Origin of the sequence: Psychrobacter sp. JCM 18903 (assembly GCF_000586475.1) — a bacterium.
GTDB lineage: Bacteria > Pseudomonadota > Gammaproteobacteria > Pseudomonadales > Moraxellaceae > Psychrobacter.
In genome coordinates this window covers 1-102,505 of the sequence record NZ_BAWJ01000015.1, presented here as the reverse complement: position 1 = coordinate 102,505, position 102,505 = coordinate 1, and the positions used below count along the sequence as shown (strand labels likewise).

General features: G+C 42.9%; 75 protein-coding genes, 1 tRNA gene, 26 pseudogenes and 1 riboswitch. Of the genes and pseudogenes, 48 read left to right on the top strand and 54 right to left on the bottom strand.

Translation table 11 applies throughout. From position 1 onward, the window contains the following. Positions 1–158: 158 nt before the first annotated feature. Together TT12_RS11275 and TT12_RS11270 are read right to left on the bottom strand one after the other, a co-directional pair. Positions 159–1,106 carry a hypothetical protein gene (locus TT12_RS11275; RefSeq protein WP_045454905.1) on the bottom strand — a complete coding sequence of 316 codons (948 nt, stop codon included), beginning with the start codon at positions 1,104–1,106 and terminating at the stop codon, positions 159–161. Positions 1,107–1,178: 72 nt separating this feature from the next. Beyond that, the gene (locus TT12_RS11270) at positions 1,179–1,685 is read right to left on the bottom strand and encodes a hypothetical protein (protein WP_045443744.1); all 507 of its coding nucleotides are present in this window, start codon (positions 1,683–1,685) and stop codon (positions 1,179–1,181) included. Positions 1,686–2,115: 430 nt separating this feature from the next. Between TT12_RS11270 and TT12_RS11265 the strand changes: the two genes are divergently transcribed. Both TT12_RS11265 and ribBA read left to right on the top strand, forming a co-directional pair. Continuing rightward, positions 2,116–3,405 (top strand): replication-associated recombination protein A, encoded by a 1,290-nt coding sequence (locus TT12_RS11265; RefSeq protein WP_045454903.1) that lies wholly within the window; start codon positions 2,116–2,118, stop codon positions 3,403–3,405. A 324-nt stretch (positions 3,406–3,729) separates the two neighbouring features. Then, positions 3,730–4,840: pseudogene (gene ribBA, locus TT12_RS11260) on the top strand (bifunctional 3,4-dihydroxy-2-butanone-4-phosphate synthase/GTP cyclohydrolase II). Positions 4,841–4,933: 93 nt separating this feature from the next. Here ribBA and TT12_RS11255 read toward each other — a convergent pair. From TT12_RS11255 to TT12_RS11230, 8 genes and pseudogenes are all read right to left on the bottom strand, one after another. Then, a pseudogene (locus TT12_RS11255) lies at positions 4,934–5,421 on the bottom strand (acyl-CoA thioesterase). 58 nt (positions 5,422–5,479) lie between these two features. Beyond that, the gene (locus tag TT12_RS11250) at positions 5,480–6,457 is read right to left on the bottom strand and encodes a hypothetical protein (protein ID WP_045454901.1); all 978 of its coding nucleotides are present in this window, start codon (positions 6,455–6,457) and stop codon (positions 5,480–5,482) included. 101 nt (positions 6,458–6,558) lie between these two features. Beyond that, positions 6,559–7,389: a uroporphyrinogen-III synthase gene (locus TT12_RS11245; protein WP_243443624.1), complete on the bottom strand. Its 831-nt coding sequence runs from the start codon at positions 7,387–7,389 to the stop codon at positions 6,559–6,561. A 17-nt stretch (positions 7,390–7,406) separates the two neighbouring features. After that, complete coding sequence (locus TT12_RS17540) at positions 7,407–7,547, bottom strand: hypothetical protein (protein ID WP_243443623.1); 141 nt, start codon at positions 7,545–7,547, stop codon at positions 7,407–7,409. A 98-nt stretch (positions 7,548–7,645) separates the two neighbouring features. Then, a pseudogene (gene hemC / locus TT12_RS11240) lies at positions 7,646–8,679 on the bottom strand (hydroxymethylbilane synthase). A gap of 218 nt (positions 8,680–8,897) precedes the next feature. Next, positions 8,898–9,635: a LytR/AlgR family response regulator transcription factor gene (locus tag TT12_RS11235; RefSeq protein ID WP_045443089.1), complete on the bottom strand. Its 738-nt coding sequence runs from the start codon at positions 9,633–9,635 to the stop codon at positions 8,898–8,900. 304 nt (positions 9,636–9,939) lie between these two features. Continuing rightward, positions 9,940–10,281: a hypothetical protein gene (locus tag TT12_RS17535; protein ID WP_243443622.1), complete on the bottom strand. Its 342-nt coding sequence runs from the start codon at positions 10,279–10,281 to the stop codon at positions 9,940–9,942. After that, positions 10,248–11,090: a histidine kinase gene (locus TT12_RS11230; protein WP_243443621.1), complete on the bottom strand. Its 843-nt coding sequence runs from the start codon at positions 11,088–11,090 to the stop codon at positions 10,248–10,250. Before TT12_RS11230 ends, TT12_RS17535 begins: the two co-directional genes overlap by 34 nt. 125 nt (positions 11,091–11,215) lie before the next feature. Between TT12_RS11230 and argH the strand changes: the two genes are divergently transcribed. Both argH and TT12_RS11220 read left to right on the top strand, forming a co-directional pair. Then, positions 11,216–12,589: an argininosuccinate lyase gene (argH, locus tag TT12_RS11225; protein ID WP_045454898.1), complete on the top strand. Its 1,374-nt coding sequence runs from the start codon at positions 11,216–11,218 to the stop codon at positions 12,587–12,589. Positions 12,590–12,895: 306 nt separating this feature from the next. Next, on the top strand, positions 12,896–13,186 hold the full coding sequence (locus TT12_RS11220) for an oxidative damage protection protein (protein WP_045443086.1): 291 nt from the start codon (positions 12,896–12,898) through the stop codon (positions 13,184–13,186). Positions 13,187–13,274: 88 nt separating this feature from the next. Here TT12_RS11220 and phoU read toward each other — a convergent pair whose 3' ends face one another. From phoU to pstS, 5 genes and pseudogenes are all read right to left on the bottom strand, one after another. Continuing rightward, a complete protein-coding gene (phoU, locus tag TT12_RS11215; RefSeq protein WP_045454895.1) occupies positions 13,275–14,081 on the bottom strand; it encodes a phosphate signaling complex protein PhoU in 807 nt (268 codons plus the stop codon). A gap of 119 nt (positions 14,082–14,200) precedes the next feature. Continuing rightward, a complete protein-coding gene (gene pstB, locus TT12_RS11210; RefSeq protein WP_201502068.1) occupies positions 14,201–15,127 on the bottom strand; it encodes a phosphate ABC transporter ATP-binding protein PstB in 927 nt (308 codons plus the stop codon). A gap of 97 nt (positions 15,128–15,224) precedes the next feature. Then, entirely contained in the window at positions 15,225–16,130 is a 906-nt protein-coding gene (gene pstA, locus TT12_RS11205) for a phosphate ABC transporter permease PstA (protein ID WP_045454893.1), read from the bottom strand. A 91-nt stretch (positions 16,131–16,221) separates the two neighbouring features. Next, positions 16,222–17,174 (bottom strand): annotated as a pseudogene (gene pstC, locus TT12_RS11200) (phosphate ABC transporter permease subunit PstC). 196 nt (positions 17,175–17,370) lie between these two features. Next, a pseudogene (gene pstS / locus TT12_RS11195) lies at positions 17,371–18,533 on the bottom strand (phosphate ABC transporter substrate-binding protein PstS). A gap of 291 nt (positions 18,534–18,824) precedes the next feature. Next, positions 18,825–18,969: riboswitch (TPP riboswitch) on the top strand. Between the two features lie 249 nt (positions 18,970–19,218). Here pstS and thiC point away from each other — a divergent pair. Beyond that, positions 19,219–21,158: pseudogene (gene thiC, locus TT12_RS11190) on the top strand (phosphomethylpyrimidine synthase ThiC). 64 nt (positions 21,159–21,222) lie between these two features. On the opposite strand, the gene TT12_RS11185 reads toward thiC, so the two are convergent. The 3 genes from TT12_RS11185 to TT12_RS11175 all read right to left on the bottom strand — a co-directional run bounded on the left by TT12_RS11185 (position 21,223) and on the right by TT12_RS11175 (position 24,371). Continuing rightward, a complete protein-coding gene (locus TT12_RS11185) occupies positions 21,223–22,320 on the bottom strand; it encodes a hypothetical protein (RefSeq protein WP_201606009.1) in 1,098 nt (365 codons plus the stop codon). A 107-nt stretch (positions 22,321–22,427) separates the two neighbouring features. Continuing rightward, positions 22,428–23,330 carry a fructose bisphosphate aldolase gene (locus tag TT12_RS11180; protein ID WP_045454889.1) on the bottom strand — a complete coding sequence of 301 codons (903 nt, stop codon included), beginning with the start codon at positions 23,328–23,330 and terminating at the stop codon, positions 22,428–22,430. Between the two features lie 192 nt (positions 23,331–23,522). Further along, positions 23,523–24,371, bottom strand: a complete 849-nt coding sequence (locus tag TT12_RS11175; protein WP_045454888.1) for a hypothetical protein — start codon at positions 24,369–24,371, stop codon at positions 23,523–23,525. A 318-nt stretch (positions 24,372–24,689) separates the two neighbouring features. On the opposite strand from TT12_RS11175, the gene TT12_RS11170 reads away from it, so the two are divergent. From TT12_RS11170 to TT12_RS19435, 3 genes and pseudogenes are all read left to right on the top strand, one after another. Continuing rightward, a complete protein-coding gene (locus TT12_RS11170) occupies positions 24,690–26,594 on the top strand; it encodes an ABC transporter ATP-binding protein (RefSeq protein ID WP_045454887.1) in 1,905 nt (634 codons plus the stop codon). Positions 26,595–26,645: 51 nt separating this feature from the next. Further along, a complete protein-coding gene (locus TT12_RS11165) occupies positions 26,646–27,536 on the top strand; it encodes an alpha/beta fold hydrolase (protein ID WP_045454886.1) in 891 nt (296 codons plus the stop codon). Between the two features lie 17 nt (positions 27,537–27,553). Beyond that, positions 27,554–28,182 (top strand): annotated as a pseudogene (locus TT12_RS19435) (alpha-ketoglutarate-dependent dioxygenase AlkB family protein). Positions 28,183–28,373: 191 nt separating this feature from the next. On the opposite strand, the gene TT12_RS17520 reads toward TT12_RS19435, so the two are convergent. From TT12_RS17520 to TT12_RS11140, 5 genes are all read right to left on the bottom strand, one after another. Continuing rightward, the gene (locus TT12_RS17520; RefSeq protein WP_243443619.1) at positions 28,374–29,006 is read right to left on the bottom strand and encodes a zinc-binding dehydrogenase; all 633 of its coding nucleotides are present in this window, start codon (positions 29,004–29,006) and stop codon (positions 28,374–28,376) included. A gap of 47 nt (positions 29,007–29,053) precedes the next feature. Then, complete coding sequence (locus tag TT12_RS17515; RefSeq protein ID WP_243443618.1) at positions 29,054–29,377, bottom strand: alcohol dehydrogenase catalytic domain-containing protein; 324 nt, start codon at positions 29,375–29,377, stop codon at positions 29,054–29,056. An 87-nt stretch (positions 29,378–29,464) separates the two neighbouring features. Next, positions 29,465–30,223, bottom strand: a complete 759-nt coding sequence (locus TT12_RS11150; protein ID WP_045443058.1) for an endonuclease/exonuclease/phosphatase family protein — start codon at positions 30,221–30,223, stop codon at positions 29,465–29,467. A 4-nt stretch (positions 30,224–30,227) separates the two neighbouring features. Next, entirely contained in the window at positions 30,228–30,887 is a 660-nt protein-coding gene (locus tag TT12_RS11145) for a M949_RS01915 family surface polysaccharide biosynthesis protein (protein WP_201606005.1), read from the bottom strand. 257 nt (positions 30,888–31,144) lie between these two features. Next, positions 31,145–32,257, bottom strand: coding sequence for an AOC03_06830 family ribosome hibernation factor (locus TT12_RS11140; protein ID WP_045454884.1), 1,113 nt, complete (start codon positions 32,255–32,257; stop codon positions 31,145–31,147). Between the two features lie 435 nt (positions 32,258–32,692). Between TT12_RS11140 and TT12_RS11135 the strand changes: the two are divergent. The 4 genes and pseudogenes from TT12_RS11135 (at position 32,693) to TT12_RS11120 (ending at position 36,395) form a co-directional block, all read left to right on the top strand. Next, a pseudogene (locus TT12_RS11135) lies at positions 32,693–34,876 on the top strand (M3 family metallopeptidase). Continuing rightward, complete coding sequence (locus TT12_RS11130; RefSeq protein ID WP_045454882.1) at positions 34,877–35,134, top strand: YheV family putative zinc ribbon protein; 258 nt, start codon at positions 34,877–34,879, stop codon at positions 35,132–35,134. A 113-nt stretch (positions 35,135–35,247) separates the two neighbouring features. Continuing rightward, positions 35,248–35,772, top strand: coding sequence for a hypothetical protein (locus TT12_RS11125; protein ID WP_045454881.1), 525 nt, complete (start codon positions 35,248–35,250; stop codon positions 35,770–35,772). A 32-nt stretch (positions 35,773–35,804) separates the two neighbouring features. Beyond that, a complete protein-coding gene (locus tag TT12_RS11120; RefSeq protein WP_045454879.1) occupies positions 35,805–36,395 on the top strand; it encodes a hypothetical protein in 591 nt (196 codons plus the stop codon). Positions 36,396–36,522: 127 nt separating this feature from the next. On the opposite strand, the pseudogene pnp reads toward TT12_RS11120, so the two are convergent. From pnp to tpiA, 13 genes and pseudogenes are all read right to left on the bottom strand, one after another. Further along, positions 36,523–38,624 (bottom strand): annotated as a pseudogene (pnp, locus tag TT12_RS11115) (polyribonucleotide nucleotidyltransferase). Between the two features lie 747 nt (positions 38,625–39,371). Beyond that, a complete protein-coding gene (gene rpsO, locus TT12_RS11110; protein WP_045443035.1) occupies positions 39,372–39,638 on the bottom strand; it encodes a 30S ribosomal protein S15 in 267 nt (88 codons plus the stop codon). A 367-nt stretch (positions 39,639–40,005) separates the two neighbouring features. Continuing rightward, on the bottom strand, positions 40,006–40,182 hold the full coding sequence (locus TT12_RS15640; RefSeq protein WP_167541661.1) for a hypothetical protein: 177 nt from the start codon (positions 40,180–40,182) through the stop codon (positions 40,006–40,008). A gap of 135 nt (positions 40,183–40,317) precedes the next feature. Further along, complete coding sequence (locus TT12_RS15635; RefSeq protein ID WP_157292328.1) at positions 40,318–40,479, bottom strand: hypothetical protein; 162 nt, start codon at positions 40,477–40,479, stop codon at positions 40,318–40,320. Positions 40,480–40,554: 75 nt separating this feature from the next. Then, on the bottom strand, positions 40,555–41,079 hold the full coding sequence (locus TT12_RS11105) for a type 1 glutamine amidotransferase domain-containing protein (RefSeq protein WP_045454877.1): 525 nt from the start codon (positions 41,077–41,079) through the stop codon (positions 40,555–40,557). Between the two features lie 375 nt (positions 41,080–41,454). Beyond that, on the bottom strand, positions 41,455–42,534 hold the full coding sequence (truB, locus tag TT12_RS11100; RefSeq protein WP_045454875.1) for a tRNA pseudouridine(55) synthase TruB: 1,080 nt from the start codon (positions 42,532–42,534) through the stop codon (positions 41,455–41,457). Positions 42,535–42,550: 16 nt separating this feature from the next. Then, positions 42,551–42,955, bottom strand: coding sequence for a ribosome-binding factor A (locus tag TT12_RS11095; RefSeq protein WP_045443024.1), 405 nt, complete (start codon positions 42,953–42,955; stop codon positions 42,551–42,553). A 203-nt stretch (positions 42,956–43,158) separates the two neighbouring features. Beyond that, positions 43,159–45,884: pseudogene (gene infB, locus TT12_RS11090) on the bottom strand (translation initiation factor IF-2). 151 nt (positions 45,885–46,035) lie between these two features. After that, a pseudogene (gene nusA, locus TT12_RS11085) lies at positions 46,036–47,519 on the bottom strand (transcription termination factor NusA). Positions 47,520–47,677: 158 nt separating this feature from the next. Continuing rightward, on the bottom strand, positions 47,678–48,178 hold the full coding sequence (gene rimP / locus TT12_RS11080; RefSeq protein ID WP_045454872.1) for a ribosome maturation factor RimP: 501 nt from the start codon (positions 48,176–48,178) through the stop codon (positions 47,678–47,680). A 651-nt stretch (positions 48,179–48,829) separates the two neighbouring features. Beyond that, a tRNA-Leu gene (locus tag TT12_RS11070) sits at positions 48,830–48,913 on the bottom strand. Positions 48,914–49,099: 186 nt separating this feature from the next. Then, entirely contained in the window at positions 49,100–49,408 is a 309-nt protein-coding gene (gene secG / locus TT12_RS11065) for a preprotein translocase subunit SecG (RefSeq protein WP_045454869.1), read from the bottom strand. A 214-nt stretch (positions 49,409–49,622) separates the two neighbouring features. Next, positions 49,623–50,447 (bottom strand): triose-phosphate isomerase, encoded by an 825-nt coding sequence (gene tpiA / locus TT12_RS11060; protein ID WP_201606003.1) that lies wholly within the window; start codon positions 50,445–50,447, stop codon positions 49,623–49,625. Positions 50,448–51,075: 628 nt separating this feature from the next. Here tpiA and pilB point away from each other — a divergent pair. The 4 genes and pseudogenes from pilB (at position 51,076) to coaE (ending at position 56,138) form a co-directional block, all read left to right on the top strand. After that, positions 51,076–52,784 (top strand): annotated as a pseudogene (gene pilB, locus TT12_RS11055) (type IV-A pilus assembly ATPase PilB). Between the two features lie 392 nt (positions 52,785–53,176). After that, on the top strand, positions 53,177–54,400 hold the full coding sequence (locus tag TT12_RS11050) for a type II secretion system F family protein (protein ID WP_045454865.1): 1,224 nt from the start codon (positions 53,177–53,179) through the stop codon (positions 54,398–54,400). Between the two features lie 25 nt (positions 54,401–54,425). Further along, positions 54,426–55,327 (top strand): annotated as a pseudogene (locus tag TT12_RS11045) (prepilin peptidase). A gap of 124 nt (positions 55,328–55,451) precedes the next feature. Next, on the top strand, positions 55,452–56,138 hold the full coding sequence (coaE, locus tag TT12_RS11040) for a dephospho-CoA kinase (RefSeq protein ID WP_045454863.1): 687 nt from the start codon (positions 55,452–55,454) through the stop codon (positions 56,136–56,138). On the opposite strand, the gene rlmB is transcribed toward coaE, so the two are convergent. Continuing rightward, a complete protein-coding gene (gene rlmB / locus TT12_RS11035; RefSeq protein WP_045454860.1) occupies positions 56,101–56,871 on the bottom strand; it encodes a 23S rRNA (guanosine(2251)-2'-O)-methyltransferase RlmB in 771 nt (256 codons plus the stop codon). The genes coaE and rlmB overlap by 38 nt on opposite strands. 212 nt (positions 56,872–57,083) lie before the next feature. Continuing rightward, positions 57,084–57,419, bottom strand: a complete 336-nt coding sequence (ppnP, locus tag TT12_RS11030; RefSeq protein WP_045443006.1) for a pyrimidine/purine nucleoside phosphorylase — start codon at positions 57,417–57,419, stop codon at positions 57,084–57,086. A 731-nt stretch (positions 57,420–58,150) separates the two neighbouring features. Here ppnP and recN point away from each other — a divergent pair. From recN to xerD, 7 genes and pseudogenes are all read left to right on the top strand, one after another. Next, positions 58,151–59,826, top strand: a pseudogene (gene recN, locus TT12_RS15630) (DNA repair protein RecN). Between the two features lie 147 nt (positions 59,827–59,973). Beyond that, positions 59,974–60,537: a YqgE/AlgH family protein gene (locus tag TT12_RS11010; RefSeq protein ID WP_045443003.1), complete on the top strand. Its 564-nt coding sequence runs from the start codon at positions 59,974–59,976 to the stop codon at positions 60,535–60,537. A 91-nt stretch (positions 60,538–60,628) separates the two neighbouring features. Continuing rightward, a pseudogene (gene ruvX / locus TT12_RS11005) lies at positions 60,629–61,155 on the top strand (Holliday junction resolvase RuvX). Between the two features lie 92 nt (positions 61,156–61,247). Continuing rightward, a complete protein-coding gene (locus TT12_RS11000; RefSeq protein WP_045454847.1) occupies positions 61,248–61,727 on the top strand; it encodes a hypothetical protein in 480 nt (159 codons plus the stop codon). A 60-nt stretch (positions 61,728–61,787) separates the two neighbouring features. Further along, the gene (gene tusA, locus TT12_RS10995; RefSeq protein WP_045454911.1) at positions 61,788–62,114 is read left to right on the top strand and encodes a sulfurtransferase TusA; all 327 of its coding nucleotides are present in this window, start codon (positions 61,788–61,790) and stop codon (positions 62,112–62,114) included. Positions 62,115–62,234: 120 nt separating this feature from the next. Then, positions 62,235–63,437 carry a methyltransferase gene (locus TT12_RS10990; protein WP_045454844.1) on the top strand — a complete coding sequence of 401 codons (1,203 nt, stop codon included), beginning with the start codon at positions 62,235–62,237 and terminating at the stop codon, positions 63,435–63,437. A 24-nt stretch (positions 63,438–63,461) separates the two neighbouring features. Next, positions 63,462–64,400, top strand: coding sequence for a site-specific tyrosine recombinase XerD (gene xerD, locus TT12_RS10985; RefSeq protein ID WP_045454840.1), 939 nt, complete (start codon positions 63,462–63,464; stop codon positions 64,398–64,400). Here the strand turns inward: xerD and TT12_RS10980 are convergent. After that, entirely contained in the window at positions 64,397–65,653 is a 1,257-nt protein-coding gene (locus tag TT12_RS10980; protein WP_201606000.1) for an ImmA/IrrE family metallo-endopeptidase, read from the bottom strand. The genes xerD and TT12_RS10980 overlap by 4 nt on opposite strands. Before the next feature lie 193 nt (positions 65,654–65,846). On the opposite strand from TT12_RS10980, the gene TT12_RS10975 reads away from it, so the two are divergent. Further along, positions 65,847–66,455: a class I SAM-dependent methyltransferase gene (locus TT12_RS10975; RefSeq protein WP_045454832.1), complete on the top strand. Its 609-nt coding sequence runs from the start codon at positions 65,847–65,849 to the stop codon at positions 66,453–66,455. Positions 66,456–66,555: 100 nt separating this feature from the next. Here the strand turns inward: TT12_RS10975 and TT12_RS18575 are convergent, their stop codons facing one another. Genes TT12_RS18575 through TT12_RS10965 form a run of 3 tightly spaced genes read right to left on the bottom strand, consistent with a single transcriptional unit; the run spans position 66,556 to position 69,073 of the window. Next, positions 66,556–66,918 (bottom strand): LptF/LptG family permease, encoded by a 363-nt coding sequence (locus TT12_RS18575; protein WP_353511627.1) that lies wholly within the window; start codon positions 66,916–66,918, stop codon positions 66,556–66,558. A 29-nt stretch (positions 66,919–66,947) separates the two neighbouring features. Beyond that, complete coding sequence (locus TT12_RS18570; protein ID WP_279378884.1) at positions 66,948–67,634, bottom strand: LptF/LptG family permease; 687 nt, start codon at positions 67,632–67,634, stop codon at positions 66,948–66,950. After that, on the bottom strand, positions 67,586–69,073 hold the full coding sequence (locus TT12_RS10965; RefSeq protein WP_243443617.1) for an LPS export ABC transporter permease LptF: 1,488 nt from the start codon (positions 69,071–69,073) through the stop codon (positions 67,586–67,588). The genes TT12_RS18570 and TT12_RS10965 overlap by 49 nt, the downstream gene beginning before the upstream one ends. Before the next feature lie 576 nt (positions 69,074–69,649). Between TT12_RS10965 and TT12_RS10960 the strand changes: the two genes are divergently transcribed. The 6 genes and pseudogenes from TT12_RS10960 to sstT (TT12_RS10940) all read left to right on the top strand — a co-directional run bounded on the left by TT12_RS10960 (position 69,650) and on the right by sstT (TT12_RS10940) (position 75,497). Further along, a complete protein-coding gene (locus TT12_RS10960) occupies positions 69,650–70,270 on the top strand; it encodes a cysteine hydrolase family protein (protein WP_045454828.1) in 621 nt (206 codons plus the stop codon). A 190-nt stretch (positions 70,271–70,460) separates the two neighbouring features. Further along, positions 70,461–72,140: a leucyl aminopeptidase gene (locus TT12_RS10955; protein WP_045454825.1), complete on the top strand. Its 1,680-nt coding sequence runs from the start codon at positions 70,461–70,463 to the stop codon at positions 72,138–72,140. 36 nt (positions 72,141–72,176) lie between these two features. After that, complete coding sequence (locus tag TT12_RS17510; RefSeq protein WP_243443616.1) at positions 72,177–72,380, top strand: hypothetical protein; 204 nt, start codon at positions 72,177–72,179, stop codon at positions 72,378–72,380. Further along, entirely contained in the window at positions 72,359–72,664 is a 306-nt protein-coding gene (locus TT12_RS17505; RefSeq protein ID WP_243443627.1) for a DNA polymerase III subunit chi, read from the top strand. The genes TT12_RS17510 and TT12_RS17505 overlap by 22 nt, the downstream gene beginning before the upstream one ends. Positions 72,665–72,876: 212 nt before the next feature. Next, positions 72,877–74,078: pseudogene (sstT, locus tag TT12_RS10945) on the top strand (serine/threonine transporter SstT). Positions 74,079–74,294: 216 nt separating this feature from the next. Continuing rightward, on the top strand, positions 74,295–75,497 hold the full coding sequence (gene sstT, locus TT12_RS10940; protein WP_045454822.1) for a serine/threonine transporter SstT: 1,203 nt from the start codon (positions 74,295–74,297) through the stop codon (positions 75,495–75,497). Between the two features lie 91 nt (positions 75,498–75,588). On the opposite strand, the gene TT12_RS10935 is transcribed toward sstT (TT12_RS10940), so the two are convergent. Both TT12_RS10935 and TT12_RS10930 read right to left on the bottom strand, forming a co-directional pair. Continuing rightward, positions 75,589–75,912, bottom strand: a complete 324-nt coding sequence (locus TT12_RS10935) for a chaperone modulator CbpM (protein ID WP_045454818.1) — start codon at positions 75,910–75,912, stop codon at positions 75,589–75,591. A gap of 92 nt (positions 75,913–76,004) precedes the next feature. After that, positions 76,005–76,988 carry a DnaJ C-terminal domain-containing protein gene (locus tag TT12_RS10930; RefSeq protein WP_045442971.1) on the bottom strand — a complete coding sequence of 328 codons (984 nt, stop codon included), beginning with the start codon at positions 76,986–76,988 and terminating at the stop codon, positions 76,005–76,007. A 572-nt stretch (positions 76,989–77,560) separates the two neighbouring features. Between TT12_RS10930 and TT12_RS10925 the strand changes: the two genes are divergently transcribed. Further along, complete coding sequence (locus TT12_RS10925; protein WP_045442968.1) at positions 77,561–77,923, top strand: septal ring lytic transglycosylase RlpA family protein; 363 nt, start codon at positions 77,561–77,563, stop codon at positions 77,921–77,923. Positions 77,924–78,463: 540 nt separating this feature from the next. Here the strand turns inward: TT12_RS10925 and TT12_RS10920 are convergent. Further along, positions 78,464–80,054, bottom strand: a pseudogene (locus TT12_RS10920) (ABC-F family ATP-binding cassette domain-containing protein); the annotation flags it as partial. Between the two features lie 467 nt (positions 80,055–80,521). Here TT12_RS10920 and erpA point away from each other — a divergent pair. The 9 genes and pseudogenes from erpA to TT12_RS17495 all read left to right on the top strand — a co-directional run bounded on the left by erpA (position 80,522) and on the right by TT12_RS17495 (position 89,338). Further along, positions 80,522–80,902 (top strand): iron-sulfur cluster insertion protein ErpA, encoded by a 381-nt coding sequence (erpA, locus tag TT12_RS10915; protein WP_045443732.1) that lies wholly within the window; start codon positions 80,522–80,524, stop codon positions 80,900–80,902. A 349-nt stretch (positions 80,903–81,251) separates the two neighbouring features. After that, a pseudogene (gshA, locus tag TT12_RS10910) lies at positions 81,252–82,824 on the top strand (glutamate--cysteine ligase). A gap of 97 nt (positions 82,825–82,921) precedes the next feature. Next, on the top strand, positions 82,922–83,449 hold the full coding sequence (locus TT12_RS10905; protein ID WP_045454815.1) for a disulfide bond formation protein B: 528 nt from the start codon (positions 82,922–82,924) through the stop codon (positions 83,447–83,449). Positions 83,450–83,950: 501 nt separating this feature from the next. Then, positions 83,951–84,460 (top strand): copper homeostasis protein, encoded by a 510-nt coding sequence (locus TT12_RS10900; RefSeq protein WP_243443615.1) that lies wholly within the window; start codon positions 83,951–83,953, stop codon positions 84,458–84,460. A 542-nt stretch (positions 84,461–85,002) separates the two neighbouring features. Continuing rightward, positions 85,003–86,508 (top strand): UDP-N-acetylmuramate:L-alanyl-gamma-D-glutamyl-meso-diaminopimelate ligase, encoded by a 1,506-nt coding sequence (gene mpl, locus TT12_RS10895; RefSeq protein WP_045454812.1) that lies wholly within the window; start codon positions 85,003–85,005, stop codon positions 86,506–86,508. Between the two features lie 369 nt (positions 86,509–86,877). Further along, complete coding sequence (locus TT12_RS10890) at positions 86,878–87,132, top strand: GlsB/YeaQ/YmgE family stress response membrane protein (RefSeq protein ID WP_045454808.1); 255 nt, start codon at positions 86,878–86,880, stop codon at positions 87,130–87,132. Between the two features lie 314 nt (positions 87,133–87,446). After that, a pseudogene (gene def, locus TT12_RS10885) lies at positions 87,447–88,000 on the top strand (peptide deformylase). 158 nt (positions 88,001–88,158) lie between these two features. After that, positions 88,159–89,258 (top strand): annotated as a pseudogene (locus TT12_RS10880) (type III PLP-dependent enzyme). Beyond that, entirely contained in the window at positions 89,192–89,338 is a 147-nt protein-coding gene (locus TT12_RS17495; protein WP_243443613.1) for a hypothetical protein, read from the top strand. The pseudogene TT12_RS10880 and the gene TT12_RS17495 overlap by 67 nt, the downstream one beginning before the upstream one ends. Before the next feature lie 109 nt (positions 89,339–89,447). Here the strand turns inward: TT12_RS17495 and TT12_RS15625 are convergent, their stop codons facing one another. Genes TT12_RS15625 through TT12_RS10865 form a run of 4 tightly spaced genes read right to left on the bottom strand, consistent with a single transcriptional unit; the run spans position 89,448 to position 90,917 of the window. Beyond that, positions 89,448–89,855 carry an HAD hydrolase family protein gene (locus TT12_RS15625; RefSeq protein WP_243443612.1) on the bottom strand — a complete coding sequence of 136 codons (408 nt, stop codon included), beginning with the start codon at positions 89,853–89,855 and terminating at the stop codon, positions 89,448–89,450. A gap of 2 nt (positions 89,856–89,857) precedes the next feature. After that, positions 89,858–90,100, bottom strand: coding sequence for an HAD family hydrolase (locus tag TT12_RS15620; protein ID WP_207804055.1), 243 nt, complete (start codon positions 90,098–90,100; stop codon positions 89,858–89,860). Between the two features lie 11 nt (positions 90,101–90,111). Further along, complete coding sequence (locus TT12_RS10870) at positions 90,112–90,720, bottom strand: LysE family translocator (RefSeq protein WP_045454804.1); 609 nt, start codon at positions 90,718–90,720, stop codon at positions 90,112–90,114. Next, positions 90,717–90,917: a hypothetical protein gene (locus TT12_RS10865; protein WP_045454801.1), complete on the bottom strand. Its 201-nt coding sequence runs from the start codon at positions 90,915–90,917 to the stop codon at positions 90,717–90,719. Before TT12_RS10865 ends, TT12_RS10870 begins: the two co-directional genes overlap by 4 nt. A gap of 97 nt (positions 90,918–91,014) precedes the next feature. On the opposite strand from TT12_RS10865, the pseudogene TT12_RS10860 reads away from it, so the two are divergent. Continuing rightward, a pseudogene (locus TT12_RS10860) lies at positions 91,015–91,907 on the top strand (LysR family transcriptional regulator). Positions 91,908–92,058: 151 nt separating this feature from the next. Here TT12_RS10860 and dapB read toward each other — a convergent pair. Both dapB and dnaJ read right to left on the bottom strand, forming a co-directional pair. After that, positions 92,059–92,906 (bottom strand): annotated as a pseudogene (dapB, locus tag TT12_RS10855) (4-hydroxy-tetrahydrodipicolinate reductase). Positions 92,907–93,088: 182 nt separating this feature from the next. Continuing rightward, positions 93,089–94,224, bottom strand: a pseudogene (gene dnaJ / locus TT12_RS10850) (molecular chaperone DnaJ). 442 nt (positions 94,225–94,666) lie between these two features. Between dnaJ and TT12_RS10845 the strand changes: the two are divergent. Then, positions 94,667–95,320 (top strand): DUF2939 domain-containing protein, encoded by a 654-nt coding sequence (locus tag TT12_RS10845; RefSeq protein WP_045454908.1) that lies wholly within the window; start codon positions 94,667–94,669, stop codon positions 95,318–95,320. Between the two features lie 153 nt (positions 95,321–95,473). Here the strand turns inward: TT12_RS10845 and TT12_RS10840 are convergent, their stop codons facing one another. Further along, on the bottom strand, positions 95,474–96,538 hold the full coding sequence (locus tag TT12_RS10840) for a disulfide isomerase DsbC N-terminal domain-containing protein (protein ID WP_045454798.1): 1,065 nt from the start codon (positions 96,536–96,538) through the stop codon (positions 95,474–95,476). Positions 96,539–96,973: 435 nt separating this feature from the next. After that, positions 96,974–97,677: pseudogene (locus tag TT12_RS10835) on the bottom strand (pseudouridine synthase). Between the two features lie 209 nt (positions 97,678–97,886). On the opposite strand from TT12_RS10835, the gene TT12_RS10830 reads away from it, so the two are divergent. The 6 genes and pseudogenes from TT12_RS10830 (at position 97,887) to TT12_RS10810 (ending at position 101,421) form a co-directional block, all read left to right on the top strand. After that, positions 97,887–98,489 carry a YigZ family protein gene (locus tag TT12_RS10830; RefSeq protein WP_045454795.1) on the top strand — a complete coding sequence of 201 codons (603 nt, stop codon included), beginning with the start codon at positions 97,887–97,889 and terminating at the stop codon, positions 98,487–98,489. 121 nt (positions 98,490–98,610) lie between these two features. Then, positions 98,611–99,676 (top strand): annotated as a pseudogene (locus TT12_RS10825) (YheT family hydrolase). A 32-nt stretch (positions 99,677–99,708) separates the two neighbouring features. Continuing rightward, a pseudogene (locus tag TT12_RS10820) lies at positions 99,709–100,250 on the top strand (acyl-CoA thioesterase). A 183-nt stretch (positions 100,251–100,433) separates the two neighbouring features. Next, the gene (locus TT12_RS10815) at positions 100,434–100,700 is read left to right on the top strand and encodes a DsrE family protein (protein ID WP_243443610.1); all 267 of its coding nucleotides are present in this window, start codon (positions 100,434–100,436) and stop codon (positions 100,698–100,700) included. Beyond that, positions 100,697–100,810: a hypothetical protein gene (locus TT12_RS19430; RefSeq protein ID WP_243443609.1), complete on the top strand. Its 114-nt coding sequence runs from the start codon at positions 100,697–100,699 to the stop codon at positions 100,808–100,810. Before TT12_RS10815 ends, TT12_RS19430 begins: the two co-directional genes overlap by 4 nt. 233 nt (positions 100,811–101,043) lie before the next feature. Continuing rightward, the gene (locus tag TT12_RS10810) at positions 101,044–101,421 is read left to right on the top strand and encodes a VOC family protein (protein ID WP_045454792.1); all 378 of its coding nucleotides are present in this window, start codon (positions 101,044–101,046) and stop codon (positions 101,419–101,421) included. 271 nt (positions 101,422–101,692) lie between these two features. Here the strand turns inward: TT12_RS10810 and TT12_RS10805 are convergent. Further along, a partial coding sequence (locus TT12_RS10805) for a hypothetical protein (RefSeq protein WP_207804054.1) occupies positions 101,693–102,505 on the bottom strand: 813 nt, incomplete at its 5' end.

Genomic DNA, 102,505 nt, shown 5'->3' with positions numbered 1-102,505 from the left:
CATAAAATCCGCCATCGTGCGGGATTTTTTATGGTTCTTTTTTTATGGCTCATGTTTTATGGTTCTTACCGTCTCATTTGATACGGTTAGCCACATTACATTTTATAGAAACCCTATCCGTTACTGAATGAATAACTGAGTGAGTGACAGAATTGCGGCTACTGGAATTCTTTTAGTGTTTGCTCATATTTGGCAATTTGCTCATCATAACCTTTAATGGTGTCATTAAACTTAGTCATAAGCGTCTCAAATTCTTTTTGTTGATTCAGTTTCATCTGCTGCATATCAATCACTTGCTGAGCTTCTATCTGCTCCCAAACCTGATGCTGAATAATCAAACGCGCTAATGCTGGGCTCTTGGCACTGAGCCTACCGGCAATTTCTGCATGCTCAAATAACTGCGGAGCCAATGTTGCGATATTAATTAACGTATCAACATCTTCTGCGCTAAGAGGCGTCGTCACAGGCTGATAAAGCGCTTCCATCGCTTGCTGGTAGCTTTCGATGATTTGATCTTCTGTTAGCATGACAGGCTTACGCGGCTCAAGGCTAATGCGCTTTAACACCGTTAAATCACGCTCGCCAACTTCCGTACTGGTATTGATATCAGCCTCAGCGGAGATATCCACTTCATCATCTGTGATTTCAGCAGATGGTGTGTTGCTATCAGCTGTATCGCTGTTATTCTCCATCACGTTATCAGTATTAGTATCGCTAGCAGTATCATCATTTATCAGCAATGAATCCTCACTATCTAAGCTATCAGCGGCTTGTAGGGATTCATACTCTGCTTGTAAACGACGCTGTAGCCTTTGTGCTTGCGCGACATATATAGGCTGAAACTGCTTTATACGGGTAGCAGCAGAATCACTTGGCCGCATAGGCTGACTGTCTTCAGTGCTCGTTTTTTCAACGCTCTGACTGTCTTCTGGCGCAGGTTGAGTCTCTGCTTGCTGCTGACAACCACTTAACAGCAATACGCCGCTGAGTGTTGCCGCAAGCAAGGTTGACGAGTGCTGTAAAAGGGTGTTGTTTTGATTGATAGAATCATCAACCACACCTTTACTCATTTTATAATTGGGCTTTTTCGGCAAAAATTTAAACATAAGGGTACGTGTCCTTGTTAAGGCAAAATAATAAAAACCAAAGTCGTCATGGCAATCCATTGCCAATGGATATCACTTCATATTGTCGTCAGACTTCACGATTAAAAATGGAATACAAGTTTCTAACGCTTGACAGTCTTGTCCACGCTGACGACGAATAAAATAATCCTGAACCATACGCGCCTGCTGTTCGATACCGTAGTTAAAGAAGGATTTGCCTGTCTTGAGTACATAATCATAGCGGCGATCAATAAGTGCACCGCGCACCACTTTTAAGCCTTGCTGTAATTGCCATACATGGGTCAATTCATGTATCAGCCAACTTTTTTTACTCAATGAAGCATCGCTAAAATCTATTATCCAATCTGCTGGGTTAAAATAAATATTGCCATTAGGACTAACGGCATAATGTTTCAACACCCACCAAGCAGTCTTGAGCTGAACCTCATCGAGATTGATACTGTCGCCAAATACTGAACGCGCCAGCGCTATCTCACCTGTAGTAAGCAAACGTGATTGCTGTTTGGCACTGCGATATAAATAGCGAGCAAACAAGCGCTGCAATATCGGCGGAGACATCATGACGGTAATACCTTATGCCTAATGAATGGATAATCACAAATGATAGGTCGTAAATCGGGCGTGATATCTGCGATCTATCAATGCTGCTGAACCGTTAATAGGGATAAAAGCATAAAAATCAAAGTATTTGGGACATAAGCTGTACACTTGATTGACTTTTATTAACGTAAATCTGCGTTAGCCTATCGTGTATGACACATATCAAGACACATACCAAATAGCATCTTTATAAATTAGCCTACTTTTACTACTCATGTCTAATATTCATTAGTGCGAAAATCATGCCAAACAGACAGATATGGTCTTTTTCCATAGCAATGATGAATGTAATCTAGGATGTAGTCATTTAGATGCAGCAATAAAAACCCATTAATCACTGTCGTCATGAACTAATTGATAGCTGTTTAAATTGATAATAGAGATTTCTATGCCGCCTAATTTTCATGCCGACACACCCCTTGCCCAGCGTATGCGCCCAACGACACTTGATGCAATCATTGGTCAAGAACATCTACTGGCAGCAGGTGCGCCCTTGCGGCGTTTGGTCGAACAAGGACATCTGCCATCGATTATTTTGCATGGTGAAGCTGGCATCGGCAAAACGACTATTGCCATGCTGTTGGCTGATGCTGTTGGCAGACCTTTTCATGCCTTGTCTGCCTTGAATACTGGGGTCAAACAGCTGCGAGAAGTGTTAGACAATAAGGACTCATTAGCATTTGAATCGCCAGTGGTTTTTATCGATGAGATACACCGCTTTAACAAGGCTCAGCAGGATGCCTTACTGGGCGCGGTCGAATCTGGTGATATTACCTTGATTGGTGCGACAACTGAAAACCCCTCCTTTAGTGTCAATAATGCGCTGCTATCACGTTGCCAAGTGTATCGTTTAGAGCCACTGACGCCTGAGCAAATCAGTGCGGTATTGCAAAGGGCAATTTCAGAAGATTCAGTGCTGAAGAATTTGACGGTTGATTTACAAGCACAGGACACTATCAGCCAACTGGCGCATGGCGATGCTAGGAAGGCGCTAAATTTATTAGAGCTGGCTATTCAAACGGCGGACACTAAGCAATCACCGCTTGTCATTAACGATGAATTGGTCGCTCGTGTTGCTCAGACCGCGCTGGTACGCTATGACAAAGATGGTGAGCAGCATTACGATATTATCTCGGCGATGATAAAGTCCGTACGTGGCTCAGACCCTGATGCTGCGCTTTATTGGATGGCGCGGATGTTAGTGGGCGGTGAGCCTGCTGATTTTATCGCGCGGCGTTTGGTCATCTTGGCCAGTGAAGATATTGGTAATGCCAACCCTAATGCTTTACTGCTTGCCGATGCAGCATTACGTAGTGTGCAGTCAATTGGTATGCCAGAAGCGCGTATTATCTTGGGGCAAGTAGTGGTTTATTTGGCGACCAGTGCCAAAAGTAACAGCACTTATAAAGCCATCAATGCGGCGATGGCATTGGCAGAAAAAGATGCCTCACCTGTGCCGCTACACCTACGTAATGGCGTAACCAAACTGATGCGTAATCAAGGCTATGGTCAAGGTTACGCCTATCCACACGATTATCCCAATCACTATTATCCGCAAAGCTATTTGCCAGACAATTTAGTTGGAACCAGCTTTTATGAATTTGCCGACAACCAGCGCGAGCAACACAGCAAACAGTTTATGGATTGGCTAAAAAGCCAAGCAGCCAGCAACGACTGATGGCTCACATGTCGATTATCCCATTGCTTACTGCGTCATTGAATACATGAATCGTCGTGACCATTAATAATACTTATCACTATATTTGACAGACTGGTCCATATAGTTTCGAGATGAAGCAGCATAGTGGGCTGAAAAGCGTTAAAATGTCCTCATATTGATATATAAGCAATGATTAGATAATGTCTACGGTGGATCAATTTGATTCCATGCACTTTGCCTAACCGCAACAGCGCTCTGTAGCATCTACTGCTACAATAGACAGACAATGCTTTATATTCCACATCACACCTATCTATAAATAATAAAATATTGAGACTTACTATGAGTTTAAATACGATTCCTGAGATTATCGAAGACATTCGTGCTGGCAAGATGGTCATCTTAATGGATGATGAAGACCGTGAAAATGAAGGTGATATCATTATGGCAGCGACCCATGTGCGCCCTGAAGATATTAACTTTATGATTACTCATGCACGTGGTTTGGTCTGCTTGACCTTGTCACAAGCACGCTGCCAACAGTTGGCGTTGCCGCTGATGTCTGATCGTAACGAGGCAAAATTTAGCACCAACTTTACGGTTTCTATCGAAGCCGCTGAAGGCGTTACCACGGGTATCTCTGCTGCTGATCGCGCTCGTACAATTCAAGCCGCGGTTTCTTCTTCGGCAAAACCTGAAGACATCGTCCAGCCTGGACATATCTTCCCAATCATGGCTCAAAATGGTGGCGTCTTGCACCGCGCTGGACATACCGAAGCTGGTTGTGATTTAGCACGCCTAGCAGGGCTTGAGCCCGCAGCAGTGATTGTCGAAATCATCAATGCTGATGGTACGATGCGCGCCGTGATGACCTTGAGATATTTGCCGAAGAGCATGGCATCAAGATGGGTACAATTGCTGACCTCATCAACTACCGCATCGCGAACGAGCAAACGGTAGAAGAAATTGAATCGCGTCCTTTTGAAACGGAATACGGCACCTTTACGCTACATGCTTCCGCGAATTTGGCGCTGATGAAACGCATTTGGCTTTGGTAAAAGGCGATGTGAGCGAAGGCGTCAGCACCGTCCGTGTCCATGGTTTTCACCCACTACGCGACTTGTTTGCTGCCAAAAATGATATGACGGGTCGTAGTGGCTGGAGCGTGCGCTCAGCACTGGAGGAAATCAGTAATTCAGATCGCGGCGTATTAGTTTGGATTGGCAGCAACCAGCCAATAGATTTAGGAGAGGCGTTAGACAAAGCGGCAGACAATGAATCGCAATCGACCATTACTCAGCAGCCGTATCGCAGCATTGGTGTTGGCGCACAGATTTTGCGTCATTTAGGCGTTCGTGATATGCGTTTATTATCATCACCCATGAAGTTTTACGCATTATCAGGCTTTGACTTGAACGTCATCGATTTCGTACATGCCCCAAAGCAAGATTAATATTTGACTGATTGATTCGATATCAGCCACATAGCAAAAGGCACGCTAACATAACGTTAGCGTGCCTTTTTTTCATTTATTTAATATTTAGTACTAAAGCTTCAGTATATGACCAACTTTCGCTTCTAATGCCAATAGCCGAGCGCGCTCTTCCTCTGTCCAAGCTAACTTACACTTTCCCTCACTATCGAGACGTACCACGACTGCCTCAGCTGTCGCGACGATAGCCGCTTGCGCGGTGCTATAGTAGCTATATTCCATCACGATACTCGTATTGCCCAAGCCCTGACAGCGCACTCCTAATAGCAAAGTATCAGGATAAGTCACTGGGCGTAAATACTGGCAACTTGATTGTGCCAATACCGTCACCATACTGCCATCAAACATACCTAGCGCCTGCAAATAGCCAATTCGCGCTGATTCAGCATAACGGTAATAAATCACATTATTTAAATGGTTAAACGCATCCATCTCGCCCCAGTGAATGGCTGATGATGAATAATGGGATAATGAGACAATTCGTCAGGATGATTATCTGCGGTATTAGAGGCTGCATGTGCTGCTTGATTCAAACTTTCCATAACGTCACTTCTCTTATTTTTATATTCATAAATCTATCAATCAACATCCACTGAACCACTAACGCTGAGATTTATCCAAAATCTGAGTGGTCAACAATGGCGTTGGTTTCGGTGCATTGGCAATCAATTTATCTAACCAATCTATGACTTCTGCGATATTTGTCGGAGAGGATCTGGTTTGTAGGTTCTTGTCGATAGAGGTTTGTTTTTTGCCTGCGGACGCAGCATTAGAAGCGTTTTCAGTATTAGTCATGGCTGCCTTTGGCGCTGACTGTTGCGGAATAGCAGACTTCGGCACCAAGGTTTGTAGTTGATTTCGTGCTTGACGCAGATAACCAACCAGCTGCTCTTGTTCGCGCATATTACTGGCTTGACTGGCTAGATTCAAGGTCATAATCACTTCGTGAATGGTCAGTTGTTTGCGCGAGAGGCTCATATTACTATCGGTGCTATTGTGCGGTGTCGCCTCGCTACTCACACGCTCATAGCTGTGCAAAAACTCTTGAATATTTTGGATGGCGAGGTTTTGTAGCTGCCAAGGACTGGGCTGAGTGCTGCTTGCCTGCAAACGTTCGATGTCTTTCATCAAGCTTTGTTTGATCACAACCGTTAGCGCTGGAGCAATCTCATTGCTACCTTGCGAAAGCTGCCAATGTAGACCACGCAACAAATCAATCGCTGCACTATCGTTATTGTCTGCCAATAATCTATCAGCGGCTTGTATCTGAATACGCAATAAATCTAACTGGTTTTGCGCTTGGCTACTGGCGGCAGATCGAGGCTCTGGCAGCGTCTGCTGACTCATCGCAAATAGACGGTCATCCATCTCATTCAGACGGCTGACGACTTGCTCGTTGCTTTGCAAACGCTCATTAACACTATGCTGGAAACGCTGCTGGCTGATGTAGAGCCACAATAGGGCGGCGATAAGCAACAAGATAACCAGCCACTGCAGGCGCAACAAAAACACATTTGCTTGTCGGCGCTGCTGAGTAGCAGAAGGTTCCTGAGATAACGATTCAGAATTGATTGACATAAGGCAGCACCGTTATTTTGGCCAAAACAGGTTTAAAGCGAATAAATAAAAAGTGAAACATAATAGATAAGGACAGATCATCGGTTGGTACATTTATACATTTAACAGGCTTTAGCATGGATAGCAGCAAGAATGGTTTCTGGCGCCAAATCTTCCACACGCCAATAACTTAACTGCTGCTCAGCGACCATATTGGCTAAACGCTCACCCAGCACCACATAAGCAAAGTCTGACAATTTATAGGGCAAAATAGCGGGGGTTTCTCTGGCTGTTTCTTGCTTTAATGCCTTTTCTGCTACAGCCCGAACGATGCTTTCCCAATGCTCAAAGGCTGTACCGCTACTGATGACAACGATTGGCTTTGGCTGACTAGCTGATGTATCTTGCACATCTTGGCGAGCTAAAAACCCTTGTAGCCATTGCTCGTATTGAGTCATTGCCTCGACTGGCATTATGCGCTCATACCAAGCAATGCTATCGATATGCACACCGCGTGCCAGCAACGTATCGACCAATAGTCGCCTACCACCCAATCCGCGCCAAACGAGCAACTTGTCACCTGCTTGCAAACGCTCAATCTCAGGCATCGCTAGCATACCTTCGTTATTAGCAATGTGAGGCTGAAGCACTTGGTAATTCGATGCCTCGATTTTGGTATTATTTAATACCGACGCGGTCGCTTCACCCACGGCAATCAAGTAGCTCGGAGCTTGCAGAGCATTAATTGCTATATCTTTTCGCTCATTATTATTATCATCGTCATCGTCATCGTTTTGAGCTTGGCGCTCATCTTCAAGCGCTTGCCAAACAGTCAGTCCTGAAGCGGCCGCCGTTGGGCTAACAATCACAAGCGCCTTATAATCGCCTGCTAGCCATTGGCGCATCAGCGTCATGTCTTGCTCAGTCGTTGGGCGCGATTGTAACGTCAACATCGGTATCTCTACCACCGTCAGCCTGCTGCTTGTAGATGATCCGTCAATGCAGCGGCACGCTCTACTGGGCGAGTATTAATGACTACTTGCGTGAGTGATGACTCATTATTTGATTGACTGTTAGCAATAAGCTGGGCGTGATTTAATGTTGATGACATAGACGTACCATGACAAAAGACTGATAGAATTGGCTTAACGATAGCCCTAGCATCAATAATACTGGGGCTATGACTAAGATAATCAAAATACTGGCCTGTTATTCAGGATGATAAATCGCGGATAAGATATCACCCGCGCCATCGGCAAGCAGTATATTGGCAACATCAATACCAAGCTGATTAGCCTGTACTTCTTGCTCGGCTTGTGTGCCGATCAACGTGACGCGTTTTTCTGCTTTTAGCAGCTCGCTGCCATCCGCTTGACCGACGCGGCCACGTAGCCATAACACATTGCCGTTGTCGTTATTGCCATTGTCACCGTTATCATCATTGTTGCTGCTCGTTTCATCCGCCATTTGTAACACGGCATAAGCGGCGATCGGCACTTGGCAGCCACCCTCTAAGTGACGGTTTAGCGCGCGCTCAGCAATGAGGCGGATACGAGCTTTATCATCATTCAGTGGTGCCAGTAATTTTAACACCTCATCATCACCTTCACGCATTCGATTGCTAAGGCGCCCTGACCAACCGCAGGCAGGCAGGCATTGATATCAAGCTCGCCGCGTATGCGCTCATCCAGCTCAATACGCTGCAAACCACTGGTTGCTAAAATAATCGCATCATACTCGCCAGCATCTAGCTTGCCCAAACGTGTACCAACGTTACCGCGTAAGGTTTTGATTTGCAGGTCTGGGCGATAGGCTTTAAGCTGACACTGACGACGCAAACTTGACGTGCCAACGACTGCCTCTTGCGGCAATTCATCAATACTATTATAGGTGTTAGACACAAAAGCATCAGTCGGTGAGGCGCGTTTGCAATAGACGCCTAGCACCAAGCCTTCAGGAAGCTGCATCGGTACGTCCTTTAATGAATGTACCGCGATGTCCGCTTGTTTGTCATATAGCGCTTGCTCAAGCTCTTTGACAAACAAACCTTTACCGCCAATTTTAGCCAAAGGTGTGTCCAAAATCTTGTCACCCTTAGTGACAATTTTTAGCAAGTTAATCGTCAATTCAGGATACAAATCTAGTAGACGAGCACGGATATGCTCAGCTTGCCATAATGCTAAAGGGCTCTGACGCGTGGCGATATTCAAGGTAGTCAAAGCAGTTTGCTGCGGATTGCTCATAAAGGGCCTCAATAAATTCGATACTGTTCACGTCAGTACTATGCAGGTCAGTATTAAACAATACTGTAAATTTTCCACAAAAAATGGGCGATATAAACCATATATAGTCAATGCTGACGCAAAAAAAATACCCCTATTTAAGCATAAATAAGGGTTTGATGATATGGGATGATTATTTCACGGTTATTTTGCTGTTATTTCACTATGCAAACCGCAGCTTACATGCTTTGAATCTTGTCACGTAATGCAGGTAAGTGACGGCGGCTAACCGCAAGTGTCTCATCAATGCCTTTAAAGCGTATTTGATATTGTCCTGCATCCAACGTTTCTAAAAAGTCCAAAAAACTAAGGTTGATGATGGCATTACGGTGCACCCGAAACAGCCGATCCTCAAATTCTTGTTCAAGCTCTTTTAGCGTCTCATCAATCAGGACAATGCCATCTTTGTGACGGACTTTGACGTACTTTTGATCGGCGGTAAAATAATAGATGTCTTTGAGCTTGATGAGCTCAACGCCTCGGTGAGTACGAGCAGCGATATGCTCACGTACTGGACGCGCTGTTGGGTCTTCGAGTTTACGAATCTCATTTAACTGCGCCGCGTTCAAATTTTTCGCTTTATCTAGTGCTTCTAGTAACTCATCTTTATTGGCAGGCTTTAATAAATAACCAATCGCATTGGCTTTTAGCGCGGCAATGGCATAATGATCATAAGCGGTGACAAATATAATGGCTGGCGGATGCTCAAGTTTGGCAAGCTCTTGCGCACAGCGCACCCCATCCATCTCAGGCATACGAATATCTAATAATATGATGTCTGGCTGCTGAGTTTTGACAGCGATAATGGCTTCTGCACCCGTGGTTGCTTGAGCAACGACTTGATGACCTGACTCCTGTACAATTCTAACCAAACGCTCACGTGCTAGTGGCTCATCATCACAAACTACGATACGCATGCAAACTCCAATCCCAGGATAAACTTAGTATTTTTTTCAATGGCCTTACCAACATATTAGCACTCATTACCAATCACTTAGCATAAAAACCTTTAATTATTTCATAAAACAATAACTGGCTATATTGACGTTGATAGCCTTGTGCATTGAGTTTTATTGCGATGCATTTATCGATAATAATTTTTATGGGGAATCATGGCTAAATATAAAGTAAAACAACCCATTAGCTATAAAGATGGTGCAATAACTATGCCATACCTATTTCTTGAGAAATAAAATACAAAATTAAGCCCAAAAAAAACGGTCATAAACTAACATCTTGCAGCGGATAGTCGATGACGGTAATAATTCGACTACTGGTAACGCTACTTTTAATATCCGCACTTTGACCGAAATAAGCCCGTAAACGTTCCGCTTGAATATAAAAGTTCATGTGCTGACGTAAATCATGGTTAATAATCATGGTTTTTTTCGGCAGCGCGACACCAATCGTAATCACAACCCGATGCTGCTGCCAAGTGACTCTAATATTGATATAAATGGTTTCAGTGGTCATCTCCACCACATTCAGCAGCATTTTTTCTAGCACGCTCTGTAAGGTCAAGGCGGTAATCACCATGTCATACATGACATCTTCGTCAGGCAATTGCAACTCACTTCAAGCTTATCCGCTAAGCGGCTAGACTCAATCGCTAGATAGTGCTCACAAAGAGCAATTTCTTCTTCAAAACTAATCTCTCGTGCCCCATTGAAACTGGCACGGAATAAGGCAGAAACGTGCTGTAATAAAGCAGAAGCTCTTGCTGGATTGGACTCTATCAGTGACACAAGGGTATTAATGGTATTAAAGAAAAAATGCGGGGCAATTCGCGCTTTGATCACATCATTTTGTGCACTCAATTTCTGCTCAAACGATTGTTTGAGCGCATTCGTCTCACGATAACGACGTAAAAAATACAGTAAGAACACCAAGGTAAAGCCACCACTAATCAATACATTAAATAATATATTTAGAATAAAAGTCTGACGATCATATTCAAACCAACCAATATTAATCATCACCAGCATGACTAAAATCATGGATATGGTAGATGCCACCATGAGTAAGGCAAGCACATACATGCTGGCTTTAGGTATACTCATGCCCTTAAAAATGGGGCGCAAATAATCAATGAGGTATAAGGAAGGAATAATACTCAAGGTGTTTTGCAGGACTCTGCTAAACAGCTGAATCAAAAAATCTGACCACGTGGCAATATCATAGCGATTTATTACCGTGACAAATAGTGACCAAAAAAAGATATAAATGAACCACTGCCAAGGCTTCATGACTTCCATGAGCTTAGGAATAAAAAACTCTAAGCGCTCCGCTAGTAAGGCAACCTCATCCTTTGCTATACTTGAGCTCTTATTCTGCTGACTTGTCTTGTACCGATATGAACGCCAATTCTTCAAAACCTAGTAGTCCCGAATCAAATGTAAACCCATCTGTCTCTGATTCTAGCACAGATGCTCCGATAACAAATAACGCTGCACAAAACAACCCTGTAAGCAGTCCTTCAAACAGCCAAGGTCAGCAGATGTGGGGCGGACGCTTCAGTGAAGCGACGGACAGCTTTGTCGCTGCCTTCACCGCCTCTGTTGGCTTTGATCAACGCTTTGCGCGTCACGATATTCAAGGCTCAATCGCCCACGCGACCATGCTGAAAGAATGTGACATTTTGACCGCTGACGAAGTAGCCACCATTATTGATGGTCTGCATCAGGTACTGCGCGAGATTGAGGCTGGCGAGTTTAACTGGTCAATCGCGCTAGAAGACGTGCACATGAATGTTGAGTCGCGCTTGACTGACATCATCGGCGCTGTTGGTAAAAAACTGCATACGGGTCGTAGCCGTAACGATCAGGTTGCCACCGATATTCGTCTTTGGCTACGCGAAGAGACTGATAATATCATTGCCTTATTAGTACGCTTGCAAAGTGGTTTACTTGATTTGGCTGAGCAGCATACTGACACTATTATGCCCGGCTTTACGCATTTACAAACGGCGCAGCCAGTGAGCTTTGGTCATCACGTCATGGCGTGGTTTGAGATGTTATATCGCGATACCGAACGTCTGGTCGATGCGCGCCGCCGTATTAATCAGATGCCACTTGGTAGTGCTGCCCTTGCTGGCACGACATTCCCAATCGATCGTACCATTACTGCTGAGTTGTTAGGTTTCGAAGGTATTTGCCAAAACTCGCTTGATGCCGTATCAGACCGTGACTTTGCGATTGAATTTACCTCAGCCGCTTCTATCTTGATGATGCATATGTCACGGATGAGCGAAGAGATTATCCTATGGATGTCAGCGCAGTTTAACTTTGTACAAATCCCTGATCGCTTTTGTACTGGCTCATCTATCATGCCGCAAAAGAAAAATCCTGATGTGCCAGAGTTGGTCCGCGGTAAAGCAGCACGTGTCTTTGGGCAGTTAATGACACTTTTAAGTCTAATGAAGAGTCAGCCACTGGCTTATAACAAAGACAACCAAGAAGACAAAGAGCCGTTGTTTGATTGCGTCGATACGCTTACCGGCTGTTTATTGGCTTTTGCTGATATGCTACCGAATATCACTCCAAATAAAGAAAACATGCGCGCCGCTACGATGAAAGGCTATGCGACTGCGACTGATCTTGCAGATTATCTGGTACGCCAAGGCGTGGCGTTCCGTGATGCGCATGAAGTGGTCGGTAATGCCGTTGCTTTGGGTATTGCCGAGGGCGTTGATTTAAGTGATTTATCATTGGCACAGCTACAGCAGTTTAGCGATGCAATCGGTGATGATGTCTTTGAATATTTAACGTTAGAAGGCTCATTAGCAGCCCGTGACCACTTAGGTGGTACAGCACCAAATCAAGTTAAGCAAGCCGTTGCTCGCGGTCGCAGCCGTTTAGAGGTATTTGCGTAAAAGCGCATTGTTGACCTGACAGCTTTTACCATAAAAAACACCCGCCCCTGCTGCGGGTGTTTTTGATACCATGATGAGGTAAAGTAAATTCAGCTAATAATATTTAAGGCGCTCATGCTGAATAAGTGCTAACTAATACCATTCACAGAAATTAGAGTAGCAAGGAAAACGAGTGAAAGTACTACGCCTTGTAGGCTAAGCGAGTTTGACACAGCTAATCTTACTTTTTGGGTTTGGTATAACTATTCTCATGAGTGATTCAATAACATATTTTTATAATAACCAAACCATAATAAGGAACGCCTTATGACTGAAACTTTTAATCCGCAAGCCAATACGGTATTTTGCCGTAAGTATCAGCAAGAATTGCCAAAAATGCCGCACCCGCCTTTTCCTAATAAAAAAGGTCAGGAGCTACAAGAAACGGTATCTGACAAAGCGTGGAAAGAATGGCTTGAACAGCAAACGATGCTGATTAACGAAAACCATCTAAGTATGTTAGATCCTGCTGCCAAAAAATTCCTCACCGAACAACGGGATAAATTTTTAGATAATGAAGATTATGAGCGTGCACAAGGTTGGACGCCGGAGAGCTAGTTGTTTTTTATTATTGCCATAAAATAAAAACGCGCTATTTAATATCGCGCGTTTTTTTGGATGTAAAATTAACGATGAACTGTTTTTTTCAGCCCTCATCACCGTTTGAGTCTACAAAATCAGCGGCTGAATTGACGGCAGGTTTAGTGGCAGACAGGGTGCTGACTTGGCGCGCCGCCATACGGTCATTGGCTTCTTGCACGGCTTTTTCGACCAGCGCATAGTCGGAATGACGCACATCTTGCCCACTAATATAGTTAATCACCAGTTCTGCAATATTTTGTGCATGATCGCCTACCCGCTCAAGCGCGCGCAATACCCACATAATATTGATAACTTTTGAAACGTGCCGTGAATCTTCCATAATATAGGTCATCAAAGCACGGATGGCTGACTGATACTCATCATTGACCATGCTATCGTTACGCATGACCTCAAACGCTTGCTCAGCATTCGATTGACTAAATGCCTCTAGCGCATTGTGCAGCATCAAACGAACCTGATTGCTGAGGTGTTGCACCTCCGCATAACCGTATGACAGTTTACCTTGTGCCGCAATTTTTTTGGCCATCTGAGCGATTTTGACAGCTTCATCACCGATGCGTTCTAAATCAACCACGCCTTTACTGATGGACATGACCAAGCGTAAATCACTGGCGGCGGGCTGGCGTTTGGCGACCAATAGCAAGATATGCTCATCCAACTCGACTTCCATTCGATTGATATCAAAGTCCATATCAATCACCTCTTGCGCCAGTGTCTCATTTTTATCGATAAGCGCATGGATCGCTTTCGCCACTTGGTTGGCCGCGCTATCACCCATGTATAAAAATAAACGGATAGCTTCATCAAGATCTTGGTCAAAACTTTTGGAGATATGCTTATCGCTTTGCATAAGAGGTATTCCCTAAAATCCATATTTTGGTAGCGCGGTGTGGCTGTTGAGTCGAACAGATTGGCTCACGATATCTTATTGAACATATCGAGCACGTCGTCCTTGCTCAGACCGCGATGTTAGCCATAACGACCCGTAATATAATCTTCTGTGGCGGTTTGGGCAGGCTTGGTAAATATCTGGTCGGTCTCGCCCATCTCAATCATATCGCCTAAGTACATATAGACGGTGTAATCTGACACGCGCGCGGCCTGTTGCATGTTATGCGTGACAATGGCAATGGTGTAATCCTGTTTTAAGTCTTCAATCAAATCTTCGATCGCACCTGTCGAGATAGGGTCAAGCGCTGATGTCGGCTCATCAAGCAGCAATACTTCAGGCTTGGTCGCGACGCTACGCGCAATACACAAGCGTTGCTGCTGACCGCCTGATAACGAAAGCCCTGATGCTTTGAGCTTGTCTTTTACTTCTGGCCATAATGCAGATTTTTTGAGTGCCCACTCTACCCGATTGTCTAGCTCAGCCTTGCTCAACTTTTCATAAAGGCGTACTCCAAAGGCGACATTGTCATAGATTGACATCGGGAACGGGGTTGGTTTCTGAAAGACCATACCGACTTGGGCGCGTAGCAAATTGACATCGACGTCTTTACCCAAGATATTGTTGCCATCAAGATTAATATTGCCTTCTGCCCGCATACCTGGATATAAATCATACATACGGTTGAAGGTACGCAACAGCGTCGACTTGCCGCAACCTGAAGGACCAATGAAAGCAGTGACTTTTTTATCAGGAATATCGATATTGATATTTTTTAGCGCTTGAAAGTCACCATAATAAAAATTCAGATCTCGAATTTGCATTTTTGCTGCAGGCATGTTTTTGGGAATATCATGAAGCGTCTGTTTGGTTAGGCTGGCAATATCTGGCTGCTCTATTTGTGCTGCCGTCGACATCGGTCTGTTTAATAAACTGTCTGTTGTTGGATTAAATTTATCTGCCGCATTGAATTTATCGACAGGCTTTTTTGTACGGATTTTACTCATGACGTCATTCATAATATGTTCCAACCCAGCTCAATGAATATAAATGGAAGTAAATGCTCGAGGTAATCTAGGACAAGCCTTAATTTACCATCAGTCTTTATTTAGCCTGACCTCTACTACCGATGAACCTTGCCAAAATGTTTAATACCAAGACAGAGGTCGTGATCAGCAACGCTGCCGCCCACGCTAAGGTATGCCAGTTATCATAAGGACTCATCGCAAACTGGTAGATGGTATTGGGCAAGTTGGCAATAGGCTGACCCATATCTGTACTGAAATATTGGTTGTTAAGCGCCGTAAATAGCAACGGTGCTGTCTCACCGGTGATTCGAGCAAATGCCAGTAACACCCCAGTGGTCAGTCCTGCTCTAGCCGCCTTAATCGTTACTTGAGTCACCATTTTCCACTTGGGTGTGCCAAGTGCGTAAGCCGCTTCACGAATGCTATTAGGAACCAGATTGAGCATATTCTCAGTGGTACGCACGACCACAGGAATAACGATTAATGCCAAGGCCAACGCGCCTGCCCAACCAGAGAAACTTTGACCTTTTACCATTAATGCATAAATAAAGAGACCAATCACAATCGAGGGTGCGGATAACAAAATATCATTTAAGAAACGCGTTACCTTGCCAAGCATACTGCCTTGAGCGAACTCGGATAAATAAATACCCGTCATGAGGCCAATAGGTGCACCGATAAACAATCCTGAAAACGCGAGCATTACTGAACCGACAATGGCGTTACGCAGCCCGCCCGCACTCATCGGTGGCGGTGTATCAGCAGTAAAAATAGGCAGCTGCACAATACCTTGAAAGCCTTCAACAAAGAGCGTCAACAATATCCAAAACAACCAAAATAGTCCAAAAACCATCGCCGACATGGCAAAGCCTAGACCTAACTTGTTGGTCAAACGGCGCTTGTTATAAAGGTTTTGATTGTAGCGGCTAGCGCTGTTTGGCTGAGTCGGTAGTGGTGCATTGATCGCATTGTTAGCAGCCATACTATTTATTTCCCATATCTTTTATCAATATCTATCAATGTTTATTGATGTCCAATAAATCCGTAAAACACCTATCGAGATTGTCAAACGACTACCGATTGCCTGCCTTGTGATCCATGCGCATGAGCATGAGTTTTGCTAGAGATAGTACAATGAAGGTGATGACAAATAAGATTAAGCCTAAATGTAATAAGGAAGCCAAATGTAGCTCACTCGACGCTTCGGCAAACTCGTTGGCTAAAGCTGAGGTAATGGTGACACCAGAGGTAAATAGACTCGGACTGATATTAAAGGCATTACCAATCAAGAAAGTCACTGCCATCGTCTCACCCAATGCCCGACCCAGTCCTAAGATCACGCCACCAACCACGCCAGCTTTGGTATATGGCAAAATGATCTTGAACATGACTTCCCACGTCTTGCGCCCATACCATATGCTGATTCTTTAAGCAGGTCTGGCACAACAGAGAAGACGTCGCGCATGGTAGCGGCGATAAATGGAATGATCATGATGGCGAGTACAAGGGATGCCGTAAACATACCCAGTCCCATTGGCGCGCCCGTAAATAGCTTGCCAATGATAGGCAATGGACCGACGTGCTCAATAAACCAAGGCTGAATGTGATCACCGAAGAAAGGCGCAAAGACAAACAATCCCCACATACCGTAAATGATAGAAGGGATACCCGCTAATAACTCAATGGCAATACCAAGTGGTTTTTTGAGGAAGGTTGGGCACATCTCGGTCAAAAATATGGCAATGCCAAAACTGATTGGTACTGCAATAAGAATAGCTATAAATGACGTTACTAGCGTGCCATAAATAGGGGCAAGAGCCCCGTACTCATTGGCGACCGTATCCCAATTATTACTGGTATAAAATCCAAGACCAAATGCCTGAATGCTCGGCCATGCTCCGATGATCAAGGAGACTAAAATGCCGCCCAACGATAAGAGTACCAATATGGCAAAAGCCTTAGTAGCATTCACAAACAATAAGTCATAGCGCTTTTGTTTAGCCAGTTGGGACCTTAAATCATTCATAAGTGTCTCAGCATTAAATAGGATCAAGTCAAAATAGTAGAAGCATTCATTCGGTTTTATCACAACAAACTTGTCATCAAATTTGCTGTGATAAAACCTCTCAAATAACTACCGGAGAATAGTTATTCGAGAGGATAACTCGAAAGGGACTAGTAAGGCACTGACAAGATATTAAAGAATATTTAGCAGAAACAGGTTACTGAGCAGGCTTATAAACAGGCTGTCCATCACTGCCTTTTACCTCGTTCCATTTTTCCTTGAATAAGGCAACCGCTGCATCAGAGAATGGTACGTAATCGAGTGCCATGGCATCATCGTCGCCTTGGGTATAAGCCCAATCAAAGAAGTTCAACACGCCAGCCACTTGCTGAGGATTCTCTGGCTGCTTATGTACCAAGATAAAGGTCGCAGCAGCGATCGGCCATGCTTGCTCAGTCTCAGAGTTGGTGATGACTTTATAAAAGCCTGCTTGCTGTGACCAGTCGATATCACCTGCCGCAGCAAATGTCTCAGCAGATGGTTGAACGACGTTGCCAGCAGCGTTTTTCAATGCAGTATGTGACATGTTATTTTGCTTAGCGTAAGCATATTCCACATAACCGATAGAGTTTTTCATACGGTTGACGTAGCTTGAAACCCCTTCGTTACCTTTACCACCTGCACCAGTCGCAGAAGTTGGCCATTTGACTGTTTTATCAACCCCGACGCTGTCTTTCCAGTCTGGTGAAACCTTGGCAAGATAATCCGTAAAGTTAAACGTTGTCCCTGAACCGTCTGAGCGGAATACTGTCGTAATAGCGGCATCAGGCAAAGTCAAATCTGGGTTCATGGCTTTGATAGCAGGGTCATTCCAATTACTGATTTTACCCAAATAGATGTCTGCCAACATTGCACCGTCTAATTTCAACGCGCCCGGCTCAATACCATCGATGTTGACGATTGGCACGACGCCACCGATAACCGTCGGAAACTGAATTAAGCCTGCTGCGTCTAGCTCTTCAGGCGTCATCGGCGCGTCAGACGCCCCAAAATCGACTGTCTTTGATTCGATTTGTTTGATACCACCAGAAGAGCCAATCGACTGGTAATTGACTTGACCACCGGTAGCAGCGTTATAGTCGTAAGACCATTTAGCATAGATAGCTGCGGGAACGATGCCCCTGCACCCGTGATATTCATAGCGATATTCTCAGCAGATTTAAAACCTGCTGCAGAAGCAGAGGTTGTCTGAGTAGTTGCTTCAGTGGTGGTGACAGCGCTACTGCTATCCGCAGCTGGCTCTGTCGTTTCAGTCGATTTATTACATGCCGTAAGCACTAATGTACAACTAACGGCCACTGCTAATAACGAATAACGCATGTAGGACTCCTAAAGTTTAACAACGATACAAAAAAGCATTGTTTGTGACATGCGTGCTATCTTGCCAAATTTTTATGACAGTTTAATGACAACCTCCAGAATCTTTCATTCGCTTTACATAATATTTAGATAAGCTATCTACAGCTCAGTAATATCAAGTGATTTCAATCACTGGTACTCTAGAGTCGTTCTCATAAAAACATCGAACCTCAAACTCAACGCCTGATATTTTCATCTAAATATCATTAGCCTCATTGCAGAACTTTGTTAGTATTGAGTTGATTTACAACACTGACAGACTCGGGGTGCGGTGTATTATTGGCTCGCTTTACTAAACTTGCTTTATTAAAGTAGTCGTCTTTATACATTCGCTGAGAGATCACCCGCCGAACCTGATGCGGTTAGTACCGACGCAGGGAAGTCTTAAGCACTTTGTTATTTATGGCAAAGGACGTGCAGAAATGCCTTTTTTATCCTCATTACTCCCTTAATGTGCCTGATGTACTATTAAGTAGTGAAGACTGATATAAAGCTGCGTCCAACGTTTGATGAGCATCATCCGCGACTATGTTTTTTGGTCGTAGGCTAATGCTCATGAGCTGAATTTGTCTGGATCACAGGTGCTACCCCCCGCAGCTACTGGCGGTGTTGCTTTTATTCAAAAACCAACACGCTAGGACAGCATATGACAACTTTATTAGCCACTTCTCCTTCTCAAAAACCTTCTAAGACAGATGCGTTAAAGACCCCTGCTCACCGCAGTGCTAGTGATGCACGCTTTGAAGAAGACGCTCGCGATTTACACCGCATACTCCCCGCCTCTCGTAAAGTCTATATCGAAGGCTCTAGATCCGATATTCAAGTACCCATGCGTGAAATCACGCTTGACCCTACTCCTGTGCAAGGCGTTTCTGAGAACGAATGGGAACAGAACCCACCCTTTTATGTATATGACACATCAGGCGTGTATACCGACCCCAACGTCGAGATTGATTTGACGAAAGGCTTGCCGAAACTGCGTGAAGGTTGGATAAATGAGCGCGGTGATACCGAGCAATTAAGCGGACTGTCTAGCTCTTACGGAATGGCACGCGCCCGCGATATCAGCACTGCCAATCTACGATTTGCTCATATCGACAAACCTCGCCGCGCCAAAGATGTCGATGGCAAAGCTGGCAACGTCACGCAGATGTACTATGCACGCCGCGGCATCATCACCCCAGAAATGGAATATATCGCCATTCGCGAAACCCAAAAGCAGCACGAATTGACCGATATGCGTCAGCATGACGGTGATAACTTTGGCGCTAATACGCCGACGGTTATTACCCCTGAGTTTGTGCGGAGTGAAGTGGCGGCTGGGCGAGCGATTATTCCAAACAATATCAATCACCCTGAATCTGAGCCGATGATTATCGGACGCAATTTCTTGGTTAAAATTAACGCCAATATTGGTAACTCAGCGCTAGGCTCTTCTATCGATGAAGAAGTGTCCAAGATGACGTGGGCCACACGTTGGGGCGCGGACAACATCATGGATTTGTCGACTGGCAATCATATTCACGAAACGCGCGAATGGCTGATTCGTAACTCGCCCGTACCAATTGGTACCGTCCCTATTTATCAAGCACTCGAAAAAGTCGATGGCGTGGCAGAAGATTTAACGTGGGAGATTTTCCGCGATACGCTCATTGAGCAAGCGGAACAAGGCGTTGATTACTTCACCATTCACGCCGGTGTACTGCTGCGGTATGTGCCGCTAACTGCTGGACGCTTAACGGGCATCGTCTCGCGTGGCGGATCTATTATGGCGCAGTGGTGCATGTTTCATAATAAAGAGAGCTTTTTATACACCCATTTTGAAGATATCTGCGAGATTATGAAGCAGTACGATGTGGCGTTTAGTCTAGGCGATGGCTTACGTCCAGGCTGTTTGCAAGATGCCAATGACGAGGCGCAATTTGGTGAGCTGCGTACCCTTGGCGAGTTGACCCAAGTGGCTTGGAAGCATGACGTACAGGTCATGATTGAAGGTCCCGGTCACGTAGCAATGAACCGTATTAAAGAAAATATGGATTTGCAGTTAGAAGTTTGTGCCGACGCACCTTTTTATACCTTAGGGCCACTAACCACTGATATCGCACCTGGTTACGACCATATTACCAGTGCGATTGGTGCGGCGATGATTGGCTGGTTTGGCACGGCAATGCTCTGCTATGTCACGCCAAAAGAGCATTTAGGTCTGCCTAATAAAAAAGATGTTAAAGACGGTATCATCACCTATAAAATCGCTGCTCATGCCGCCGACCTTGCCAAAGGACATCCGGCGCACAAGCTCGTGATAATGCGTTATCTAAAGCCCGATTTGAATTCCGCTGGGACGACCAGTTCAATCTGGCGCTCGACCCTGATACCGCCCGTGAGTTCCATGATGAAACCTTACCTAAAGACGCGCATAAGACGGCGCACTTTTGCTCGATGTGTGGCCCTAAGTTTTGCTCAATGAAAATCACTCAGAATGTGCGGGATTATGCGGCAGGGCTGGATAAAGATGCCGCTAATAAAAAATCAACTCCGAAATCGGATGATTCAATCAATGTAGGTCATGTTATTAAAGAGGTGTAGTGCTTTACTTACTGAAAACTGGCTAACTTAAAAAGCTTGAATCCATCCACTGGGTTCAAGCTTTTTAAGTACTTACTTGTGAGGGTTGTAAAAAAACCCGTTTCAAATAAGAATCGCATAACTTCATAATGATTAAATAAACAAGCAAAATCAGTGGATAGCCAAAGATAATAATAATAATAATAGTATAACCATGATACCTGCTGGCATGCTCGCCCAGTAACCAATCTATAAGATAAATCTTATAGAAAACTATCATCAATACGATAAATGGAACTATCAGAATCCCTAACCATGTGACCATCCATGCTCTTTTAAGGCTTTTCTTCCGGCTCCAATACATAAGTCCATAGTGAGCACCCCCTAACAAACATATTAAAAACAACAGAAGTATTAATGAGTCTAAGTTAATTAACCACTTTGCTAGAGGCATTGGTTGTGGTTGATAAGATATCTCAAGAACATCTTGAGGCAGATGATCAAAAAACCACTTAGAATCTGCTTTTATCATCCCACTTAAAGGTTCGCCAAGATTAGTCTTCAAATATTTCGACTCATCAGCAATCTTTAAAGTAACGGTCAAGTCACCAAAGCTTTTCCAAGTTTTGGCAGGTTTTAATGAATAGCTATAGATATATTGATTGGTCCAATCACTACGGTTTATTGTAGGATAGGCAGAGTATTTAACATTAATGACATGATTGCCTTCGCTTAAGTGTATCTCAAAGTATTTAGCGTCATTATTGAACGGCACAGCCATATCCGTTTCTGGATCATGATAAGCAGGCAATGATTTTGAATGACTTTCATAATCATAATTGATAAGTACTGGTACCGCTTGCCCATCGACTTCGACTATAAAGCTTTTGTCTGAATCATCACTTATATGATCTTCAAACACGTCAAAAACCAACGGTACTCGCTCACCTTCTTTATCGCTATAAATCTTGTAAGTAATATCATAATCAGCTTCATGAAAACCTTTTTTGATATTGATATTTATGGTTTCAGAGAGAATATCAATATCTTTGCTTGAATATACCGTGCTTGCATTGGTACCGTCGATGGTAGGTGAAGCCATATTGGCATAGCTAAACATACTGTGGCTTAGTAAAAGCAATCCTAAAATAATAAAGCGAAACACAACCTCTCCAGAAACCATAAAAACAAACACAAGTTTAATAAATATCTACTGTGAATGCCATTAAAAAAATCCCAGCAAACCTAAAGTCAGCTGGGATTCAAAATCAATTATAAAAGTATAAGGCTTTAAACCTTCGACGCCTCATAAATCTCTTCGATTGAGTTATTAATCGTTTCAGAAAATGCTTCATCACTTTGCTGCTTACTCAGCCCCTCAGTAAAGGCCCGTGAAAAACTAGCAATCATACCTGGATTTTGCTTGAGCTTAGCACAAGCATCGCCACGGCTGTAGCCGCCCGATAACGCCACAACTTTTAGCACTTTTGGATGATCAATCAGCTCTTGGTAAAAACCCGCTTCTTCTGGCAAAGTCAGTTTTAGCATCACTTGCTGCTCATCGTTTAAACGCTCAAGGTTGCGCAAAATATTAGTTTTGAGTATTATTTCACATTCATGCTTTTTGCTACTGTTGATATCTACTTCAGGCTCTACGATTGGCATCAGACCTTTTGAGAGTATCTGTTTTGCCACATCGAATTGCTGTTGCACGACCAGCTCAATGCCATCGACATTCGGCTCATAAATTACTGAGCGCATTTTGGTGCCAAATACTGGATAGTTTTTGGCTTTATCGAGTAGCAAATCTAAATTTGGCATCGGACGCATCACTTGGACGCCATTCATTTGCTCAGCCAAACCCTTATCCACTTTTAAAAACGGTACGATATTTTTATCTTCCCATAGATAATTGGCCGTCGGTTTGCCATTGACCTCACGTTCCATAGTATCTTCGAACAAAATCGCCCCAAGCACACGCTCATTATCAAAAGCCTCACAAGTCATGATACGCGCGCGCATTTCATGCACTTGGTCGAACATGGCTTCATCGTTGTCATAATCATCGCCTGTGACACCATAATTCTCTAACGCTTTTGGTGTACTGCCACCACTTTGATCAAGTGCCGCAATGAACCCTGAACCATTTTTGATACGTTGTAGTTGTTTGTTATATTGGTTTTGATATTCCATTGAGAGTGCGTCCTATTGTTATTTGTTAAGGTCAAGTGTCACAAAGTAAATCGCTTTTTATTGGCTAATATCAGCCTTACTGTTTGTAGACAACCTTATCATAGGACGCTCTTTGTGCCTATATCTGATAAGTTAACGCGTTGATAAAATAATTATCACCTATCCTATAAGCAAACTCACTAGGCTAAACGTTTATGCTAAAAACAGCACTGCCACACAGCAAATGGCTAATAATAAACCCAATACATTAATACGGTTAAGCGACTCCTTAAACACACCAACCCCTATCAAGGTTGCCACTGCAATGACACCGACATTCATACCGGTAAAGACGATGCTAGGCGACTCGGATAATAATTGATGCGCACGTACATAAGCATAAATATTGCCCATATTGAGCGCACCTAATAACAATCCTGCTGCGAGCGCATTCCCCTGCCAGCGCACCCGCGTAATCAGCAAATAAATAAACAGCAATAATCCTGCTAAGCCAAAACTGACAAATAATGTAAGAGGAAAAGCAGCGCCCTGCTTGGCAACTTGCTTGAACAAGATATCAATAATGCCATAGCCTGCCCAGACGCCAAACAACCATAGCGGTGTATGCTTCGATTGTCTGCTAATCTGACCCTGCTGTGGACGATAAATCAACGCTCCGAGTGCTAGAAAGCCCAATAACAGTCCAAATATTCGCGTGCTGGTCAGTATTTCACCAAACAATAAAAAAGCCGCGACGATAGGAATAATCAACGATAGCCGCTGAGCCGCATCGGTTGCTACCATTCCCACAGATTCAATCGCCCTTCCAAGGACAATAAACACGGCGGGAAGCAGGATACCAAGCGCGATAATAATGCCCCATGCACTGCCAAGCGTACCGAGTCCACTGACGTCTGGCTTCAATAAAAACCACGTCAGCAGAAAAGCCACCGGATAGCCTGCGACGATAGTCTGCCGTATGTCTATATTTTTCTGTCGTAACACTTTTAGCAATACTGAAACGGCGACACTACAAAGCACCGCTATCGTCAAATATATCATGAGCTATTACCTTGTTAAACTGCCGCTTTATGGGGACATTATTCGCTCATCATTCATATACTGAAGATAAAGCGCGAACCGCCAATTAGGATAAAGCCATAGAATGTAACAAAGTATTTCTTACACAGCAATCTATTTATTGGCTTTTATTCGACTGCTGACAAGTAGCTCTTTAGCCTTCAATTTACAATTAGCATGCAGGTCTGATTGGGAAGTTTGCTAAAATAGTACTCAATCCTAATAACAAAAGTAAAGATTCAAAATAACGAGTAATGTCGTTGATTTTGGCGTACTGCTATTGATGTTTTATGACTGCCTATGAATGCTCTATTTCGATTTTTTGAAACTCGCCTCCCTGCCTTTCCTGAAACCCCTATGCCGCTACCTTCACCCCGTGAGGGCATGCTAAAGTTCTTGTGGGCGTGTACCAACGGTTTACGTGGCTGGCTATTGATATTTATGATTTTGTCTGCGGGCATTGGCATCTATGAAGCGATGCTATTTGCTTGGATTGGGAATATTGTTGACTGGCTAGGCGTCTATACACCGCAGAATCTGTGGTTAGAAAAAGGCGATATGCTACTGCTCATGCTAGCCGTCATGATCATGAGTCCGCTATGGATTGCATTGTCATCATTCATCCATTTTCAGACCTTGCAAGGCGTCTTTCCTATGCAAATGCGCTGGCGCTTTCACCAGCGGATGCTTGGGCAATCGATGCAGTTTTATCAAGATGAATTCTCTGGACGTGTCTCAGCCAAAGTAATGCAAACCGCACTGGCCGTACGTGATACAGTCATGACCGTCACCGACATGTTTATGTATGTCACCGTTTATTTTATTACGTCAGGTGTCATTTTATTTAATCTGGACAGCCTATTATTAATCCCGTTTATCGTTTGGCTAGTCTTGGTTGCGCTGACCATTTGGTACTTTATTCCTAAGCTCAAACAAACTGCCATTGTGCAAGCCGATGCCCGTGCCTTGATGACTGGCCGCATTACCGATGCTTATGCCAATATCATGACCGTCAAGCTGTTTAGCCATTCACGCCGTGAGCTGAGTTATGCCAAAAATGCCATGGGGCAATTTTTAGGTACCGTCCATGCACAGATGCGCTGGGTCAGTTACTTAGAAGTATCAACATCTATCAGTGTGATTTTGGTTAGTGGCACTGCAGCTATTGGCTTATATTTATGGCAACAAGGCGCGGTCGGTGTCGGTGCGATTGCTGCCGCGACAGCCATGGCACTACGTTTGAACGGTTTGACTCGTTGGATCATGTGGCAAACTGCCAGTCTATTTGAAAGTATCGGAACCGTACAAGATGGCATGCGTACCTTATCAGCGCCGCAAAAAATCGTTGATAAGCCCAATGCACCCGCCTTGAAAGTCACCGAAGGTCGTATCGTTTTTGATCATGTTGATTTCAGTTATGAGAATGATAGCGACGCTGTCGAAGGCGATATCTTAGATACAGTGAAAACATCAGCAACGCCTACTACGAAGACTAAACTGCTCGATAACTTTTATTTGGACATTAAACCCGGCGAAAAGATAGGCTTGGTTGGGCGCTCAGGTGCCGGCAAATCTACCTTAGTTAATTTATTGTTACGCTTCTTTGATGTTGATAGCGGTAAAATCCTTATCGATGGACAAGCAATTGATGAAGTCACCCAAGAGTCTTTGCGCCAGCAGATAGGTATGGTGACGCAAGATACGTCTTTGCTACATCGGACAGTACGTGAAAATATCGCTTACGGTCGTCCTGACGCAACCGATGAAGAAATTATTACCGCTGCCAAGCAAGCGCAAGCATGGGACTTTATTAAAGACTTATATGATGATAAAGGCAATACAGGACTTGATACCCAAGTCGGTGAGCGCGGCGTCAAACTATCTGGCGGTCAACGTCAGCGTATCGCCATCTCACGTGTTATGCTGAAAAATGCGCCCATCTTACTATTGGACGAAGCGACCAGCGCCCTTGACTCTGAGATTGAATTTGCCATTACCGAAAGCCTGAATGACATTATGACAGGTAAAACGGTCATTGCGATTGCCCATCGTCTCTCTACCATTGCCGCACTTGATCGATTGGTGGTCATGGATAAAGGTCAAATTATCGAACAAGGCAGCCATGATGAATTATTAAATCTACACGGTGTTTATGCTCGCTTGTGGCACCGTCAAAGTGGTGGTTTTTTAGGTGAAGACAGCTAAGTACAACCCTTAATTTTCATTAAAAATCAGACACAAGGAGGTGTGTACATTATGAAAGCATTTGCAAAAAATATTAATATTAGTGGAAAACAAGCGCGCTACTATAACCTTAGCCAGCTTACACCATCGATACAATCAAGTACTGCCTCTCGCGTGCCAGCACACTTTTATGGTGGCAATAGTTTTACCGTTGGTACTTATAGTCCCTTATTAAGTGCGCTGGCAACTGACTTCAAAATCAGCTCGCTTGCGCTTCGTGGCTATTGGTATGACAAGCCGCAGCGCCGTCGTCTTACGCGCGAGCAGGATGCCGAGATACTTATTGAATTTTTAGAAAAAACGCAAGACAAACCCATCGTTGGTATTGGTCATTCGCAAGGAGCCACTGCCACCGCCATCGCTGCAGCCCAGCGCCCAGACCTGTTTTCACAGCTATATTTAATAGAGCCTGTGACCTTTACCAAACCACAAGCCAGACTCTATAATCTATTGCCGCGTAAGCTTCTGCTCAGTCGCGAACCGTTTAAAAGCACCCTCACCAAACTATCTACTTGGGCAAGCATCGATGATTATTATGAGAACTTACGCGCTCAACGTGCTTATAGAAGAATGAGTGATGCGCATTTGAGGGTATTTGCAGAACAAAGTTTATCCAAAGATACCAATGGCAGTTACACGCTGATATTTGCGCCTGAGCAAGAGCTCGCCAACTATTTCGGCGCGCCGCATATCGATACCGCCCTCAAGCAATTGAGCTGTCCTTATACACTTATCACTGGCAAGCCGACGTTGTTTATCAACCATAAAGTGCGACAACAATGGCAAAAATTCGTCCCTGATGACAGCATCATATCTTTGTTAGATTATGGTCATCTACTGCCGATGGAAGCACCTGAATTATGTGCTCAAGTTATCAATGAGCATTATCATAGTCATACATAAGCCGAGCCGTCTAAGTGATGACTGACCTTTTTGCGCCTACACCGACTGATAATCTGTTGCCTTACGATGGTCAGGTCAATGACTTAGGGGTAGTTATCAATGATGCTAACGCTCTGTATGAGAATTTACTAAATGAGCTACCTTGGCAGCCTGATATCGTGACGTTGTTTGGTAAAACGCATGTTACCACTCGCCAAATCGTCTGGATGGGTGACCACGATGTCAGTTATCATTACTCTGGACAGACGCGTCGAGCCATTCCATGGTCGAAGCAGATGTTGCACGTAAAACGACATATTGAGCAGCAGTTATCAAGCAGTGGTATCAACGTTGATTTTAATTCTTGCTTACTTAACCACTATCTCTGGTGCTGATGGCATGGGTTATCATGCGACGATGAAAAAGAGCTGGGCGCGCAGCCGATTATCGCTTCTTTATCGCTCGGTGCTAGGCGAAAATTTGTTTTTAAGCATAAAACCATTAGACAAGAGAATAAGCCCGTCAAAGTTGAGCTATATCTTGAGTCCGGTCAGCTTATCGTTATGCATGGTGATACGCAGGATTTTTGGAAGCACACCATTACAAAAACCAAAACTGTCGCATCAGGCGCATCAGCCTCACCTTTCGAAAAGTGCTACCGCATTAAATTAATGCAACTTAGTATAAGCTAGAGTGCGTCCTCGTTTTGAAAATGGTGATAAAAATGAGATAAACGGTAGCCAAACAAGGAAAATAGCTGATTAATATCGGGATATTAATCAGCTATTTGATGCAGTCTAGAAAGATTTAACCATTTTTAGCCCACTTAGTCGCATGCCTTCAGATTGAAGACATGCCCTAGCTCACTTTTAAAACAATCTTGCCAAAAGCAGCACCTTTTTGCAGCTCATTATGAGCCGAGACCACTTCAGACAATGGATATGTTTGCTGTATACGTAGCGTTAGCTTGCCATCAGCAACGAGCTGTAAAACTCGCGCCATATCTTCACCACTACGCTGCGCCTTATAACCTGCTACCTTTAACTGTTTCTGGCTACCCGCTTCTTTAAGTTTATCCACCCAAATCGTTGGTAACACATTGACGCGACCACCAGATTTGAGCACGCTAAGCGCTCGCACGCCTGCTTCATTACCAACCAAATCCAGTAGCACATCTGCCTGTAACTCAGGGAATTCACCATCTTTGGTATAATCAATCCAACCTGTAAGCTGATTGGTATCTATTATTTTATCAAGCTTGGCATATTTTTCTGGTGAGCAAATAACAGTCACCTTGATATTGTTTTTAGCCACTTTATCCATGAGCAGCTGAATCAACAAGTGACCCACGCCGCCTGCTGGCGCGTTTATCACCACATGCTCACCATCTTGAATATCTGCAAACTCTACAAACTGTATCGCCGTCTGTCCAATACAAGGCAGCGCACCTGCTTGCTCTAACGTGACAGAATCCGGTACTTTTGCCAGCATGTCAGCATCGACTGCTACATACTCTGCATAACAGCCACCATGAAAAGTCAGGGCAGCGACCTGTGTACCGATAGTAAATTGCTCACTACGACTATCGACACAGTGCCTGACATATCAAACCCCAAAATTGCAGGCTCATTTTTATCAAACTTGTCTTTTTGAATGGCATCAGCGCCCCAGCCTTTGCCTTGACGCGTTTTGTAATCGACAGGATTGATACCCGCGTAAGCAACTTTGACCAGTACCTGATTGTCTGTTAACACAGGAATGGCCACATCCTCTTGATAGCTCATCACTTCAGGTTCGCCAAACTCACGTATGAGTACAGCATGTTGGGTCGTTGGTAGCGGATTATGAGAAAGAGTAGACATCGTTATATATCCTTATAGGTATCTATTACTTTATTTTCGCATTCAATTTTATTTTTAGTGAATAACTTAAGCTTATCTAATAATCATTTATAAATGTGCCAATTCCGCACTGAGCGGCAGATGATCAGACAGTGTCGACCATGGTTTGCCCGTATGCACCCAGGCATTTTTCACTCTTAGATTACGCACATAAATACGATCTAAGCTCAGCACAGGAAGCTTGGCTGGGAAAGTTGGCAGCAGTTTGCCATGGCAATGTTTAAAGGCTTCGGTCATACCCAAGCTAGTAGCCAGCTTATCACAAGACATTTTTTTCCAATCATTAAAATCTCCTGCCAAAATCAGTGGTTGATCAGGTGCAATCTCATTACGAACATAGTTGGCAATGGCTTCATATTGCTTGATGCGATCACGCTCAAACAAATTTAGGTGTGCACACAGTACAACCACTGGTACATCCCATCCAACTGGTTGTACTTCGCAGTGCAAGACGCCACGCTGCTCAAGCTTATTAACGGTGATATTGACGTTATGCTTAGGATCCAATGGAAAACGGCTCAATACCGCATTGCCATGATGACCATTTTCATACTCTGAGTTTTTACCATAGCTATTTTGCAGCTGTAAATACTCACCAAACCATTCATGTTGCGATTGGTCAGGATATTCGTTGTACTGCATATTGCGCTTAAGATTCTGACCTTGCACTTCTTGGAGACATAGTACATCAGAGCCAATGATATCAAGGGCTTGGGCGATACCTTGTATTTTAACTTGGCGATTCATCGGCGACATGCCTTTATGAATGTTATAGCTGGTTAGCACAAAAGAGGTTGTGGTAGTCATAGAATTAGTCATCATACTTAAAATAAATGGAACATTGGTTATCTCGCCACACTGATTGCAAGTGACGCCTAAATACTGATTTTTGAGGAGCTGATAGCGCTGATTGCTGTAGTAATTTTTCATCAATCTTGTAGTCACCACCGTAATAACCAGTAGCATCAACTGGCTGGTCTGTCTTGGCGTTACAAATTGCAGAGTTACCACGGATGGCGAATTTTTGCTGCCCTTCGTACATGACTACTTTCATCTCATCATAACTTACGTCACCACGACAACCGAGATAATAAGGCACACTCACTTCGACAATACCGTTATTATTAATATCAGTCACTACGGCGGTGTTTTTAGCGAATTCTGCGATTACATCTAACCCATCGCAGGGTACATAATCATATATTTGCCATACTCGTAAAGCCTCTTGTTCATCTATAACATATAAATGCGTGAAGACCTCTCCTGCTGGCTCGTCAGGGCTATTGGTTGAATTGAAACGCTGTAATTGAACCAAATACTGTTCTCCTACTGTGCCAATCCAAGAACGAATAGCAACAATATCTTTGGTCTTTAGCCTCATTTTATTTTTTTTAGAGTCTATTTGATAATAGTTTTGAATAGAAGGCGGCAATTGACCCCATGATAGATGGCTCACAGATATATTATTCATATCTGTCTCTGCCATACTGAGACTGGAGCTAAAGGCTATCATTGCTGTGACGCTAAATTGCATAAGAGTATTTGGTATGTTATTTCGCATCATTTAACAACCTAAGGCAATCAAGTATAAGTTTTAGATTAAGGCTTAATATATCATCAATGTAAAAAGAGCATTGATTCTTATCGAACCAATGCTCCCATACTATACCTATCTTCTATCAATGGCGAATTCGCAAAGGATTGTCATCAATAGGCACTATCTAGCAATTAATAGCGTGTCACCAAAGCAATTGGTTGATCTTCACCCATAATATCTTGTGGCATAAATACTGCTTCGCCACCATTATGAATGACATGCTCAATGATTTCGCCAATGGCATCATCAGTAACGCCTTCTGAAGCCGCATCATCTGCGAGACTCAAAGTCTGTGCCTTTTCATCAATTTTGGCTGATTGTATATAACCACGACGGACATAAAGCGTCTCGCCTGCACCTTGGAAGGCACTGCGGTAGACTTCTTGTAGATCTGTTTGCAACATATTGGCACCGCGTGCTTTATCAATCTCACCCATGGCAGCTTGATGCAGTGATGTACGATAGCCTTCCACCGCCTCTTGCACACTATTGATAATATGCTGAGCACTACCATCTTCTAGATTGGTCGCATTTGACACTGTGGCAATGATGTTGTCTGGACGATCACAAACTTCTTTATAGTAGCCGATATTTTTAGCATCGCCAACGACAACCAAAGGCATTTTATGCTCACCCCACAGCTCTTGGACACTTTTATCAACCTGATTAAAAAACTCTTTTAGATAGCTGCTTTCATTATTAGACGAGCGATCCGATCCACCATCGCCTGTCGTATATAGACCGTTGTTTTCAATAGGAAATGGGATATTATCCATGTTTTTTTGTAAGTCATCGTCCTTATCAAACTCTCTCACCACGCGATCATTAGACGCTTCAATCAAGCGGGCATTATCACGAGTGAGCACCAAGGTGTAATAATGCACCGCGCTTGCCATATCACGCACCAAATCTCGAGTCGCAAAACGATGTGAAATCACCACACGCTCCGTGGTGTCAATCGGCATACGGATAACTTGAACATCCTCAGTACTAGCAAAAATAGCTAAGGTATCAAGATTTAAGTTGTGATTTAGCTCTTTGGTTTTATCATGAATCTTATCGAGTATGGTAGTCGCTGTGCGCTTATCGTATTCGTTGGTTAAGCGTTCTTCAGCCACTTTTAATTGGTTCTTCAGGGCAATGGGATCTTGATCATTAGCAGGATGCTCGCGATGAGTCTTAACAAAGATACTAACCGCAGGATTGGCTTTGGTTTCACGTAAACTTTTGAGAGTCGCTTTCATTTATTGCTCCTTGTTTTATTATCATTTACTTTTAACATTGTGATTTTTGCTATCAGTAGTGCAGTAGTGCTTAATCTTTTTATTCCATTGCCTTGATGCTAGCAGTCAAACCTCACTCGCTGTAGGGTTAATTTGCAAGCAAATGATAGCGCTTTGTAAGTAGAACACTCTGTATTGTTCTAAAAGCCTGACTGATCGACTTTAAATCCGTTTAATACTCACTATCTTCTCGCTTCACTTTTTATATAGTCAATAATTAGGTTGTATTTTCGTCAAACGAACCCATCTTTTATATAGCTTATCGATAAGACAGCAAAAAAAGAAAAATAACACAAAGCTAATGATGTTCTAAATGTCACGGCAAGCCAATCTCTTATATAAACTACGTTTACTCAATAATAATTCATTCACTACGAACAGATATCGGATACTTTTATGAAAACCCTTCCTGCAGATTTACGCCTTGTCGATTTTGACAACGTTTCGCCAAGTACCTTACAAAGCCATGTCATCAGTCTATCGATGCAGCCAATACATTTTTAGATGAGATGAGCGGAGATACTGATAGCCATAACCGTGCTGCTAATATCAGCGCTGAGCAAGCGCTGGCTGATGTGATGACTTTTGATCATATTAATCTGGCATTGGATCGCAGTTGGGGCATTTTATCGCACCTGAATAGCGTCATGAGCAATGATGACATTCGTCATGTCCATCATGAACTGCTACCCACACTATCGGCTTATGGCACACGAGTGGGACAGCATCAGCCGCTATTTAATCGTTATCAAACTATCGTCAATGACACAGCATTTTTTGCTACGCTTGAGCCTGCACGAGCGCGGGCTATTGAGCTTGCGCTACGCAGTTTTGAGCTGTCAGGTGTCGCATTACCAAAAGATGAACAAGAAAAGTTTGCGGCTATTCAAAGTCAGCTTTCTACCTTATCAGCGACCTTTTCAGATAACGTATTGGATGCCACCCAAGCTTATGCCTTACCGCTGCAGCAAGAGCAATTGGCAGGTCTAACCGAAAGTGGACTGGCGCTACTCGCAGATACTGGCGAACAGTATAAAGCGCGCGCGCTTGCCAACAGTACGCTCACGCAAGTAGAAGTCGATACGTTGCCAAATCCTTACTACGTGGCAAGCTTAAACATCCCTGTTTATCTTGCATCATGACCCATGCGGATGACCGCGAGCTGCGTGAGACCCTATACCGCGCTTATGTCACGCGTGCTTCTGAGTTTGATGCACATACCAATGCCAAAGGTGAGTCGCTAAATAACGCCGATATCATGAGTCAAATCCTGCAATTACGTGAGCAAAAAGCCAAGCTATTGGGTTTTGACAATTATGCAGAAGTCTCACTATCGACGAAAATGGCAGATAGTGTGGCAGAAGTAGAAACCTTTTTACGGAGTTTGGCCACGCAAGCAACTCCAGCGGCTAAGCAAGACTTAGCTCAGTTGCAAAAGTATGCGCAGGATTATGGTATTGATGAGTTACAGGCGTGGGACAGTGCTTATATCGCCGAAAAAGTAAAACAAAGCGAGTTCAGCTTATCGCAAGAAGAAATCCGCCCGTACTTTCCCTTACCAAAAGTAATTAGCGGATTATTTGCCATCGTTGAGCGTCTGTACGGTATCAAAGTCCAAGAGCAAAGTGAATACGTATCACGCTGGCACGACGATGTCAGCTTTTATCAGTTGTTTGATGCTGATGATAACTTGCTTGGTGGCTTTTACTTTGACTTATTTGCTCGTAGTGGCAAACGCGGCGGCGCTTGGATGAGTGGTTTTCAGTCGCGTTATAGTTATGATGAAAAAAATCATCAGCAATTGCCCGTTTGCTTTATGGTGGGTAACTTTACCCCTGCCCTCGATGGCAAATCAAGCTTATTGACGCATGATGAAGTATTGACGCTATTCCATGAGTTTGGTCACGGCCTACATCATTTATTAACCAAGTGACGGTCGGTGATGTCGCTGGTGTCAATGGCGTTGAGTGGGATGCGGTCGAGCTGCCCAGTCAGTTTATGGAAAACTGGGCATGGGATGCCGAAGGTATTGCGCTGATTAGTAGCCACGTCGAAACGGGTGCGCCATTACCAAAAGACAAACTTGCAGCGTTATTGGCGGTGAAGAATTTCCAAAGCGGCATGCAAACCCTACGTCAAATCGAATTCGCACTGTTTGACTTATTGATTCATGCGCATACGCCAGCGCTAGATTATGACGGTATATTAGCCACGCTAAATAGCGTTCGAGACGACATTGCTATCATGCAGACACCTGACTACAACCGTTTTGCCAACGGCTTTAGTCATATCTTTGCAGGCGGCTATGCGGCAGGTTATTACTCGTATAAATGGGCGGAGCTGCTATCGGCAGATGCCTTTAGCAAGTTTGAAGAAGAAGGTATTTTTAACCCTGTCACTGGTAAAGCCTTCCGTGAGACAATTTTATCCGTTGGTGGTAGCTTCCCTGCCAAGACCAACTTTGAAAACTTCCGTGGTCGCAGTGCCAGTATCGATGCGTTGTTACGTCATAGCGGTTTTGCTGATACTAAAAAAGGCCGTGCTGCTGCTAATGCCTCAACAACACATGGAATGATTTAAATGCGCTATCAATCAACGCGACCAAAGCGGCAGTTTTTATCTGGTGTTCGCTGCCCTAAGTGTCAAGTGATGGATGCGGTGGTACAAATAAACATCGTCGCCCCAGAACCTGATGAGTACATCGAATGCACATTATGTGGACATAGCGAACATCGCCCTGATCCTGATGTAATCAGTGCCAAAAACCATGCGGAAGATCAGCTTATACGTGATGCTATGGCTACTGGTACTAGCGGCACAGTAAAATTCAAGCCTTAAATATTAAGCGTCAAGTCTTAATAGCTACCAGCCTATCTAGCAATAGATAGGCTTTTTATTTTGAGTTTGCTATAGTATGGCTACTTATATTTCTAACATAAATCGACTATAGTATGAAAAGCCAAAAAATGCGTCCTCTGTCAACCAAATCACTAAAAAAAGAGCCCACTAAGTCACGCCAGAAATGGTGGTCAATTATTATATTAGCGGCATTACTAATTGGCTACTTGGTCTGGAAAAACAATTCGATAGACACTAATACTGCGCCTATCGAAAGTACACCGTCGACTACCGAACCAGATAGCGCTACCCAATTAGATGCTACTCCCTTAGGTAATAATGACAATAGTTCAAACAATAGTGGCTTAACGTCAAATACTAATGAGATAACCACAGTTAATCAAATACCTAATGCTGATGCGATCTTAAATGCGGCTTTGCCAGAAACAGATAGTCTTGCCAAAGAGGAAATAGATCGCTTAGAAGACGAGCGTAACCGCTTAGCTGAACAAGAAAAACTGGCTGCTGAACAACTGACGATGAACAAGCAATTAACTGATATGAAAGCAGAGCAAATCGCCCTACTTGAACAACAAATAGCGCAATTAGAAGCCGAGACAAACGGCGACAAACAGTAGCTAATTATTAGACTTTTATCAAGGGGCTGACAATGGCGACTTTGCAACTTACCCACGCCCCTATCTTAAATAGTAGCGCGCAGCTGCTTATTCTACCAGTCAATACTGCAGGGATTCTTTTAGACCCTGTTCTCACAAAAGCTAAAACTTTATTTGCTGATAATTATCAACGTTACTATCGCGCATGCCGCGATGGCAGTCTGAGTGTTGGCAGCTGCTTACTGCATAAACGCGTGCTTGAGCAAGCTGGTTTAAGCATCAGCAGTAATGGCAATCAGCCCAGTTATATTGCTAATCTTGTGGTATCAAATCATCCTTACCACCCCACACGGTCACAATGGTTAATTGCCGCATTGAATGATTTATCTGAGCAGCTTATCCCGCTTATCCGTTATCAAGGTATTCGTAGAATTGCCCTCCTCGCACGCCCACTTATTCATAACCACTCACGAAATGAGACAGCTAACGTGTCTAACGCAGCCAATTTAGCAAACGCAGGCTCACTTGCGTTAGACTGGCATGCTGATATCTTACCGTTACTCTTACAGCACCTACAAGACTTGCCAAAACTTCGTATCGATATTCACCTTCCTAAAGACTTTAATATAGACCAATCACTTTGATATAGGCCAGTTACTTTAATAAGATATTCTACTGCAAACAAGATTTTACACCCATAAAAAACCGCCTTAAGCACTCATGACGAGAGACTTAAAGCGGTTTTTAGATGTTGACTATATTAGATATCGATTAGCTTTGTTCGATACCTTTCATAGTCAATTTAATACGACCACGGTTATCAACGTCTTGGACGAAGACTTTAACGATCTGACCTTCTTTTAGGTAGTCAGAAACATTCTCAACGCGCTCTTCAGCGATTTGTGAGATGTGTACCAAGCCATCAGTGTTTGGCAAGACGTTAATAAACGCGCCAAAATCAACGATACGAGCAACCGTACCTTCATAAGTTTTGCCCACTTCAACTTCTGCCGTCAACGCTTCGATTCTACCGATAGCTGCTTTAGTTGCCGCTTTGTTTTCACCAAAGATACGAATCGTGCCGCCATCATCGATATCGATAACTGCGCCAGTCTCTTCGGTTAGCTGACGAATCATCGCGCCGCCTTTACCGATTACGTCACGGATTTTGTCCGGATTGATTTCGATAACCGCATAGTTTGGTGCATGAGCGTTGATTTCAGTACGGCTCTCAGGCAATACTTTATTCATCGCATCTAAGATGTGGATACGACCGGCATGGGCTTGCTTAAGCGCTTGCTCCATGATGTCAGGCGTAATACCTTCGATTTTGATGTCCATCTGCAGCGCAGTGATACCATCTTTAGAACCAGCAACTTTAAAATCCATATCGCCAAGATGATCTTCATCACCTAAGATGTCTGATAGTACAGCGAAACGCTCACCTTCTTTAACCAGACCCATGGCGATACCAGCAACTGGTGCTTTTAGTGGAACACCAGCATCCATCAATGCCAAACTTGCACCACAAACAGACGCCATAGAAGATGAACCGTTTGACTCAGTAATCTCTGATACCACACGGATGACATACGGGAAGCGTTCGCTATCCGGTAGCATCGCTTGTACACCACGGCGTGCTAAACGGCCATGACCAATTTCACGACGTTTTGGAATACCTTCGCGGCCCGTCTCACCAACTGAGAAATGTGGGAAGTTGTAATGCAGCATGAAATGGTCACGAATCGTGCCACCTAGTGAGTCAATCATGTTGACATCACGGCTGTTACCAAGCGTGGTCGTAACCAATGCTTGCGTTTCACCGCGTGTGAACAATGCTGAACCATGCGTGTATGGCAATACACCAACTTGTACGTCAAGGGCACGAACAGTCTCAAGGTCACGACCATCAATACGCGGCTTACCTGACAAGATATTATCACGAACCGTACGATATTTAAGATCGTCATAGATTTCTTTAAGCTCAGATACTGTATCAGCGTAAGTTTCTGACTCAGCATCACCAGCAAGTGCATCAATAATTGACTGCTTGATTTCATCAAGCTTAGTGTAGCGCGCTTGCTTATCAGTAATCGTATAAGCGTCAGCAACTTGCTCGCCAAACTGCTCTTTCATGCTGCTGGTAAGCGCTTGATCACGCTCAGGGGCAGTATACTGCTGCTTAGCAGTACCGATTTCTTCTGCCATTGAAGCAATGTTATCAATAACGATTTGCTGTTGCTGATGACCATATAATACCGCGCCTAGCATTTGATCTTCTGACAGCTCTGCTGCTTCAGATTCAACCATTAGTACCGCAGATTTCGTACCAGCCACAACCAAATCAAGATCACTCTCTTTAAGCTGCTCAATTGTTGGGTTCAGGATGTACTCGCCGTTGATGAAGCCAACACGGCAGCTGCGACAGGACCATTGAATGGTGCATCAGAGATGGCCAATGCTGCTGAAGCACCGATTAAGGCTGCGATATCTGCAGACTGAGTTTTATCTGATGAAACAACCGTTGCCGTAATTTGAATTTCGTTAACATAACCTTCAGGGAATAGCGGACGAATCGGGCGGTCAATCAAGCGTGAGGTTAGGGTTTCGAACTCGCTTGCACGACCTTCACGTTTGCCATAGGCACCTGGAATTTTGCCCGCTGCATACATTTTTTCTTGATAATTAACCGTTAGCGGAAAGAAGTTTTGACCTTCTTTAGCTTCTGATTTTACCACTGCTGCGACAAGTACCGTAACGCCGCCCATGTGTACTAAGATAGAGTTTGCTTGACGAGCAATACGACCTGTCTCGATCACAACCTGTTGGTTGCCATACTGAAATTCACGCTTAATGGTGTTAAACATTGTCATATAATCTTCCTAATGTTGACTGACGAAAGTAATATCAGCATTATAAAAATGCTGATATTTTTCATTAAAATTCTGTGTATGTGACTACTAGTGTATATGACTAATAATTGACAGTCTTTCTCTCAGAAATCATCTCAACCAGTGCCAATAACATTACCTAGTTATTCCATATGCCTATCGGTGCTAGACATCGTACTATTGTGTATATTTGGTCATTCAATTTTGGCTTTACTATAAATACTATCAAAAAGACCTTAAGTCAAAAGACTTCGGTGCTAAAAACCCTATAGGCTATTTTTCTGCACTTTTGAGAGTTGGATATTAGCGCAGCTAGCTATTCTATAAGCTAAGAAACGGGTATTTTATAAATAGTCAACATATATGTAGTAGATATACTATCAAACTCACAAGGCATTATTTTACAGTGATTTATAGCCATTGACCAATGAATTGCGGAACACAGCAATTATCGATAGAAAACACTTAACTCTAGGCTCTAGTATTACTGTTTTTACGAAAACTTCTATTACCTACTTTGAATTGGTCTTTATAACCAATGCTATCCAAAATCAATCTTGAAAATGAATAAGCATAAAAAACGGCGTGAAACTATTCCACACCGTTTTTAGAAAAATCTATTTTATCGATAGCAACAAGCAAGTTCCAAGCGATTCAGCAAAACTTCTAGAATAGCACCATATGATGGCTTCTTTTATCTTAGCATCCGCTCGTACTATTGTCGTTAGATTAACGACGTAGACCTAACTGGCTGATAAGCGTGGTGTAACGACCAAGATCTTTACCTTTTAGGTAATCAAGCAATTTACGACGCGTGTTAACCATACGGATAAGACCGCGACGGCTATGATGATCAGCTTTATGTGCTTTAAAATGGTTCTGCAAATCGTTGATACGAGCACTCAATAGAGCTACTTGAACTTCTGGAGAACCAGTGTCATTTTCGCCACGTTGGTATTGAGCAATGATTTGTTCGCGATCGGTATTAGTTAGCATGAATATCTCCGGCAATGCTAAAAGCTTTAAGACATTCTCGAATTTGAGTAAGATCTAAAGCAGTAGAATAGTAAATAAAATAACCTGCACGTCATTCAGGACAACCCTGCATTACTAGAGTTGACCTAGTGTACGACAAGCTAATTAGTCATAACGACCATTTAGGATAAGTTGCGATGAGAGAGCACTTAATATAACTATCCGTTTTGGACAGCCTATGAAGCACGATGTCTTATCTCAACCTAATGTAAATGTGACAGTGATTATAACAAAAAACTGCTGAACTAGCAGCAGTTTTTCATAATACTTGTAAAGTCAGATTTATTTTTTATAGTTAAATCATCCGTCAATAGGCAATAGAATTTGCTTATTTCTTGACGTCATCTTCCGTCGCGTTACCGCCTAGTTCATCATCTTCAAGCGGTGCAGCTGTGGTAACTTCTGCTAAACTATCAGGAGTAGCATGCTCGCTAGGATTGATGTCTTCTGCAAGCCTTTCAATCTCTTTTTCTTGCTCATTCATGTTATTCAATGAATTACTCATATTAGCTCCTGAATTATTATTTTTTGAAGTAGCTGTTTTATACTTTTTACATTGAGATGCAAATGTCATCAGTGATATTGAGATGATAAGCAAATATATCAGTGTCACCTTATTATGGATGACACTTTACGTACTCTACTTGTCTTCTTTAGCATTTCCTAGGTTGTCCGCAATACGATCTGCTGCGGCTTCACTATCTTCAGTATGATTGTTCTCAGTTTGGCTTTTAAGCGCTGCAGTTGCTGACTCAGAACGTTGTTGCTCAAGCTTGGTATCGTTTGGATTAGAATTTGACATAATATTTTCCTCAGTTACGGTTGTGAACGTTTAAGAAATATAAATAATTAATTATTCAGTAAATGGGTAGAAAAATTAAGATAATGCCTTATCAATAGCATCAACGAAATTGCTGATATCATCTGGATTACGTGAGGTAATCAAATTACCGTCTACCTGTACTGTTTGATCTACAAATTTTGCACCAGCGTTTTCTAAATCTATCTGCAGCGTATGATAAGCAGTGAGCGTTTTACCTTTGGCAATACCTGTATTGATAAGTGCCCAAGGAGCATGGCAAATGACAGCTAATGGCTTGCCTGCATCATTGATAGCATTGATAATACTATGAGCCTCTTCATTGCCACGAATCGTATCCGCATTGACAGTACCACCTGGTAGTACCAACGCATCATAATCAGAAATGCTTGCGTCTTTTGCAAAAATATCAGCAATAAAGGTGTCGCCTTTGTCTACATCTTGCTGCATGGCTTGCACTTCTTTTTCTTTATTTGTGGTTATAAGAAGTGTCTTGTAACCTTTATCTTTGAGTTGATTATTAACCTCTTCGTATTCTGCTTGCTCGAAGTTATTGTGTAGTAAAAAAGCGATGGTTTTCATGATATTCCTTTTCTCGTTATGAGTGATTTTCTTTTAGTTGTTTTATTATTCATACTTTATTTTTATGAGTCGTTGTTATTATTGGCTGTATAGTCTTCCTCTGACCCATCTTGTTCCTATTAAATATTCTCTTTCGAACCTAGTTTTTATTTTTGATATATGACTTTTTATCTTATTATTTTTTTATGTTCTTATTCTTAGAGTCTTAGTTCGATTTATTTTTCTATCCAGACTTCCTATCCGGTAGATCTAAAGTACAAAAAAACAGGTTCCACCATAGGTGAAACCTGCAATAAAATGTGAGGATATGTGATTAGTGTAAACTATTAGTAAGCTAAATCGTGTTTAAACGAGGGTTATACAAGAACCGTAACATTAACGCTGGATTAATTTTTTAGGCTGCAATCTACCGTTGAGACTTACGGCACCCAATCCAAGAAACTGACCTTGCTGATTTATCAAACGAATATCAACTGGAATCTCATGGATCAAGGGTTGTTGGTCATCGTTACTACTAACCATATCACTATCTAGATGTATATCGTTGTTTTCTGACACAGACGACTGATGGCTGATACTAGTTGAAATATAGTCGCGCAGACTGTCTGTCAGTTGCTCAAATACATTCAAACGTTGACCCATGTGTATACGCTCACACTGCTCATCCGTCAATACCATCTCAGCTTCTATATTAATGCAAGCATCTACTGGCATCAATTGCTCTTGCCTGTTATCAAACGCTAATACTTCCAAGTCTGACAAAGTAATCGCATCATTGATTTTAAAATCACCAACCTGCGTACGGCGTAATGCAGTCAAATGCCCCAATGTACCCATCGCTTTGGCGATGTCTTCACCGAGTACACGCACATAAGTCCCTTTAGTACAGGTCACTGTCAATTGAATTTTCTCATGATTAAGCGCTTTTAGATCAATGGCCTTGATTACAATATCTCTAGGCGCTCGTTCTACCTCAATTCCCGCACGAGCATACTCATAGAGTTTTTTGCCATCTTTTTTTAGTGCAGAATACATTGGCGGTATCTGCTGCTGAACACCTAAAAACTGCTGGGCGACTTTGTCTAAAAGTACATCATCAAATTTTGGAATGGGTGCTTGTGCAACGATTTGACCATCGGCATCACCAGTATCAGTTTGACCACCAAGTAGAATAGTTGCTTGATAAGATTTATCTGCATCTAGCTGATAATGACTAAATTTCGTCGCTTCACCCATACAAATCGGCAATAGACCGGTTGCCATTGGATCAAGTGTCCCTGTGTGCCCCGCTTTTTTACTGTCATGATTTGGCGACTTAAAAAGATACTTCACCTTCGATACGACTTGCTGAGAGGTCATACCTTGAGGCTTGTCGACTAAAATAACACCCGAGACTTTAATCTTGTTAAAGTGATTACTAGACTTTTTATCCGCTTGCGTAGATGCGATAGACATAACGACTTTTACCCTTCTACTCTTCGTTTTCTTGCTCGTCAGACTCATTTTCTTCAGTCTTAATAACTGCTTTACTGATTAAATCCATCATGTAATTACCACGAGCAGTCACTTCGTCATAATGAAAACGCAAGCGTGGTGTGGTACGTGTTTTGAGACTATGGCTCAATTCAGTACGCAAAAAGCCCGCCGCTTTATTAAGTACTTTGATACTCTCTTCATGATTGGTCTTATTCATGGAATCATTAAGCTCAGGCTCCATGATGGTGACATAGACATCAGCATATCCTAAGTCAGGACTAACTTTGACACTAGAAATAGTGACAAAACCAGTTAAACGAGGGTCATTGACTGCATCACGGATGAGAACAGCAAGCTCACGCTGAATTTGGTCGGCTAAGCGTTGTAGACGTTGGTTCATATTTTTACCTTACTTTAATATGGCTTATTTTCACTGATTGATATATTGGCTCATTAACAAATTTTAGGACTAATAGTTGGTAAAAAAGGCCTAGCAGGATGTACCTGTTAGGCCTAAGTACAGCTAGATATTAAGAAGATACTAACCTGCTCAGCTGATTAAGCATATTGCATGATTAGATATCCTGCTATCGAACTGTAACGTTAGATAGTACGTGCAAACTCTTGGATTTCAAAGACTTCGATCTTATCGCCAGCTTCGACATCATAGCCACGAACAGCCATACCACATTCCATACCAGTACGTACTTCATTAACGTCTTCTTTATAGCGACGCAATGATTGCAATTGACCGGTAAAGATAACTTGGTCATCACGCAATACGCGGATCGGTTTGTTGCGATAAATTGTACCTTCAACCACCATACAACCAGCAGCAGCACCGAACTTACTAGAACGGAATACTTCACGAACGTCTGCAACACCAAGGATTTTCTCACGATGTTCTGGCGCAAGCATACCACTCATAGCTGCTTTGACATCATCAATCAAACCATAGATAACGCTGTAATAACGGATATCCATGTTGGCGGCATCCGCTTTGCGACGTGCGGTCGCATCAGCACGAACGTTGAAACCTAACAATACCGCTTCGCTAGATTCTGCAAGTGTCACATCAGATTCAGAGATAGGACCGACGCCTGAGCTGATTACTCTGACTTTAACTTCATCAGTTGATAGCTCATTCAATGCAGAAAGCAGTGCTTCAAGCGAACCACGAACATCGGTTTTCAATACGATATTCAAGAATGACACATCGCCTTGTTCCATCTGATCAAACATGCTTTCTAAACGCATGGCATTCTGACGTTCAAGTTGACGCTCACGCTCACGGTTGCTTCTAAACTCTGCCACTTCGCGAGCTTTTTTCTCGTCGGTTAAGACTAAGAACTCGCTGCCAGCTGCTGGTGTTTCAGGTAGGCCTAAAATTTCTACAGGGATAGAAGGACCTGCTGATTGAATACGCTTACCATGTTCATCAGTCATCGCACGAACTTTACCGTAATGCTCGCCGGCCAAGACCAAGTCGCCTTGCTTCAATGTACCTTTTTTAACTAAGACGCTAACAACTGGACCGCGCCCTTTTTCAAGTCTTGATTCAATGACCACACCTTGAGCAGCGCCATCTAACGGTGCTTCTAGCTCCATTAGTTCAGCTTGTAGGCTAATAAGTTCTAACAGCTCATCAATACCATCACCAGTTTTGGCTGAGATGCGAGCCATTGGGGTATCACCGCCCCACTCTTCTGAAACAACTTCTTTAGCAGTTAATTCATTAAGGACGCGATCTGGATCAGCGCTTGGCTTATCCATTTTATTAATTGCAACGATAATTGGTGTACCAGCAGCACGGGCATGATCAATAGCTTCTGCTGTTTGCGGCATCATACCATCATCAGCGGCCACAACTAACACAACAATATCAGTCGCCTGTGCACCGCGTGAACGCATAGCACTAAAGGCGCGTGACCTGGAGTATCAAGGAAGGTAATCACACCACGATCGGTTTTAACGTGATAAGCACCGATATGCTGAGTAATACCACCTGCTTCACCAGTTGCCACTTTTGTTTCACGAATTTTATCAAGTAATGATGTCTTACCGTGATCGACGTGACCCATGATTGTGACGACTGGCGGACGAGTTTGAACGTTACTGCTACGCTCATCAACGGCGTCTTGTAGATCGTCTTCAACCTTAGTATCACTAACCAGTACTGGATTGTGACCCATCTCTTCAACGAGCAAACTTGCTGTCGCTTGATCAATCGTATCTGACTCACGAGCCATCTCACCCATTTTCATAAGCAATTTGGTGACTTCGCGCGCTTTAACTGCCATACGTTGAGCAAGATCTGCAACGGTAATTTGTTCACTAATCTCAACATCGTAAACAATTTTTTCAACAGGCTTTTCGAACTTATGCTGTGATGCTTGCGTTGAACGCAAACCGTTTTTACGGTTTTTGATCTCACGCTCATCTTGATTCTTACGACGACCACGGCCACGAGCACTAGTACTACTGGTGCCACGCTTGATTTCACGACGTTCTTTTTCAAACGATTCTTCTAAGGCATCACCAACCAAACCTTCTGCTAGTGGCTCGTCTTTACGAACTTCAGAAGCAGGCTGATCTGTATATTTTCCAGCCATTTTACGCATTTGTTCAAGCGTACGTTTCTGTGCTTCTTCAGCTTGAGCGCGGCGTGTTTCTGTTTCGATTTCACGTAAACGAGCTTCTTCTTTCTCACGCATTTCGCGCGCTTTACGCTCAACTGCCGTTTCAACTTTCGGTTTCGTCGCTGCAACTTTTTTCTTCGGTTGGTCTTTAGGTTTGACTTCGACAGTGGTTTTGCCACCTTTTTTCACAACCACTGAGGTTGAGATATCGTCGTTTTTATCATCTGACTTTTTGCTAGAGCCTAAGCTTGCACGCATTGCCGCCAAGGTTGCAGCTTGACGTTCTTCAGATTTTTTCTTAGTAGCAGCACGCTCTTCAGCATCTTTAGCAGCACGCGCTTGCGACTCAATCATCGCTTGCTCACGCGCAGCCAACTCTTCAGCCATTTTTTCTGGATCAGGCTTTTCAAATACTTTCTTTTTACGCACTTCCACATTGACGCTCTTAGATTTACCTGAAGAGCCGGTCACGCGCGCAGTGCTAGTTGTCTTAGATTTAAGACTAATACGACGCTTTTCTTGCTGACCATGACTTTGCTTTAAATACGTCACCAACTTCTCTTGCTCAAGCTCAGTGACTAGGTCACCCTCTGCACGAGCAGGCAGTCCAGCATCTACCAATTGCTGTTGTACAGCACTTGCGGTTTTGCCTACCATATCTGCCAGTTCTTTGACGGTCTTATCTGCCATTTATTATCACCTACTGTCTATTATTTGCTATATGTTCAATTCAGTTGTTGGCTACAAATGATTGGGGTAAGGCTGGTATTGGTACTGCGTTCATACCAGCACTTTATTATCGATAGCATATCACTAAAAGACAGCGATATGCAGTTACCGCTTATTCATTGAACCAAGATTCCCGAGCTTTCATGATGAGTTTTCCTGCGGTTTCAGAGTCTAAACCTTCGATATCTTCGAGATCGAAGACTGCTTGTTCTGCCAAATCATCAACGGTAATAATGTCTTTTTGTGCCATTTTATAAGCCCAATTGACTGTCATACCTTCAAGCTCTTGTAGCTCTTGACTTGGCTCTTTCATGTTCTGTTGTTTGACCAGCTCATCAGCGATGACGACTTCTTTTGCACGCTCTTGAATCATCTCAATCGCTTCATCGTCTAGACCTTCGATATCGTAAAAGGTTTCAACTGGTACGTAAGCCACTTCTTCAATACTGGTAAAACCAATATCGACCAGTGCTTGCGCTAAGTCTTTATCCACTTCTAAACGTTCATAGAATAATTCGATAAAGGCTTTCGATTCGTTTTGTTGACGCTGCTGATATTCTTCTTCTAGCATCATATTAAGCTTATAGCCCGTTAGCTCAGACGCCAAACGTACGTTTTGACCTTGTGAACCGATCGCACGCGCCAACTGATCATTGGTGCTAAAGATAATATCAGCCGTTTGCGTATCTTCATCCAAGATGATGCTACTGACGTCAGCTGGCTCTAAAGCACTGATAATGAACTGTGCTGGATCATCTGACCATACCACCACATCAATGCGTTCGCCATCAAGCTCCTGCTGTACGGCTTGGATACGTGTACCACGCATACCAATACAAGCACCAACTGGATCGATACGATGATCGTTGGTTTTCACAGCTATTTTAGCACGAGTACCCGGCAAGCGCGCGACGTTGCGGATTTCAATAATTTGTTCGGCAATTTCAGGCACTTCTTTTTGCATCAATGCTGAAAGCATTTCAGGATGAGTACGAGACAGTAGCAACTGAGCGCCGCGGTTTTCACGGTTTACATGATACAAAATGGCATTGATACGTGATTTTGCACGTAATTGCTCACGCGGCAGCATCTGATCACGTGACAAATAGCTTCGGCATTGTCACCTAGATCAATGATATAGCCATCACGAGTCTGCTTCTTGACTTCGCCATACATCATCTCGCCAACACGTGGCTCAAAAGCATCTGCTACTAAATTACGCTCAGCTTCACGAATCTTTTGGATGATGACTTGTTTGGCTTGCGTCGCAGCAATACGACCAAACTCAATCGATTCAATCTGTTCTTCTTTGACATCACCGATTGACCATTCTTCTGGATCAAGATCGCTGATGGCTAGCTGACAAGCCGGCATTTCATGGTCTTCATCTGCAACCACTGTCCAGTAACGATAAGTATCATAATCGCCCGTTGTACGGTCAATAGCAACCCGTACTGCCACTTCTGGCTGTTCGGTGTATACTTTTTTCTTAGTCGATACCACCAAAGCATCTTCTATCGCTTCAAAGATATCTTCAGGATTTAAGCCCTTTTCATTACTGACAGTTTCTACTACCGTTAAGATTTCACGACTCATGCTATACCTGTCCTATCATTTTTAATTGACTTAAATTTTATAATTTATGTATTGCTATTATATTTTCACCGTAAGCTATATAAGCTGTTTGGATATTAAAATGCTGATGGATGATTTGTTACTTCAAGTTTTCAAATCAAACCAAGCTGTACAAAAGCTTAGGCATCTTCATAAATCAAATTGGCTTTATCAATATTACTCAGTGCAATCTCAAACTGCTGACCATCGCTTGATGTCAGATTTAAGACATTTGCATCGATACTATCTAAAGTACCTGTCGCTTTGCGACGTTTTTGATCACCTTCACCAATCGCTTGTATTAAACGCAAGCTGACGGTTTGACCAACATAGGCATGCATCTGCTCATCGGAAAAGAATGCACGGTCGAAACCTGGTGAAGAGACTTCTAAGATAAACTCACCAGCAATCGGATCATGAACCTCAAGAATACCACTCACTTGATGGTTCACTGCTGCACAGTTTTCAATGGTTACTTGTTTATTTTGAGCCTGCTCTTCTGGCAATGCCTCAATATAGATGCGTAATAAAGAGCGATTGCCTTGCGGTGCAAACTCGATACCCCATAATGCCACATCGCAAGCCGCGACGGCAGGAGCAATAATATTGGTTAGTTCTGTAACTTTGGTTGAAAGCTTCATAATCTATTTATCTTTTCCTATTCACGTATCTATCGTACTTAGTAAACCGCGTAATTGTCGCTCACTCATGGAGTTTATTTATTAGTAAGAGACACAGTCATTATATTATCTTAAATCACAAACATATTATTTTATATGATATGCGCTTATATAGGGATGAGCACAAAAAACATCAAGCTCAGCCAGACAATGCTTTTATTATTCACAAAGCAGTACTATCGATAAAAGAGTGAGGAATAAAGGATAGTGTGCTTAAGAAGCAGCGCGCCGATAGCGGCAGGTGACAACCAATAACGAATAATATCGCACTCTATAGAACTAGAGCTAGAGCTTAGCATAAGTAGGATAGATACCGCGATACCACTGACCATCAGATACAAAAAAACCCACAAACATAATGGTGGCTAATCGTTACTGACAAATTTAGTGTACAAAACATCAGTATAAAAAGTGGTAGCGGGGGCTGGATTTGAACCAACGACCTTCGGGTTATGAGCGACGAGCTACCAGACTGCTCCACCCCGCATCAATCTATGGTGCGTATTATAGGGAGATTTTATATAAGTGTCAATCTTTATTTTAAATAAATTAAACTAAATTTCTTACCTATATTACTAACGCCGCACTCAATACGTTACAACTTTAAAAACTTGGTGCGATTGGGGGGACTTGAACCCCCACAGCTTGCGCCACCACCCCCTCAAGATGGCGTGTCTACCATTCCACCACAATCGCATTTTTCACTGCTCTATTATTGCTATCTAATCTATCATAATAGATGCTTAAGGTAGGCATCGATAGAATCAGACTGCTAAAACAGAAAAGCATTGTAAATCTAACGCCTCAAAATAGCAAGAGCTGCCTCAATTAAAAGGCAATGACTAAAGACAGCTAGTAAAGGCAAGTGTCTTTAAAGTACAGTTATTGAGAATTCTGTGTCAATGGACGCGGCGTTTGTGGTGCTGACACAGGTGCATCTAAACGGAACTGATCTTCAGCCTGTTTGCGCGCATGAACGGCTAGCGTCATACTGGTGATAAAAAATATCACTGTTAAGACTGCTGTCGCACGCGTTAAAAAGTTCGCTGTTCCTGCCGCACCAAAGACCGTACCTGACGAGCCAGCGCCAAAAGAAGCTCCAGCGTCTGCCCCTTTACCATGCTGTATCAAAATCAAGCCGATCATGGCAATCGCCACGATAATATGCAGGGCTAATATAAACGTAAACATGGTGGCCTCTTTTGCCGCGTAATGACGACTGATAACGGAAAATAAATCTTACGGTTAATAGGAATAGCAATTGACGGGTAATGCTGCCAAATCGATTATATAAATAAGGCGCATTGTACACGATTGCAAGGGCACTGTTAAACCTACTTTTGCCAACTGATAAAGACATTTTATAATCGAGACCGCCATGAAATGCACGTTTTATCTTTATTGACTAGTCTTTAGCTCGACTAAAGGCATTGGCAATTGCCAAAAAACTCTCTACCTTTAATGATGCGCCGCCAACCAATGCCCCATCAATCATAGGATCTGCGGCAAAGCTATCGGCATTATCCGCATTGACACTACCACCATATAACACACTCATTACCTTTAGTGATTCTGCAAAGCCTGTGATGGTTTGCTTAATATGCTGATGCGTTTGACTGACTTCGCTCACGGTTGGGACTTTGCCAGTACCAATCGCCCACACTGGCTCATAAGCAATGATCAGTCGATTAGATAGTGATGATATGAGATCTGGTTGGGTAGTAATCACTTCTTTTATTACTGATAACTGAGTGTCAATTACGTCAAGGGTTTGCTTATCATCATATTGAGCCTGAGTTTCACCAATACAAAATACCACGCCCAAACCTTGGGTGAGTGCGTGAGTCACTTTTTGCAATAACGTATCGTGAGAATCGCTATGATACTGGCGACGCTCAGAATGACCCAGTATCGTCCAAGTTGCCCCAGCGTCTGCTATTTGCTGTGCTGAGCATTCACCCGTATAAGCGCCAACACTGGCACTATGCGCACTGACGTCTTGCGCTGCACTCAATATCGAACTACCGGCTAAACGCGCACTGACAGCTGCCAGATGAATACAGCTTGGTGCCACCATCAACTGACAGCGACTATTTGACCGTTCTGTGTCGGCTTGCTCTTTAGCATCAATCATAGTCAACAAATTATTCAACAAATTATTCAACAATAAATCGACGTCGTGACTCGTTGCTGGATTTTGTTTCCAATTACCAATTACCCAAGCTTGCATACTCATCTACCTTGTTTCATCTATTCTTGCCAATTTGGCTAATATGCGCGCCAGTATAACAAATAATTCCCAAGTGCTATAGTATGCTGCCGCCAGCAGAAAAACAGACAGTCAATGCAAATATTTACTAGGGCGTGTCCTCACTCTAAAAAATAATGATAAAAATGAGATAAATTACTGTCAAACAAGGAAAGCAGCACAAATATTATCGAGATATTGATAGGCTATTTGACGATGTTTGGCAGAATTTAGCCTATTTAGAAAATAGTCTATTGAATTGAAGACACGCCCTAGACATTGTCTCAAGCTATGATTTTTTGGGTCAAGCACTCAATCGTCCATATAAAATCTTTAAACTAAAGTAATGTTTTATAGTATTGTGTCTATATATAACAGAACATTATCACCAATCTAACGACCAAGCTACTGATGACCTACACTATTAAAACGCTTTCTCTGCTAGATCTCTTGTAAGAGCATCTCTGCATTGACTGTTATTAATGATAGCCCAAAGGCTAACAATGACTTATAGCAGGTCTCTGTTAAAAATTATAATAGTAAGTGGCTCTCAGAAGTATATGGATTTCAGACAAATATATAGCATATTGGGTATTAAGGAGAAGTCGTAATGTCTATCACCACGAGCAAGTATGGTGGTTTAGCGCACCAGCTAATCAGCGAAGGTATCGTCAGCGAAGCGAATATGAAAATCGCGCAGACCGAATCGCAACAGCAACAAGTAGGACTAGTGCCCTACCTAGTCGACAATAAATTGGCAGATGCTTATCATCTTGCGCAGATGTTGTCACAAGCTTTTGGTGATCCTCTTTTCGATCTTGATGCCTTACATATTGATGTCATTCCAAAAGACTTAGTAGATGAAAAAATCGTTCGTAAATTTAATGCGTTGCCACTATTCAAACGAGGACAGCGTTTATTCGTCGCATTGAGTGATCCAACTCGTGTGGATGCAATCGACGCTATTGCTTTTAATTCACGGCTGTCTATTGAAACTATTGTCGTCGAAGAAGATAAGTTAAAAAAGCGTATTGAAAGTCTTTACGCTGATACCATGCAAAATTTTAATAGCTTCTCTGATAGCGATTTAAATATTGGCTTTGATGAAGGTGAAGAAGAGGAAAGCGAGACCAAGCTTAGTGATAGCGTCGAGGAAGCACCTGTTGTAAAATTTGTTAATAAAATGCTGGTTGATGCCATTCGTATGGGCGCCTCTGATTTGCACTTTGAACCCTATGAAAAAACCTATCGCGTTCGCTTTCGTGTCGATGGGGTGATGCAAAAAATGGCCAATCCACCTGTACAACTGGCTGGGAAAATTGCGGCCCGTTTAAAAGTCATGTCGCAGATGGATATTTCAGAGCGCCGTGTGCCACAAGATGGACGTATCAAGCTCAAGATATCTAAAGATAAAGCCATCGACTTTCGAGTAAGCTGTCTGCCTACCCTATTTGGCGAAAAACTTGTACTTCGTATTTTGGATCCTTCTTCAGCGATGTTGGGTATTGAAGCGCTCGGTTATGAACCTGATCAGAAAGATATGTTTTTAGAGGCACTGCATAAACCGCAAGGTATGTTGCTTATCACGGGACCAACTGGTTCTGGTAAGACCGTGTCGCTTTATACTGGTATTAATATTTTAAATACTGGCGCGACCAACATATCCACTGCTGAAGATCCAGTGGAGATTAACTTGGAGGGGATCAATCAAGTCAACGTCAATCCAAAAGTGGGTCTAACTTTCGCAAATGCCCTCAAATCTTTTTTACGCCAAGATCCTGATATTGTCATGGTTGGTGAGATTCGTGACCTTGAAACTGCTGAAATTGCAATTAAAGCAGCGCAAACAGGGCATATGGTGCTCTCAACCCTACATACCAACTCAGCACCTGAAACACTGACGCGGCTGCGTAACATGGGTGTGGCCTCCTTTAATATCGCGACTTCAGTGAACTTGGTTATCGCCCAGCGCCTAGCACGACGTTTGTGTAAAAACTGCAAAAAACCTATTAACATCCCTAAGCAAAGTCTGCTTGAGCTCGGCTTTACAGACGCCGATTTGGACAATCCAGACAATATCATTCACGAGCCAGTAGCTGTAATGAATGCCGTGAAGGTTATAAAGGACGAGTCGGTATCTACGAAGTCATGAAAGTCAGCCCTGATATCTCACGCATCATTATGGAAGACGGTAACGCGATAGATATTAAAGACGCTGCACTTAAAAATGGCTTCCGAGACCTGCGTCGCTCTGGCATTTTAAAAGTCTTGCAAGGCGTAACCAGTATTCAAGAAATGATGCGCGTTACTTCCGAGTAAGGATGTTTGCTTTTTTACAGGTCAAATACGCACAGAAAAAAGCACTGCTGATTGCTGAAAGGGAACGTTCAAAGCGACTAACCAACTACTTTTTAATCTTTAGCTATCTAAAAAGCAGTCTTTGTCAGTGCGATGGTGAAAAGTATAGTCGAAAGTTCAGAATCACTCTTATATGAATAATGCCATTATTTATATGAGGACTTATATGATGGGTGGTAATCGTACAGACTTTTATAAATTAGCAATAATCCCTACCAGATATACTTAAATATAAAACAGAGTTATACTGGTTTTTTACGTTAAAATAAAGTATGCCTTTTTTATGTAATTAGTCAGGCATCGTTGTACATCTTTGCAATATCTATATTAGACAATATTTTGAGGGTAGTAACATGGCAAAAGCGAAGACCGACATGCTGTTAGACTTTGTCTATGATGGGGTGAATCGACGCGGACAAAAAGTAAAAGGGGAGACCACCAGCCGTAGTTTAGAGTTAGCAAAAGCGACTTTACGCAAACAAGGTATCAGCGTCAAAGGTATTAAGAAAAAACCGAAGCCGCTTTACACTTTCAAGAAATCCATCAAACCCATGGATATTGCTATTTTTGCCCGTCAATTGGCTACTATGATGAAAGCGGGCGTGCCATTGACCCAATCCTTTGAGATTGTTGCTGACTCACTTGATAACCCCAGTATGAAAGACTTGGTATTACAAATAAAATCTGACATTGAAGCGGGTGGAACCTTTGCTTCAGCATTACGCAAGCACCCGCGTTATTTTGATGATCTGTTTTGTTCACTCGTCGATTCTGGTGAGCAGTCAGGTGCACTGGAAACCATGCTTGAACGCGTCGCGACCTATAAAGAAAAAAGTGAATTACTCAAATCTAAAATTAAAAAAGCAGTAAAATATCCTATTGCAGTCATCGTAGTCGCTATCATTGTCACCATGATTCTATTGATAAAAGTAGTTCCAGTTTTCTCAGATTTATTCGAATCTTTTGGTGCAGAGCTGCCTGCTTTTACCCAAATGGTTGTCAATATGTCTGAGTGGATGCAGGCGTGGTGGTTTATTTTAATCATCATTATCGGCGGTACTATCGTTGGCTTTTCAGAGGCGAAAAAACGCTCTAAGAAATTCCGTGACTTTTTAGACCGTGCGGTTTTAAAGGTTCCAGTATTTGGCAATATCGCTTATCAAGCGATTATTGCGCGTTTTGCTCGTACACTATCGACGACCTTTGCTGCAGGCGTGCCGCTTATTGATGCCCTCGATTCTACAGCGGGTGCAACCAATAATGTTGTATTTTATAATGCCACTCAGCAAATCAAAAATGATGTTTCTACTGGTCAACAGCTACAGTTTTCAATACGTTCTACTAATTTATTTCCAAGTATGGCTATTCAAATGGTTGGCATCGGTGAAGAGTCTGGTAGCTTAGAAGAGATGCTTGATAAAGTAGCAGTATATTATGAAAACGAAGTCGATAATGCCGTTGATGGTCTAACTAGCTTGATGGAGCCTATGATTATGGCAGTGCTCGGTGTATTAGTAGGTGGCTTGGTGATTGCCATGTATTTACCGATTTTCCAGATGGGCGCAGTAGTAGGCTAAAAGCTATTTAAAGGACAGCTTGTTCATGCAATTTATAGAGTTATTACAAGATAATATGCCTATCGCTTTAGGCATATTCGGCCTATTAGGTCTTTGTGTTGGCAGTTTTTTAAATGTGGTGATCCACCGTATTCCGCTGATGATGGTTTATAGTTGGCGACAAGAGTGCAGCCAGTTTATGTCAGAACAAGCAGACATGCCTCGCGAACACACTCTGCCCCTAACAAATATCGTAGCAGCTGACCAGCCGATTACTTTGAGTCGACCAGCCTCACGCTGCCCTCATTGCGCCCACAAAATAAAGTGGTACGAAACATACCGTTAATTAGCTGGTTAATACTACGTGGCCGTTGCTCAGAATGTAAAGCTGCGATTGGACTGCGTTATCCACTAGTCGAGCTAGCAACAGCCCTACTGTCAGTATTAGTCATTTATCAGTTTGGCGTAACTGCAGCTGGCTTGTCGGCCATGATTTTGGTATGGACGCTGGTTGCCTTAACCGGTATTGATTTTGATACCCAATTACTGCCTGATCGCTTGACCTTTCCATTAGCAGGTTTAGGATTAGCAGTGAATTCACAAGGCTGGTTTGTCTCACCTACCCAGTCAATTTGGGGCTTATTGCTAGGATTTTTGTCATTGTGGATAGTGGTTAAGATATTTTATCTAATCACTAAAAAGCATGGTATGGGGCAGGGAGATTTCAAATTATTGGCAGTATTAGGTGCTTGGCTTGGACCCATGATGTTGCCATTGATTATTTTATTGTCTTCTCTATTAGGCTCAATCGTTGGGATTATTTTGATGAAGAAACAGGGTGAAAGCAAGCCGTTTGCCTTTGGTCCTTATATCGCTATCGCTGGTATTGTTGCTTTATTATATGGCTCAGATATCGTCAACTGGTATCTCGGCATGTATACTTACTAAATTGTCCTAGAAAGTATTTCGGTCGCTCCTTTTCAAGCAGATACCAAATCTTAAAATAGACACCAAAATACTTTCTTAGCTTATAACCATCACTGTCATTATATCGAGCAGATAAGTCATTATTATGTCAAAACAAGCATCTTCACCTTATTCTCATAAGCCCCAGACCCCTCAAAAGAAAAGCAAAACCTTAGTAGTTGGCTTAACGGGTGGTATCGGTAGTGGTAAGTCCGCTGCGAGTGCTTGGTTCGCTGAGCAAGGCATTGACATTATCGATGCGGATGTAATTGCCCATGAAGTCGTCGCTAAAGGTAGCACCACTCTGCACAAAATCCAGAAAAAATTTGGTGATTGGGTTTTGAATAGTGATGGATCAATGGATCGAGTGGCAGTAAGAACGCACGTCTTTTCACATCCTGAGGCATTGATTGAGTTAGAAGCCATCACTCACCCAGCGATACGCGAAGCAGCAAAAGCACAGTTGGCAACCAGTACTTCGCCTTACGTGATATTGTCAGCGCCTTTACTTATTGAAGCAGCAGAAGCAGGGCTTGCCAATTTATGCCAACGTATCTTAGTAATGGATGCCACCGAGGATACGCAGATTGCGCGTGCCAGTCAGCGCGACGAACAAAGTATACAAAAAATCAAAGCCATCATGGTGAATCAGCTGAGCCGCGAAGAGCGTAATCGTCATGCAGATGATGTGGTGCTCAACGAAAGTGATCTTGCGGCTCTGTATGTGCAACTAGCGCCATTACACCAAGAATATCTTAAGCTTGCCCAGCAGCTAAAGTACGCTGTCGATTGACTTCATACAGCGCCATACCAGTGGCAACACTCACATTTAGACTTTGAAGGTTGCCATGCTCATTTCCTGACATCGGAATATACACCAGCTCATCACAGCTCTCCATAGTCAGGCGACGCATCCCCTCACCTTCTGAACCCATGATAATGGCTGTTTTACCAGTCAGATCAGCGGCATGAATCGGTTTGGCATCTGCATTAAGAGCCGTACCAAACACAAATACCCCGGCATTTTTGATTTGCGTGAGCGTACGTGCCAGATTGGTAACACTAATAATCGGCATCATCTCTGCTGCACCGACCGATACTTTAGCCACTGTTGGTGTCAGACTTGCCGCATGATGTTTCGGACAAACCACGGCATCCACACCCATCGCCACTGCGGTACGCAAGCAAGCACCAAAGTTATGTGCATCCGTAATTTGATCCAAGACCAATAATAAGCATTGGTCACGCCCAGCAATGGTAGCAAGCAAGCCTTCATCAGCAAAGCCTAGAGGACGCGCATTTAGCACCACACCTTGGTGCTGCGGGCTGCCACACAATTGCATGAGCTTGTCTTTTTGCGTGGGTTGGATACTGATACCATTGTCACGTGCTTGCGCCATAATCGCTTGTACATGGCTATCAGTCTCACGACCTTGCTGCACAAACAAGCTTAGCCCATCTAAAGGACGATATTCGAGTAAGGCATCAATCGCATGAATGCCATAAAAATAGGTAGGTTTTGCCATAATAGGCCTATTGATTATAAAGTGGGTATCGCGCTATATGATAAAAACTAGGCGATAAAAAGAGATGACAGTAATTGTATCAATAAATGGATATCTGCATATAAATAATATCAGCAGAAAAAGAAAAACCTTACCAATCCGATAAGGTTTTTCTTTTTTTGAGTAAAAGGCTTTTTGCTGTCATCAATCACTGAATAACAGCTTTAGCAAACTTACCCTTCTAAGTGGCAAATATATTGAACAATTTCTTCTGTCCGCAGATTAAAACCACTATTGCCTTCAACCACGAATGATTGACCAGCGCGGTAATAGCTGAATTCTTCGTCACCATTAATTTTGACCTCACACTCACCGCCCGTGATTTCGATACGCTCGGAGGTATTGGTGCTAAAATGATAATGCTCAACCAAATTATCACAAGGCAAGATAACGCCCAATGTTTTATGTCGACCATCTTCGAACATAATAGTGTGGCTTGAACAACGACCATCATAAGATACCGTCGCTTGAGCATTGACTGTTACATTAGTAAATTGCGCCGCTGTCATAGTGGCTTCCTTATCAAATAATCATTACGAAACTAAAAAATAAGTAATTGGTTAGAGTACCGCCAGAGTTGCATCGTTAACCGACACCTCTGTACTACGTACTGTATCCTTCTATACTAGATATCTGTGCGCTAAAGCTAGCCACAGGTTCTATGAAAATACTTTAGAATAATGACCGAGTGGCATACTCTTCCAACTATACGCCTATCATTTTACAAAATTATGACTCGTTATCGTATATTACACTGCACTAATCCAATCAGAAGAGTTTATCATTATGTGAGATTATGCTACCACATTATATCTATAAAGTTTGTTAAAGCGACTAGGAAAATGCTGTTTGATGCGAATCTTAAACTTACTTACTCACCTTTTTTGAGTCAGCACCTGATCACTACAATTGGGCTATTTTTATAAGTTTAATCCGCAACCATGCTTAGTATACAACCATCATTTTGACAGGCTTAATCACCTTAATGATTGATATTGTGAATATTATGATGATGACTCATAGCCAGTTTTTGACAGTTTTATGGTAATCTTCCAACAATAAAATCTATTATACATCGCTTGAAAGTTTGTATTTAAGCGCGTTTAACACCATACTATTTGCCTATAATATTTATCTCATTAACACGGTTAAATGAATAATTTCACTCCCTTATCTACCTATTTTATATATGGCTTCTTGAGATGTATATGAAGTCTATTGTCTGTCATGAGAGGCATTGATGCTAGTATCATTAACTTTACATCAGTTTGCGTTGATCGCTCAGCATGAGCTGAGTGTGGCTGAAGGCTTCAATGTCATCACGGGTGAGACCGGTGCTGGCAAATCGCTATTACTCGATGCACTGTCTTTATGTGTTGGTGAGCGCGCAGACAGTGCGATGGTCAGACACGGGGCGGCGCAAGCCGATATTTATGCGCAGTTTGATGTAGAAAACAATACCGTCATTGCTGATTGGTTTGCCAAAAATGATCGACCATTAGAAGAACCCGAAGTCCTCATTCGTCGTCAGCTCAGCAATAGCGGACGCTCAAAAGCGTGGTTAAATGGCACGCCTGTCAGCTTGGCAGAGCTCAAAAGCTTAGGTGCATTGCTGGTCAATATCCATAGTCAACATGCTCAGCAAGCGCTCCTCAAGCCGCAGTTTGTAGTGCAATGGCTCGACGAGATGGCGCAAATTACGTCGCTAGCTTTACAAACTGCCAGTAGCTATCAAGCTTACCAGCAGCTCAAACGCCGTGCTGACGATATTGCGAGCCGTGAGCTCAGCGCCAAGACCGTATTCACCTATTGCAAAGCCAACTTGCTGATATTGCGCCATTATTGGCGGTTGATTATGCAGAAGTTGAAGCAGAGCACGAAGAGCTGTCTAATATCGACGCCTCATGCAAGAGGCCAGTCATGGCTTGCATCTGCTCGACAATGACACGGATGAACCAGATGTGATGACCTTGCTTGGGCAAGCGATCAAGCTTTGTGATAACCAAATGAGTGTCAGCCAAACCTTTGAGCAAGCCTCCGAGCAACTACATTTAGCACAGCAACAAATCACAGAGGTAACAGGCTTACTGTCAGATTATGCTGAGCAACAGTTGCCTGATCCTGAGCGTTTGCAGACATTAGACAGTCTTATCAGCTTAGGACATCGCTTATCACGTAAACATAGCTTGCCAACGAGCGACTTAATCGATGAAGCAAAGGCTGGGAAGCGCAATTAGAGCAGCTAGAAAACGAGCCAAGCAGTGATGCGATGGCAGCGCAAATTGAACAGGCATGGCAAGACTATCTTGCATTCGCCACTCAGTTAAATAAAGAGCGCTCGAAAGCCGCGCCGATCGTCAGCAAACAATTAATGCAGCAACTACAACCGCTCGCGCTACCCAATGCCCGCTGCGAGTTTGTCTTTACCAAGAAGGCCGAGCCGAGCTACTATAATGCACAAGGTTGCTATGATATTGATTTATTATTTAGCGCCAACGTTGGTATGCCGATGCAGCCGCTACATAAGATTGCCTCAGGCGGTGAGCTGTCACGAATGGCACTGGTGATGCAAGTACTGCAAGCAACCAATGCCGATAATAATGCCGCCAAACCCATGCTCGTCTTTGATGAAGTCGATGTCGGTATCAGTGGCGGTACGGCGCAAGTGTCGGTGAGCTACTGCGCACGCTTGGGCAGACGCAGCAGCTACTAGCCATTACTCACCAAGCACAAGTCGCAGCGCAAGCGCATCAGCATATTTTGGTACAAAAGCATCATGACGAGCAGACCGAAAGCGAGCTATTAATACTGACTGATAGCGCGCAAGTCGACGAGCTGGCACGCATGTCTGGCGGTGTGATCATCACTGACGTCACTCGCGACCATGCGCGTAGCTTATTGACCGATGTGAAATAAAGGCTTGGTCATTCATCAACCAGTTGTGCAGCGCTGTGTCTCATCACCGCTAAATATTTGCTTTGGTTGATTTTCACCTCAGTATCGCCATATAGTGGTGTGTCATTTCTGTTATTTTACCTTCAATATTAGGGTGCGTTTGTCTCTATGTCTAAAGCCAATTTGACCCATCATTTTTTAATCGCGGCACCCGAGCTGTCAGACCCACGGTTTGAGCAGGCGCTGATTTATATTTGCCGTCATGATAAACATGGCGCACTTGGTCTGATGGTCAATCGTCCATTAGAGCAGGCACGCGTGGGTAAACTGCTAGAAGATTTAGACATTGAAGTGACGGATGCGCAAGTGATGGAAGATGTAGCATTAGAGGGTGGCCCGATGTATCCAGAGGTTGGCTTTGTGCTGCATACGGGGCAGCCTGAGTGGGCATCGTCTTTTGCAATCTCAGAAAACGTCTGCATCACGACCAGTCAAGATATCCTTAAGCGTATCGCTGCAGGTCAAGGCGTTGGTCACTATCAGCTGTGCTTGGGTCATGCCAGCTGGGGTAAAAAACAGCTCGATCAGGAACTTAATAATGGCGATTGGCTTGTCTGTCCTGCTGATCTGAATTTATTGTTTGATACGCCATTCGAAGAACGCTGGCAAATTGCCGCGGATAAGATTGGCGTTAACTTTGATTACCTTAGCAGTGATATTGGTCATGCTTAATGATTGGTTATGATGGTTAAATTATCCATTTAAATTAAAGCCGTTAAGCTAAATGAATCACGCCCAATAGAAATAGGAAGTATGCATAATGATGGTAGAGTCTGATACGAGCATTAAAATCGAAACTGCTGACACTACTGTGGCGGAACCCGCTATTAAGCTCATCTTATTTTGGCGCTCGATTACGGGGTAAAAAAGATGGGCATGGCGCTAGGTAACACCATTACCGAGACTGCGCGTGCCTTTGATATTTTAGCGATGAATAATGGTCAGCCTGATTGGGACAATCTGCTCGGTATTATTAAAGTCTGGGGCGTGGCAAAAGTGGTGGTTGGGTTGCCACTTAATATGGATGGCAGCAGCTCAATGCTGTCTAAGCGTGCGCACAAATTCGCTCGTCGTCTAGCACATAGGGTCATGGAACAGCATCTACCAGTGGTCGTGAGCCTTTGTGATGAGCGTCTAACCTCAGTGGCAGCGCGTGAGATCGCTTGGGAGAATGGTTGGATTAAGCATGAGCGCGATCCAATTGACGACATCTCTGCCTGCATTCTGATGTCGACTTATTTCGCTGATCCCAGTAGCAGTATCGCCATCGACGCTATCAAAGCCGATTAAATCAGCGATAAACCTGCTGTTAAAACACTCTTAATTAAAACACTGCCAATTCTGACATATCGCCACTCTACACGGATAAATACCTGACTATTATGACCACTGTCTCAGACCACTCCCTGCAAAACAAATCGCAACATGGTTTTGCGCCGCTTGCCATCGCCCGTATCAAAGGCGCACAGCGAGCGAATCAAATAGCGATTTATCTCATTTATGCTGCTATTCTCGCCTTTATGGTCTTTGGCACCATTGCCAGTATCAAAGCCTTTCATGACAATCAACTGCTTTATCAACTTTTCTATAACTTGCCCTATGCCTTGGTTGCGCTTACGATTCCTATTACTATTTATGATGCGCTGGTGATTTATCGTTATCGCTTAAACCAAGCGTCGATGATTGCCATGAGCATTGGCGTATCGACCATCATATTGGTTGGTGGCTTATTATTCGCTGATACCGTATGGTTGGGGCTATCCTGTTGGTTGGGTGTGGCGTTTTTATTTAAAGTGAGCTTTAAGCGCTTTTTTAATTTTCTAGAAGCAGAAAAAGACACTGAAACCGCTGAAGAAACGTAAAGCATACTTATAAATGACGCAAAAAACTTTTACCTTATACTATCGATTTAAATGACTATTATGAGCACTTCTACCATACAAACGACGATCAATCATCATTTAGATACTCAAGGGCTGATTTGCCCTGAGCCTGTCATGATGCTGCATCGAACCATCCGTAACGCTGATGCTGGCGAGGTGATTGAAATACTCGCCACCGACCCAGCCACCACTCGTGACATTCCTAATTTTTGTCGTCATTTGGGACATGAGCTTGTGCAGCAAGAAACGCTTGCTGAAAATGTAAATCTAAACGTCGATCCCGATGAAATAATGGTCGCTGGCGATGAAGATGCACCAATCAGCGCCACGCTTTATCGTTATCTGGTTAAGAAAAAAAGCGCTTAAATGCACTCAAGTGACCGCAGCAAAGCATTGATCACAGCAGAAGATTGACAGCGCAATAAACAATATAAAGATATCTTTGCATTCTAAGCAAACTATCATTCACAGAAGGTAGGCTATTACGTGTTACAAACAGAAAAGCAGTATGTACAATGGCAAGAAAACGAGATTCTACGTAATGCTCTTTGGTTGTCTGAAAGCAATCATATGCCACCTGCGCGCATTGTATTGGTCGATGATACAACGACCGCAGATGACGCTTACCGCTTGGCGTGCGAAGGCAGCTCACTGCTGTGGCGCGGTGATTTTCATAATGCACGCCAGTTGCTACAAGCGCTCGGTCGTCGCATAGATCGTACCAATGAGCGCTCCGAGCTGCGTAAAGCAAAAAAAGCGGCTAAATCTACAACAGAACCTGATTCAAGCAACTCTAAAGAAATTCCCAACCTCTTTCATCAACAGCGCCAACTCCAAGCCCAACGTTCTCGCATACTAAGCCGTTTGCTACTAGAGCTTGATGCCAGTTATGTCAGCCAACTACGCCGTGCGCCCGATGTCAGTGCAGCCTGCACAGCCGCTTTTGGCCCGTTAGATAAGGCGATGGATGAGTCTTGTGTGTTGTCGTTTCGTGACTTGCAAGGCGCACTTGGCGCAGCAGGATGGCGCGAAAAAGGCGTCCCAATAGACAGCTTAGGCTTATCAATTTTCCCGCATTATGGCGTCTTTGCACCAACCCGTCATGAGTATGTACAGCTATTGCTCGATGCACCGCTACCAGCGAGCCATGATGTCGCCTATGACATCGGTACCGGAACGGGATTGCTGGCTATTATCTTAGCGCAGCGCGGTGTTCCACAAGTGATCGCAACGGATTTGAATCCACGTGCTTTGGCCTGTGCCAATGAGAACTTTACACGCTTAGAATTACCTGCCGTACAACTGCAGCAAGCCGATTTGTATCCGACTGATGCACCACTCGCCAATCTGATTGTCTGTAATCCGCCTTGGTTACCTGCTAAGCCAAGCTCGTCTCTTGAGTACGCCGTCTATGATGCCAAGAGCGCGATGCTACGTGGCGTTCTACAAGGTGCCAAACAGCACTTAGCTAAGCACGGAGAGCTTTGGTTGATCATGTCGGACTTAGCTGAGCACCTGCAACTGCGCACCCGTGATGAGTTACTAAGCTTGTTTGCCGATGCTGGATTGGCGGTAAAATATCGTCTGGACACCCAACCTAAGCATGGTCGCAGTCAAGATGATACAGACCCGCTACATATCGCGCGCAGTGCTGAAGTTACCTCGTTATGGTGCTTAACGCTTATCTAACATTCAACCATCGAGTACTGAGTTATGAGCCGTGATCGTGCCGTGCAACAGCGCCAACCTAAGGCGCTGGCAGTAGATGACGAACCCAGTTATATGACTGAGTTTCGTCAAGCCATGCTGGCACGTGGTCTAGCGACGCGTACTCGTAATGCGTATGTCCGCGACCTGCGCTCTTGCGAGCTGACCAATCCTACTGCCCTGACACGCTGGCAGCCTGATGACGTGCTGCACTGCTTATCAACCTTGACTCAAGAAGGCAAAACACCACGTACCCAAGCACGCATGCTCTCAAGCTTGCGTCAGTTTTATCTGTGGATGATTGCCAGTAATCTGCGTGAAGACAATCCTTGCGAGCGTATCAAAAGCCCAAAGCTTGGTCGTCCATTGCCCAAAGACTTAGCAGAAGCAGATGTCGATAATCTCCTTGCCGCGCCTGATACCAGCACCGCGCTCGGACTGCGTGATAAAGCCATGTTAGAGGTGCTATATGCCTGCGGTCTGCGGGTGAGCGAGTTGATTAATCTCTCATTAGAGCAAGTGAATCTAAACTCTGGCTGGCTACAAATCACGGGGAAAGGCAATAAAACGCGATTGGTACCACTAGGCGAATATGCTAGCGATGCGTTAGAAGACTATCTAACGCATGCTCGTGGTGATTTGATTGCACATTTAAAGTCAGGAAATTGCCAAGCGGTATTTTTGACGGCGCAAGGTGGCTACATGACACGGCAGAATTTTTGGTATTTGCTTAAGAAATACGCTAAAGTTGCCAGTATCGATAAAGAGTTATCACCGCATACCCTGCGTCACGCATTTGCCACGCATCTACTGAATCATGGCGCGGACTTGCGTAGCGTGCAGTTATTACTAGGGCACAGTGATTTGTCCACCACGCAGATTTATACCCATGTGGCGACGGCCAGGTTGCAGAAATTGCATGCTGAGCATCATCCGAGAGGTTAAATTACTTTCAATCTTTCGTCATGAAGTAGACCAAAACCTATTAATCTAATTTTAATAGCACTTTTTGAAACATCAAAGTAACGAGCCAGCTTGCTAACAACATTATTAGCTATCATCTTATTTTCGGGCTGGTTATCTAAATAAATCCAGAACACACCTCTTCTTTTTAATCCTAACTCAGAATATATCTTTAAAAATGCTTTTGCTAATTGCTCACTAGGAATCAATAAACAGCTTGCTAAGTAATTCGCTTGAAACTCAAGCTTTGCAACCATAGAATTATCTAAAACCTGTATACTAGCTAAGTCATGTTCTTCAAATGAATCTTTATCCAAATATTGACTGTGTCCTAATAGGATATGCGACAATTCATGTGCAAGAGTGAATCTATCTCTTTTTTCATCTTCAATTTCTTTTTTGTATATAAAAATTTCATTACTTTTAAAATCAACTCTACCGAGTAGGCTCTTCTCATGTACAGAGGGAATAACGTCTTTATATAATTTTACGCTCTTTAATACCTCGTAAGATAGTAAGTCAGATAGACAAACAACGCCATCTAGGTACTCAATTTTTGTAAGTATTTCTTTAGCTATATTCTCCAGAGTATCTTTAGAAAAACATACTACTTGAGACTTAGAGCATTCGTCCTTTTGTCCAGTGATGTCTCTTAAATAATCCTTAAAACTACTAAACCATCTATTTTGAGAATAAAAGAACCAATTAGAATTGTAATAATTTGGTTGGTCGCTATGTACAAATATGTCCTTTGAGCTAAGAGCTTGGTTGACACCGTATTTGTCAAAGCTTCTATTTAAAACCCATTTTAAACCATCTGTATCACTTATCTTAATTAAACCAACATTCCTTTCTAATGCTATATTGTAAGCTGACTTCGCTAATCTAGAGCTAACCGCCATTATTGGTTTCAAACCATGAGTAAAACTGCCTTCACTTAGATCTCTAACATCTTGTAAAAACTTATTTATTTGATCAACGCCAACCGCTGTTTTATAATCTTTACACTCAACAAGTATTAATGATGAATAATTTGGAATATTTTTATCTCTGTATACTTCGATAGCAATATCAAATTCTATATCCCCTTTACGAAACCTTGAATAATATTTTTTCTTTTTAAAAACCTTTATATGACTCTCATGACCCATAGATAGGCTGAAACTTTTGATATCTTTCATAAGAAGTGATAACACTTTATCTTCAAATTTATTGCCTTTCTCTGTTGTATTCATAATAATCTCATAGGCTATATCTCTATCAACCAATCTTACACTACAAAATCAGTATATAGCCTAGGTTTTTGGTCTATCGAATCAATAGCATGCTGCAAACTCCCTCTTTTCTCGTTACAATACCCATCATAATGTGTACGCTGTTTTATTCCATCGCGTACCACCTTTTACTTATCTATTATCCGAGAATCTCATGAGCCATAGACCACCTGCTGACCTATTGAAAAACGCCCAACATTGGCGCGAAGACATTAATTTTCGCCAAGACGTACTGGGCAAGCCATTTGATTTTTCGACCACGTGGGGCATTTTTTCACCGCAAAAGCTCGATGACGGTAGCTTGATGCTGCTTGATTATATTGATTTTGAAGCGGATGACGACTCGATTGATTTGGGCTGTGGCTATGGCGTACTCGGTATGACGGCAGCGCGTGAATGTCCAAATGGTCTGCATACGTTGATTGATAAAGACTTTATGGCAGTCGAATATGCGCGCCGTAACTGTGAGAAAAACGGTCTGAAAAACGTCGATGTGCATTTATCAAATGGCTTCAATCACGTGGCAAAAGACAAAGACTTTAGCCTTGTGATGTCAAACTTGCCAGCCAAAGTAGGTAAAGAGCAGCATTATTTATATTTCCTCGATGCCTATGCTCGTATGCGTAAAGGTGGACGTTTTTATGTGGTGACAATCAATGGCCTACGTCAGTTTATGAAGCGCTCGTTTACCGAAGTGTTTGGCAATAGTGAAAAGATCAAACAAGGCAAAACCTATACGATTACCATGGCGACCAAAGACTAAGCTGTAAAAGCTAAAGCTTATGTATTAAAAGCTGTATAATCAAAGAAGCCCGCTAAATCGTCATGATCTAGCGGGCTTTTTTATGGCAAATGATATCTGGCTACATCTGCCGTTTGAGCAAATAGCCACCCAATATCGCACTGGCGATAATCGGTAATATCACCATTAATAACGGCGAAAATCCAGTCGCCAATGAGATAAAGCCAACCAAGTCTTGCACGTAACTAAACAGCAAGCCAAACAATAATGCCACAACGATACGCAAGCCTAAGCTATGCGTCCGCAATGAGCCAAAGACGAATGAGCAGGCGACAATCACCAATGACAAAATAGACAACGGTGACAGTAGTTTTTGCCAAAAAGCCAGCTCATGACTTAACGAGCGCGTGCCTTGTTGGCGCATAAATTGACGATGCTCATACAGCTGAGTCAATGACAAATCTTCGGCCTTACGGGTAAGCAGATATACCGACTCAGGGGCAAAGGGTAGACTTAAAGTATCTGACGGTGAGATGGCTTGGCTACTCTCAAAGCCTGATTAATCATCAGCTTGGTCATGTTGTTCAGCTGCCACTCATAGCGATATTGCTCGCTCGGTTTGCTGCTGGCAGGATTAACAGGTTCACGACCAATATACCGACCACCCTCAGCGTGAATGGCCGTTTGCAGATTGCCATTATTGTCTAAATGCCAACGTTTAACTTCGCCGATATTACCTTGCACATCAGCATAATCGATATACAAAATATCGCTACCATCTGGCTTGGCACTGCCGTCTTTTGTACTCTCAAAGCGTGGCTGCAACGTCCAATAACCGCGTACCGAGGTGACCAATGAACTGCTGTCTTCGTCGTTGATTTCTTTTGCCAATTGATTAGAGTGCGGCAGCACGAACTGATTGATAATCAATGCGAGCAACACAAAAATCAAAGCAGGCTGCAATACCCAACCGACGATACGATAAACGCTGACGCCAGCGGCACGCATCACGACCAGCTCACTTTTATTGGCAAGCAAGCCCAAGCCGACCACTGCACCTAGCAATGCGCCAGTGGGAATAAATTGCTCTAAAAAATAAGGCGAGCGATAAAAAATATACTTAATCGCCTCGCCCATCGTATAGCTATCATCTAACGAATCCAGCTCGGACAAATAAGAGAATACCAGCTGTAATGCCATAAGCCTATGACAGCTCCGACGATTGCGAGCAAAGCGTTCAGCTTGACGTAACGGCTCAGCACTTTTAGTTTGGCAGGTTTGCGAGCACGCTTAGCATGAGCGTTTTGCGAGTCAGGATTGGATGGTTTAGAAGATAAGACACTCATTAGGACTGCCCTCCTTGTGAGCCACTGCTCTGATGATCGGCAACCGTTAAAGGCGTGTTCTTCGGTTTTCGAAAGCGTAATCGATGCTGCACACGGCTGCCCCAATTCATATAAAGCGCCAATGCCATAAACTAAAATGAGCCACGCATATGCCCAGACGCTCACGCTGCCTTTGCTAACAGCATTTTTGAGTGAAATGATACCCAGTGCACAGCTGACAAACAATAAAATAGAAGGAAATAGGCGCAACCAGCGACCTTGGCGCGGACGTACTTGCGCCAGTGGTACAGCGAGCATTGGTGCAATGATCATCAACCACGGCAATGCCAAACGATAGCCAAGCTCACTTTGTGCCACACGCAGCGAGTTGCCACTATTTGCTGTACCACCCGTCGCGGCTTGCCATAATGGTCCAATCGCTTGCGTTTCGATATTATCTTCAGTGATGACTTCTTTTGAGGATTCGGTCAAGGTAATGCGGTAACGATCAAAGCCCACCTGGTTGTACTTAAGACTGCCCGCACCGACTTCATAACGCCGACCTTGGAACAAATCCAATTGCGTCACCCCGCTATCGCCCGTATCAACTTGCTCAGCACGTTTGGCGAGGGTAATGGTATCTTTGCTGATATTGGTATTATTAGTAATCGCAGTTGGCATATTTGGCATGTCTGAAATATTTAATTGCTCAGCTGTTTCGGGATCGATGGTGTTTTTAACATCGACGGCAGCCTCTTTAGCAGTATTATTTTTAGCGGCACCACCCTTTTTTTCAGGCTCAGATTGAATCAGTATCACATCTTGCAATTGTTTTTTATCATCACTCAAACTGCCCACATAGAGGTGATAATTGCCGCTACTAATAAACTGATTGGGACGAATTAAATCAAAAGCACTGGTCAATGCCTGCTGTTGCCAGACACTTTCCGATGAGCCTACGCCCCACGGTTTACCAACGATAGATAAAGCCGCTTCCCCAACGAACAATGCCAATATTAAAGGCGTCATCAAACGGGCAAGTTTACCACGCGACACCCCACTGGCATTAATCACCGCCATTTCTTGATCGACATACAGCCGCCCGAATACCAGCATGAGAGCGATAAAAAATGCTAATGGCAGGATAAGCTCTAAAAAGTAGGGCAAATTATAACCAATGATGGTAAATAACAAGCTGATATCTAAATTGCCTTCTGCGGCAATACCAAAGTAACGGATCAAACGACCGCCCAGCATCATCACCACTAAAAACCCCAAAACCAATGCGGTCGTTGAGGCAACTTGTTGAGTCATATAGCGGCGTAATATCACAATGGGCACTCTTTTAAAAAGGTTGATAGTCGCACGATTTATCGCAGCTTTATTGGCAAACACTGACAATTATGGACCGCTCTAAATACAATAGCTGATACCGATAACTGGACAATAGAAATACAAGACCGTGCTGCTCAATCAGATACTTAAACAGATACTTAAACAGCCCTAAAAGCAACGGTAAAAGATATGAAAATATCTGCGAGACGGGTTAGCGACATGCTGTAAAAATTAGCGATAAAGATAACCGCTAATCCTAGCATATTTTGCTCAAAAATGGCTGTGAAATGTGTTTGCAAACATTGCGTCCATCTTGCTATAACGCTGTATGGCTCACTAATAATAGATAAGATATGAAAAGAATAATGAGCATTTAACTCATTAGTTTGTCTTATCTAAGAAGCCTTTTTATTAAGTCTTTGCACGATATTTTTACTTGATGTCATTTGGAAACCTTTGTGTGTCATTCGTATCACTGCCCTCGCACCATTAGGATTACTTGTTAAACTGAGAAAACTAAAAATTCCTAATTAGCTCGCCCAATGGAGAATATTAATGACAAATAAACTCGGTTCTACCCCTTCTACTTTACTTGAACTTGCTGGCGGTCAATTTGATACGCTCGATTGGTCAAATTGCGCCGTGGTTTTTATTGATTATCAAAACGAATATGTCGATGGGGCGATGCCATTGGGGCAAGCTGGTACGAACGCCCTTGCAAATGCGCGACTATTGCTAGATAAAGCTCGTAAACAGAACGTCCCTATCTTTCATATCGCCCATCACGGCGCAGATAATGGCAACGTTTTTGATCCTTTATCATCTAACGTCGAGATTATCGCTGAATTACAACCAAAGGATGGTGAAACCGTCATCGTCAAAAAAAATCCCAATGCGTTTCATGATACCCAGCTGCAAGCACTTATTTCAGCTGCACAAAAACAGCAAATTATTTTTGCAGGCTTTATGAGTCATATGTGTGTTAGCTCAAGCGTGAGAGCCGCTTTTGATTTAGGCTTTGACAGTTTTGTTTGCCATGATGCTTGTGCCACTCGTGATCTGCCTGACTATAAAAAAGGGAAAATCAGCGCTGATATCATGCATGCTACCGCGATGGCAGCACTGCAAGATAGATTTGCCGCTTTAGTAGCAACCGATGAGTTAGTTAATAGCTAGTAAACGGTTCGAACCCATGACCTAAACCTTGCTCACTGCGCACTCACCTCGCAATATGCTACACTATTGCGATTGCTTGATTGGCCAAACAATCTGATAATTTAACAGGTATCAGCAATTAAAAAAATCTGCCATTTTCATAGCGCTAACGTCATAACTATAATGTCATAACCCCAATAAGGATAAATATATGAATATTAAATTAACCCAAACACTGCCAAAAACCCATACGCAAAAAATCCTCAAAAAAGAAGCCAAAAGTAAAGACGCGGCCTGCCTTGTCGTTTTGATCGATGATAAGAAAAATATCTTAGCTGAGTCAGTATTGAGCGATTATCAAACCCGTATTGAGCAATTGATTGAAGTATCACACTTTAACGGCAAAGCTTGCGAAACCGTCGCTGACTATGCGCTAGCGGGTGATAAGAAAACCACCAAAGAAAATCCAGTACAGCTATTATTAGTCGGTGTGGGTAATGTTGATAAATTGCGTCATAGCGTTCTAGAAAAAATTGCCAAGACCATTTATAAGAGCACCCAAAAACGCGTCGATTCTATCACTGTGGCGTTAGGTGATAGCTTAGAAGAAAACCAGTTTAGCCAATTTGCGCTGAGCCTACTGGCAGCAAGCTATCGTTTTGACAAGTACAAATCTGAGCAGCAAACACCTGTTTTAACGGACATCTACTTACTGGCAGAGTCGTCTTTAGAAGATTCGTTAGACTTTGCACAAGCGGTCTTTACTGGTCAAAGCTTGACCCGTGATGTCGCCAATGAGCCGGGTAATATCTGTTTCCCAGCGTATATGGCTGAGCAAGCACAGGAATTGGCAGCCACTTATCCTGACCTCTTAAAAGTAACGGTACTTGGTGAAGACGAGATGTCAGCACTGGGTATGAACTGCTTCTTATCGGTCGCGCAAGGCTCTACCAAAGAAGGTAAGTTGGTACTCATGGAGTATCGCGGCAAGTCTAACTTTAGCGTCAATACTGATGGCAATACTAGCAAAGCCACTACCAACAGCGCAAAAGTAGCTGGCGGTCTAAAAGCATTGGCCGATAAATTACCAACCAAAGCTGCTAGCAAAAAAGCCGCTAAAAATGCTGAACAGAATAGCGAAGACAATGTCCAAAGTGCACACGATGATGCCCCTATCGTGCTTGTTGGTAAGGGTGTTACCTTTGATTCAGGTGGTATCTCAATCAAACCGGGTGCGGCGATGGATGAGATGAAATTTGATATGGGCGGTTCTGCTGCGGTACTTGGTACCCTAAAAGCACTATGTGAAGCGCGTCTACCGATCAACGTCGTCGGTGCGCTAGCTTGTGCTGAAAATATGCCATCAGGAGAGGCAACGCGCCCTGGCGATATCATCATAGCAATGAACGGTAAGTCCGTTGAAATCCTAAATACCGATGCTGAAGGTCGTTTAGTATTGTGCGATACCTTATGCTATGTACAGAAGTATTATCAGCCAAAAGCCATCATCGATGTCGCAACCTTGACTGGTGCTTGTGTGGTTGCGTTGGGTCATGTACGCTCGGCAGTCTTTAGTAATGACGAAGATGTGTTGTTTGACTTAGAAAACGCCAGTAACCTATCAGGCGATCTAATCTGGCACATGCCGATGGATGACGAGTATCAAACGCAGATTGACTCCCCTATCGCTGATATTCAAAATATCGGTGGTAAAGGTGCTGGCGCTGTGACTGCTGCCTGTTTCTTATCTCGCTTTATAGAAGAAGGTCAAGCATGGGCGCATTTAGACATCGCTGGTACGGCATGGATTTCAGGTCAAGACAAAGCCGCGACTGGTCGTCCTGTGCCATTATTCATGCAATACCTAAAAAATAGTGCAAATATGGCATAATCTATTGATGAATCATCACTCAATGAAAACCACTCTATGAAAGTTAGCTTTTATGTATTAACTGAGAATAAAGCCCAAGATTTCTTGGGCTTTATTTGTCAGCTGACCCAGACGGCGCTCAATAAAAGCAGCCAGTCGTTATTGATTCTTATCGAAAAAAACGATGAATTGCTGTCGACGCTTGATGAAGCCTTTGGGCACAAGACGATACGAGCTTTATACCGCATCAACGCCTTTTAGATTCTAATCCTGAAGGCGCCGATATTGACGGTGTTCATACTGATATTAATAATCAATTATTAGCACCAGTGTTGCTTGCCAGCTATATGCCAGCCGATTTTAAAGGTATCGTACTCAATACTACGATACGTCCCGTTAATAACTTTATAAATGCTACCAGCAATACATTGCCAACTCGTATTTTAGAGCTTATCAAACCTGATACGGTCAGCACTGAGGCAGGACGCGCTAAATATAAGCATTACCAGCAATTAGGGTATGAGCTTACCCATTTCAAAGTTTAGTCTTCTATTACAAAATCAAACGCCAGTCATGGCGTTTTTTTGTGCTTAAATTTTGACTTTTAAAATTCTTAGAGGCTTATAAGTACGTTATTGCTACTGCCTTATAAAATCTGTCAGTAGGCGCTTATCACAAAAAATGCTAACATCCTTCGGTCGTTAAGCTAACGATTGTTAAGCTAATATTTATTTCCAAATGGACTAAAGGGGTAAAAATGCATTCATTAATAGCGATGTACCAACGAATCGGATTGGTAACGCTGATTGTTATCGGTTTAGTACTAGGTACTTTGATAGGATGCTGGCGCCAAGTGTGGGTATTGCCTTAGGGATTTTGGGGACCCTGTTCGTAGGTGCCCTAAAAGCCGTTGCCCCTATATTGGTGTTTTTCTTAGTGATGGCTGCTATCTGTCAACATCGTAGCGGTAATAAGGTCTATGTAAAACCGGTGCTGTTTTTATATCTGATAGGCACTTTTATAGCCGCTTTGGTCGCTGTTGGTGCCAGCTTTTTATTCCCAACCGAATTGACGTTAGTGAATGCGACCATCGAGCAAGTACCGCCAGCAAACTTAAAAGAAGTATTGAATAATTTATTACTCAGTCTCGTCGCCAATCCAGTTGCTGCCCTAGCCAATGCTAATTATATCGGTATATTAGCTTGGGCCGTTATCATCGGCATTGCGCTACGACAAGCTGGCGAGACGACTCGCAGCACTGTCAATGACATTGCAGATGCCATCTCAAAAGTAGTCAAATGGGTCATCGCGCTAGCACCTTTTGGTATCTTGGGATTAGTCGCCAATACCGTCGCTGATACTGGCTTTGCTGCGCTATTGGGCTATGCACGAATTTTGCTAGTATTGATAGGCTGCATGTTGTTTATTGCTTTGGTGACGAACCCTCTCCTCGTATACTTAAAAACGGGTAAAAACCCTTATCCACTGGTATTCACCTGCTTACGTGAATCTGGTATTACTGCGTTTTTTACCCGTAGCTCTGCTGCCAACATTCCTATCAATATGAACCTTGCCAGCAAATTAGGGTTGCATGAGAATACTTATTCAGTCACCCTGCCATTAGGCGCCACTATTAATATGGCAGGTGCCGCTATTACTATTAATGTGTTAACCCTTGCAGCCGCGAATACACTCGGTATTGAAGTGACCTTTGGCTCAGCATTACTGCTAAGTATAGTCGCTACAATCAGTGCTGGCGGTACCTCTGGCGTCGCTGGTGGCTCATTACTACTCATTCCTTTGGCAGCCAGTTTATTCAATATTCCTGATGATATTGCGCTACAAGTGGTGGCTATTGGCTTTATTATTAGTGTGCTGCAAGACTCCGCAGAGACCGCATTGAACTCATCAACAGACGTCTTGTTTACTGCCGCTGCTGATCCAAAATATGCACGCTAATGTTGGATCTGTTAAAGACGACCATAACAAACCAATCATCTTAAATTGATAGGTATAAAAATAAAAAAGGGCTTAACTGCCCTTTTTTTGGTTATACTTTACCCATTTTTATTCTGTTTTACGAATCTTACCTGTATACGAGTATGAGACTAGTAAAGCAAAAAAACATAAAATGGCTTGATCTCTTTTATTATTCATTAGATTGTAGGGGTAAGGATGTATTCATTTTTTGCGATGTATAAGCGCATTGGTCTAGTACCACTTATTATTATCGGTTTGATAGTGGGAGTATTGATAGGTTGGTTGGCACCAGATATCGGTATTGCCTTAGGATTGTTGGGTACCTTATTTGTAGGAGCACTAAAAGCCGTTGCACCGATACTGGTATTTGTGTTGGTCATGGCGGCCATTAGCCAACATCGCAGCGGTAATGAGGTTTACGTCAAGCCTGTGCTTATCATGTATATGTTTGGCACTTTTTTAGCCGCACTGACTGCTGTTGGCGCGAGCTTTTTATTCCCGACAGAACTGGTATTGGTCAACGCCACAATTGAGCAAGTCCCACCAGCCAACCTCAAAGAAGTACTGACCAATCTACTACTAAACCTGGTTGCCAATCCTGTTAATGCCATCGCTGAAGCCAACTATATTGGTATTTTAGCGTGGGCAATTATCATCGGTTTCGCACTGCGCCAAGCCAGTGATACCACACGCACTGTGGTCGGTGATTTTTCTGACGCCATCTCCCAAGTGGTGAAGTGGGTCATTGCCCTAGCACCTTTTGGTATATTGGGTTTGGTCGCCAACACCGTCGCTGAGACAGGCTTTGCGGCTTTGGCAGGTTATGCGCGTATCTTGATGGTACTGGTTGGTTGTATGCTATTCATCGCTTTGATTGCTAACCCTATTATTGTACTGATCAAAACGGGCAAAAACCCTTATCCGCTAGTATTCAAGTGCTTGCGTGAGTCAGGGATTACCGCATTCTTTACGCGTAGCTCGGCTGCCAACATTCCGGTCAATATGAACCTTGCTCGCAAACTGGGTCTACACGAAGATACTTATTCGGTGACGATTCCACTGGGTGCGACCATTAATATGGCCGGCGCGGCGATTACGATTAACGTCTTAACGCTTGCAGCCGCGCATACACTCGGTATTGAAGTGACCTTTGCCTCAGCACTGCTACTCAGTTTGGTTGCAACCATTAGTGCCTGCGGTGCCTCTGGTGTCGCTGGTGGTTCATTACTCTTAATTCCATTGGCAGCAAGCTTATTTAGCATTCCAAATGATATCGCCATGCAAGTGGTAGCGATTGGCTTTATTATTGGTGTGATACAGGATTCGGCAGAAACGGCGTTGAACTCTTCAACGGATGTACTGTTTACCGCAGCAGCTGATCCAAAATATGCGCGTTAAACGCTAAATATATTATTTGCAAAAAAAGGGTCTCATTTTAGAGACCCTTTTTTGTGCTGATTTTTTATGTACTGAATAAAGGGGAAATAAATTATTTTAAATGATCGATTTCGATTTCAATCACTGGTGTCTGCATGTCTAATTGGCGTCTAAATTGGCGTAATTGTTCGAGCTCATCCAATAGCTCAAGTATCAAGCCAATCGCAGGAACACTGGCTTCAAAGTCGCGGCTAAGGCGCGAGGCACGGCGCACTGTCGTCAGCTGATAACCAGTGAACTGCTCACGTTCTGGTACATCATATTCGATGATGTCCTCTTCAATCAATTCGATGACCCATTGGCGCTCTTGGCCACAGGCAGATACCAGCTCATCCAAGCTCATGATAATGTCGGTAAATTCAGGCGAGTGTTTCATAGCTATTATCCTCGTTTGCTCTTTATTTCATCGTTATCGTATGGTCTTCATCTCTATTACAGTGTTTCAATGTGAGTAATTTTTAGCGGCCATTAACGACTAATATTGATATCGGCAAAGGCTTGTTTTAGTTGCTCATAAGCTTGGGTCGCAGCCTCAGTGCTGATATCAGGGTTCACGATGTTTAAGGTTAGATACAAATCACCCGCTTGCTTAGCAGGGATACCTTTACCTTTTAGGCGTAAATTGCTACCAGACTTGCTGTTCTTAGGCACAGTCACAGCAAGCGTACCAGCTGGCGTACTGACGTTGATTTTTTCACCCAACGCCGCTTCCCATGGCGCTATATTGACGGTTTGATAAACATCAGCGCCTTCGATACGGATATTGTCTGCATGACGGATTTTTACTTTTAAAAATAAATCGCCGTTTTTACCGCCACCAATACCAGCGGCACCTTGCCCTGCTAAGCGAATTTGCTTGCCATCAGTGATGCCTTTAGGGATTTTAATTTTCAGCGTTTTGTTGTCATACTCGACACTGCCATTCGGTTGACGAATAGGGACATTCAACTTAATGCTGTAGTCGTCGCCATTATAAACGGACGCCAAATCAACCGTAATCTCTGCATGTTGATCTTGACCTTTGCTATCTTGCGAGCCAAAACCACCACGCTGCGATTGGCCTCCCGCTGAACCACGTGCACCGCGACCAAATGCCGAAAAGATGTCATCGAAGCGGAAGCCACCATCGCCATAAGCTTCGCCTTCACCAAACTGATCTTTGATATCTTCCCAACGATAGCCGCCTTGCCCGCCACTTGCAGATTGACCACCAAAACCACCACTTTGACCAGCAAAGGGATTGTCTAGCATGGCGTCATATTCGGCACGCTTTTCTTTATCTCTAATGGTTTCGTAAGCATTATTAATCTCAGCAATCTTATTGTCTGCATCTGGATCATCGCTCACATCAGGGTGATATTGACGGACAAGCTTACGGTATCTTTTTTTAATATCTGCAGCTGACGCGTCTTTTTTGACCCCTAAAATGTCATAGTAATTTTTCTCTGCCATGTTTTTGTCCTCAACATAAAAGCATGTTAATGATACTGGTATGCCCATTTTAAACGATATGGTACGGAAATTTATTCAACTGCGACATAACAGGTGGTAACGATAGTCTATCTAATAATGATAGTAATATAAAAATTCAATACCGTTATACAAATATTACCAGTAATAGTGCCGAACAACAGCAGTGTTTAAGTTGTTTGAGGCACTTAATACATTATGATTCGCCTTTGTCACTGCATTGGCATATTTCTCTATGATTCTGACATTATTATTCTTTGATAGCCACAGACGTCATATCAATTTAACACTCGCCCTAATGAAAAAATAGAGAGTCAAGCCAAAAATACCATTAACAATGTAAATCATTATTTAAAACAATTACATACAGATCACTGGTATTTAATAGCTAGCGTGCATAAATGAGCATTTTGACCTTGGTAGTTCTTTTACAGAACCGTAAGAATATGACAAAGTATGTGTTGTAAAATGAATATATTATTTATACTCATAGGGAGTATGAATAACATAGGCAAGTGTATCTGTCTATTTTATAAATTGCTTAAAGGTATTAAATGTCTTATTTAATCAAGTCTTTGGTTATCACATTATCACTATTGCTGAGTACCACCGTTTTTGCTGGAAACACCAGTTATTACGGTAGTCAATTCCACGGTAAACGCACTGCTAGTGGTAGTATCTTCAACATGAACTCTTTGACCGCTGCGCATCGCACGTTGCCGTTTGGTACGAAGGTACAAGTGACCAACAAGAAGACAAAGCAGAGTGTAATCGTAAAAATCACCGATAGAGGCCCTTTCATTCGGGGTCGTATTTTGGATTTATCGAAAGCCGCTGCTGGTCAAATAAACTGTCAGTTATGTACGACCACAATGGAAATACTGTCTTATGGTGATGGTAAATACCGTAAGGAATAACGTAATAAAAAAGGGAGAGCCAGCGCTCTCCCTTTTTTGTGACTGTCTTTATCAAGTAAAAATAGCTTAAAAAACAATCAAAACCTGCTATTTACTATAGTGAACAGCTCTCTACTCAAAACCCGCTTCCATTTCTTCTAATGTCGTCATCAAAAGCAATAGTTTTTCTTCATTGTCACTGTGCTGCTGCTGCAATGCCGTTTGCTCGTTAAGTAATAACAGCAAATCAGACTTGCGACCTTCTTCATACAAATCCGTATCAGCCAGTTTTTCTTCAAGCGTCACAAGCTGTCCATCAATTTTAGCCAATGCCTTTTCTATTTCTTCTATCTCACGGCGAATAGGCGCGGTGAGTTTGCGTTGTTCAGCCGCCAATTTGCGCTGCGCATCTTTACTAAGCGTAGGCGTCGTCGCTTTACTTTTTGATGAATTATCAGGTGCTTTATTACTCACTTGACCATTATCTGTTTCACGTGAAACGAATTTCTTACTCTCTTTTTTACTTTTCTTCTTACTGGTACTTTTATCTGATGAGTTCTCTTGCTTACGCTTTTCTGCCAGCCACTTACCGTAGTCGCTGATGTCACCATCGAATTCCTCGATTTGACCATCATGTACCAAAAACAGCTCATCACAGACGTTGGCAATCAACTCACGATCATGCGAAACCAGTACCACTGCCCCCTCAAATCCTTGCAAGGCGATGGTCAACGCTTGGCGCATTTGTAAGTCCAAATGGTTGGTTGGCTCATCGAGTACCAGAACGTTCGGACGTTGCCAAACGATCAAAGCTAACGTTAAGCGCGCACGCTCGCCACCAGAGAATAGCTCACTCGGCGTATCGATACGCTCACCGCGGAAGTCAAAACTGCCTAAAAATGAGCGTAGCATCGCATCAGAGGTTTTACCGGCTAGACGACGCAACATCTCTATCGGCGTGGCTTGGCATCCAAGATATCCATTTGATGCTGGTTAAAATAGCCTAATTTTAAGGTATCCGAAACACGATACGTCCCTGTTAATACGCCAAGCTCGCCGACCAGTGCTTTAATCAGTGTCGACTTACCTGCGCCATTCATACCTAGCAAGCCAAGACGCGTATCCGGCGTTACTTGCACATTGGCATTATATAGAAGTGGCGTATCGCTATAGCCAATATCCGCTTTGGTCAGCTCAATCAGTGGTGAGCTCATATTTGCTGGCTCATAAAAGCGGAAAGAGAACGGGTTGTCCGCCATCATCGGTGACAGCTCAGCCATGCGCTCAAGCTGCTTGATACGGCTTTGTGCTTGCTTAGCTTTACTGGCTTTGGCACGGAAACGACGAATAAAGTCATCCAAATGTGCTTTGGTCGCTTCTTGTTTTTCAAACGCTTGCTGCTGCTGTGCCATACGCTCATGACGGGTGCGAATAAACTGCTGATAATTACCGGTATAAAGAGTGATTTTTTGTTGTTCAACATGCAAGATATGACCGACCGTAGCATCCAAAAAAGCTTGGTCATGCGAGATGACGATGACCAGACCAGTATAGGCATTGATCCAAGTCTCAAGCCACAAAATCGCATCCAAATCCAAATGGTTGGTCGGCTCATCGAGTAACATTAAGTCTGCACGGCTCATCAAGGTTTTGGCAAGGTTTAGACGCATGCGCCAACCACCCGAAAACCCTTCTACGGGTAATTCATGCTGGCTGGTATTAAAACCAAGACCTGCCATAATTTGTGCCGCTTTAGTCGGCGTACGATAGCCATCAATTTCATCAAATTGCTGATGCAATACCCCGATCTGCTCATCACTGACGCTACTCAAATCATTCAAAGAAGCATTAATCTCATACCACTGCTCATCACCGCTCAATACATAATCGATTGCAGACTGCGTCGTAGCGCCGACTTCCTGAGCCATGTGTGCCACATGCCAGCTATCAGGAATACTGACTTCACCTCTATCAAGCGTGACCTCGGTATCTCCTCTGCCCATTCGCGTCAACAATAAGGCAAATAAGTAGATTTGCCGGTGCCGTTGTTGCCCGTCAAGCCAACTTTGTGGCCCGGATGTAGCTGGAAGCTTGCCCCTGCAAACAACTCACGACCATCACGGCGAACACCAACGTCTTTAAATTCGATCATATAATCTCTTCAACTCAACAGTAATATAAAATATAAGGCAATAAAAAACACACATCTGGCATGTTAACTGGCGGCTATTATTTCAAACGCTTGCCCCATAGGCAAACGATTAAATAACTATTTCAAAACCAAGTGTTTATTCGCACAAAAAGTCTTTCTCTTAGCATGAGTTTATGGGGATAATAACCACTAGTATCAATCAGCCACCTTCAGCCAGTAGCGTCACTCTTGACAAACGAATCAATACCCCCATTATGATATACTGCGATGAAATAAGTGCCCGTTATCAACCAAATCGTTGTAATGACACAGATATCATATTTATAATGCGCCATTAGTCATACCAATAGCAGCGCCATAATAACAGCACCCAATTGAATCAAACGCCGTGCGTATCTTTATTTGCAACTATTTCATTGCAAACCCTAACTGGACGACCGCATTTGATCCTAGCAACTGAGGTAGATATGAACGAATCAGCCAACCAATTTAATCCAAGCGCCAGCCAGCCAGTAGACCCAACTGTTTTAAGCTTAACCGATAGCGCTGCACAAAAGGTGCGCCGTCTACGTGAAGAAGAAGGCGACAGCGATCTGATGTTGCGTGTCTATGTGACGGGCGGCGGCTGCTCAGGTTTTTCTTACGGCTTTAACTTCGCCAATGAGCTCAATGAAGACGATGCCAATTTTGATAATGACGATGTGACCTTGGTCGTCGATTCACTAAGCTATCAGTACTTACAAGGCTCTACCGTTGACTATACTGAGGGGTTAGAGGGCGCACGCTTTATCGTCACCAATCCAAATGCCACCACCACGTGTGGCTGTGGCTCATCCTTCTCTATTTAAGTTGGCGAGACGCATGACTTTTGATCAAGATACCTTCCTCGTTAGTCAACGCTATCATAAACCGCTTAACGTCGTACTTTTGAAGCATCTATCTCGTAGGTAGATGCTTCTTGTTTTATGCGTTTTTTAGAAAACAGTAACGCGCTGTGCATAAAATTTTTTATGGAAATACCTATTAAAATCAAGATGAATGAGCGCCTGTAAAGCTTATCGTATTTGTAATTGTCCGTGGTTTTCAGGGCAGCTTTGAGCTAAACTGACGGCATTCTTAATCCAATATTTACCTTCATTATGGTCAAACGCCAGTCGTGTTTTGAGCCGCCATAATAAATAACAATAGATGACTATTATGAGTAATTTTGCGAGTAGCTTTGTGAATTTTGACATTCCTAATTGGTTTGATAGCAAGCATTTAACGGGCATGCTCCGCGGTATCGAAAAAGAAGGTCTGCGCGTAAGACCCGATGGCTACTTGGCTCAGACGCCGCATCCAGCCAAACTTGGCTCAAAGCTCACCCATCCGTTTATCACAACTGATTATTCAGAAAGCCTACTTGAGCTAATTACTGACCCCAAAACCTCACCAAAAGAGACGCTAAACATGCTGCGTCAGTTGCATGTATTGGTCTATCAAGCCATGCCTGAAGGTGAGCTGATGTGGCCGCTGTCTATGCCTTGTATGCTGTCATCGAATGATGAAGACATCCCACTGGCTGATTATGGCAGCTCTAATACGGGTAAGCTCAAGACGCTATACCGTAGCGGGCTTGGTATTCGCTATGGTCGCCGCATGCAAACAATTGCAGGTTTGCATTATAACTTGTCTTTTGGCGACGGGTTATTTGAAGTTTGGCAAGCTGAAATACCTGCTGCACAAGCGCAAACCCTGACAGAATTTAAAAACGAAAAGTACTTAGGCTCATCCGTAACTTTAAGCGTTTGACCAGTTTGGTACTGTATTTACTGGGTGCTAGCCTAGCGTTTGTCCTTGTTTCTTAGCTGGTCGTGAGCATGATTTAGAGCTACTGAACGACTCAACTTATTATAAGCCTGCTGCCACTAGCCTACGTATGGGCAAGCTCGGTTATACCAATAGTGTGCAAGAACAGCTCGATATTCGTTATAACTATCTGCCAGAGTATGTCGATGGACTGCGCCGTGCGATTCAGACTCCGCACGAAAGCTTTGCCAAGCTTGGCTTAGATGATGCCGATGGCAACCCTATCCAAATCAACAATCATATTTTACAAATAGAAAATGAATACTATAGCCCTATTCGTCCCAAACAAATCGCGATGAGTGGCGAGACACCGACCGAAGCATTAGAGCGCCGCGGTATCGCCTATGTTGAGTTCCGTGCAATCGATCTAGACCCTTATAGCGATGTCGGTATTCGTCTGTCTAGCGCCTGTTTCTTAGAGGTTATGGCGCTGTACTGTCTGCTGAGCGACTCACCTGATCTATTACCTGAGGAAGAAGAGACCCTAGCCATCAATCTTGAGCGCGTGGTAAACGAAGGTCGACGCGAAGGCTTACACATTATAAACAACGGCGAAGAGCAACTGCTTGAGAGCTGGATGCTGGTGCATTTAGAACGTATGCAACCACTTGCCGCGCTACTTGATGCGCATTATGGCGGCAACGATTACCGTGCAGCAGTCGCGTTAATGCAAGGCAAAGCAGGGCACTCAGAATCGACTATTTCAGCACAAGTAAACTCTGATAGTCAGCGTTTAGGCAGCTTATGGCAGCTTGGCTTTACCTTGGCGCAGCAGCATCGTGAGTCTTTATTACAGCAAACGCTTAGCCCAAACACCCAAGCCAAATATGAAGTGTTGGCAGAAAAATCAATATTACAGCAAGCTGAGATTGAAAAAGCCGAAACTGAAGATTTTATGGGATTTTTACAGCAATATCGCTAAGTTTTGATTGCTGAGCTTTGATTGCTAAGCTTTGAATACTAAATTCTGACCGCCACTTAACGTGTATAGATGACTACTTTATAAGAGTAACTGCCCGATGCTAAAGCTGACCACTTACCGCAATTTGCAAATATTTTTGGTGATAATAGCCGTAATAGGTATGAGTTTTGCGCTGTTTTTTTTACAGCGCTATATGGGATTTTCGCCTTGCCCATTGTGTATTTTTCAGCGTATTGGCCTCATAATCATGGGCAGTTTTGCTTTGATAGCCGCATTATTCAACCCTAAATCTAAGGCAGTTAGACTGGTATTATGGCTTGGTAGCTTAGCAGGTATCGGCTGGGCGACTGCCGTGGCTGGACGTCATGTTTGGCTACAACATCTACCTGCCGATCAAGTACCTTCTTGTGGCCCAGGGCTGGATTATTGGTTAGATACGCTACCCATTTTGCAAGTATTTAAAGAAGTTTTTGCAGGTTCTGGCGAATGTGCCTCTGTTGAGTGGACATTTATGGGACTGAGCATTCCTGAACAATCTTTGATTCTATTTAGTCTGCTATTGGTGGTACACGGGTTAATATTATGGCGTATTTTACGACCTGTTGCCCCTAGCCGCCTTGCTTGATAGCGAATTAGCCCCTACGTTGCTTTTTGCTATATCCTTTGTTTTTGCTAGATCCATTTTTCCAAACTAACAGGCGTGTTTATTACTAAACGTCTGTTCTTTAATGAGCCACTATTAAATATATCCGATAATTTTGGTTCGTCATATCTATCAATGTTAAACCATTATTCTTAGCTCATGGCTAAACCTATCATAACAAAAAGGCCACAGAGATATCTTTAACCTTTGATATCTTGACACAGTTTATTTGCTTTTTGATGGGTAAAATAGCGTTTTAAATATCCATCACTGTTGACTGATTGGCGATAGGCTACCGATAGCTTCTTCTCGCCGCCTAGCCTCAGATGGCACTTGTAGTCTCGTAGTCTTCTACTCTAATTTAAACATTTATAACTCCTATTATCTTTCCTTTTTGACAACGTATTGAGTTGTCGATAGTGTCGATAATCATTTGGAATGACTATTAAAAAACTGTTTTTTGGTGTGACCATGATATATTTTTTGCCTACTTGTTCTAACACGCTAACTATTCTCAAACGTGGTGGTCGTTGTTTGCTAGCGCTGCCCCTCTGTGTGCTGCTCATCGGCTGTGATAGTACCTCGTCTAGCGGCGATAAAGGTATGACGACTAAGGTCGCCCCTATCGATCATGTAGAAGAGAACAGCGCACAAGCTAGCGCAGAGAACTTGTCAGAGACCAATCTATTAAATGCGGGTAGTGAGCTAGATAAAGTGTCAGAAGGACAATCGCTGATTGCGGCTGCCCAATCGAGTAACGGTGCAAATTCCCATCAATCGCTGACACGCTCAGAGCCGCGTAATGGCACGTTACAAGCCACGTTAATGGGCGATTATGGTGGCATGGTACCCTGTAAATCTTGTGATAGCACTGATATTACATTGAATTTGTTCGCTGATGGTTCAGTGCTAAAAACCAGTATAGATAACAACCCCGAAATGCCGAATGCACCCTGTTTGAGCCTGGTGTTTATCGTCAAGACAATGATATGATTACGATTGTCTATGAAGACAAAAACATTGAAGCGTATCATATTCAAGACAATCATCTTATCTTAATGGATGAACATAAAAAACCTAACAATGACTATACCTTGTCGCGCAAATAATAAAATAGCGGCATAAATATTTAGAGGCTCTAAATTTTAGAAGCTCTGAATATAGTGATGCTCAATGAGCAAAACCATCCTTTTAATAACGCCTACTTGTTGGGCGTTTTTTATTGGTCATCATGCGGTGTTTACTTTACAATAAGTGCTTATTTTCGACGCTGCTATTTGGCGATCCTATGCTGTTTTTGTGACAGAATATAGGGTTGAAGCAATATAAAGTAGAGGTAAGGCAAGCGGGCGTCAATAGTACGTTTGGTACATGAAGCACGGTTAACGCCGTCACCATTTATAATATTTTAATTATAGCCAAGACTGATAATCATTAGGTTGAGCATATCCTAGAATAAACCACGGTTAATATCGGTAACTTTTGGGATAATGCTCCATTTTTATTCTTTTAATTTAAGCTCGTACGGAACGTCTATGCATATTCATATTCTTGGTATTTGTGGTACTTTTATGGGCTCACTGGCATTGCTAGCGCGCGAGCTTGGACATACGGTCACGGGCTCAGATGCCAACGTTTATCCGCCGATGTCCACCCAACTGGAAAACGCGGGCGTGACTATTGAGCAAGGCTATCTGGTAGAGCATTTACAACCAGCACCAGATTTAGTCGTCGTTGGTAATGCCATGAAGCGCGGTATGGATGTCATCGAATATATGCTGGACACAGGTCTACGCTATACCTCAGGACCACAGTTTTTATCTGAGCAGGTATTACAATCGCGTCATGTGATAGCCGTTGCCGGTACTCACGGTAAAACCACGACGACGACTATGCTCGCTTGGATATTGCACTATGCGGGTATCGACACTGGGTTTTTAATCGGCGGTGTGCCACTGGTTGATACCACTGATGAGCATTTACAGCACGTCTTCGCTCACAGCAGTTATTTGGGTGCGGATAAAATTGATAATGACGATTCGGTAAATACTGGCTATTTCGTTATCGAAGCAGATGAATATGATTCTGCATTTTTTGATAAGCGTTCAAAGTTCGTGCACTACCGTCCGCGTACGGCTATTTTAAATAACCTAGAATTTGATCATGCGGATATTTTTGCGGATCTTGAGGCTATTCAGACCCAATTCCATCATATGGTGCGCATGATTCCAAGTACGGGCAAAATCATTATGCCTACAGCGACTGCCAGCTTAGAGGAGACGTTAGCGAAAGGGGTTTGGACACCCGTTTGGCGGACAGCCGTACTGGATTCAGCAGCAAACGCTACTAATGTAGAAGATGAGGATTTAGACAATAACAGCGAATGGCAGGCTGAACTTATCAGCGAAGATGGTGGTCAATTTGCGGTTAGTTTTGCGGCTGATGTTGCTGATGAAGAAGCCACAGGCGTCGTCGACTGGTCGATGAGCGGCATGCATAATGTGAATAACGCCTTGGTTGCTGTCGCAGCAGCTTATAACATCGGCGTCAGTGTTAAAACTGCGTGCGCGGCGTTATCAGCATTTGCTGGCATTAAGCGTCGGATGGAGCTGATTGGCGATGTCAATGATATCTTAGTCTTTGATGATTTTGCCCATCACCCTACAGCCATTACTACTACTTTAGACGGTGCCAAGAAGAAACTGGCGGACAGACGCATTTGGGCGATTATTGAACCACGTAGTAACACCATGAAAATGGGCATTCATCAAGACAGCTTGGCTGAGTCTGCTGCTCTCGCCGATCATACCTTATGGTACGAGCCGACAGGACTGGAGTGGGGTCTAAAAGAAGTCATTGAAAATGCCAATAGCGCAAATCCTAACATGGGCAACCAACAGGTGCTCTCTAGTATCGATGCTATCATCGAGCATATCGACATGCACGCAAAAGCGGGTGACGCCATTGTGATTATGTCGAATGGCGGTTTTGAAGGTATTCATCAACGTTTACTAACTGCGCTACGTAATAAAGCCACTTAATAAAGCTACGCAACAAACAATCTAGCTGGTCTAGTTCTGGTGTCAAATAAGAGCGTTGCTTATTATAAATGAGCAACGTTTTTTTATGATCAACTTTTTCTGATTACTTGCGATTACTATAGAGAGTATCAGTATTAGGGAGCGTCGATATCCAAAAATGCTTTAATATATAAACGGCGTTTTCGACTTCACTACCTTTGTAACCTTTCATTTACCTATTCTACCTGCATATTAGCAAATCTAGGATTTTCCTCACATAGCTCATACACTGGTAACATTTCGCGCTTACCTTTACGTCTATACAGTGCTTACAATGGGCTTATCAAAATTGATTAACTATTATAAATGATAATAAATTAGGAGAATAATATGAGCTTTATTTGGATGATTATTGTAGGTCTGGTTGCAGGTTTATTGGCAAGAGCTATCAAGCCAGGCAGTGACCCGATGGGCTGGATAATGACCATTGTATTGGGTATCGTCGGTGCTTTATTAGGTGGATTCTTAGCTAGTCTTATCGGTATCAATGCTGATGGCGGATTTACTGGTTTGATATTCTCAGTAATCGGTGCGATCATCCTGTTATTTATCTATGAGATGATTATGAGCAAACGTGGCGTATAACTTTGCACTTTTGCTCAGATGTTTTGGTTGCACAAAGTAACTTTAATGACTCAGAAGTGACTTGATTTACTAAACTCAATTTACTAAAAAGCAACTCTACTTATGCAAGTCAGATTACATCTAATCTAGCTTATATAAATTAAAAAGCCTTGCGAATTGCAGGGCCTTTTTATGCCTATAATAAAAGCGACCTCCTTGATTTTTTACGATGATAAAAAGCAATAATTGTGCGAAAGTATTGATAAGCATTACTTTTGTCCCCATTTATCCTATAATATCAACCCTATTTTATCCCTATCATTGAGGTGAGCGTTATGGCTTTACTCCCTATTTTAAATTACCCAGACCCGCGCCTGCGCACTATTGCTACGCCTGTTAAGGAAGTGACTGCTGAAATCAAAACCTTAATCGCTGATATGATTGAGACGATGTATGAGGCACAAGGTATCGGTTTGGCGGCAAGCAAGTGGATCGCCATATTCAGCTCATCGTTATGGATCTGTCTGAAGATAAAAATAGCCCTAGAGTTTTTATCAATCCCAAGGTGACACCATTGGTAGAAGAGAAACAGCCCTATGAAGAAGGTTGTTTGTCCGTACCTGAAGTCTATGACAGTGTCGAGCGCCCGAACAAAGTGCGTATTGAAGCCTTAGATGAGAATGGTCAAAAAATCGATGAAGAAGTCGAAGGCTTACTCGCGGTATGCATCCAACATGAAATGGATCATTTAAATGGGGTCATATTCGTCGATTATTTATCACGTCTCAAGCAAACTCGTGCTCGCGATAAAGTGCGTAAAATCGTTAAAATACGCGAAAAACAAGGCGAACAAATGGCGGATAAACAGCCGCAGCCCAGCCATTCTTAGTCCATTCATCATCTAAGCTATTTTTACGTCATTTAATCAGCATGGACGCAAGGTTTCATTACCTGTGAGATGCGTAATGACACTAATGTGAGATGACAATGACGTGATGCGAGCATTTACTCTTTAACACCTACTGTCTTTATTAAAGGTTTCCTACCATGACCATGATCAAAATTGACCAATATTTTGACCCTGCCGGCTGGCAGAAATTCACTCAAGCTGCTGAAGGTCGCGAGACGCCATTTTTGGTCGTGGACCTTAGCCGTATCAAAACCCAATATCATGAAATGGTTGGGTTTTTTCCCAATGCAAAAATCCATTATGCAATGAAGGCCAGTCCTGCTGTTGAAGTGATTAACTTGCTTGCTGATCTTGGTTCAAACTTTGATTGTGCCTCCATCTATGAGCTTGATCGCGTATTAGACTGCGGCGTTGAGCATCGCGTATCTCTTATGGCAATACCATTAAAAAAGCGGAGCATGTCAAATATGCCTTTGAAAAAGGTATTGACTTGTATGCGACTGACTCAGAAGCCGATTTAAAAAATATTGCCAAGCACGCTCCTGGTTCAAAAATCTTTGTGCGTATCTTAGTACAAGGGTCTGAGACCGCTGAATGGCCATTGTCTCGTAAGTTTGGTTGTCATCCCAATATGGCGATTGAGCTGTTGATTCAAGCTCGTGATTTGGGTCTAGTGCCTTATGGCATCTCATTCCACGTCGGTAGTCAGCAAAAAGACGTTGCCGCTTGGGATGATGCGCTAGCCAAGGTCAAATACATGTTTGACTGGATGAAAAACGAAGAAGATATTAAGCTACAAATGATCAATTTGGGTGGCGGCTTTCCAGCCAACTATATCAGTGAAGTGAACCCTATAAAAGTCTACGCTGAAGAGATCGCTCGTTATTTGACAGACGACTATAGTGAAGAGGACATGCCTGAGATTATCCTTGAGCCAGGTCGTTCATTGGTTGGTGGATCGGGCGTATTGGTCAGTGACGTGGTGCTTATCTCACGTAAGTCACACACAGATTTAACACGTTGGGTGTATACCGATGTGGGCTTATTCCAAGGCTTAATCGAGACTTTGGGTGAAGCCATCAAGTATCCGGTTTATACGCCTAAGATGGAAACGTCAACCAGCAAAGGCACTGTGTACTGGCAGGTCCTACTTGTGATTCGACCGATATCATGTATGAAGAAGCGGGCTATCAATTGCCAGAAGAGCTGGAGATTGGTGATAAAATCTTTTGGTTGACCACGGGTGCGTATACTAACTCGTATTCATCTATTGAGTTTAATGGTTTTCCACCGTTAGAAGTGATCTACGTTGACTAATCTGCAATAAATTATTATCGATAAAAAGCGCGCTCATGACGGGCGCGTTTTCCATTGACAGTAGGTCTCTTGTAAAAGTACCCTTTTATTGAGTCCAGTAACGGAGCATCTATGACTTACCATGTCCCTGACAAAAGGCATTATTATCGAAAAATTTTATGCCAATAGAATCTACAACCTCCTGATAGCTATTTACGATATTAAATGTAGGTAAAGCTTTCTCTAAGACCTCTTTTGAAGGTGAGAATAAGTATCCATGAGATACGGCTTCTAACATACTAAAATCATTAAACGCATCGCCTATTGCCATACTATTTCCCAATGATAAAGGATATTTTCCTATAATCTCATGTTTACCATGCTGGCGACTGTATAGCACTTTATTAATATAACCTGCACTATCGACCTGTAAACGATGACAATATACAATGTCCATTGGAACTTCGATTTGCTGCAAGAATCCTTCAAGTAATTCATGAAAGCAGTCTGACACAATCTTAATCTCAAAACCTTTCATCTTTAATGCATGCAGAAACTCTTTTGCTCCTTCAATTGGATTGAGTGCCCGATAATACTTTGTATTTTTGGCAGAGTAATCTGATGCTTTTCTAGAACAGCTATGCGATATAGCATCAGTTTTTGATAATCCTCTACTTCCCTTGTTGTTATGCTTAGCTCAGATATATCTAGGCGCTTAGCTAAAAACTTCCATATTTCTGAGACTAAGACACCTTCCATATCAATAAAGGCTACTTTATTCATTTTGACTCTCCTTAGTTTAAGTTTGTAAAGAGCAAAAACACACCTAACAAACCTAATATGAAACCAATCACTCGATTGATCGCTACTTGTTTATTTAACATTTTTTCTCTTAAAGTACGCTGAGAGAACAATAAAGCCACTAGAGCAAACCATATGAAATGAGCTACAGACATGAACAGCCCGTAACCGATTAAAATAGATTTTGGGGTGATAGCGCTAACTATTTGCGTATAGGTGCTAATAACAAACAAGGTAGTCTTAGGATTCAGGGCGTTCGTAAAGAAACCATATCGTAACGCTTGTGCAGAACTAATGCAGGTAGAAGAACCCACGTCCTTTACAGGTTTTTGTCTAAATGTTTTATAACCAATATAAATGAGATAAAACGCACCAAGATATTTTATGATAGTCAAAAAATTGGGCGCAAACTCCATGACAATGGCAACGGCTAACAAGGTATAAGCGACATGGACTAATACTCCTAACGCTATACCGATAGAAGTTAATACACCAATAGAGCGCCCATATAAGTAGCTATTCTTGGTTACGATAGCGAAATCAGCGCCTGGACTGATGACAGCAAGAATAGTAATCATAATAACGGCTAAAAATTCCGTCATTTGTCTATCTCTTTAAAAGTAACAACTAGTACATCTCTTAAAACTACTTTGTTATTCCTATAATCTTGTAGCTTTTGGAATAATTTACTATCAATAAAAACATATCCTACATCTTCTAAGATGGATACAAACTTATCAATATTATTAAATTTATTTAGCTCTATACTTCTATTAGCTATATTTCCTGTGTTTTTCACACTTACCTCATGTAGTTATTCAATTTAGTTGTATCTTCCTATATTTTTCAGTAAACTAAAATTGAGTTATTTACATGAGTATTTATGAGTTTTTGGCATGATAGAAAAGATATCCTTAAATTCGCTAAAGTTTTTTTATTACGTTGCACAGCATGGTAGCGTGACGTTAGCATCTCAAAAATTATTTGTGACACAGAGCGCAGTAAGCAAACAGATTAAAAATCTAGAAGATGCTTTAGGTCTTATTCTATTTGATAGAGTGAACAAGAAGCTCGTACTTACATCCAATGGCAGCTTACTTTTCGCCTGTTGCCAGCAGATTTTTGCAAAATTAGACGATTGCCTTGTCGATTTGAAGAATCAACAATATGAAAAGAAACAATTGGTACTATCCTGCGAACCTACCATTTCTATGAAATGTTGATACCGCGTTTGGCTGAATTTAACTCACTAAACTATGGCTTTGAAATTTTGTTACTGACGGGTGGTGGAATCGTAGACTTTCAAGGAAAATCTATCGATATTGCCTTGCGCAGAAATGATTTTGAATGGGACAAGAATATATTTCATGAAAAAATTATTGAAGAATACATAGTTGCTGTTCGCAACACTAGAACGGATCAGACCAATAAACTTTTACTTACTTCTTCTCGACCACATTTATGGCAACACATAAATAAGTCTAAGTTGGTGAGTAGTGACATTTTATCGTACGAACACATGGTGTTAGAACATTTCTATTTGTGTATTGAGGGATGTTTAGCTGGTTTAGGAACAGCTATTGTTTCAATATTTATGGTGGAAAAGGAAATCTCACATCAATTTTTAGAATTGGTACATCCTCCCGTAGCGGACAGTTCTTCTTATCATTTATTGTCCTACTACCCTTTTTACGAAGATGAAAGGAAGGTTATATTTAAAAACTGGTTGAAAATAGAGATGACACGCAGTAAAGAACAATTTATGAAAAATTTGCAAGATAAGTCGTAAAGTATGTCGGCTATCTGCCCTCTAAAAACAATGCTAACATTCTCCAGTTACGGTCACATAGACGAGTACATCAGAGATGAGTAATAAAAAACGCGCCCATCATGAGCGCGTTTTTTATTACCATTAGTTTTGTTCAGATATTCAACGCTATCTAGTCATTCAAACCCAACACGTCCTGCATATTATATTGCCCGACCTCTTGTTTGATAACCCAAGTCGCGGCACGTACGGCACCCGCGGCAAAAGTCATACGCGCGCGGGCACGATGGGTAATTTCAACCACCTCACCATCGGCAATAAACATCACGGTATGATCGCCAATGATTTCACCGCCGCGAATAGCATGAATACCAATAGTACCTGCTTTGCGTTCGCCCGTTTGTCCTTCGCGGCCATAAACAGCGACGTCTTTTAGATTCTGTCCACGAGCTTCTGCCACGCTTCTGCCATCATATATGCTGTGCCTGATGGCGCATCGATTTTATGCTTATGGTGTGCTTCGATGACTTCTACATCGGCATCCTCGCCAAATGCCTTCGCGGCCATGCTGAGCAACTTTAATGACAGATTAACGCCTGTTGAATAGTTACCAGCATAGACAATCGCAATTTTCTCGCTGGCTTTTGCCAATACTTGCTCTTGCTGCTCATTGAATCCTGTCGTCCCAATAACCATCGCGACATTGTTTACCGCGCAAATCTGCATATTTTGTTCAGTGGCATCAGGCAAGCTAAAGTCAATGAGTACATCGATGTCATTAATGACAACTTTTAAATCATCGACAATCTGTACCTCTAAGCGACCGATAGCGGCGACTTCGCCAGCATCTGCACCAACAAGGCTTGAACCTTGACGTTCTATCGCGGCATTTAATATCGTTTGCGAGTTGTCTTGTACTGCCTCTATTAGCATACGCCCCATACGACCACCAGCACCAATAACCCCGACTTTGATGGCTTGTTTATTTGTATTTTCTTGCGCTGTTATCTGTTGGCTCATATTTTTATCCTAAAAGCTCTATATTAATAAGAAAGGTTTTAAATGTTATGATGCTAAGTTTAGCAAATATCACCACCTGAATGGTTTTTTATAGCGTCAATAAAAACCCCCAGTGTTTCACATGAAACACTGGGGGTTTTGTATCTAGTTATTTAACCAAACGAGTTATTGAAACAACTCAATTAATCAAATAAGTCGCCAATCTTTTTAAAGAATGACTTCTTATGTGGCGACTGCTGATGCTTGCTATCACCGTCAAGCGTATCTTGGAACTGGCGCAACAGGTCTTTTTGCTCGCGAGTTAAGTTCACTGGGGTTTCGATAACCACACGGCAAATCAAATCACCTTTCATGGTGGTGCGTACTGGCGTCACGCCTTTGCCGCGCACACGTAGCAACTTACACTTTGCGTGCCTTCGGCAACCTTGATTTTTACTTTACCATCTAAGGTTGGAATTTCGACCTCTTTACCCAGCGCTGCATCGGTGATGCTCACAGGTACGTCCATATATAAATCAGCCCCTTGACGGGTAAAGACGTTGTGCGGTTTTACGCGTACTTCAACATATAAATCGCCGTTTTGGACGCCCGCGCCGCCTGCTTCACCTTCGCCTGCTAGACGGACGCGATCACCATCATCAACACCCGCTGGGATAGACACTTCTAGCGTACGTGATTTGTCTTTAACGCCATTACCGTGACAGTCAGAGCACGGATTTTTGATTTGTTTACCAGTGCCGCCACAATGTGGGCAAGCCTGCTGCACGGCAAAAAATCCTTGCTGCATACGCACTTGACCTTGTCCATGACAGGTCTGACAAGTTACGATATCAGAGGCATTTTTTGCCCCTTTACCATCGCACGTGTCGCATGGCGCAGGCGCTGTGAAACTGATTTCTTTTTTACAGCCACGTACCGCTTCTTCTAAAGTCAGCTCGATCACATAACGCAAATCTGAGCCACGGCGCGAACGTCCACCGCCGCCACCACGCTGCTGACCGAAGATATCGCCAAAGTTGCCGAAAATATCACCGAAAATATCTTGGAAGTTGCCACCACCTGCACCGCCAAAGCCGCCGCCACCCATACCATTTTCGAAGGCTGAATGACCCATGCGATCGTAAGCAGAGCGCTTCTCTTCGCTGCTTAGTACTTCGTAAGCCATGGATGCTTCTTTGAATTTATCCTCAGCATCTGGATCATCAGAGTTACGGTCAGGGTGATATTTCATAGCCAGCTTGCGGTAAGCTCGCTTAATTTCTTTGCTTTCAGCGATCTTGCTCACACCTAATACTTCATAAAAATCGCGCTTACTCATGGGCTCTCCTATCGTCTTTACAGTCCACCGGACAGTCGATTCAGTAGTTCTAGTCAACCACCACCTTAATACGACTCACTATGGCACTCAAAGGTTTCACATGAAACATCATAAATAGTGAGAGAAAAGAGGTGATACTGCTATGAATCTTACAAGCGAATACGGCGGGATGCTGCTTAGCCAAATCAATTATTAAAAGTTTGCGCTATTTATGGAGATGCTATGGTGATTTATCAAGCGCTTAGGCAGGGAAAGTATCCACTATAGTGCGCTTGACCATACAAAAAGGTTTTATTAAGGAATGAACAAAGGTTTTCATACCTTAAAAAGGCTCAGCCATGCTAATATTTATCGCTATATTTTTGGGGTTTTAGATTTATACTCACCAGTATTAAATCTGACCATCATTACGTTTTTGTTTTGCGATAAGGGTTTGATTTTTATGAAAAAGCTGATTATTTTATTAATCGTCATTGCCGTCGCTGTCTATGCAGGCTCGCCCTATTACAGCGCCTATCAGCTTAAAAATGCCTACGATGCCAAAGACGGCGCGACCATCGCCGCAGCGATCGACTATGAGCAAGTGCGACCTAGTATCCAAAACCAACTCACCAGTCAGTTTACGGCGACTATGAGCAATTATCCATTGGTCGCTGAGCTGGGCGGCGAAGCATTAACCCAAGCCGCCAATAGCTTTATCACGCAGGCGGTAGATGGTGCTATAACACCGCAAAATATCGAAAAAGTCATCAATACCCAAGGTCAGGCCAATACCGCAACCAAAGAGCTGGCCGCCGCATGGGCAATCGCTAGTAATCAAGTCGATCTCAAAAATTTGATTCAAAATCTTATCATCCAGCGCGGTGATGTGGATGCAGTGGTCAAAAGCCAAATGCAGCAAATCATGGAGAAACAAGCCGCTGAACTGGAGCAACAGGTAGCGCAAGGGTCTGACAGTGACAAGCCCAAATTAAGCTATTGCGGTATTAATTGCTTCACTATTAGCGGTCAGGTAAAAGGTTATCCGCTCACCATCGAGATGCAGCGTAACGGCTTAATTGATTGGAAAATCGTTGATATCGTGTTGCCACAATAGACTTGATATCCTTAACGGTTATAGGTAATAAAAACCGCCACATAGATTACTTATGTGGCGGTTTTTTATTAATATTAAGGAATGTCATCTCTTAATACATTTTTTATTCATAACTTTATTAAACATCTATGCGAGATTAAACATCTGTGTGAGCTACTGCACACTCAAAAATTCTAAAAACTCAGGACTCTCAAAGCTCGCTTGAAACAGCACGCCATCTTCACGGTAGATAGCAGGCGTTGCCATCACCGCAAGCCCTGCTGATTTTTCACGATTGAGCGTCACATGATCGACTTTACAACTTGCTGGTGCAGGTGTCATTTCACCCTGCAACATTGCTTTATCAAAAGCGTTGCGGCGGCTGTCCTCGTCACCTTGGCACCAAATCCCACGCATTTGCTCAGGGGACTGCTCGTATATCGGATAACCAATGGTTTTGACCGTCACACCTTTGGCATTAAGTATCGGTAGCTGCTGATGCAAGCGGCGGCAGTAAGGACAGTTGACATCATTGGCCACATAAATAACCGCTCTCTCAGAGCCGGTCGCTGGATAATTAATCAGCTGGCTTTCATCTAAAGTTGCAAACACAGACTGATTTTTACGCTTTTCAAACTCCTCATCGAGCCCAATAAACTGACCATTTTCAATCACTGATATCTCGCCATCAGTAATATATTGTGCATCATCCGATAGTAAAAAAGGCACGCCTTCTAATGTCGCACCCCAAATCACGCCTGGCACTGCGGTATAAAAGAACGGCGTCTTAGTGCTCATATTTTTCAGCGCATCCATATTTGCCAATATATCAGCTTTAACACTCGCACTGACAGGTTTGCCTGCCTGCGCACTGGTGCTACGCGCTGGCGTCTTGGTGACTGCACGCTTGCTTGGATTCTTTTGTAGATCGCCTTGAATGACATATTTGCCATCTTCAGTGATATGCAAAGGCAACTGCCCCGCCAAATTGACTTGATACATATTGGGTAAGTTTGACGGCACAATAGAGCTAATTTGTGTTTTGATCCCTGCCTGAGTGAGCAATTGGCGCAAGCGACTGTCAACAGACTTGCTAACAGTGCCAGCGGCTTTTGTATTTTGAGTACTCTGGCTCGCTTTTTGGTTAGTAGCCGTAGTATCACTAGACTGGGCACAAGCGGTGGTTGCCAATAACATGGCGCCAATTAAACTGGCAGATTTTAATAGAGATGATTTCACAGAGACAGTCCTATCTGGTTTCAACAAAAACAGCTTTTAATAACAGCGAGCTTCAGTAACAACGATTTTTAATAACCTTTAATTTTAACAACACTCAATCTTAAGAATAGCCGTTTCTAACAATATCGGTTTCTAACAATAGCTACTTTTAATAAAGATAACGATATTATGTAAAAAAATAGATTAAAAAAAGATAGGCAGACTTTAGCACAAGGAATACTTTTGCAAAGGTTTAACGGCTCAATTTTGCAAAACTGCTACTGAGCTTTAAGAGATAGGCAACACAGTGTGCACGCGAGACATAACAGGGTAAAAGTGATAGATAAGAACTATAGTTAAAAACTATGGTTAAAACTACGGTCAAAAAAAGCAGCACACGTGAAGTGGCTGCTGATGGTAAAGATGTGCTTGCGAGTTCATTTCAAGATGAAAAACTTAGAACTTAGCGACTTCTTCAGGTGTTAAAAAGCGACTGTCGCCTTTCTCTAATCCTTCCAAAGTAATATGACCGACACTAGCGCGATGAAGCTCAACCACTCGATTGCCAAAGTAACCCATCATCCGTTTTACTTGATGATATTTACCTTGCTCAAGCGTCAAACGCGCATGGGTCTCATCAATAAATTCTAGAACCGCAGGTTTTGTTTCTTCATGATCGCCTTCTAAAAGAATGCCTTCAGCGACTTCTTTGACGGCATTGGCTTGCGCCGCTTCATCCATCGCATCTGCTAAAGTCAGCTCATAAATTTTGGCATGTTCATGCTTAGGGCTGGTGACACGGTGCAACCACTTACCGTCATCACTCATCAATAATGCGCCGGTCGTATCAACATCGAGACGCCCTGCAATGCGCAAACTACCAAGCTCTGGCACCGCAATCAGTTCAGTGACAATTGGATGCTCTTTCACTTTCAGTGTACATTCAAAGCCTTCAGGCTTATGTAATAGAATATAACGACTGCCCGCAGCGACCGATAATGCTCGCCTGCCCAAATCACATCATCATTGACGACATCGACATGGACACCGGGGTCTTTAATGACTTGATCATTTACCGTCACTTCACCAGCGTGCAGAATTTTTTTAGATTCTTTACGCGATAGCTCAGTGGCTTTACTCAAAAATTTATCTAGACGCATATATTGCCTACCATTCGTTTTGGGATACACACTCGCAGTCAGCAGCCTAGCATGTAAGACATCAAGCCTAAGCGCTTGCACGTCGGTTGCTGGCTATCTTCACTGCTTAGAAGTGGTACTATAATGAAAAATATAGAGACACTGCACCCAATATGGACGACAGTGAAAGTTAGACAAGTTTACCATATCCAACCTAGACCTGATGAAATATGAGCTATCAAACGCTAAAACAAGCAGTCACTGCGCGCTTAGAAATTAAAAAATCCGAGTTTATTGCTTACGCTTATCCAGTCACTTCGCGTGAACAGGCAATGTTTCACGTGGAACAACTACGCGAGCAATATGCCGATGCGCGTCACCACTGCTGGGCGTATATCATTGGTGACCCCAATAACACCACCAGTGCTGGTTTTGATGATGATGGCGAGCCAAATGGTACGGCAGGTCGCCCGATATTAAATGTGTTGCAGCATAAAGCGATCGGTAACGTCATTATCATCGTGGTGCGTTATTTTGGTGGTATTAAACTGGGCGCTGGCGGTCTAACCCGTGCCTATGCAGGCGCAGCGCAAGCAGTCGTCGATGAGATGGATTTAAGCCGTTATGTTCCAATGGTACAAGTGCAGATATTGGCAGAGTTTGCGACCGAAGCACAATGCCGCTATGTGGTCGACAGTTTAAATGGCAGTGTCGATGATGTCGCTTATAGTAAACAAGTGACATTGGCCGTCACGATTGCTGAGGCAGATATCGACCATTTAAAAGAACGTCTGGCGATGGATGGGCGCGTATTAGATGCATCGAAAAAGTGAATGAGTAATCATGCGTTCACCGAGCATTCACTAAATCTTATTGGTTTTGATAACTGCCATGGGTATGATAAGGCACTGATTGTTAAAGATGATTTTAACGCCCATTAAATAAGATACCTTTATGCCAACCTCAAATTCGCTAACTTCAAAACCGAGCCAACCCTTCTCTCCAGCGCCTTTTAAGCCGCCCTTTTGGCTGACCAATCCGCACCTGCAAAGTATCCTTCCTAAGTTTTTTGCGCCCAAAACGCCTACTTATCGCCGTGTGGTCGAAAAAGACTCGTTGGATGAAAGTGATATTGCTTATGACTTTTATGATGCGCATCCTATCGCCACCGTAGAAAATGGCGAGTGTGAACAAACGCCATTAATCGTCCTGTTTCATGGAATGGAAGGCAGTAGCGACAGCCATTATGCACGTGCTTTGACGCATCAGATGCACGCTCAGGCTGGCACTGTGTGGTGGCGCACTTCCGCAGTTGTGGCGGCATTCCTGCTAATGGTCGGGTTTTTTATAATGCGGGCGATACAGATGAAGTACATCACGCGCTGCAAAACCTAAGTCAACAATACGCCAATATTTATGCGGTTGGGGTGTCACTGGGTGGTAACGCGTTGGCGAAATACATGGGCGAATATGGTGATAAAGCAATCTGCCAAGGCGCTGTGGTCCTCTCCGCTCCCGTCGATATGTCATCGGCGGCGCTTAGTATGCACAGCTTTTTGAGCCATCGAATTTACACCCCTTATTTGCTCAACCCGATTATCAAAAAAGCCTTAGCCAATGACATCAGCAAAGAGGAGATCGACTCGATCAAAGCGGTCAATCGCATCAGTGACTTTGACGATATCTTTACCGCGCCGCGTCACGGCTACCGCTCTAATAACCACTACTATCAACCTCATCAGCCCTGCCTTATTTAATAAAAGTAACGAAACCATTGTTACTTATTAGTGCCAAAGACGACCCCTTCCTTGGTTTTACCGCCACGCCAAATGATGTGTCTGACAGTGTCACTATTGTAGACACTGAACACGGCGGGCATGTGGGCTTCATTCGTTATCGCGCTGATAAAGACAAATCACCGCATCTTTATAAAAAATCAAGATTTGATATCAACTGGATACCTGAAACTGTGAGCGCTTATTTTAACCATATCGGCGTAGAATCTAATACAACTAAATAACTTATAATCCAAAAATACTTTGAGACTGCTTTATGTATCCATTTATCCGTTATGCCAGCACCATGCTCATGCCGCGCTACAAGTGAAAAAAGGCAATACTTTAACATTTAAAGACACCAGTGAGATTAGCTTTCGCTGTCGTTTGACGGACATTGATAATTTCTTAGAGATGAATAATGGTCGCGTGCTCACCCTTTTTGATATGGGGCGTACAGACTTTGCGGTACGTAGCGGACTTGGTAGCCAACTGCTCAAGCAGCGTTGGGGTTTGGTCGTTGCTGGTAGCACCATTCAATATCGCAAGCGGATTCGCGCCTTTGATAAAGTCACCATGAAAACGCATATCGTCGGCTTTGATGAGCGCTGGATATATATTGAGCAATCGATGTGGGTAAAGGGTAAGCCTTGCTCCTCTGCTCTACTGCGGACGGGCGTGACTGAAAAAGGTAAGGTGATAGAAACAGCACGTGTACTAGCCTCATTGGGGCAAGCAGATTGGCAGTTGCCACCGAGTGGCTATGTGGCAGAATGGATCGTCAGTGATGCTGATCGTCCGTGGCCACCGCAAAGTTAGAACTTATTATTTAGCTTTATTCATAAGTCACAAACACCTATTCACAATCAGTTAACCTTATAACTACTATTTCCTAACAATACATTATATAAATACATATATTAAATGTTAGGATAGTAGTGAGCATCATACTCAGCTCAACTAAATACTATCTAATTAAAACAGTCTTATAAGGAGAATAATATGGCTAACACGACGGATTATGTCGGTACATTATTTGATAATAGTGAATCAAATCCAAGCAAAATCACCTTAGCATTTACTATGGCAGGTGTCGCACTTAAAAAAGGTCATTCTGCCTCAGTGATATTGATGGTAGATGCCGTACATTTGGCATTGCCGGATGCATTAAATGGCGTCAATATTGGCGCGCCATTTGAACCTGCTGGCGAATTGCTAGAAGCTTTATCGAGAAAGGCGGTCAAGTATTGGTCTGCGGTGCCTGCATGAAACACAATGGTTTGGAAGAAGCAGACATCGACAAACGCTTTGAGGTGATTAGCGGTGATGATGTGGTTGAGCTGCTGATGAACGCGAAAGGATCGTTGCAGTTGAATTAATAGCAAACGTTAAAAAAATAAAGTTATAAAAATGGGTCAGTTTTCTCAGTCATCTTTTTGGTGGCTTGGATGATTGGCTCATTTTTTTGTGTACAATAAATAAGTGCTTGAATTGTTTATATCATGGGCAGTTCGAAGACAGTTATGCGATCACTGTTATCCTCATTTTGTCTTTATTTGGTTGTCACTGATTTGAACTCTATACCGCTCCTCCTAAATGAGTAAGGATATTTATGAAATTTCGATATGCACGACACACCAATAATTTGGACACCCTTATTGATTTTTATCAAAACATTATTGGACTAGAAAAGCTTGGCGGCTTCAAAGACCATAATGGTTACGATGGTGTTTTTTTAGGATTTCCCAATCAAGAGTGGCATATGGAGTTTACCTATTCCGCTAGTAAAGCAAACCATCATCCTGACAAGGACGATTTGATCGTATTTTACTTAGATAGCGAAGAGGAAATCCAAACCATTATAGACAGAGCGAAACAGGCAGATATACTACCGATCACCTCACAAAATCCTTATTGGAATGAAAACGGCATTGAGTTAACTGATCCAGACGGATTCGGCGTCATACTAACGATAAAGCAGGTTGATTGAGAGACTAGAGGCTTTTTCTCTTTTCAGCATCGTAATGCTCTATTAAAATACATTCAGGTAGTATTAGGCCTTTCGAAACTAAATCTTGGTAAGCGAACTCAATGTACTGTGTAATTGAGTTACATGTTCACATATCATTCAAATCAGTTAAAACACAGTATGAATATGTATTATTAGCAAAAATTCTTACTCTGAATATATCAGGGTAAGAATTTCGATCTCTATGCAGCGTATGTATATAGTCTGATATTTTCATGGTTCGATATTCATACTAAATGAGATCTGCAAAATCTATATCGTTTTTCTCTGATTTTTCAATGAAAGACTCTGTTTTTTCTATTTCCTTAAATAGATATTTTTTGTACAAATTAGCTAATCTAAGTACTTCTTCATATGTTGTGTCAACAAATTCTTTTGGTAACTCATTTAACAATAAAAGTTCCCAGTGAATTCCACCGTCTATCGCTTTTTCCTGAGACAAATTTTCTTTGTTGATATTTTTGATGGCTTCAGCTATTACTGAATGTAGCTTGTGTAAATAATTTATCTTGAAAGAAGCTAACTTACTGTAACCATTACCGACTTCTCCCCCTACGATCTTGTATTCATCATCTACTCTAATTTTTGAAAATGAACTTCTTAAGAATGATAAATATAAACTCTTACTACTTGAAAAATCTAATAAATCCCTAATTTGAAGAAGTAGCGGCAAATGATATAATTTATTGAACTCCAATTCATCCATTTCTTCCAGTAATGAAAGGAAATTATCTGTTTCAAACAAAAAATGATTTCTTTTAAATCTGCTTAATATTTTTTTATATACTATTTCTTTACTTTCTAAAGTCATTTGTTTAACAAATAATGAAGCGAAATATTCTTGTAGAGATCTATGTGCAAAAGAATAGAGCCCATTATCTTCAGTCCATAGCGCAACTGCTGAGCTTAAATCTTTTAGTATTTTCTGATTTTCAAATTTTATTTCACTCTTACTCTTAATTATCTTGAATTTTTCAAATATAAAATCAGAATCCCAACTAAATTTGCTTTCAAAATACGACAAATAACAAAACAGTTGTAACAC

What these genes read in the sequence shown, in the direction of transcription:
- TT12_RS11275 (WP_045454905.1), bottom strand. Translation starts at nt 1,106, where the DNA reads ATGTTTAAATTTTTGCCGAAAAAGCCCAATTATAAAATGAGTAAAGGT.
- TT12_RS11270 (WP_045443744.1), bottom strand. Translation starts at nt 1,685, where the DNA reads ATGTCTCCGCCGATATTGCAGCGCTTGTTTGCTCGCTATTTATATCGC.
- TT12_RS11265 (WP_045454903.1), top strand. Translation starts at nt 2,116, where the DNA reads ATGCCGCCTAATTTTCATGCCGACACACCCCTTGCCCAGCGTATGCGC.
- TT12_RS11250 (WP_045454901.1), bottom strand. Translation starts at nt 6,457, where the DNA reads ATGTCAATCAATTCTGAATCGTTATCTCAGGAACCTTCTGCTACTCAG.
- TT12_RS11245 (WP_243443624.1), bottom strand. Translation starts at nt 7,389, where the DNA reads ATGTTGACGTTACAATCGCGCCCAACGACTGAGCAAGACATGACGCTG.
- TT12_RS17540 (WP_243443623.1), bottom strand. Translation starts at nt 7,547, where the DNA reads ATGTCATCAACATTAAATCACGCCCAGCTTATTGCTAACAGTCAATCA.
- TT12_RS11235 (WP_045443089.1), bottom strand. Translation starts at nt 9,635, where the DNA reads ATGCGTATCGTAGTTTGTGATGATGAGCCACTAGCACGTGAGCGTTTG.
- argH (WP_045454898.1), top strand. Translation starts at nt 11,216, where the DNA reads ATGTGGGGCGGACGCTTCAGTGAAGCGACGGACAGCTTTGTCGCTGCC.
- TT12_RS11220 (WP_045443086.1), top strand. Translation starts at nt 12,896, where the DNA reads ATGACTGAAACTTTTAATCCGCAAGCCAATACGGTATTTTGCCGTAAG.
- phoU (WP_045454895.1), bottom strand. Translation starts at nt 14,081, where the DNA reads ATGCAAAGCGATAAGCATATCTCCAAAAGTTTTGACCAAGATCTTGAT.
- pstB (WP_201502068.1), bottom strand. Translation starts at nt 15,127, where the DNA reads ATGAGTAAAATCCGTACAAAAAAGCCTGTCGATAAATTCAATGCGGCA.
- pstA (WP_045454893.1), bottom strand. Translation starts at nt 16,130, where the DNA reads ATGGCTGCTAACAATGCGATCAATGCACCACTACCGACTCAGCCAAAC.
- TT12_RS11185 (WP_201606009.1), bottom strand. Translation starts at nt 22,320, where the DNA reads ATGGTTTCTGGAGAGGTTGTGTTTCGCTTTATTATTTTAGGATTGCTT.
- TT12_RS11180 (WP_045454889.1), bottom strand. Translation starts at nt 23,330, where the DNA reads ATGGAATATCAAAACCAATATAACAAACAACTACAACGTATCAAAAAT.
- TT12_RS11175 (WP_045454888.1), bottom strand. Translation starts at nt 24,371, where the DNA reads ATGATATATTTGACGATAGCGGTGCTTTGTAGTGTCGCCGTTTCAGTA.
- TT12_RS11170 (WP_045454887.1), top strand. Translation starts at nt 24,690, where the DNA reads ATGAATGCTCTATTTCGATTTTTTGAAACTCGCCTCCCTGCCTTTCCT.
- TT12_RS11165 (WP_045454886.1), top strand. Translation starts at nt 26,646, where the DNA reads ATGAAAGCATTTGCAAAAAATATTAATATTAGTGGAAAACAAGCGCGC.
- TT12_RS17520 (WP_243443619.1), bottom strand. Translation starts at nt 29,006, where the DNA reads ATGCTGGCAAAAGTACCGGATTCTGTCACGTTAGAGCAAGCAGGTGCG.
- TT12_RS17515 (WP_243443618.1), bottom strand. Translation starts at nt 29,377, where the DNA reads ATGTCTACTCTTTCTCATAATCCGCTACCAACGACCCAACATGCTGTA.
- TT12_RS11150 (WP_045443058.1), bottom strand. Translation starts at nt 30,223, where the DNA reads ATGACTACCACAACCTCTTTTGTGCTAACCAGCTATAACATTCATAAA.
- TT12_RS11145 (WP_201606005.1), bottom strand. Translation starts at nt 30,887, where the DNA reads ATGAATAATATATCTGTGAGCCATCTATCATGGGGTCAATTGCCGCCT.
- TT12_RS11140 (WP_045454884.1), bottom strand. Translation starts at nt 32,257, where the DNA reads ATGAAAGCGACTCTCAAAAGTTTACGTGAAACCAAAGCCAATCCTGCG.
- TT12_RS11130 (WP_045454882.1), top strand. Translation starts at nt 34,877, where the DNA reads ATGCGCTATCAATCAACGCGACCAAAGCGGCAGTTTTTATCTGGTGTT.
- TT12_RS11125 (WP_045454881.1), top strand. Translation starts at nt 35,248, where the DNA reads ATGAAAAGCCAAAAAATGCGTCCTCTGTCAACCAAATCACTAAAAAAA.
- TT12_RS11120 (WP_045454879.1), top strand. Translation starts at nt 35,805, where the DNA reads ATGGCGACTTTGCAACTTACCCACGCCCCTATCTTAAATAGTAGCGCG.
- rpsO (WP_045443035.1), bottom strand. Translation starts at nt 39,638, where the DNA reads ATGCTAACTAATACCGATCGCGAACAAATCATTGCTCAATACCAACGT.
- TT12_RS15640 (WP_167541661.1), bottom strand. Translation starts at nt 40,182, where the DNA reads ATGAGTAATTCATTGAATAACATGAATGAGCAAGAAAAAGAGATTGAA.
- TT12_RS15635 (WP_157292328.1), bottom strand. Translation starts at nt 40,479, where the DNA reads ATGTCAAATTCTAATCCAAACGATACCAAGCTTGAGCAACAACGTTCT.
- TT12_RS11105 (WP_045454877.1), bottom strand. Translation starts at nt 41,079, where the DNA reads ATGAAAACCATCGCTTTTTTACTACACAATAACTTCGAGCAAGCAGAA.
- truB (WP_045454875.1), bottom strand. Translation starts at nt 42,534, where the DNA reads ATGTCTATCGCATCTACGCAAGCGGATAAAAAGTCTAGTAATCACTTT.
- TT12_RS11095 (WP_045443024.1), bottom strand. Translation starts at nt 42,955, where the DNA reads ATGAACCAACGTCTACAACGCTTAGCCGACCAAATTCAGCGTGAGCTT.
- rimP (WP_045454872.1), bottom strand. Translation starts at nt 48,178, where the DNA reads ATGAAGCTTTCAACCAAAGTTACAGAACTAACCAATATTATTGCTCCT.
- secG (WP_045454869.1), bottom strand. Translation starts at nt 49,408, where the DNA reads ATGTTTACGTTTATATTAGCCCTGCATATTATCGTGGCGATTGCCATG.
- tpiA (WP_201606003.1), bottom strand. Translation starts at nt 50,447, where the DNA reads ATGCAAGCTTGGGTAATTGGTAATTGGAAACAAAATCCAGCAACGAGT.
- TT12_RS11050 (WP_045454865.1), top strand. Translation starts at nt 53,177, where the DNA reads ATGGCAAAAGCGAAGACCGACATGCTGTTAGACTTTGTCTATGATGGG.
- coaE (WP_045454863.1), top strand. Translation starts at nt 55,452, where the DNA reads ATGTCAAAACAAGCATCTTCACCTTATTCTCATAAGCCCCAGACCCCT.
- rlmB (WP_045454860.1), bottom strand. Translation starts at nt 56,871, where the DNA reads ATGGCAAAACCTACCTATTTTTATGGCATTCATGCGATTGATGCCTTA.
- ppnP (WP_045443006.1), bottom strand. Translation starts at nt 57,419, where the DNA reads ATGACAGCGGCGCAATTTACTAATGTAACAGTCAATGCTCAAGCGACG.
- TT12_RS11010 (WP_045443003.1), top strand. Translation starts at nt 59,974, where the DNA reads ATGTCTAAAGCCAATTTGACCCATCATTTTTTAATCGCGGCACCCGAG.
- TT12_RS11000 (WP_045454847.1), top strand. Translation starts at nt 61,248, where the DNA reads ATGACCACTGTCTCAGACCACTCCCTGCAAAACAAATCGCAACATGGT.
- tusA (WP_045454911.1), top strand. Translation starts at nt 61,788, where the DNA reads ATGAGCACTTCTACCATACAAACGACGATCAATCATCATTTAGATACT.
- xerD (WP_045454840.1), top strand. Translation starts at nt 63,462, where the DNA reads ATGAGCCGTGATCGTGCCGTGCAACAGCGCCAACCTAAGGCGCTGGCA.
- TT12_RS10980 (WP_201606000.1), bottom strand. Translation starts at nt 65,653, where the DNA reads ATGAATACAACAGAGAAAGGCAATAAATTTGAAGATAAAGTGTTATCA.
- TT12_RS10975 (WP_045454832.1), top strand. Translation starts at nt 65,847, where the DNA reads ATGAGCCATAGACCACCTGCTGACCTATTGAAAAACGCCCAACATTGG.
- TT12_RS18570 (WP_279378884.1), bottom strand. Translation starts at nt 67,634, where the DNA reads ATGGCATTACAGCTGGTATTCTCTTATTTGTCCGAGCTGGATTCGTTA.
- TT12_RS10965 (WP_243443617.1), bottom strand. Translation starts at nt 69,073, where the DNA reads ATGACTCAACAAGTTGCCTCAACGACCGCATTGGTTTTGGGGTTTTTA.
- TT12_RS10960 (WP_045454828.1), top strand. Translation starts at nt 69,650, where the DNA reads ATGACAAATAAACTCGGTTCTACCCCTTCTACTTTACTTGAACTTGCT.
- TT12_RS10955 (WP_045454825.1), top strand. Translation starts at nt 70,461, where the DNA reads ATGAATATTAAATTAACCCAAACACTGCCAAAAACCCATACGCAAAAA.
- TT12_RS17510 (WP_243443616.1), top strand. Translation starts at nt 72,177, where the DNA reads ATGAAAGTTAGCTTTTATGTATTAACTGAGAATAAAGCCCAAGATTTC.
- sstT (WP_045454822.1), top strand. Translation starts at nt 74,295, where the DNA reads ATGTATTCATTTTTTGCGATGTATAAGCGCATTGGTCTAGTACCACTT.
- TT12_RS10935 (WP_045454818.1), bottom strand. Translation starts at nt 75,912, where the DNA reads ATGAAACACTCGCCTGAATTTACCGACATTATCATGAGCTTGGATGAG.
- TT12_RS10930 (WP_045442971.1), bottom strand. Translation starts at nt 76,988, where the DNA reads ATGGCAGAGAAAAATTACTATGACATTTTAGGGGTCAAAAAAGACGCG.
- TT12_RS10925 (WP_045442968.1), top strand. Translation starts at nt 77,561, where the DNA reads ATGTCTTATTTAATCAAGTCTTTGGTTATCACATTATCACTATTGCTG.
- erpA (WP_045443732.1), top strand. Translation starts at nt 80,522, where the DNA reads ATGAACGAATCAGCCAACCAATTTAATCCAAGCGCCAGCCAGCCAGTA.
- TT12_RS10905 (WP_045454815.1), top strand. Translation starts at nt 82,922, where the DNA reads ATGCTAAAGCTGACCACTTACCGCAATTTGCAAATATTTTTGGTGATA.
- mpl (WP_045454812.1), top strand. Translation starts at nt 85,003, where the DNA reads ATGCATATTCATATTCTTGGTATTTGTGGTACTTTTATGGGCTCACTG.
- TT12_RS10890 (WP_045454808.1), top strand. Translation starts at nt 86,878, where the DNA reads ATGAGCTTTATTTGGATGATTATTGTAGGTCTGGTTGCAGGTTTATTG.
- TT12_RS17495 (WP_243443613.1), top strand. Translation starts at nt 89,192, where the DNA reads ATGTATGAAGAAGCGGGCTATCAATTGCCAGAAGAGCTGGAGATTGGT.
- TT12_RS15625 (WP_243443612.1), bottom strand. Translation starts at nt 89,855, where the DNA reads ATGAAAGGTTTTGAGATTAAGATTGTGTCAGACTGCTTTCATGAATTA.
- TT12_RS15620 (WP_207804055.1), bottom strand. Translation starts at nt 90,100, where the DNA reads ATGAATAAAGTAGCCTTTATTGATATGGAAGGTGTCTTAGTCTCAGAA.
- TT12_RS10870 (WP_045454804.1), bottom strand. Translation starts at nt 90,720, where the DNA reads ATGACGGAATTTTTAGCCGTTATTATGATTACTATTCTTGCTGTCATC.
- TT12_RS10845 (WP_045454908.1), top strand. Translation starts at nt 94,667, where the DNA reads ATGAAAAAGCTGATTATTTTATTAATCGTCATTGCCGTCGCTGTCTAT.
- TT12_RS10830 (WP_045454795.1), top strand. Translation starts at nt 97,887, where the DNA reads ATGAGCTATCAAACGCTAAAACAAGCAGTCACTGCGCGCTTAGAAATT.
- TT12_RS10815 (WP_243443610.1), top strand. Translation starts at nt 100,434, where the DNA reads ATGGCTAACACGACGGATTATGTCGGTACATTATTTGATAATAGTGAA.
- TT12_RS19430 (WP_243443609.1), top strand. Translation starts at nt 100,697, where the DNA reads ATGAAACACAATGGTTTGGAAGAAGCAGACATCGACAAACGCTTTGAG.
- TT12_RS10810 (WP_045454792.1), top strand. Translation starts at nt 101,044, where the DNA reads ATGAAATTTCGATATGCACGACACACCAATAATTTGGACACCCTTATT.